General features: G+C 70.7%; 125 protein-coding genes, 1 tRNA gene and 1 other RNA gene (1 of these 127 cut by a window edge). 34 read left to right on the top strand and 93 right to left on the bottom strand.

Going from position 1 to position 106,757, the window contains the following annotated elements; genetic code table 11:
• Positions 1-71 precede the first annotated feature (71 nt).
• Positions 72-1,415, top strand: a complete 1,344-nt coding sequence (locus ABD998_RS00880; protein WP_345434974.1) for a cryptochrome/photolyase family protein — start codon at positions 72-74, stop codon at positions 1,413-1,415.
• Positions 1,416-1,421: 6 nt separating this feature from the next.
• Here ABD998_RS00880 and ABD998_RS00875 read toward each other — a convergent pair whose 3' ends face one another.
• From ABD998_RS00875 to ABD998_RS00865, 3 genes are all read right to left on the bottom strand, one after another.
• A complete protein-coding gene (locus ABD998_RS00875) occupies positions 1,422-2,036 on the bottom strand; it encodes a flavodoxin family protein (protein ID WP_345434972.1) in 615 nt (204 codons plus the stop codon).
• A gap of 69 nt (positions 2,037-2,105) precedes the next feature.
• Positions 2,106-3,116, bottom strand: coding sequence for a TerC family protein (locus ABD998_RS00870; RefSeq protein ID WP_345434970.1), 1,011 nt, complete (start codon positions 3,114-3,116; stop codon positions 2,106-2,108).
• A gap of 181 nt (positions 3,117-3,297) precedes the next feature.
• Positions 3,298-3,483 (bottom strand): hypothetical protein, encoded by a 186-nt coding sequence (locus ABD998_RS00865; protein ID WP_345434968.1) that lies wholly within the window; start codon positions 3,481-3,483, stop codon positions 3,298-3,300.
• Positions 3,484-4,101: 618 nt separating this feature from the next.
• Here ABD998_RS00865 and ABD998_RS00860 point away from each other — a divergent pair.
• On the top strand, positions 4,102-5,940 hold the full coding sequence (locus tag ABD998_RS00860; RefSeq protein WP_345434966.1) for an HNH endonuclease signature motif containing protein: 1,839 nt from the start codon (positions 4,102-4,104) through the stop codon (positions 5,938-5,940).
• A gap of 259 nt (positions 5,941-6,199) precedes the next feature.
• Here ABD998_RS00860 and ABD998_RS00855 read toward each other — a convergent pair.
• Positions 6,200-6,272: transfer RNA gene (locus ABD998_RS00855), tRNA-Lys, on the bottom strand.
• Between the two features lie 171 nt (positions 6,273-6,443).
• Here ABD998_RS00855 and ABD998_RS00850 point away from each other — a divergent pair.
• Both ABD998_RS00850 and ABD998_RS00845 read left to right on the top strand, forming a co-directional pair.
• The gene (locus ABD998_RS00850) at positions 6,444-7,268 is read left to right on the top strand and encodes an inositol monophosphatase family protein (protein ID WP_345434964.1); all 825 of its coding nucleotides are present in this window, start codon (positions 6,444-6,446) and stop codon (positions 7,266-7,268) included.
• Positions 7,265-7,813, top strand: a complete 549-nt coding sequence (locus tag ABD998_RS00845) for a hypothetical protein (protein ID WP_345434962.1) — start codon at positions 7,265-7,267, stop codon at positions 7,811-7,813. Before ABD998_RS00850 ends, ABD998_RS00845 begins: the two co-directional genes overlap by 4 nt.
• Before the next feature lie 3 nt (positions 7,814-7,816).
• Here the strand turns inward: ABD998_RS00845 and ABD998_RS00840 are convergent, their stop codons facing one another.
• From ABD998_RS00840 to ABD998_RS00830, 3 genes are all read right to left on the bottom strand, one after another.
• Positions 7,817-9,136, bottom strand: a complete 1,320-nt coding sequence (locus ABD998_RS00840) for a hypothetical protein (protein WP_345434960.1) — start codon at positions 9,134-9,136, stop codon at positions 7,817-7,819.
• A 60-nt stretch (positions 9,137-9,196) separates the two neighbouring features.
• Positions 9,197-9,730, bottom strand: a complete 534-nt coding sequence (locus ABD998_RS00835) for an RNA polymerase sigma factor (protein ID WP_345434958.1) — start codon at positions 9,728-9,730, stop codon at positions 9,197-9,199.
• A 64-nt stretch (positions 9,731-9,794) separates the two neighbouring features.
• A complete protein-coding gene (locus ABD998_RS00830; protein ID WP_345434956.1) occupies positions 9,795-10,427 on the bottom strand; it encodes a LysE family translocator in 633 nt (210 codons plus the stop codon).
• A 51-nt stretch (positions 10,428-10,478) separates the two neighbouring features.
• On the opposite strand from ABD998_RS00830, the gene ABD998_RS00825 reads away from it, so the two are divergent.
• Entirely contained in the window at positions 10,479-11,306 is an 828-nt protein-coding gene (locus tag ABD998_RS00825; protein WP_345434954.1) for an aldo/keto reductase, read from the top strand.
• A gap of 23 nt (positions 11,307-11,329) precedes the next feature.
• Positions 11,330-11,623, top strand: coding sequence for a DUF1905 domain-containing protein (locus ABD998_RS00820; RefSeq protein ID WP_345434952.1), 294 nt, complete (start codon positions 11,330-11,332; stop codon positions 11,621-11,623).
• Between the two features lie 7 nt (positions 11,624-11,630).
• On the opposite strand, the gene ABD998_RS00815 is transcribed toward ABD998_RS00820, so the two are convergent.
• On the bottom strand, positions 11,631-12,521 hold the full coding sequence (locus ABD998_RS00815) for a D-alanyl-D-alanine carboxypeptidase family protein (RefSeq protein WP_345434950.1): 891 nt from the start codon (positions 12,519-12,521) through the stop codon (positions 11,631-11,633).
• Between the two features lie 53 nt (positions 12,522-12,574).
• Positions 12,575-12,874, bottom strand: a complete 300-nt coding sequence (locus tag ABD998_RS00810) for a DUF427 domain-containing protein (protein ID WP_345434948.1) — start codon at positions 12,872-12,874, stop codon at positions 12,575-12,577.
• Positions 12,875-12,982: 108 nt separating this feature from the next.
• Here ABD998_RS00810 and ABD998_RS00805 point away from each other — a divergent pair, with 108 nt between their 5' ends.
• Positions 12,983-14,548, top strand: a complete 1,566-nt coding sequence (locus ABD998_RS00805) for an MFS transporter (protein ID WP_345434946.1) — start codon at positions 12,983-12,985, stop codon at positions 14,546-14,548.
• Between the two features lie 9 nt (positions 14,549-14,557).
• On the opposite strand, the gene ABD998_RS00800 is transcribed toward ABD998_RS00805, so the two are convergent.
• Entirely contained in the window at positions 14,558-15,538 is a 981-nt protein-coding gene (locus ABD998_RS00800; RefSeq protein ID WP_345434944.1) for a LacI family DNA-binding transcriptional regulator, read from the bottom strand.
• A 117-nt stretch (positions 15,539-15,655) separates the two neighbouring features.
• Here ABD998_RS00800 and ABD998_RS00795 point away from each other — a divergent pair, with 117 nt between their 5' ends.
• Positions 15,656-16,672: a Gfo/Idh/MocA family oxidoreductase gene (locus tag ABD998_RS00795; protein ID WP_345434942.1), complete on the top strand. Its 1,017-nt coding sequence runs from the start codon at positions 15,656-15,658 to the stop codon at positions 16,670-16,672.
• A complete protein-coding gene (locus tag ABD998_RS00790) occupies positions 16,669-17,454 on the top strand; it encodes a TIM barrel protein (protein WP_345434940.1) in 786 nt (261 codons plus the stop codon). The genes ABD998_RS00795 and ABD998_RS00790 overlap by 4 nt, the downstream gene beginning before the upstream one ends.
• 194 nt (positions 17,455-17,648) lie before the next feature.
• Here ABD998_RS00790 and ABD998_RS00785 read toward each other — a convergent pair whose 3' ends face one another.
• On the bottom strand, positions 17,649-17,894 hold the full coding sequence (locus ABD998_RS00785) for a DUF3263 domain-containing protein (protein WP_345434938.1): 246 nt from the start codon (positions 17,892-17,894) through the stop codon (positions 17,649-17,651).
• 301 nt (positions 17,895-18,195) lie between these two features.
• Here ABD998_RS00785 and ABD998_RS00780 point away from each other — a divergent pair, with 301 nt between their 5' ends.
• Together ABD998_RS00780 and ABD998_RS00775 are read left to right on the top strand one after the other, a co-directional pair.
• Positions 18,196-18,435, top strand: a complete 240-nt coding sequence (locus ABD998_RS00780) for a hypothetical protein (RefSeq protein ID WP_345434936.1) — start codon at positions 18,196-18,198, stop codon at positions 18,433-18,435.
• Positions 18,432-18,587, top strand: coding sequence for a hypothetical protein (locus tag ABD998_RS00775; RefSeq protein WP_345434934.1), 156 nt, complete (start codon positions 18,432-18,434; stop codon positions 18,585-18,587). The genes ABD998_RS00780 and ABD998_RS00775 overlap by 4 nt, the downstream gene beginning before the upstream one ends.
• A 148-nt stretch (positions 18,588-18,735) precedes the next feature.
• Here the strand turns inward: ABD998_RS00775 and ABD998_RS17830 are convergent, their stop codons facing one another.
• Entirely contained in the window at positions 18,736-19,062 is a 327-nt protein-coding gene (locus ABD998_RS17830) for a DUF7882 family protein (protein ID WP_459076804.1), read from the bottom strand.
• 194 nt (positions 19,063-19,256) lie between these two features.
• On the opposite strand from ABD998_RS17830, the gene ABD998_RS00770 reads away from it, so the two are divergent.
• On the top strand, positions 19,257-19,547 hold the full coding sequence (locus ABD998_RS00770; protein WP_345434932.1) for a hypothetical protein: 291 nt from the start codon (positions 19,257-19,259) through the stop codon (positions 19,545-19,547).
• Here ABD998_RS00770 and ABD998_RS00765 read toward each other — a convergent pair.
• Positions 19,533-19,820: a hypothetical protein gene (locus ABD998_RS00765; protein ID WP_345434930.1), complete on the bottom strand. Its 288-nt coding sequence runs from the start codon at positions 19,818-19,820 to the stop codon at positions 19,533-19,535. The genes ABD998_RS00770 and ABD998_RS00765 overlap by 15 nt on opposite strands.
• A 71-nt stretch (positions 19,821-19,891) precedes the next feature.
• Between ABD998_RS00765 and ABD998_RS00760 the strand changes: the two genes are divergently transcribed.
• Positions 19,892-20,182, top strand: coding sequence for a hypothetical protein (locus ABD998_RS00760; RefSeq protein ID WP_345434928.1), 291 nt, complete (start codon positions 19,892-19,894; stop codon positions 20,180-20,182).
• 67 nt (positions 20,183-20,249) lie between these two features.
• Here the strand turns inward: ABD998_RS00760 and ABD998_RS00755 are convergent, their stop codons facing one another.
• Both ABD998_RS00755 and ABD998_RS00750 read right to left on the bottom strand, forming a co-directional pair.
• A complete protein-coding gene (locus ABD998_RS00755; RefSeq protein ID WP_345434926.1) occupies positions 20,250-20,495 on the bottom strand; it encodes a hypothetical protein in 246 nt (81 codons plus the stop codon).
• The gene (locus ABD998_RS00750; RefSeq protein WP_345434924.1) at positions 20,495-21,256 is read right to left on the bottom strand and encodes a RelA/SpoT domain-containing protein; all 762 of its coding nucleotides are present in this window, start codon (positions 21,254-21,256) and stop codon (positions 20,495-20,497) included. Before ABD998_RS00750 ends, ABD998_RS00755 begins: the two co-directional genes overlap by 1 nt.
• 79 nt (positions 21,257-21,335) lie before the next feature.
• Here ABD998_RS00750 and ABD998_RS00745 point away from each other — a divergent pair, with 79 nt between their 5' ends.
• Positions 21,336-21,728 (top strand): hypothetical protein, encoded by a 393-nt coding sequence (locus ABD998_RS00745; protein ID WP_345434921.1) that lies wholly within the window; start codon positions 21,336-21,338, stop codon positions 21,726-21,728.
• Between the two features lie 65 nt (positions 21,729-21,793).
• Positions 21,794-22,351 carry a hypothetical protein gene (locus tag ABD998_RS00740; RefSeq protein WP_345434918.1) on the top strand — a complete coding sequence of 186 codons (558 nt, stop codon included), beginning with the start codon at positions 21,794-21,796 and terminating at the stop codon, positions 22,349-22,351.
• A 51-nt stretch (positions 22,352-22,402) separates the two neighbouring features.
• Here the strand turns inward: ABD998_RS00740 and ABD998_RS00735 are convergent, their stop codons facing one another.
• From ABD998_RS00735 to ABD998_RS00685, 11 genes are all read right to left on the bottom strand, one after another.
• Positions 22,403-23,539, bottom strand: a complete 1,137-nt coding sequence (locus tag ABD998_RS00735) for a hypothetical protein (RefSeq protein ID WP_345434916.1) — start codon at positions 23,537-23,539, stop codon at positions 22,403-22,405.
• Complete coding sequence (locus ABD998_RS00730; protein WP_345434914.1) at positions 23,539-26,241, bottom strand: SGNH/GDSL hydrolase family protein; 2,703 nt, start codon at positions 26,239-26,241, stop codon at positions 23,539-23,541. The genes ABD998_RS00735 and ABD998_RS00730 overlap by 1 nt, the downstream gene beginning before the upstream one ends.
• A gap of 3 nt (positions 26,242-26,244) precedes the next feature.
• A complete protein-coding gene (locus tag ABD998_RS00725) occupies positions 26,245-26,562 on the bottom strand; it encodes a hypothetical protein (protein WP_345434912.1) in 318 nt (105 codons plus the stop codon).
• On the bottom strand, positions 26,559-27,608 hold the full coding sequence (locus ABD998_RS00720; protein WP_345434910.1) for a collagen-like domain-containing protein: 1,050 nt from the start codon (positions 27,606-27,608) through the stop codon (positions 26,559-26,561). The genes ABD998_RS00725 and ABD998_RS00720 overlap by 4 nt, the downstream gene beginning before the upstream one ends.
• A 14-nt stretch (positions 27,609-27,622) precedes the next feature.
• On the bottom strand, positions 27,623-27,979 hold the full coding sequence (locus ABD998_RS00715) for a hypothetical protein (protein WP_345434908.1): 357 nt from the start codon (positions 27,977-27,979) through the stop codon (positions 27,623-27,625).
• Positions 27,969-28,094 carry a hypothetical protein gene (locus tag ABD998_RS00710; protein WP_345434906.1) on the bottom strand — a complete coding sequence of 42 codons (126 nt, stop codon included), beginning with the start codon at positions 28,092-28,094 and terminating at the stop codon, positions 27,969-27,971. Before ABD998_RS00710 ends, ABD998_RS00715 begins: the two co-directional genes overlap by 11 nt.
• Before the next feature lie 2 nt (positions 28,095-28,096).
• The gene (locus tag ABD998_RS00705) at positions 28,097-28,873 is read right to left on the bottom strand and encodes a M23 family metallopeptidase (protein ID WP_345434904.1); all 777 of its coding nucleotides are present in this window, start codon (positions 28,871-28,873) and stop codon (positions 28,097-28,099) included.
• A 65-nt stretch (positions 28,874-28,938) separates the two neighbouring features.
• Positions 28,939-29,148: a hypothetical protein gene (locus ABD998_RS00700; RefSeq protein ID WP_345434902.1), complete on the bottom strand. Its 210-nt coding sequence runs from the start codon at positions 29,146-29,148 to the stop codon at positions 28,939-28,941.
• Positions 29,149-29,159: 11 nt separating this feature from the next.
• On the bottom strand, positions 29,160-30,731 hold the full coding sequence (locus ABD998_RS00695) for a Gp37-like protein (RefSeq protein WP_345434900.1): 1,572 nt from the start codon (positions 30,729-30,731) through the stop codon (positions 29,160-29,162).
• Entirely contained in the window at positions 30,728-31,585 is an 858-nt protein-coding gene (locus ABD998_RS00690) for a hypothetical protein (RefSeq protein ID WP_345434898.1), read from the bottom strand. Before ABD998_RS00690 ends, ABD998_RS00695 begins: the two co-directional genes overlap by 4 nt.
• On the bottom strand, positions 31,582-36,780 hold the full coding sequence (locus ABD998_RS00685) for a phage tail tape measure protein (RefSeq protein WP_345434896.1): 5,199 nt from the start codon (positions 36,778-36,780) through the stop codon (positions 31,582-31,584). Before ABD998_RS00685 ends, ABD998_RS00690 begins: the two co-directional genes overlap by 4 nt.
• A gap of 96 nt (positions 36,781-36,876) precedes the next feature.
• Here ABD998_RS00685 and ABD998_RS00680 point away from each other — a divergent pair, with 96 nt between their 5' ends.
• Positions 36,877-37,071, top strand: coding sequence for a hypothetical protein (locus ABD998_RS00680; protein ID WP_345434894.1), 195 nt, complete (start codon positions 36,877-36,879; stop codon positions 37,069-37,071).
• Positions 37,072-37,074: 3 nt separating this feature from the next.
• Here the strand turns inward: ABD998_RS00680 and ABD998_RS00675 are convergent, their stop codons facing one another.
• The 18 genes from ABD998_RS00675 to ABD998_RS00590 all read right to left on the bottom strand — a co-directional run bounded on the left by ABD998_RS00675 (position 37,075) and on the right by ABD998_RS00590 (position 48,979).
• On the bottom strand, positions 37,075-37,377 hold the full coding sequence (locus ABD998_RS00675; RefSeq protein WP_345434892.1) for a hypothetical protein: 303 nt from the start codon (positions 37,375-37,377) through the stop codon (positions 37,075-37,077).
• 20 nt (positions 37,378-37,397) lie between these two features.
• The gene (locus ABD998_RS00670; protein WP_345434891.1) at positions 37,398-37,856 is read right to left on the bottom strand and encodes a hypothetical protein; all 459 of its coding nucleotides are present in this window, start codon (positions 37,854-37,856) and stop codon (positions 37,398-37,400) included.
• Positions 37,857-37,929: 73 nt separating this feature from the next.
• Positions 37,930-38,439 carry a phage tail tube protein gene (locus tag ABD998_RS00665; protein ID WP_345434889.1) on the bottom strand — a complete coding sequence of 170 codons (510 nt, stop codon included), beginning with the start codon at positions 38,437-38,439 and terminating at the stop codon, positions 37,930-37,932.
• Positions 38,440-38,442: 3 nt separating this feature from the next.
• A complete protein-coding gene (locus tag ABD998_RS00660) occupies positions 38,443-38,694 on the bottom strand; it encodes a hypothetical protein (RefSeq protein WP_345434887.1) in 252 nt (83 codons plus the stop codon).
• Between the two features lie 68 nt (positions 38,695-38,762).
• Positions 38,763-39,182: a hypothetical protein gene (locus ABD998_RS00655; protein WP_345434885.1), complete on the bottom strand. Its 420-nt coding sequence runs from the start codon at positions 39,180-39,182 to the stop codon at positions 38,763-38,765.
• The gene (locus ABD998_RS00650; protein WP_345434883.1) at positions 39,182-39,559 is read right to left on the bottom strand and encodes a hypothetical protein; all 378 of its coding nucleotides are present in this window, start codon (positions 39,557-39,559) and stop codon (positions 39,182-39,184) included. Before ABD998_RS00650 ends, ABD998_RS00655 begins: the two co-directional genes overlap by 1 nt.
• Positions 39,556-39,948 carry a DUF6093 family protein gene (locus ABD998_RS00645; RefSeq protein ID WP_345434880.1) on the bottom strand — a complete coding sequence of 131 codons (393 nt, stop codon included), beginning with the start codon at positions 39,946-39,948 and terminating at the stop codon, positions 39,556-39,558. The genes ABD998_RS00650 and ABD998_RS00645 overlap by 4 nt, the downstream gene beginning before the upstream one ends.
• Positions 39,949-39,967: 19 nt before the next feature.
• Positions 39,968-40,375, bottom strand: a complete 408-nt coding sequence (locus tag ABD998_RS00640; protein ID WP_345434878.1) for a hypothetical protein — start codon at positions 40,373-40,375, stop codon at positions 39,968-39,970.
• Between the two features lie 4 nt (positions 40,376-40,379).
• Positions 40,380-40,955 carry a hypothetical protein gene (locus tag ABD998_RS00635; RefSeq protein WP_345434876.1) on the bottom strand — a complete coding sequence of 192 codons (576 nt, stop codon included), beginning with the start codon at positions 40,953-40,955 and terminating at the stop codon, positions 40,380-40,382.
• Between the two features lie 60 nt (positions 40,956-41,015).
• On the bottom strand, positions 41,016-42,029 hold the full coding sequence (locus tag ABD998_RS00630) for a major capsid protein (RefSeq protein ID WP_345434874.1): 1,014 nt from the start codon (positions 42,027-42,029) through the stop codon (positions 41,016-41,018).
• A 15-nt stretch (positions 42,030-42,044) separates the two neighbouring features.
• Entirely contained in the window at positions 42,045-42,443 is a 399-nt protein-coding gene (locus ABD998_RS00625) for a head decoration protein (protein ID WP_345434872.1), read from the bottom strand.
• A gap of 2 nt (positions 42,444-42,445) precedes the next feature.
• Positions 42,446-43,072: a hypothetical protein gene (locus ABD998_RS00620; RefSeq protein ID WP_345434870.1), complete on the bottom strand. Its 627-nt coding sequence runs from the start codon at positions 43,070-43,072 to the stop codon at positions 42,446-42,448.
• A gap of 138 nt (positions 43,073-43,210) precedes the next feature.
• Positions 43,211-44,479, bottom strand: coding sequence for a hypothetical protein (locus ABD998_RS00615; protein ID WP_345434868.1), 1,269 nt, complete (start codon positions 44,477-44,479; stop codon positions 43,211-43,213).
• Positions 44,457-45,902, bottom strand: coding sequence for a phage portal protein (locus tag ABD998_RS00610; RefSeq protein ID WP_345434866.1), 1,446 nt, complete (start codon positions 45,900-45,902; stop codon positions 44,457-44,459). Before ABD998_RS00610 ends, ABD998_RS00615 begins: the two co-directional genes overlap by 23 nt.
• A gap of 9 nt (positions 45,903-45,911) precedes the next feature.
• Positions 45,912-46,529, bottom strand: a complete 618-nt coding sequence (locus ABD998_RS00605) for a terminase (RefSeq protein ID WP_345434864.1) — start codon at positions 46,527-46,529, stop codon at positions 45,912-45,914.
• A complete protein-coding gene (locus ABD998_RS00600; RefSeq protein ID WP_345434862.1) occupies positions 46,495-47,556 on the bottom strand; it encodes a terminase in 1,062 nt (353 codons plus the stop codon). Before ABD998_RS00600 ends, ABD998_RS00605 begins: the two co-directional genes overlap by 35 nt.
• Positions 47,540-47,905 (bottom strand): hypothetical protein, encoded by a 366-nt coding sequence (locus tag ABD998_RS00595; RefSeq protein WP_345434860.1) that lies wholly within the window; start codon positions 47,903-47,905, stop codon positions 47,540-47,542. The genes ABD998_RS00600 and ABD998_RS00595 overlap by 17 nt, the downstream gene beginning before the upstream one ends.
• A 198-nt stretch (positions 47,906-48,103) precedes the next feature.
• On the bottom strand, positions 48,104-48,979 hold the full coding sequence (locus ABD998_RS00590) for a hypothetical protein (protein ID WP_345434858.1): 876 nt from the start codon (positions 48,977-48,979) through the stop codon (positions 48,104-48,106).
• A gap of 422 nt (positions 48,980-49,401) precedes the next feature.
• On the opposite strand from ABD998_RS00590, the gene ABD998_RS00585 reads away from it, so the two are divergent.
• Positions 49,402-49,932 (top strand): HIRAN domain-containing protein, encoded by a 531-nt coding sequence (locus tag ABD998_RS00585; protein WP_345434856.1) that lies wholly within the window; start codon positions 49,402-49,404, stop codon positions 49,930-49,932.
• 330 nt (positions 49,933-50,262) lie between these two features.
• Here ABD998_RS00585 and ABD998_RS00580 read toward each other — a convergent pair whose 3' ends face one another.
• Genes ABD998_RS00580 through ABD998_RS00545 form a run of 8 tightly spaced genes read right to left on the bottom strand, consistent with a single transcriptional unit; the run spans position 50,263 to position 54,114 of the window.
• Positions 50,263-50,436 (bottom strand): hypothetical protein, encoded by a 174-nt coding sequence (locus ABD998_RS00580; RefSeq protein ID WP_345434854.1) that lies wholly within the window; start codon positions 50,434-50,436, stop codon positions 50,263-50,265.
• Positions 50,433-50,822 (bottom strand): hypothetical protein, encoded by a 390-nt coding sequence (locus ABD998_RS00575; protein WP_345434852.1) that lies wholly within the window; start codon positions 50,820-50,822, stop codon positions 50,433-50,435. The genes ABD998_RS00580 and ABD998_RS00575 overlap by 4 nt, the downstream gene beginning before the upstream one ends.
• Entirely contained in the window at positions 50,819-51,562 is a 744-nt protein-coding gene (locus tag ABD998_RS00570; protein WP_345434849.1) for a hypothetical protein, read from the bottom strand. The genes ABD998_RS00575 and ABD998_RS00570 overlap by 4 nt, the downstream gene beginning before the upstream one ends.
• A 14-nt stretch (positions 51,563-51,576) precedes the next feature.
• Positions 51,577-51,828, bottom strand: a complete 252-nt coding sequence (locus ABD998_RS00565) for a hypothetical protein (RefSeq protein ID WP_345434847.1) — start codon at positions 51,826-51,828, stop codon at positions 51,577-51,579.
• Positions 51,825-52,043 (bottom strand): hypothetical protein, encoded by a 219-nt coding sequence (locus tag ABD998_RS00560; RefSeq protein WP_345434845.1) that lies wholly within the window; start codon positions 52,041-52,043, stop codon positions 51,825-51,827. Before ABD998_RS00560 ends, ABD998_RS00565 begins: the two co-directional genes overlap by 4 nt.
• Positions 52,044-52,058: 15 nt before the next feature.
• Complete coding sequence (locus tag ABD998_RS00555; protein WP_345434843.1) at positions 52,059-52,724, bottom strand: hypothetical protein; 666 nt, start codon at positions 52,722-52,724, stop codon at positions 52,059-52,061.
• Complete coding sequence (locus tag ABD998_RS00550; RefSeq protein WP_345434841.1) at positions 52,721-53,167, bottom strand: ASCH domain-containing protein; 447 nt, start codon at positions 53,165-53,167, stop codon at positions 52,721-52,723. Before ABD998_RS00550 ends, ABD998_RS00555 begins: the two co-directional genes overlap by 4 nt.
• Positions 53,164-54,114 carry a helix-turn-helix domain-containing protein gene (locus ABD998_RS00545; protein ID WP_345434839.1) on the bottom strand — a complete coding sequence of 317 codons (951 nt, stop codon included), beginning with the start codon at positions 54,112-54,114 and terminating at the stop codon, positions 53,164-53,166. The genes ABD998_RS00550 and ABD998_RS00545 overlap by 4 nt, the downstream gene beginning before the upstream one ends.
• A 475-nt stretch (positions 54,115-54,589) precedes the next feature.
• On the opposite strand from ABD998_RS00545, the gene ABD998_RS00540 reads away from it, so the two are divergent.
• Both ABD998_RS00540 and ABD998_RS00535 read left to right on the top strand, forming a co-directional pair.
• Complete coding sequence (locus ABD998_RS00540) at positions 54,590-54,850, top strand: hypothetical protein (RefSeq protein WP_345434836.1); 261 nt, start codon at positions 54,590-54,592, stop codon at positions 54,848-54,850.
• 72 nt (positions 54,851-54,922) lie between these two features.
• A complete protein-coding gene (locus ABD998_RS00535; RefSeq protein ID WP_345434834.1) occupies positions 54,923-55,207 on the top strand; it encodes a hypothetical protein in 285 nt (94 codons plus the stop codon).
• Position 55,208: 1 nt separating this feature from the next.
• Here the strand turns inward: ABD998_RS00535 and ABD998_RS00530 are convergent, their stop codons facing one another.
• From ABD998_RS00530 to ABD998_RS00425, 22 genes are all read right to left on the bottom strand, one after another.
• Complete coding sequence (locus ABD998_RS00530) at positions 55,209-56,441, bottom strand: DNA cytosine methyltransferase (RefSeq protein WP_345434832.1); 1,233 nt, start codon at positions 56,439-56,441, stop codon at positions 55,209-55,211.
• A complete protein-coding gene (locus tag ABD998_RS00525) occupies positions 56,438-56,914 on the bottom strand; it encodes a hypothetical protein (protein ID WP_345434830.1) in 477 nt (158 codons plus the stop codon). Before ABD998_RS00525 ends, ABD998_RS00530 begins: the two co-directional genes overlap by 4 nt.
• A 188-nt stretch (positions 56,915-57,102) precedes the next feature.
• Entirely contained in the window at positions 57,103-57,489 is a 387-nt protein-coding gene (locus ABD998_RS00520) for a hypothetical protein (protein WP_345434828.1), read from the bottom strand.
• Entirely contained in the window at positions 57,473-57,757 is a 285-nt protein-coding gene (locus ABD998_RS00515) for a hypothetical protein (RefSeq protein ID WP_345434826.1), read from the bottom strand. The genes ABD998_RS00520 and ABD998_RS00515 overlap by 17 nt, the downstream gene beginning before the upstream one ends.
• Positions 57,758-57,772: 15 nt before the next feature.
• On the bottom strand, positions 57,773-59,020 hold the full coding sequence (locus tag ABD998_RS00510) for an AAA family ATPase (protein ID WP_345434825.1): 1,248 nt from the start codon (positions 59,018-59,020) through the stop codon (positions 57,773-57,775).
• Positions 59,017-59,334, bottom strand: a complete 318-nt coding sequence (locus tag ABD998_RS00505; protein WP_345434824.1) for a hypothetical protein — start codon at positions 59,332-59,334, stop codon at positions 59,017-59,019. The genes ABD998_RS00510 and ABD998_RS00505 overlap by 4 nt, the downstream gene beginning before the upstream one ends.
• Positions 59,331-60,107 (bottom strand): helix-turn-helix domain-containing protein, encoded by a 777-nt coding sequence (locus ABD998_RS00500; protein WP_345434823.1) that lies wholly within the window; start codon positions 60,105-60,107, stop codon positions 59,331-59,333. Before ABD998_RS00500 ends, ABD998_RS00505 begins: the two co-directional genes overlap by 4 nt.
• On the bottom strand, positions 60,104-60,505 hold the full coding sequence (locus ABD998_RS00495) for a hypothetical protein (RefSeq protein WP_345434822.1): 402 nt from the start codon (positions 60,503-60,505) through the stop codon (positions 60,104-60,106). Before ABD998_RS00495 ends, ABD998_RS00500 begins: the two co-directional genes overlap by 4 nt.
• Positions 60,505-60,984, bottom strand: a complete 480-nt coding sequence (locus tag ABD998_RS00490) for a hypothetical protein (protein ID WP_345434821.1) — start codon at positions 60,982-60,984, stop codon at positions 60,505-60,507. Before ABD998_RS00490 ends, ABD998_RS00495 begins: the two co-directional genes overlap by 1 nt.
• Positions 60,981-61,328 carry a hypothetical protein gene (locus ABD998_RS00485; RefSeq protein WP_345434820.1) on the bottom strand — a complete coding sequence of 116 codons (348 nt, stop codon included), beginning with the start codon at positions 61,326-61,328 and terminating at the stop codon, positions 60,981-60,983. Before ABD998_RS00485 ends, ABD998_RS00490 begins: the two co-directional genes overlap by 4 nt.
• On the bottom strand, positions 61,325-62,170 hold the full coding sequence (locus ABD998_RS00480) for a hypothetical protein (protein WP_345434819.1): 846 nt from the start codon (positions 62,168-62,170) through the stop codon (positions 61,325-61,327). The genes ABD998_RS00485 and ABD998_RS00480 overlap by 4 nt, the downstream gene beginning before the upstream one ends.
• On the bottom strand, positions 62,167-62,622 hold the full coding sequence (locus ABD998_RS00475; protein WP_345434818.1) for a DUF7448 domain-containing protein: 456 nt from the start codon (positions 62,620-62,622) through the stop codon (positions 62,167-62,169). Before ABD998_RS00475 ends, ABD998_RS00480 begins: the two co-directional genes overlap by 4 nt.
• Positions 62,619-63,407, bottom strand: a complete 789-nt coding sequence (locus ABD998_RS00470; protein WP_345434816.1) for a hypothetical protein — start codon at positions 63,405-63,407, stop codon at positions 62,619-62,621. Before ABD998_RS00470 ends, ABD998_RS00475 begins: the two co-directional genes overlap by 4 nt.
• Positions 63,404-63,619 (bottom strand): hypothetical protein, encoded by a 216-nt coding sequence (locus ABD998_RS00465; RefSeq protein ID WP_345434814.1) that lies wholly within the window; start codon positions 63,617-63,619, stop codon positions 63,404-63,406. The genes ABD998_RS00470 and ABD998_RS00465 overlap by 4 nt, the downstream gene beginning before the upstream one ends.
• The gene (locus ABD998_RS00460; RefSeq protein ID WP_345434812.1) at positions 63,616-63,927 is read right to left on the bottom strand and encodes a hypothetical protein; all 312 of its coding nucleotides are present in this window, start codon (positions 63,925-63,927) and stop codon (positions 63,616-63,618) included. The genes ABD998_RS00465 and ABD998_RS00460 overlap by 4 nt, the downstream gene beginning before the upstream one ends.
• Complete coding sequence (locus ABD998_RS00455) at positions 63,927-64,223, bottom strand: hypothetical protein (RefSeq protein ID WP_345434810.1); 297 nt, start codon at positions 64,221-64,223, stop codon at positions 63,927-63,929. The genes ABD998_RS00460 and ABD998_RS00455 overlap by 1 nt, the downstream gene beginning before the upstream one ends.
• A 26-nt stretch (positions 64,224-64,249) precedes the next feature.
• Positions 64,250-64,732, bottom strand: a complete 483-nt coding sequence (locus tag ABD998_RS00450) for a hypothetical protein (RefSeq protein ID WP_345434808.1) — start codon at positions 64,730-64,732, stop codon at positions 64,250-64,252.
• A gap of 89 nt (positions 64,733-64,821) precedes the next feature.
• Positions 64,822-65,091 carry a hypothetical protein gene (locus ABD998_RS00445; protein WP_345434806.1) on the bottom strand — a complete coding sequence of 90 codons (270 nt, stop codon included), beginning with the start codon at positions 65,089-65,091 and terminating at the stop codon, positions 64,822-64,824.
• Complete coding sequence (locus ABD998_RS00440) at positions 65,088-65,243, bottom strand: hypothetical protein (protein ID WP_345434804.1); 156 nt, start codon at positions 65,241-65,243, stop codon at positions 65,088-65,090. Before ABD998_RS00440 ends, ABD998_RS00445 begins: the two co-directional genes overlap by 4 nt.
• Positions 65,244-65,250: 7 nt before the next feature.
• Complete coding sequence (locus tag ABD998_RS00435) at positions 65,251-65,553, bottom strand: hypothetical protein (protein WP_345434802.1); 303 nt, start codon at positions 65,551-65,553, stop codon at positions 65,251-65,253.
• Positions 65,553-65,798: a helix-turn-helix transcriptional regulator gene (locus tag ABD998_RS00430; RefSeq protein ID WP_345434800.1), complete on the bottom strand. Its 246-nt coding sequence runs from the start codon at positions 65,796-65,798 to the stop codon at positions 65,553-65,555. Before ABD998_RS00430 ends, ABD998_RS00435 begins: the two co-directional genes overlap by 1 nt.
• Position 65,799: 1 nt before the next feature.
• On the bottom strand, positions 65,800-66,078 hold the full coding sequence (locus ABD998_RS00425) for a helix-turn-helix transcriptional regulator (RefSeq protein ID WP_345434798.1): 279 nt from the start codon (positions 66,076-66,078) through the stop codon (positions 65,800-65,802).
• An 88-nt stretch (positions 66,079-66,166) separates the two neighbouring features.
• Between ABD998_RS00425 and ABD998_RS00420 the strand changes: the two genes are divergently transcribed.
• From ABD998_RS00420 to ABD998_RS00410, 3 genes are read left to right on the top strand one after another with little or no spacing between them, the layout of a single operon-like run.
• Complete coding sequence (locus tag ABD998_RS00420; protein WP_345434796.1) at positions 66,167-66,631, top strand: hypothetical protein; 465 nt, start codon at positions 66,167-66,169, stop codon at positions 66,629-66,631.
• A 10-nt stretch (positions 66,632-66,641) separates the two neighbouring features.
• Positions 66,642-67,091: an ImmA/IrrE family metallo-endopeptidase gene (locus tag ABD998_RS00415; protein ID WP_345434794.1), complete on the top strand. Its 450-nt coding sequence runs from the start codon at positions 66,642-66,644 to the stop codon at positions 67,089-67,091.
• The gene (locus ABD998_RS00410) at positions 67,091-68,263 is read left to right on the top strand and encodes a tyrosine-type recombinase/integrase (protein WP_345434792.1); all 1,173 of its coding nucleotides are present in this window, start codon (positions 67,091-67,093) and stop codon (positions 68,261-68,263) included. Before ABD998_RS00415 ends, ABD998_RS00410 begins: the two co-directional genes overlap by 1 nt.
• Before the next feature lie 120 nt (positions 68,264-68,383).
• Here the strand turns inward: ABD998_RS00410 and ssrA are convergent.
• Positions 68,384-68,753, bottom strand: a transfer-messenger RNA (tmRNA) gene (ssrA, locus tag ABD998_RS00405).
• 154 nt (positions 68,754-68,907) lie between these two features.
• Between ssrA and ABD998_RS00400 the strand changes: the two genes are divergently transcribed.
• The 6 genes from ABD998_RS00400 to ABD998_RS00375 all read left to right on the top strand — a co-directional run bounded on the left by ABD998_RS00400 (position 68,908) and on the right by ABD998_RS00375 (position 78,553).
• On the top strand, positions 68,908-70,551 hold the full coding sequence (locus ABD998_RS00400; protein WP_345434790.1) for a hypothetical protein: 1,644 nt from the start codon (positions 68,908-68,910) through the stop codon (positions 70,549-70,551).
• A gap of 32 nt (positions 70,552-70,583) precedes the next feature.
• Positions 70,584-72,053 (top strand): MFS transporter, encoded by a 1,470-nt coding sequence (locus tag ABD998_RS00395; RefSeq protein WP_345434787.1) that lies wholly within the window; start codon positions 70,584-70,586, stop codon positions 72,051-72,053.
• A 102-nt stretch (positions 72,054-72,155) separates the two neighbouring features.
• Positions 72,156-72,929 (top strand): hypothetical protein, encoded by a 774-nt coding sequence (locus ABD998_RS00390; protein ID WP_345436878.1) that lies wholly within the window; start codon positions 72,156-72,158, stop codon positions 72,927-72,929.
• Positions 72,926-74,506 carry a DNA polymerase Y family protein gene (locus ABD998_RS00385; protein ID WP_345434785.1) on the top strand — a complete coding sequence of 527 codons (1,581 nt, stop codon included), beginning with the start codon at positions 72,926-72,928 and terminating at the stop codon, positions 74,504-74,506. The genes ABD998_RS00390 and ABD998_RS00385 overlap by 4 nt, the downstream gene beginning before the upstream one ends.
• On the top strand, positions 74,506-77,976 hold the full coding sequence (locus ABD998_RS00380) for an error-prone DNA polymerase (RefSeq protein WP_345434783.1): 3,471 nt from the start codon (positions 74,506-74,508) through the stop codon (positions 77,974-77,976). Before ABD998_RS00385 ends, ABD998_RS00380 begins: the two co-directional genes overlap by 1 nt.
• Positions 77,977-78,034: 58 nt before the next feature.
• On the top strand, positions 78,035-78,553 hold the full coding sequence (locus tag ABD998_RS00375; protein WP_345434781.1) for a hypothetical protein: 519 nt from the start codon (positions 78,035-78,037) through the stop codon (positions 78,551-78,553).
• A 775-nt stretch (positions 78,554-79,328) separates the two neighbouring features.
• Here the strand turns inward: ABD998_RS00375 and ABD998_RS00370 are convergent.
• Positions 79,329-80,765: a DUF6716 putative glycosyltransferase gene (locus tag ABD998_RS00370; protein ID WP_345434779.1), complete on the bottom strand. Its 1,437-nt coding sequence runs from the start codon at positions 80,763-80,765 to the stop codon at positions 79,329-79,331.
• Between the two features lie 10 nt (positions 80,766-80,775).
• A complete protein-coding gene (locus tag ABD998_RS00365) occupies positions 80,776-82,494 on the bottom strand; it encodes an acylneuraminate cytidylyltransferase family protein (protein WP_345434777.1) in 1,719 nt (572 codons plus the stop codon).
• A gap of 183 nt (positions 82,495-82,677) precedes the next feature.
• Between ABD998_RS00365 and ABD998_RS00360 the strand changes: the two genes are divergently transcribed.
• Complete coding sequence (locus tag ABD998_RS00360; protein ID WP_345436876.1) at positions 82,678-83,592, top strand: 5'-3' exonuclease; 915 nt, start codon at positions 82,678-82,680, stop codon at positions 83,590-83,592.
• A 21-nt stretch (positions 83,593-83,613) separates the two neighbouring features.
• Here the strand turns inward: ABD998_RS00360 and ABD998_RS00355 are convergent, their stop codons facing one another.
• Positions 83,614-84,843, bottom strand: a complete 1,230-nt coding sequence (locus ABD998_RS00355) for an MFS transporter (RefSeq protein ID WP_345434775.1) — start codon at positions 84,841-84,843, stop codon at positions 83,614-83,616.
• The gene (gene trpD / locus ABD998_RS00350) at positions 84,840-85,904 is read right to left on the bottom strand and encodes an anthranilate phosphoribosyltransferase (protein WP_345434773.1); all 1,065 of its coding nucleotides are present in this window, start codon (positions 85,902-85,904) and stop codon (positions 84,840-84,842) included. Before trpD ends, ABD998_RS00355 begins: the two co-directional genes overlap by 4 nt.
• Positions 85,905-86,070: 166 nt before the next feature.
• Between trpD and ctaE the strand changes: the two genes are divergently transcribed.
• Genes ctaE through qcrB form a run of 4 tightly spaced genes read left to right on the top strand, consistent with a single transcriptional unit; the run spans position 86,071 to position 90,277 of the window.
• A complete protein-coding gene (ctaE, locus tag ABD998_RS00345; protein WP_345434771.1) occupies positions 86,071-86,664 on the top strand; it encodes an aa3-type cytochrome oxidase subunit III in 594 nt (197 codons plus the stop codon).
• A 21-nt stretch (positions 86,665-86,685) separates the two neighbouring features.
• Positions 86,686-87,486, top strand: coding sequence for a cytochrome bc1 complex diheme cytochrome c subunit (qcrC, locus tag ABD998_RS00340; protein WP_345434769.1), 801 nt, complete (start codon positions 86,686-86,688; stop codon positions 87,484-87,486).
• A gap of 35 nt (positions 87,487-87,521) precedes the next feature.
• Complete coding sequence (gene qcrA / locus ABD998_RS00335) at positions 87,522-88,586, top strand: cytochrome bc1 complex Rieske iron-sulfur subunit (protein ID WP_345434767.1); 1,065 nt, start codon at positions 87,522-87,524, stop codon at positions 88,584-88,586.
• Entirely contained in the window at positions 88,583-90,277 is a 1,695-nt protein-coding gene (qcrB, locus tag ABD998_RS00330) for a cytochrome bc1 complex cytochrome b subunit (protein WP_345434765.1), read from the top strand. Before qcrA ends, qcrB begins: the two co-directional genes overlap by 4 nt.
• A gap of 73 nt (positions 90,278-90,350) precedes the next feature.
• On the opposite strand, the gene ABD998_RS00325 is transcribed toward qcrB, so the two are convergent.
• The 6 genes from ABD998_RS00325 to ABD998_RS00300 form a co-directional block, all read right to left on the bottom strand.
• Positions 90,351-91,310, bottom strand: a complete 960-nt coding sequence (locus ABD998_RS00325; protein WP_345434763.1) for a D-2-hydroxyacid dehydrogenase family protein — start codon at positions 91,308-91,310, stop codon at positions 90,351-90,353.
• A 78-nt stretch (positions 91,311-91,388) separates the two neighbouring features.
• Entirely contained in the window at positions 91,389-91,811 is a 423-nt protein-coding gene (locus ABD998_RS00320; protein ID WP_345434761.1) for a cytochrome c oxidase subunit 4, read from the bottom strand.
• 1 nt (position 91,812) lies between these two features.
• Positions 91,813-93,555: an aa3-type cytochrome oxidase subunit I gene (gene ctaD / locus ABD998_RS00315; protein ID WP_345434759.1), complete on the bottom strand. Its 1,743-nt coding sequence runs from the start codon at positions 93,553-93,555 to the stop codon at positions 91,813-91,815.
• Between the two features lie 2 nt (positions 93,556-93,557).
• Positions 93,558-94,457, bottom strand: coding sequence for an aa3-type cytochrome oxidase subunit II (gene ctaC / locus ABD998_RS00310; protein WP_345434757.1), 900 nt, complete (start codon positions 94,455-94,457; stop codon positions 93,558-93,560).
• A gap of 169 nt (positions 94,458-94,626) precedes the next feature.
• Positions 94,627-94,992, bottom strand: a complete 366-nt coding sequence (gene erpA, locus ABD998_RS00305) for an iron-sulfur cluster insertion protein ErpA (protein ID WP_345434755.1) — start codon at positions 94,990-94,992, stop codon at positions 94,627-94,629.
• Positions 94,993-95,093: 101 nt separating this feature from the next.
• The gene (locus tag ABD998_RS00300; RefSeq protein WP_345434753.1) at positions 95,094-96,488 is read right to left on the bottom strand and encodes a dipeptidase; all 1,395 of its coding nucleotides are present in this window, start codon (positions 96,486-96,488) and stop codon (positions 95,094-95,096) included.
• A 48-nt stretch (positions 96,489-96,536) separates the two neighbouring features.
• Between ABD998_RS00300 and ABD998_RS00295 the strand changes: the two genes are divergently transcribed.
• A complete protein-coding gene (locus ABD998_RS00295) occupies positions 96,537-97,103 on the top strand; it encodes a DUF3043 domain-containing protein (RefSeq protein WP_345434751.1) in 567 nt (188 codons plus the stop codon).
• A 66-nt stretch (positions 97,104-97,169) separates the two neighbouring features.
• Here the strand turns inward: ABD998_RS00295 and ABD998_RS00290 are convergent, their stop codons facing one another.
• From ABD998_RS00290 to ABD998_RS00255, 8 genes are all read right to left on the bottom strand, one after another.
• Complete coding sequence (locus ABD998_RS00290; RefSeq protein WP_345434749.1) at positions 97,170-98,201, bottom strand: quinone-dependent dihydroorotate dehydrogenase; 1,032 nt, start codon at positions 98,199-98,201, stop codon at positions 97,170-97,172.
• A 26-nt stretch (positions 98,202-98,227) separates the two neighbouring features.
• The gene (gene nrdR, locus ABD998_RS00285) at positions 98,228-98,710 is read right to left on the bottom strand and encodes a transcriptional regulator NrdR (RefSeq protein WP_345434747.1); all 483 of its coding nucleotides are present in this window, start codon (positions 98,708-98,710) and stop codon (positions 98,228-98,230) included.
• 5 nt (positions 98,711-98,715) lie between these two features.
• Entirely contained in the window at positions 98,716-100,023 is a 1,308-nt protein-coding gene (gene hisD, locus ABD998_RS00280) for a histidinol dehydrogenase (RefSeq protein WP_345434745.1), read from the bottom strand.
• 63 nt (positions 100,024-100,086) lie between these two features.
• A complete protein-coding gene (locus ABD998_RS00275) occupies positions 100,087-101,562 on the bottom strand; it encodes a hypothetical protein (RefSeq protein ID WP_345434743.1) in 1,476 nt (491 codons plus the stop codon).
• 61 nt (positions 101,563-101,623) lie between these two features.
• The gene (gene dnaE, locus ABD998_RS00270) at positions 101,624-105,136 is read right to left on the bottom strand and encodes a DNA polymerase III subunit alpha (RefSeq protein ID WP_345434741.1); all 3,513 of its coding nucleotides are present in this window, start codon (positions 105,134-105,136) and stop codon (positions 101,624-101,626) included.
• A gap of 47 nt (positions 105,137-105,183) precedes the next feature.
• Positions 105,184-106,107: an RluA family pseudouridine synthase gene (locus ABD998_RS00265; RefSeq protein ID WP_345434739.1), complete on the bottom strand. Its 924-nt coding sequence runs from the start codon at positions 106,105-106,107 to the stop codon at positions 105,184-105,186.
• Positions 106,104-106,718 carry a signal peptidase II gene (locus ABD998_RS00260; RefSeq protein WP_345434737.1) on the bottom strand — a complete coding sequence of 205 codons (615 nt, stop codon included), beginning with the start codon at positions 106,716-106,718 and terminating at the stop codon, positions 106,104-106,106. Before ABD998_RS00260 ends, ABD998_RS00265 begins: the two co-directional genes overlap by 4 nt.
• 8 nt (positions 106,719-106,726) lie before the next feature.
• A protein-coding gene (locus ABD998_RS00255) for a DivIVA domain-containing protein (RefSeq protein WP_345434735.1) crosses the window boundary here: on the bottom strand, positions 106,727-106,757 show its 3' portion. The gene runs 593 nt beyond the window's last position; 31 of the gene's 624 nt are visible here — the last part of the coding sequence; its start codon lies off the right edge, out of view; it ends in the stop codon at positions 106,727-106,729.

Below are 106,757 nucleotides of genomic sequence, written 5' to 3'. Positions count from 1 at the left end.
CCGACTCTAGGACCGCTCGCGTCCCGCGTCAAGCATCCGAGGCGCACCCGCGCGCGACCTACCGTGGAACGGTGACCGCCCTCGTCTGGTTCCGCGATGACCTCCGGCTCGCCGACCATCCCGCCCTCCGTGCTGCGCTCGACACCGGGGAGCCGGTGCTCGGCGTCTACGTGCTCGACGAGGAGTCGCCGGGCGTCCGCCCGCTCGGCGGCGCGGCTCGTTGGTGGCTGCATCACTCGCTCGCCTCGCTGGCGGGCCGTCTCGCGGAGAAGGGATCCGCCCTCGTGCTGCGTCGCGGCCCCGCCTCGCGGGAGATCCCCCGCCTCGTCGACGACGCCGACGCGCGGGGCGTGTTCTGGAACCGCCGCTACGGCGGCGCGGAGCGCGAGGTCGACGCGGCGCTCAAGACGACGCTGCGCGCGCGCGGCGTCGACGCGCGCTCCTCCGCCGCGTCCCTCCTCTTCGAGCCGTGGACGGTGACGACGGGAGCGGGCGCGCCCTACTCCGTCTTCACGCCGTTCTGGCGCGCGTGCCTCGCCATGCCGGCGCCGCGCCATCCGCTGCCCGAGCCGCGCGACATCGCGGGGCCTGCGCGCACGCCCGACTCGGATGCGCTGGACGACTGGGGGCTGCTGCCCTCGGATCCCGACTGGGCCGGCGGTCTCAGGGAGGCCTGGGAGCCCGGTGAGCCCGCCGCGCGGCACCGGCTGCGGGCGTTCCTCGCCGACGACGTCGACGACTACGCCCGTGCGCGTGACGAACCGGCTGCGGGCGTGACCTCCGGACTGTCGCCGCGCCTGCGCTGGGGGGAGCTGAGCCCCTTCACGGTCTGGCACGAGGCGATCGCATCGGGCGCCGACGTCGGGGGATTCCTCTCCGAGATCGGATGGCGCGAGTTCGCCTGGCACACGCTGTTCCGCCATCCCGACCTCGCGACCGTCAACCTCAACACGAGATTCGACGCGTTCCCGTGGCCCCGGCTGCGGCCGTCCCTCCTGCGCGCCTGGCAGCGCGGTCGAACGGGCATCCCGCTCGTCGACGCGGGGATGCGCGAGCTCTGGGAGACCGGCGTCATGCACAACCGGGTGCGGATGGTCGTCGCCTCGTTCCTCGTCAAGAACCTGCTCATCGACTGGCGGCGCGGGGAGGAGTGGTTCTGGGACACCCTCGTCGATGCCGACGGCGCGAGCAATCCGTTCAACTGGCAGTGGGTGGCGGGATCGGGCGCCGATGCGGCTCCGTACTTCCGCGTGTTCAACCCGCTCCTGCAGGCGGAGAAGTTCGATCCGCACGGCGAGTACGTACGACGCTGGGCGCCGGACCACGCCGAGGGGGCGGGTCCTGCGCCCGTCGTGGATCTGAAGGAGACGAGGCGCGCCGCGCTCGACGCCTACGAGGCGGTCAAGCGCGGCTGACGCGGGTCATCCCGCCGGGTACGGCGCCGCCCGCAGCGCACGTGCGAGGTGCACTGCGTTGGCCGCCGCCGTCTTGCGCGCCGACACGACCGGCTCGGGCGTCTCGGCGAGGTCGCGGTAGTCGACCGACCCCATCGCCTCCCCGTTCCAGTAGACGGACGACTGGGCAGGGATCGTGTAGCCGATGTCGTCGAGCGACTGGAACAGGATCGCCGCGATGTGGTGCGCGCCGTCCTCATTGCCCACGATGCCCGCGATCGCGACCTTGTCGAAGAGAATCGGCCTGCCATCCCCGTCGGTCTCGGACAGCTCCGCATCCAGGCGCTCGAGCGCTCGTTGAGCGACGCTCGAGTGCTGCCCCATCCAGGTCGGGGTCGCGAGGACGAGGATGTCCGCCGCGAGGACGCGCTCCCGGATGGCGGGCCAGTCGTCGCCCTCACCCATATCGGCCTCGACGCCCGGCCGCACATCATGGTCGACGAGGCGGATGGCGGAGCCCTCGACACCGTGGGCGGCGAGGTCGGCGAGGATCTGCTCGGCGAGGAGCTGCGAGCTCGACGGGGCGGGCGACGGCTTCAGCGAGCACACGAGAGCGAGGGCGGTGAGAGGAGTATCGGTCATGCCGCGACCGTACGGGGCACCGCCGAGGCCGGGAACGGGGTTCCGTTCCCGGCCTCGGCACGCTAGACGTCAGCGGTGGTCCGGCGCGGCAGCGCCATCCTCGACCGCCTCGGCGCCCGCGTCGCGGCGGGTCTTCACGAGGCTCGCGATCGTCGCGACCGCGATCGTCGCCCCGATGAAGAGGAGCGAGAACCAGATGGGGATCTCGGGCGCCCACTCGACGTGCTGACCGCCGTTGATGAACGGCAGCTCGTTGACGTGCAGGGCGTGGAAGACGAGCTTGACGCCGATGAACGCGAGGATGACCGCGAGCCCCTGGGCGAGGTACACGAGGCGCTCGAGCAGGCCGCCGATGAGGAAGAACAGCTGGCGCAGGCCCATGAGCGCGAAGGCGTTCGCCGTGAAGACGATGTACGCCTCCTCCGTGAGGCCGTAGATGGCGGGGATCGAGTCGACGGCGAAGATGAGATCGACGAAGCCGATCGCGATGATCGTGAGGAGCATCGGGGTGACGTAACGGCGGCCGTCCTTCTTCACCGTGAGGCGGTCGCCGTGGTACTCGTCCTCGACGGGCAGCACGCGGCGCACGAGGCGCATGAAGCGGCCGTCGGCGGGGTTGTCGTCGTGGTCGCCGAACGCCTGACGCCACGCGAGGACGAGCAGGAGCGCGCCGAAGACGTAGAAGATCCAGGAGAGGTTCTCGATGAGCGTCGCGCCGACGGCGATGAACGCCCCTCGCAGGATGAGCGCGATGACGATGCCGATCATCAGCACCTTCTGCTGGTAGATCTTCGGCACCGCGAAGCCGCTCATCACGATGAGGAAGACGAAGAGGTTGTCGATCGACAGGGCCTTCTCCGTGAGGTAGCCGGCGAAGTACTCGCCGCCGTAGGTCCATCCGGAGACCACGCCGATGCCGACGCCGAACAGCAGCGCGAGCCCGATGTAGAACGCCGACCAGCGGGCCGACTCGCCGATCGTCGGCTCGTGCGGCTTGCGGACGTGGGCGAAGAACTCGTACACGAAGAAGGCGATCGTCACGGCGATCGTGATGATCCAGATGAGGGGGGTGACCTGCATGGCGTCCTCCAGGAGAGATGGCGCGGTGGATGGCGGCCAAAGTCTCCTTCGTCCTGGCGGAGCCAGAACCGGCGACCCGGGATGCGTCTGCGGATCCGTATTGGCGGGTCGACCGAGGCGAAGTACTCCCTCTGTGCCCTCCAGCATACGGGATGCCCGGCCTCCCCCGTCGGGGGAATCCTCAGTTGCGCGGCCTGGATCGCACGTGGGCGAGGCAGAGTGCGATGACGCACGCCGTTCCGAGCACCGTGAACCACGACCCGAGGGACGTATGGACGGCGAGGACGAGGGACGAGACAGCGAGTACGAGGATCGCCAGCCAGAGGAGCGCCCACCACATCGTGCGCGCCGGTGTCATCTTCGACATGACCCGACTCTGGCCCCCTCGAGGGGCGGACGCCACCCCTTTCCCGACGAGCGGATCGGGTGTACCGCCGTCCGGTCGTGCTGTATCACAGTGGCGTCCGGATGGGAAGGGCCTGCGGCCATCCAGGGCGGGGCCCATAGGCTCGTCGCGAGGCTCCGGTTCACACGTCAGGGTCGAACCCCTCAACCCGCCGCGTCGGATTTCGGGTATCCGCCGCGTGCTCGGCGGGGCGCCGTTCAGGGTCGGCGTCCCGCCCCCTCCTCTTCTCAGCCGAGTGTGGAGCGCCTCCGCCTCTGTCGAGCGTCGCGCGCTTCCGATTGCTGGCGGAAGCTCGCTCCGTTGAGTCGTTGAGCGCCGGAGCGAGCCGAATTGAGGTGGCTTCCTCTTCCCTCCGCTCCGATTCACGCCCCTGCCCCGGGTCGTCTAGGGAGCGGAGCGAGGCGAAGCGTCGCGAGGTTCCCGCCCGCCCCTTCCTGGTCATCGAGCGAGCGGACCGAGCTCAAACGCGGCGATCTTCCCCCTCGCTCAGCCCATTCGTGACCATCCTGTGACCTCCTTGGGGTGGGGATGGTCTCGTTCTTCCGTTCGAATGTCGGTGGTGCCTTGGATGATGGGTGTATGTCAGGGCGCAACCCGAGGTTCGCAGCAGGGTCGTCGTGGGAGGCGACCGCCGCGGAGGTGCGCACGATCGGGAACGTGCGCGACCTGATCCTGGAGGTGCGTGCGGATCGGGCTCGGCTCGATGGCTTGGAGGCAGGGGCGTTTGCCGCGGCCGCGCGGGTCGCGCAAGCGCAGACCGCGCGGTGCGAGGACGCGTCCGCATACGGGTTCCCGTGGCGGTCCATCGCCCTCGAACTCGCCACCGCGTTGCATCTGTCGCCGGGTGAGGTCGAAGCCCGGCTGCGGCAGGACCTCGCCCTGACCGACCGGTTCCCGATCGTGGCGGATGCGTTGTGTCGTCAGGTGATCACGCGTCGTCAGGCGGACATCATCCGCGAACACGGGGAACGACTCCCCGACGACATGGTGGAGGAGTACTCGCGGCGTGCGGTCACCTATGCCGAGGATGCGACACCGGGGCAGGTGCGGGTGTTCGCGAAGAGCCTCGCCGCGGAACTCGACCCCGCACCCCTCCCCGAACGCCACCGGCGCGCCCTCGACCGGCGAGGCACGAGGGTGCGGGCCCTCGATGACGGGCTGGCGGAGTTCATCCTCACCGACGACGCCACGAAGATCACCGCCATCCACGACCGCCTCACCACCATCGCGAAACCCATCGCGGCAGAGGAAAGGCGACTCGCCGCGGAGGAGAAGCGGCGGCGCGACGCGGCCGGCGCGGGAACAGGGACCGGCCCGACTGCGGCCGGTCGCGTGACGCGGAACGCGTTCGGGATGCGGATCAACGGTGACGGCGTCGCGGTCGACGCGAACGGGTACGCCACCCGCCCCACGACAGGCGCCAACGTCCACGGCCCCGACAGCACCGGCAGCTCCGACGCCCTTGGCCCCGCCGATGGCCCGCGCAACGGTGCCCGGCGGACCGTCCGGTCCACCCTCCCGGGATGCTCGATGATCCGGGAGCACGTCGAGGTGTTCCACGACGGCACCTGGTACCCCCACGACCCCGCCCTCCCCCTCCGCCCCACCGAGGAGCAGGTCGCCGCCGCCGTGGAACGGGGGCGGGATGCCCGCACGAGGGATCACATCCGCGCGGACCTCGCCACCGACCTCCTCCTCACCGGCGCCCCCACCTCCCACACGATCGACGGATCGATCGAGAAGGCCGCCGCGATCCGCGGCACCGTGGCGGTCACGATCGCCGCGACCACCCTCGCCGGCCTCGACGACCACCCCGCCCTCCTCGCCGGCTACGGACCCATCCCCCCAGATGTCGCCCGCCGATTCGCGAAAGACGCCCCCGGATGGGAACGCCTCTTCCAGCACCCCGACACCGGCGCCCTCCACACCGTCGACCACTACACCCCCACCACCGCCATCCGACGCCTCGTCGAACTCCGCGACGGGACCTGCCGTGTCCCCGGCTGCCCGAGGCCCGCGTCACGGTGTGAGAAGGACCATACCCGGGAGTGGGAACGCGGCGGCCCCACCTGCGCCGGCAACCTCTCCGCCCTCTGCACGGCACACCACAAGCTCCGACACCACACCCCCTGGCGCATCCGACAACCCGAACCCGGCGTGATCGTCTGGACCAGCCCCCTCGGGTTTGAGTACACCACCGACCCACCCCCGCAGACCGCGCACACCGCCGCGCACGCACCGCACCCATCTCACCCGTGCATACCCGAGTGGGAATACGCACCCGTCACCCAGGCCGACCTCGACGACCAGTGGAGATGGGAGTACGAGAACGGCCTCACCGACCAGGCCCCACCCGGATGGCACCCCGACCCAGGCCCTCACCCGTGGCAGGACTGCGGAGACGAACGCGGACTCTGACGACCCCGCGCCCGGGTACTACGCCGCGGCTGCGGCTCGTGAGAGCTGACGGCGCTCACGTCTGAGCGGTGACGATGATCGTCGGCCCTGATCCGCGTGAGGGCCGAGCGGGCAGCGCCGCGGCAGCGGCTTGGCGCGGCAGCGGCTCGGCAGCGGCTCGGCAGCGGCTCGGCGCCAGACGACGCTGCGTGTCTCGCTCACCGGAGAAGGCCGGGCACACGAAAAGGCCCGAGATCGTGATGATCTCGGGCCTGGGCGGTGCACCCCCTGGGACTTGAACCCAGAACCCACTGATTAAGAGTCAGTTGCTCTGCCGATTGAGCTAGAGGTGCGTTCCGTTCTCGGGAATCCCTTCCCTCGAACCGAGAGACTACGTTACCAGCGCCACCGCCCGCACGCGAATCGACCTCCGCATCCGCGCGTGTCTGAGCATCCGCTGTGCGCCCGTCACGGGTCGACCGAGCCTCCCGACCGGCCGGACGCCCCGCGGATATCCTGAGCGGGTGACCTCCGACGCGCCCGCCTCCCGCCCCGGACTCGCCGACGATCTCGCTCTCGCGCTGCGTCTCGCCGACGCCGCCGACGCCGAGACGCTGCATCGCTTCGACTCCGCCGACCTCCACGTCGAGCGCAAGGCCGACCGCACGCACGTCACCGACGCCGACCTCGCCGCCGAGCGGGCCATCCGGGCCGTCATCGCCGACGAGCGCCCGGACGACGGCATCTTCGGCGAGGAGTACGGCGAGGGCGACACCGCGCCGCGCCGCTGGGTGATCGACCCCATCGACGGCACCGCGAACTTCCTTCGCGGCGTCCCCGCCTGGGGCACGATGATCGCCCTCGACATCGACGGCTACCCGCGCCTCGGAGTCGTCAGCTCGCCCGCGCTCCGTCGCCGCTGGTGGGCCGCCGAGGGGCTCGGCGCCTGGACGAGCGTCGAAGGGGGCGCCCCGCGCGCCATCCGCGTCTCCTCCGTCGACGACCTCGACGACGCCAGCGTCAGCTTCCAGAGCATCGCCCAGTGGGACGAGGCGGGCCACCTCGACGAGCTCGTCGCTCTCTCGCGCCGAGTCTGGCGCGATCGCGCCTACGGCGACATCTGGTCGTACATGCTGCTCGCCGAGGGGCGCCTCGAGTTCGTCGCCGAGTTCGACGTGAAGGAGTACGACCTCGCGGCCGCCGCCGCCATCGTGACGGAGGCGGGCGGACGCATGACGTCCTTCGACGGCGCCCCCTCGATCGCGAACGGATCGGCGCTCGCGACGAACGGCGTGCTCCACGAGGCTTTCCTCACCCTCCTCGCGCCTCCCGCCGGGACGACGGCATGAGCACCGGCGCCGCGCGCCGCCGCACGACGGCCGTCGGCGCCCTGGTGCCGAGCATCCTCCTCCTCGCGTCGTGCGCGTCGCCCCTCGCGCCAGACGCGACGCCCTCGGAGTCCCCCGACGCGGCCGGCTCCACGGGCTCGGGTCAGGCTCCCGGCTGCGACACGATCATCCCCGCGGCGCTCGTCGACGAGTTCGCCGACATCGGATGGTCGTCGCGCGCCGATCCCTTCTACATCGGCCCGAACGAGCTGTCCGGCGGAGTGAGCTGCACGTGGGGCAACTTCGACGTCGGCGCGACCGACATCGTCCAGATGTACGGATGGGCGCCGCTCGCCGCGGAGGACGCATCGGGCTACCAGGAGTACCTCGCCGACGAGGGCTGGATCCGCGAGGAGGGCGACGGCGTCGTCTACCTGACCGAGAGCATGCCCTCGTCGGAATGGGCGGATGAGAACGGCTACGGCATGACCTACGCCTTCGGCGACGGGTGGGTCGCGCTCTCCGACACGAAGAGCGGGCTCGACGTCATCACGTGGCGAGGCTGACCGTCAGTAGAGGACCTCCGCGCCGCCGAAGACCATCTCGCCCCCCGCCGAGAAGTCGAGCGACCCCTCCGCCACGGCGATGACCGACCACTCGCCTCCGCCCGCATCCCCGAAGACGTACGTCGGCACGAGCAGCACCGAGCCGTCGTCCTGCCACTGGCTCGCCAGCCCCAGACGCACCGAGACGATCTCGACGTCGTTCACCCCCCACGACACCGCCGACCCCGGCGCGGGCAGCGCGGGCGGCTCCGTGGGCGGCGTCCACTCCGTCCCGACATCGCCCTCGCGCGCGGCGAGCGGGAGGGTCGTCAGCTGCGCGCCGAACCGCGGATCCGACAGACGATCGAACGCCTCCTGCTCGCTCACGACGGGGTAGTCGCCCATCTGCACGACGTCGGCGAGGCCTCCGTAGACGCTGACGATCCCGTCGGCCGCGAACTCGAGCGACCACGACTGCCCCACCTGCTGGCCGTCGATCGTGCGGGAGGCGTACGCCGTGCGCGTCGCCGACCCCTCCCACGTCTCGGAGGAGTACGCGAACGCGTCCGCGTCCGCTCCGATCCGGGTGAGCAGATCGCGCAGCGCGGCGATCGCGGGAGCCTCTTCCGGGGCGGTGCACGCCTCCCCGCACGCCGACCACGGGTCGAGCGTGCTGTAGTAGCCGGCGCTCAGCTGGCCATCGAGGCTCACCCACAGCGACGGGCCCGTCCCATCCGCGGCCCCGACCTGCCACGACCCGTCGCGGATCTCGGGCGTTCCCGCGACGCCGAGTGCGGCCGCGAGCGCCTCGATCGTCTCGGCGTTCGATGCGGACACGGCATCGAAGCCGTAGGCGGCAGCCGACCCCGCGCCGGTCGAGAGGATGGTCGAGGCATGGAACGCGTTCCGGCCCGTCCAGCCCCACGGCACCATCGACCGATCAGTCGACTGCGCGGAGTCCGCCGAAGACCCGGCCCCGCCGCCCTCCGTGGATCCTCCCGCCCCGCCGCCGAGGGTGACCGGTGGCAGCACGCCATCCGGCGCGGCTCCACCCGAAGCCCCGCCGTCCGACGGCGAGTCGGCCGACGCCGTCGTCTGTGCCGCCGTCGCGATGCCGTACCCCGCGACGCCGCCGATCACGACCGCCGCGGCGATCGACGCCGCGATCGACGCGATCACGAGCCCGCGTCGGGGCCTGCGGCGAGCGCGCTCCGCGTCGAGATCGACCGGCATCGCGGTCGCCGCAGCGATGACGTCCGCCCCGAATCCCTCGCGCGGCTCGACATCCGCCGCGGGGTCGGCGGCGCGCAGCCGGTCGACGGGGTCCTCGTCGTGATCGCTCATGGCGTCCTCCTCGTGCTCTCCCCCTGTTCATGTCGCGGGAGGAGCGGATCTTGCAGGGGATCAGAATTCGAGGCGCCGCCCCCATGCCGCGCGCAGGCGCGAGCGGGCGCGCGACAGCGCGGCATCGGCACCCGAGCGCGTGATGCCGAGGACGGCGGCGAGCTCGTCGCCGTCGAGCCCCTCCCACGCGTGGAGGAGGAGGATGCGCCGGTCGCGCTCCCCCACGCTCGCGAGCGCGCCGCGCAGCTCGTCGTCGAAGAGCGCGCTCAGCTCGGGGTCGTCGCGCACGCGCCCCGTCCCGCGCTCGGGGACCATGTCGACCGCGAGGTCGTGGTGCTTCCGACGCGCGTTGGCGAGCGTCAGCTCGGCCGTGCGGTAGAGCCACGGCAACTCCTCGCCGCGCGGCACGTCCGCGCGCCGCCGCCATGCCGTCGCGAGCACGTCGGCCGCGAGATCCTCCGCGTCCTGTCGAGGGCCGCGACGCGCGAAGTACTTCACGAGCGCCGACGCGTGCGTCTGCACGACCGCGGTGTACCACGCGATCTCGTCGCGTTCGGCGGCGCCGCCGTCGGCGCGGCCCCCTTCAGCGGTCACGGTCGTCACACCCTGCCTATGTCGCGAGCACGCCGGATCTTGCAGCCGACGTCCGGATCCACCGTCAGCTCTTCGAGCCGGTGAGCGCGAGCGCACCGCCGAGGCCGATCATGAGGACTCCGCCCGCCCCCGACAGCGCCGACACCCGGCGAGGCGACCGCGCGAACCAGGTGCGCGCCGTGCCCGCCGCGAGCGCCCAGATGCTGTCGGACAGGAGAGCGAGCGCCTCGAACACGACGCCGAGCAGGAGAAGCTGCGCCCACACCGCTCCAGCACCGGGGTCGACGAACTGCGGCAGCACGGCGACGAAGAACGCGATCGTCTTGGGGTTCGTGACCCCGACGACGAAACCCTCCGCGAGCAGGGTGCGCGTGCTCGAACGACGTCCGAGCGGCGCCCGCGCGGGCGCACCACGGTGCCGAATGGCCTGCACGCCCAGCCAGACGAGGTACGCGGCGCCCGCGAGCTTGATCACCGTGAAGGCGACGGCCGACGAGGCGACGACCGCCCCCACGCCGAAGGCGACGGCCAGGAGCGCCGGCACCGTGCCGACGGCGTTGCCCACGACGCTCAGCACGCCGGCCCTGCGGCCGAGAGCGATCGAGCGGCCGATGACGAACAGCACGCTGGGACCGGGGATGACGATGATCGCGATCGCCGCCACCCCGAACGCCGCGAGGTTCTCGATCGGGATCATGAGCGGACTCTACTCCCGGCACGCGCGCGGACGTGCGGCAGAGTGGTGTGCATGACGACGCTCCCTGTGCCGGCCATCCCGCTCCCCGACGGACGCACCATCCCGCAGCTCGGGCTGGGCGTCTACAAGATCCCCGACGACGAGGCCGCCGCATGCGTGCGCACGGCACTCGATGCGGGCTACCGCCACATCGACACCGCCGCACTGTACGCCAACGAGCGCGGGGTCGGACAGGGGCTCCGCACGAGCGGCGTGCCGCGCGAGGACATCTTCGTCACGACGAAGGTGTGGAACGACGACCACGGCTACGACGAGACGCTGCGGGCATTCGACGCGAGCCTCGGCCGACTCGGCACCGACTACGTCGACCTCTACCTGGTGCACTGGCCGATCCCCTCGCGCGACCGCTACGTCGAGACCTACCGTGCGCTCGAGAGCCTGCGGGCGGATGGCCGTGCCCGCTCCATCGGGGTGTCGAACTTCGCGATCGCGCACCTCGACCGGCTCCTCGCCGAGACGGAGGTCGTGCCCGCCGTCAACCAGATCGAGCTGCACCCGCTGCTCCCCCAGCATGAGCTGCGTGCCTACGGTGCGTCGCACGGCATCGTCACGGAGGCGTGGTCGCCCCTCGCGCGCGGGCGGCTGCTCGACGATCCCGTCCTCGCCGCGATCGCGCGCAAGCACGGGCGCAGCACCGCCCAGGTCATCATCCGGTGGCACCTCCAGCTCGGCACCGTCGTCATCCCGAAGTCGGTGTCCCCCGACCGCATCCGCGCCAACGCCGACGTGTTCGGGTTCGCGCTCGACGACGACGACCTCCGTGCCGTCGCCGGTCTCGAGTCCGACCTGCGCACGGGCCGCGACCCCTCGCTCGACTGACGAGCCGCCGCTATCCTCGGCTCATGGCGTGGACGTTCGAGAGCGTGCTCGTCGAGTGGCGGGGTCCCGCACCGTACGTGTTCGCCCCGTTGCCGCGCGATCTGACCGACGACGTCAAAGACGCCGCGCGCGGGCTCGCGTACTGGGGTCAGATCCCCGTCACGGCGACGATCGGCGAGACCCGGTTCGACACCGCGATGTGGCCGAAGGACGGGCGCTTCCTGCTGCCCGTCAAGGCCGCCGTGCAGCGCGCGGAGCGCATCGACGTGGGCGACCCCGTCACGGTGGCGGTGCGCCTCCCCGGCGAGATCGGATGAGCCCTGCTCACCGGGAGACGATCGCCTCCGCCTGCGCGTAGAGCGCACGCGACGCCGTGAACCGGGCGTCGTCATCCGGCTGCCCGAGGACGACGGCGAAGACGCGCACGGTGCCGCCGTCGCCGTCGGGCACATCCTTCGCCGACAGCAGGCTGCTCCCCTCGAGGGTGCCGGTCTTCACTCCCACGACACCGGCGTCGGCGAGCAGGTCGTTCGTGTTCTCGACGATGCCGGCGCCGGGCAGGTCGACCGCCGTCTGCGCGACGATCTCCGCGACGACGGGATGGGCGAGCGCCAGGCGTCCCAGCGCGATGAGCGCTGCGGGGGTGGCCGTGTTGCGCGGGTCGATGCCCGTGGGCTCCACCATCGTGATGCCGTCGAGCCCGTGGGTGTCGACGAAGCGCGCGGCTGCCTCCGCGAACGCGGCCTCATCGCCCCAGATGCTCGCGACGAGGATGTCGGCGTAGTTGCACGCAGAGCCGACGAGCATCCCGTCGAGCAGCTGCCGTTCGGTGAGCATCCCGCCCACGGGGATCTTCAGCGCCGACTCGCCGCGCGCGAGGTACTCCCGGTAGGCGGCGTCCCACTCCTCCGTGAACCAGTAGTCGCCGCCCGTCTCGCCGGGCTGCAGCGGACGCTCCTCCAGCACCATGAGCGCCGTGACGACCTTGGAGATGCTCGCCATCGGCACGGGGTCGTCCGAGCTGGCGACGACGGGGCCATCCGCCACGGCCACCGCGGCCGATCCCGAATCGGGCCAGCGGATGTCGCCGAGCGCCTCGGGCTCGCCCGCGGCTGCGGCCCACGTCACGACCCCGACGACGAGCGCGATCAGCGCCGCGACGGCCGAGAGGAGGACGACGAGGCGGAGCGGACGTGCGCGCGGCGGAGAGGACATCGTCCTCCAGTCTGGACAGCCCTCCGCTCGGGCGGATCAGGGACGTCCCTGATTCACTCCTCGATCGTCACCCGGGGATCGAATGCGACGTAGCCGGCGAACTCGCGGCCGACCCGGTCGGCCGCGCCGTCGAAGGGATGCGGGTAGCTCCACGCCCCGTCGGGGAGGCCCGCCCCGCTCCGGATGTCCCAGTACTGCGCGACGCCCTTCCACGGGCAGGTGTACGGGGTCGCGCTCTCGGCCAGGGCACCGTCCCGCACCGACGACGGAGGGAAGTACCAGTTCCCCTCGATGCGCACGAGCTCCTCGCGTGCGGCCTCCGCCACGATCTCGCCATGCCATATCGCTCTCATGGGGAGACGTTAGGCATCCCCCGTCCCGCGCGGCAACCCCTCGACAGCAGGAGTACGATATCCACCGAGGCTTTTATCACGCCTGGCACTTTAATAGATGGGCTAGCAATGACATCCACGGATCCGCGCCGCTGGTGGGGACTCGGCTTCATCAGCGTCGCCGTCTCGCTCATCATCGTCGACTCCACCATCGTCAACGTCGCGGTGCCGGCGATCGTCACCGACCTGGGGATCTCGTCGACCGAGGTGCAATGGGTCCAGGAGGTCTACACGCTCGTGTTCGCCTCACTGCTCCTCCTCTTCGGCGCGACGGCCGACCGCATCGGGCGTCGTCGCGCCCTGCTGACGGGCGTCGCGGTCTTCGCGGGCGCGTCCGTGGCGGCGGCGTTCGCGCCGACCGGGGGGCTCCTCATCCTCGCCCGCACGGTGCAGGGCGTGGGCGGCGCACTCATCCTGCCCGCAACGCTCTCGCTCCTCAACGCCGGCTTCCGCGGTCGCGAACGCACGATCGCGTTCGCCGTGTGGGGCTCCACGATCGGCGGGATGGCCGCGGTCGGGCCCCTGCTCGGCGGCTGGCTCACCACCTCGTTCTCCTGGCGCTGGGCCTTCGGCATCAACGTGCCGCTCGGCATCCTCGTCCTCGTCGGCGTGCTCGCGACCGTGCGGGAGTCGCGGGAGACGTCGGCGCGCATCGACCTCGTGGGATCCGCGCTCTCGGTCGTCCTGTTCGGCGCACTCGTCTTCGCGCTGATCGAGGGGCGCACGTTCGGATGGTGGACGGCGGAGGACGGCATCGAGCTGGGCCCCGTGAAGTGGACGGCGACGATCTCGCCCGTCCCGATCGCCTTGGCGCTGAGCGCGTCGGCTCTCGTGCTCCTGCTCATCTGGAGCCGTGCGCGAGCGCGGAGAGCGCGCCCCGCGCTCCTCGACCTCTCCCTCTTCCGCGTGCCGACATTCGCGCGCGGCAACCTCGTCGCGCTCGTCGTGGCGCTCGGCGAGTTCGGCATCATCCTCTCCCTGCCGCTGTGGCTGCAGTTCGTCCAGGGGTTCGACGCCCTGCAGACCGGGCTCGTCCTCCTCGCGCTCGCCATCGGCTCATTCGGCGCCAGCGGGCTGATCGGCGCGCTCAGTGCGCGTGTCCGCCCCGTGATCGTCGTGCGAGCGGGCCTTCTCGCCGAGATCGTCGGCATCGTCGGCGTCGCGCTCGCCTTGGGATCGGGCGCCGGATGGGGTTGGCTCATCCCGACCCTCTTCGTCTACGGGTTCGGCGTGGGGCTCGCGACGGCGCAGCTGACCGGCGTCATCCTCGCGGATGTCCCCGTCGAGCGGTCCGGGCAGGCGTCCGGGACCCAGTCGACGGCGCGGCAGGTCGGCTCCGCGCTCGGCATCGCGATCCTCGGAACCGTGCTGTTCACCGGCACGGGGGCGACGCTGTCGTCGTCGCTCGACGATGCCGGCGTCGACGCCGGCGCTCGCGATGCTGTCGTGTCCCGCGTCGTCGACTCCGCGGGAGCGGCGATCTCGTCCCTCGACGGGGACGAGATCGCCCTGGCGGAGGAGGCGTTCACGACGGGAACCCAGCTGTCGGCGTTCACCGCGGCCGGCTTCCTCGCGATCGGCTTCGCCGCCTCGTTCGGACTCGGATCCGCGCGCCGGGAGCAGCAGCCGGCCTGACGGATCGCGTCAGCCCCCCGTCGTACGGCGCACGACGAGCCGTGGCGCACGGACCCGCTCGGCCCCCGGTCGCCCGTCGACCACGAGGTCGACGGCGTCGGATGCGAGCCCTGCAGCATCCTGGGCGATCGTCGAGAGCCCGATCGTCTCGAGCCGGCCGGCGCGGATGTCGTCGAACCCGATCACGGCGATCTCCCGCGGGACGTCGACGCCGGCGCGCAGGAGCACGTCGAGCACGCCGATCGCACAGCGGTCGTTGAAGGCGGCGACGGCGTCGGGCAGCTGCGAACGATCGAGCAGCTCCCGCGCTGCGCGCACCCCCGCCTCCTCGTCGAGGCCGCCGGCGACGACGTCGGCAGGGAGACCTGCCTCGGCCATCGCCTCGAGATGCCCCTCCCGTCGTTCGCGCCCTCCCGCCACGTCGCCGCCGTCGAGGTACACGACGCGACGGCGGCCGAGTTCCACGAGATGCCGCGCCGCGAGCCGGCCGCCGGCGCGATCGTCCGTGCGGGCAGCCGGCATGGCTCCTCCGGTCGGGCGCGCCACGGCGACGGACGGGAGGCGATCGGCGACGTCCATGAGCGCGGCGGCGGGCAGCGCGCTGCCGAGGAGCACGAGCCCTTCCACCCGCTCGTCGAGGAGCGACTCCACCGCGATCTCCTCCGTCCGCATCGGCGTGATGGCCGACAGCGAGAGGGCGAGCCCGCGGCTGTCGGCGGCGGGGTACAGCTCCTCGACGATCTCGCCGTGGAAGGCGGCATGCACGTCGAAGACGACCCCGAGCGTGCGCGTGCGGCTCTGCCGAAGCAGCTGCGCGCGCCGGTCAACGCGGTACCCGAGTCGCTCAGCCACCTCGCGCACATGGCGGCGGGTCTCCTCCCCGGCGCCCGGCGCATCCCGGAAGACGATCGACACGAGGGCGCGCGAGACCCCCGCCGCCTCGGCCACGTCCTTCATCGTGGGGCGGCCGCGCCCCTCCTGCTGCGCCATCCCCCCATTGTGTCGGCCGGATGGCCCGGCGGTCGATCTTGACAGGATCGCCCACTCCCCTCATCCTGTACTAGATCGATCTAGTTCTGTTCGACATCGTCGTCCACGGAGGACCCCATGACCGCACCCACCCCCGTCCGCCTCGGACTCCTCGGCTCCGGATGGATCGGCGCCTACCACGCCGAGAGCATCGTGCGCCGCATCGCCGACGCCGAGCTCGTCGCCGTCGCCGACCCCTCGCCCGGTGCCGCCGCCCGCGTCGCCGAGCCGCTCGGCGTCGCGCGCACGTACACGGATCCCGCCGAGCTCCTCTCCGCCGACGACATCGACGGCGTCGTCATCTCCTCTCCCGCATTCACGCACGCCGACCTCGTCGTCGCGGCGGCGCAGGCAGGCAAGCACGTTTTCGTCGAGAAGCCGATGGCGCTCACGCTCGAGGATGCCGACCGCGCGATCGCGGCGGCGCGCACCGCGGGCGTCGTCCTGCAGGTGGGATTCAACCGGCGGTTCTCGCGCGACTTCGCGGAGGCGCACGGCATCGTCGCGTCAGGCGGAGTCGGCGAGCCGCAGCTGCTGCGCTCGCTCACGCGCGATCCCGGGTTGACCGACCCCGCCGCCGTGAAGCCGAACGTCATCTTCACGGAGACGCTCATCCACGACTTCGACACGCTGAACTGGTTCAACGCGGGGGCGCACGCCGTCGAGGTGTTCTCCGCAGCCGACGCACTCGTCGCTCCCGACTTCAAGGCGTCCGGCCTGCTCGACACGGCCATCGTCACCATCCGCTACTCGAACGGCGCGATCGCGACGGCCGAGGCGAGCTTCTCCGCCGCGTACGGCTACGACGTCCGCGGCGAGGTGTTCGGTTCGGCCGGGATGGTCGCCGCCGGAGACGTGCGGACGACGAGCGCGCGGCACTACCGCGCCGACGGCGCCGCGGCGTCCACGACGCGGCTCAACGTCGATCTGTTCGCACAGGCGTACACCGACGAGCTCGCCGCCTTCGCCACGGCCATCCGCACGGGAGTGCACGACGGGCCTCGCGGGGAGGACGCGCGTGCCGCCCTCGCGATCGCCCTCGCCGCGATCGCGTCGCACGAGTCCGGTGCGCCTGCGCGGGTCGCGGCGTCATGAGCTCGGCGCCCATCCCGCTCGCCGTCTGCGCGGAGATGGTCTTCACCGACCTCCCCGTCGTCGAGCGAGCAAGCCGTCTGCACGAGCTCGGCTTCCTCGTGGAGATCTGGGACTGGTCGACGAAGGACCTCGGCGCCCTCGCCGGCACGGGTGCCGTGTTCTCGTCGATGACGGGCTACCTGCGGGGCGACCTCGTCACCGCCGACGGCGCCGACGCATTCGTCGAGACGGCGGAGGAGTCCCTGCGCGCTGCGGAGACGATCGACGCGCCGCGCCTGAACCTGCACGGGACGGGGCTCGACACCCGAGGGCTGCCCGTCCGGGCCGGCGAGACGGCGACAGGCGCCGACTGGGTCGCCGCCGCCCGCACGCTCGAGCGGCTCGCCGTGCTCGGCGAGCGCCACGGCCGCGTGTTCACGCTCGAGAACCTCAACACGGCGGTCGACCATCCCGGCGTGCCGTTCGCCCGTGCCCGCGACACCCTCGCGCTCGTCCGTGCCGTGGACCATCCGCACCTGCGCCTGAACCTCGATCTCTACCACGCGCAGATCGGCGAGGGGAACCTCATCGAGCTCGTCGCCGAGGCGCTGCCGTGGATCGGCGAGATCCAGGTCGCCGACGTCCCCGGACGGCGCGAGCCGGGGACCGGCGAGGTGCACTACCCCGCGATCGCCGACGCGCTGCGCCGCCTCGGCTACACGGGGGTGGTCGCGATGGAGGCGTGGGCGTCCGACGACTCCACGACCGCCGTGGAGCGGTTCCGCACGGCGTTCGGAGGCTGAGACGGAAGAAGGCCGCCCCGAGGGACGGCCTTCTCTCCGTGCGGCGACAGCGATCGGTGGAGCTGGGGGGAATCGAACTCTGAGCGACCCCGCTCGACAGAGGCTCTACCGCGTAATTCCGGGGAATTTGAGGGGGTCTCATGGGGCGTCAGAGGGGGCCTTAGGGTACGAAGTGTGTCCAAAATGTGTCCACGTCACGCCGCCGAGGAACGCCGGCCACGCTCGGCCGCGCGGTCGCTCATGCGCCGACGGATCCGTGCCGCCCAGAGCGGATCGTGGCGGATGCCGCGCTCGTCCCCGACGGCGCGCGCGAGCAGCTGGTAGTGCCGCGCGAGCGGGATGCCGAGCTCGTGTCTCACGAGCTCCTCCTTCGTCCCGGGCGACGTCGTCCAGTGCTCGCGCTCAAAGTCGATCAGCTGCTCAGGAGACGGGATTGGCATGCGCCCATCGTCTCCCCGACCACCGACACCCGGCGTAGGCTCGGCTCGTGCTGATCGGGATGATTCGACCCACCGCGACGACGACCGCAGAGGCGACCGGGCAGGAGCTGCTCAGCGTCCGTCGCGTGTCATGAGCGCCGTCCAAGAGCGCCCTTCACGGCGGTCGACCGCAGCTTCCGTAGCAGTCGGTGCATTGATCTCGTTCGCCATATGGCGAGCACTGGCCCTGCCTGCACTTCAAGAGCTCGACCAAGTTGTCGGCGTCATCGAAGTACGCCCTAGCGAGTACGTGACTTCTGTGGTGCTGACGATCGTGCCACCGCTCGCATCCTTCTCGCTTATGCTCCACCCGCGAATCGCCACGAAGACCCGCGGTGTCGTGTGGTTCCTGACTCTCCTTAGCCTTGCGGTCGCGTACTGGGCCGCGACGACTGTCGGGGGCTTGCCGCCAGTGCAAGGCTTCCTGTTGTTCGCGTACGTGTTCTTGTTCTTCAAGTGGTGTTCGGGGATGCTAGACATCGGCACGGAGCAGCCGGTGTGAGCGACTTCCTGGCCGACGTCGTCGAGCCGCACTGCCCCACCTGCGGGACGGTGCTGCACGCGCACCCGCGGGGCACGTGGTGGTGCCGCGGGTGCGACGTCGAATGGCCCGACGGGCCGGTGAGGTACGGGGACCGGCCAGAGGGCGGCTGATCACGGCACCCCTCGCGAAACGATCGACGCATCCTCACGCTGCTGGGGAACGTGAGGATGCGTCGATCTGCGGAGCTCACGCTCCGCCAGAGCCGACGCCCCCTCAGATCGACCCTGGACGTCAGGGTAAGCGAAGGCTCCCACGCCTTCAAGGACGAGGTGATCGCGAGTCCGCGACTCCACTCCGCTCGGCGTGCTCGGGCTGGATGACGATCCCCCCACGCAAGGTGACACCGTCAGACAGCCGTTGCAGCCACTCCGGGTTGAGGTCGACGGGCTCCGACGAGTCGAACACGAACCGGATCGAGACCCCTGGGTGAAGCCAGATCGTCGTGCGCCCACCCTCGCTATCCCAGGACACCCCGAATGCTTCGTGGCGGCGCAGTCTCGTGAGAATCACCGCTTTGAGATGTGCGAGTGTCCGATCGTCGAGTGGCAGTCGCCCGCCCGCGATGCCGAAATGAAGTTCCCCCATATCGCGACGCTACGCCGCCCCTCACACAGCCGTATCGAACGTTGTCAAATCGACACATGCCCACATACCCAGGTATGGCAGCGACGCAACGCGGGCACGCACGTCGCCCCACGACCCGGCATCGACGTGCCGCACGCGATCAATAGTGTCAAGCGCTGCGACCGGGTGCCCCACATCTGGCATCGTGCTCGCTCATGAGTCCCAAGACGCTGCGTCCCATCCTCGGGTCGAGTGAAGTCCGGGAGCTGCTGACACTCCTCAACATCGACACGGTCAGCGAGCTCCTCGTCGAGCTATGCCGGTACGCGACCGCACGGCCCGACGTGTGGCACCGCCTCTCCACCGACCTCGTCCCTGACGTCTATGGCGTGTGCCCGGTGCACCTTGTCGTGTTGCACCCAACTGCCGATGTCCAACGATGCCCCGTGGCAGGGTGTCGGCTCATTCTCGGGGAGGAAGGCTTCGAGTACTCAGAGGACCGCTGAGGGGCGAGGGAGCGGCCGATTCGGTGCCCCGTCGTACACCGACGCCCGCATGCGATCGTGGCGCGCCCACGCTCCTTCGCAGGCGGACTTGAGGCTCGTCGTCCATCCCATGACCTCGCCCGCCATCGTGATCCGGTAGCGGGGGCCGACGTTCGTCCTGCGCAGTTCGATGTCCGCGATCGTGCCGGAGTTCGCGTCACCGAGCAGCCAGTGCCCGGGCTCGACCTCCTGCGTCATGAGCATTACATGGAACGGCGGCTTCGGGATCGACATGGCGACGAGCGTACGAGCGAGCCCCGACACTCTCGCCGCATGGGCTCGTTGCTCCCGCTACGCTGTGGGTCATGTCTGAAAGCACAGGTCCCGGCCCTCAGCACGCCGACGCGTTCGAGCTCCTCAGGACCCTCGAAGTGTTCGAGTACCAGACATCCGGTGCTTCGGTCACGATTCGCCGGACCTCGCCGTACAGTTGGAACGTCTACCACCGTGACGACCTGATTGGATCGTTCGCGCTCGAGACGCGCGATCACGCAAGCTACTTCGTTTCGGAAGTCGCAAGCGAGCCCGGGATCGCAAACTGGGTGAGCGACGACATCAGGACGCCGATCGAGCAGATGCTGCTCCTCGCGGATTAGCACTCGGATAGGCGAAGACGACCCCCTCGGCCCGTGGCCGAGGGGGTCGTCTTCGCCTGATGAGTCCCTACGCGAAGGACAGCTCAGCGAGGAGGTCGTTGCTGTCGCCTGAGAAGTAGTGTCCGTGAGTCTTCATGATCGTCTCGATGCTGTCCGAGCCGATGAGAACGATCTCGTAATCGGAGTCGTCGGCGTGGTTCGCCTCCGCGTCGGCGTACGCCTTGGTAGCTCGCTTAGCGTCGGTGAACTCGTCCTGTGAGACGAGCTTCTGCTCCTTGTGGCTGTAAGCGAGGAGGAAGTGCACGGTTGCCATCAGTCTCTCCTTCTCCGGACGAAGTAGCCGGCTTCCACGACTGCGTCGGTTGCGGCGTTGTGCTGGTCGGCGAGCTCAGCTGGCGGTTGAGCGTCTGCGTCCTGGAAGTAGAGCATAGCGCCACTAGTGGAGAAGTAGTCCAGCATCTCCTGTGGGCCCCGGCCGTCCTTCAACGCCAGATTGAAGCGGGAGTCAGCGGCTTCAATCGCGTTGGCCCACCGCTGCTGCAGCCGCGTTCGCACCTGGATCTCGATGCGACGCTCAGACTTCTCGATCACGAAGTGACGTGCCCGGTACCCGGTCGCCTTGGGGTCTCCGACATAGTCGCGATGACGCTTGATGCGGTCGCCCCATCGCCGCTCGATGTGATCGCAGAGACGGCGCTGCTCGTCCAGATCACGCACGACCGCCCGCGTGCCGCCGACGTCCTCGAGCCGCGCAAGGTTGCTGTTCCCCATGTTCGACAGCTTCCGGATGATCCGGGGAAGACGCTTAAGGCGCTGGGACACGACGGGATATCGCCCAAGCTGCGACTGGTAGAACTGCCGTAGCCCCACGGATGTGATGCTGAGCGGCCTCTGGTGCGCCGCACGGAAGTCGTCAACCACACCCGTCGCACGAAGGTATGTCTCGCGATCGAAGTGCTCTTCCAGACGCTCGTCGTCGCCGTCGTCAAGGATGCGGTAGAGCGTCGCTAGATAGTCGCCACACCGATTGATCTCGCTCTTGCTCACATTGGGCATATCCCTGTACGTCGGCACTCAGTGAGAATATCGCTCCGATCATGACCGAAGCCGCCGTGCTCGAGTGCGACAGAGACCGCTGGATAGCATGACGGGTATGACGCTCCCGACGCCCGGTCCCGACGAGCAGCAGCGCGCCGCCTACGAGGCGGGCTTCCGGGCCGCCCAACAGCAGCAGTACGCGCAGTTCCAGGCGTGGAGCGCGCAGCAGGGACGTCCCGCGGCTCCGGTTCCCTCCGGCTTGCCTGGGGCGCAGGGGGCCCCGACGGGGCTCGGGGTCACGGGCCTGGTGCTGGGCATCCTCGCTCTGCTGTCGATTCCGTCGCCGTTTATCCTGATCGGCGCGCCGGTAGTGCTCGGACTCGCGGCGCTTGGGTTCGCGATCCCGGCCGTGGTGATCGCGCGCCGGCGGCGGGTGCGATGCATCCCGGCCGGCGTCGGGCTCATCCTCGGCGCGATTCCGGTGCTCTGGTTCATGTTCGCGCTCTGACCCAACCGCTCGATGGCGCGGCAAACCAAGTTCACCGAGGGCTGATGGGCTTGTACTCTCTCGGCATGGACGTCAAGTTGTTGAGGCTCTTTCAACGGCAGGTCGCGGAGCAGTCTGCGATGTCGATGCACGGGTTCGCCATGGTCGACGCCGGACTGCGTCGCATCTACGCAAATCTGCACTCGTTCAAGATCGTCTCGAGTGAGCCAGTCTGGCTCGGTATGCATGTTGCTCTAGCCGGTGCGGGGAATGTCGCGAAGGCGCTGTGGGGCAGCGGCGGCAAGAAGTCCGCGAAACGGCTCGTGCTGCGAGAGTCACTCGGCGTGAAGGAGGACTCGCCGCTGCAAGACACGGACCTCCGCAATCACATCGAGCACTTCGATGAGCGCCTCGAGCGGTGGTGGGAGTCTGCCGAGCGCAACCACTTCGTCGACGGGTTCATCGGAGCCAAGGACCAGATGCAGGGAGCGAGTGGACAAGATCTCTTCCGCATGTACGACCCCGAGATCGCCACAGCATACTTCTGGGATGAGGCGTTCCCGCTGGCCGACGTCCAGAAGGAGGTCAGCCGCCTGCAGGTGCGAGCTCTAACGGAGTCACGCAAACGGGACGTGACCTTCTGACACGACGAAACCGCCCCCTCCCGGCCGTAGCCGAGAGGGGGCGGTGGTGTGTCAGGCCGCGAGACCGTAGCGGTTGCGGAGCCAGGCGAGGACGGCCTGCCGTGCTGTCGCGTCGTGGAACCGGGGGTAGACGAGCATGCGCCCGGTGAGCAGGTCGGCGTTCGCACCCGTGTCGCGCGTGCCGACGCGAAGCGGCTGCGTGCCGTCGAACGATGTCGCTGCGGTGCCGGATGCTCCGGCGTCCACGTTCGATGTGCGGAGCGAGATGCCTTGGCGTGTGTCGGACTGGCGCATCGCGACGCCGACGGCGTTCCAGCCTGCGACGGGGTCGATGCCTGCGACAGTTTCGAGCGCGACGCCGGAGGAGTTCTTGCGTCCGAGCGCTGGCCGCGTCCCGGCGGCGTTCCACATGAGGCGGTACGGGCCGATGGCCTCGTGGATGCCGGAGGTGCCCGACGGCGTGGGGTCGTTGAACACCGAGTAGATCGACACGTCCCCCGCGGGGAGCGCGGCGAGCGTCGCGCCTGCGGCGGGGTTCGAGACGTCGATGCGGGGCGCTCCGGCGACGCTCTCGAGCGTGTAGGGCCAGCCGGTCGATGCGCTCGCGCCTGCCGTCCCGTCCCACTTCCAGCCGGGCGTGCTGCCGTCGCAGTAGACGCCCGAGTACGTGCCGGGGACGATCATCGCGCGCGTGGCCTTCACGATGTCGCCGGGCTGGACGTTGTTCGCGGTGTTCGTCGAGCCGAGCAGGTTGATCTGCCCGAGCTGTGTGCGCCCGGCGACGACCGCGACCGTCGCGGACACCCACTGCCACCCGGCCACGAGGTTGAACGCCGACGACTTCGGGTACGACGACGTCGCCCCGTCGGGCGTGAGCATCTGCGGCTCCCAGCACAGATCCGTGAGCGCGCGCGAGGCGTACACCCAGCAGCCGATCGTGACCGTCGTGGCGCCCTCGAGCGAGATGCGGTTCGCGGCCTGCGTGCTGTTCACGTACAGGCGCAGCTGGCCGGCCGCGGTGACGTCGACGCGGAGGCAGGCCGAGCCCATCGGGCCCGTGCCTGCCTCCAGCGTGTTCGTGTTCCCCGTGGGCGTCTGCGAGCTCCACCGGCCCGTCGCCGACGTCGGGACCGGCTGCGGGTGCAGGTTCCGCACCGTGCGCAGCGCGGGCCGGAGACGGCGGACCATCAGAACCGCCCGCCGTACACGCCGAGCACCTCGGCGCCCGTCCACACGAGCTGCACGAGCATTCGCTGGTTCGCGGCCAGCGCGGCGGGCGCGACGCCGTCCTGCCAGACGATGCCCGCCGGCCACGTCACCGCGTAGACCGTCGCCCCCATCGAGAGCAGGACCTCCGCGACGACCGCCCGGTTCGCGGGCAGGCCCGCCGTGTCGAGCGAGAACGTGACCGCGGCCGTCACCGTGAGCCGCCGGAACGAGGGGAAGTGAGCGGCGGTGATCGCCGAAGCCCCGCCCACGTTCCCCGACGACACCGGCGTGACCGCGGACGCCGCGGCGGCCTCTGCGAGCGTCTTCGCGTCGCCCGCGGCCGACGCCGAGCCCGCCGCGGCCGTCGCGCTCCCGGCCGCCGCGGTCTGCGACCCCGACGCCGCGTCGGCCGCCGCCTCCGTGCTCACCAGCAGCTCCCGCGCGGCGACCAGGGCCGTCCCGTACGGGGACGTCGCGAGCAGCGGCGCGATCGCCGCGGCCACGGCCGTGTGTCCTCGCTCGTCGAAGTGCAGCCAGTCCGTGCCCGCCCAGTGCTCCGGCGCGAGCACGGCGGTGTCGGGCGTGAGGTTGTAGAACGACGGCACGGTCGCGGCGCCCGCCGACGCCCCCGTGTCGACGATGCTCGTCGTGCCGGGCGCGACGTCCCCGACCCACGTGTCCCACGCCAGCGACGAAGTCCCGCGATACACGCGGTACAGGATGGGCGCGGGCTCGCCGACGACGGGATCCCAGTGCAGTTCCTGCGTCTGCCCGGCGGTGAGCGCCTTCGACACCTCGAGGGCGGGCGCGGTCTGCCCGTTCGCGTTCAGCGCCGTCACCGTCCAGAAGTACGTGCCGGCAGCGAACGTGCCGCCCGTGCCCGTCGCGCCGAGCGCGAAGTTCGGGACGCGGTCGGCGTGTGGCGACGGCACTGCGGGCACGAGGCCGCGGCGGGACCGCTCCGGCGCGCGCAGCACGGCCGCCGGGTCCGCGACCTGCTCCAGGCCGTAGGGCAGCTTCGCGAGGAACGCGTCCCAGTCGCGGCGCACCGCCTCGCTGACGCCGCCCTGGTCACCTCGCGGCAGCGTCGTCGTCGCGACGATCCGCACGCGCGGCCAGCGCGCCCGCAGGTCGCCGACGAGCTCGGCGAAGTGCGCCTTCACGTCGGCGAGCGGCACGTCGTCGTTGAGGTCCGACGACGGCAGCGACGCGAGCACGACGATGTCGGGCTCGTAGTCGGAGCCGAGCGCGGCGAGCTTCGGGGAGTCGTCGACGAAGTGCGCCAGCCACGCACCCGACACGGCGAGCGACGACACGAGCGCGCCCGTCGCCATCATCAGCTTGTGAGGCCAGGACGACAGCTCGCCGCGCATCGGCACGCCGCCGCCGTTCGCGCCCTCGGCCTGGCTGTTCGACAGGACGAGCACCGTCGGCTGCGCGGTGCGCGCCTCGTACTCGATCGCGACGTCGAGGTACGAGCCGGGCGACTCGAACACGCCCACGGCGCCGAGCTGCGACACCGCGGCCGCAGGAGCGTCCACTGCCGTCCAGTGCGCGCCGACGCCCATCGCGAGCTTCGCGCCCGCCGGGGCGGTGAACCGCATCGAAGTGAGGAACGGCACTCCCCCGCGGATCTCGAAGTCGGCCGGGTCGATCCACGGCGACACGTACTCGGCGTCGCCGGCGAGCGACACCCCACCGAAGACCTGCACGGGCGTCGCCGCGAACTCCCCCGACATGCTCTCGGCGGCCGTGACCTTGTGCTCCCCGATCCACAGCTGGAGCCCGGTGAGCGTGCCGACGCCGTCGAGGTCGCGGAGGAAGTCACGGTTCCGCACGCGGACGCGGAACCGTTCGGCGCGGACGGGCAGCAGCTGCGCACGCCGCTCCGTGTAGGTCGTGGTCGTTGCGACGTCGATGAGCCCAGACGGGTGCGACGCCGGGTAGATCGCGCGGCGCAGGGGCGCGGTGTCGACGAGCGCGGCTGCAGCTTCTGCGCGCGCGGCATCGACGACGGCCGTGCCCGCCGCGGTGGTCGCCGCTCCGGCCGCGCCTGTGGCGTCCTCGGCCGCCGTCACTGCCTCCGCACGGGCGGAGAGCGTCGTTGCGCGCGCCGCCGTCGCGGTGTCCGCCGACGTCGTCGCCGTGCTCGCGGCCGCGGTCGCTGTCGTCGCGGCGGCGACCGCCGTCGCGCTCGCGTCCTCAGCGGCGACGCGGTCCTCAGACGACACGACCGTGACGACGCTCGCCTGCCCGCCGGCGGGGATGAAGTCAGCGAGGTCGATCTCTCCACCGTCCGGAACGTCGAACGTGGTCGTGGCGGGCGGGTTCGTGACGCCGTCGAAGCGGAACTTCGCCTCCCACTGGAAGTAGTCCGGCTCGCCCTCAGGCTGGAAGGAGGAGATCACAGACAGACCACGCTCCGCCGGGAGCGCGCCCTCTTCCGTGCCCGGCGGGTACAGCTCGCCGTCGATCACAGGGCACACGTACGGCTCGGCGATCGCGGTGCGCTTCGGGTTCGCCGTCGGCCACTTCGACACCGGCACAAGCGCGCGGATCGTGGCGGTGCCGTTCAGCGGGATCTCGTCGGGCGCGCTGCCGGGGTCGGTGCTGTCGGCGAGGTACCTGACGAACCTGCCGACGATGCGCCCGTATCGGACGACTCCAGGAACGTCAGCCATGCCTCAGCCCTCCTTGGTCTCGTGCACGACGATCGTCGGAGCGCTGCGCGGCGCGGAGCCGAGCCCGATGCGCTTGAGCCAGGCGTCGACGGCGGGGATCGCCATGACGCGCGCGAGCGCGGCGGACACGGCCGCGAGGGACGTGATCACACCGGCCGCCCAGGCGACCCAGCTCGCGGGCAGCACGTCGGCGATCGCGGCAAGCACCTGGGGCGCGACGGCGACGAAGATGCCGAGCACGGCGACGGCGCCCAGGATCACCTGGACGACGGTGCGCAGCACGCGCTGCACCTTGTCGGGGATGCTGGTCTGTTCGGTCATGGGGTCGTTCCTTCCGTGGGTGTGGGGTTGGGCTCGGCAGGCGGCGCGGCGATGCACTCGCCGGCGTCTGCGCTGGTGCCGTCGGTGTACGTGACGGTCCACCGTCGGGTGGCGGAGTCGCACATGAGCGATTGGATGCCGCGGCCGTCGGCGCCCGCGGGGCCTTGACCGCCCGGCTCGCCCTGCGGTCCGGCCGGGCCGGGTGCACCTGTGGCTCCCGTGGGGCCGGTCGCTCCGGGCTCGCCCTGCGGGCCGGGCTCGCCTCGTGGCCCTGCAGGGCCGGGCTCGCCGTCGACGCCGGGAGCGCCGTCTGTTCCGGGTGCACCGTCCTGGCCGGGAGCGCCCGTCGCACCGACAGGACCGAGGGGCCCGGGTTCGCCCTGCGGTCCCTGCGGGCCGGCGGGGCCGACGCACTCGCCCGTGTCCTCGCACATCCGCTGGAACAGGAGCAGCATCTGCTCGTCGGTCGGCGTCGCGCCATCCCGGCCGGGCTCGCCCTGAGCGCCGGGAGCGCCGGCTTCGCCGGCTGGACCGGTGGCACCGGTCGCGCCGGTCGCGCCGGTCGGGCCCTGCAGTCCCTGCAGTCCAGGGACACCCTCGGCGCCTGGAAGTCCTGGGAGGCCGGGCGCGCCGTCGTCGCCGTCCTCGCCCGCGCGCCCAGCCGCACCGTCCGCGCCCTGCAGGCCACGCTCGCCGCGCGGCCCCACCGGACCGGGGATACCCTGCGCTCCCTGCGGACCGGTCGCTCCGGGCGCGCCCTTGACGACGTCGGGCACCTCCGTCGCGGCATCCTCAGGGGCCTCTGCGGCGGGCTCCTCGCCCGTCTCCCGCAGGAACTCGTCGTACAGGGCCGTGTACTGCCGCACGACCTCGTCGTGCTGGTCCTGCACCGTCATCGCCTCGTCACGCCACATGTCGCGCGACCGGGTGAGATCCGCGATCCACACGCCGCCGGAGACGATCATCACGATCAGCAGCAGCACGCTCACCAGCCACTGGCGGCGCAGGTCGCGGCGCTTCGCGTCGAGCAGGTCTGTCGTGTCCATCAGAGTCCTTCCGGTCATCGCAGGGCCGCCGGCCACTCGGGCGGGGGCGGTTCGCGTCCGTCGGCAATGTGCTGGCGGAGCACGAGGATGTAGTCGTCGCGGATCCGCACCTCACGGCGCAGCTCGTCGAACTTCGACTCGAAGCGCCCCTCGAGCGCCACCCGGGCAGCGGTCTCGGCGGCGAGCGACTCCTGCAGCTGGTCGATCATCTGGTGCTCGAGCGATCCCCGCTTGGGGCGGAGCGCGAAGATGCCCGCGGTGACGGCGACGAGGATCGGGGCGACCCAACCTCCGAGCGTCTGGAACAGCTCTGGCATGGCCCACCCCGATCCCTCGTCGATCACCTGTGCGCAGGCGGGGTCATCCGTCACCCCCGAACGTGCGCGCGACGATGATCGACGCCCCCGCCACGCCCAGGCACCAGACGGTCAGGGCCGCGACCGCAGCGAGCATCGCCCGCCGGGCCACGGCCTGCCGGAGCACCATGGTCAGCTCCTGGGCGGGTAGACCGCGCGCAGGAGGTTCCACCCGGCCTGGTCGAGGTTGAAGAAGCTGTCGGGCTTCTTGAAGTCGGGCGCCGGGAGGAAGTAGTCGGGGTTCATCCGGTGGTTGAGCCGCTGGATGTCGATGAGCTTCTTCGCGTCCGCCTCGTTGAGGTCGACGGCGCGCGCGCCGGCGACGACGAAGATACGGCCGTCCTTCTGGTGCCGGTAGAAGCGGTGGTCGGTCGTGCTCATGGCGTCCTCCTCGGACTCTCTCGCGACGGAGGATCCGTCGGCGTTGGTGTTGGTGGGCGCGCCACTGTCCGCGGGCGCCGCGCTGCTCCCGCCGACGTGTGCGTACAGCCACGCCTTCGGGTCGATCTGGCCGTCATTGCGGGCGTGCCACTGGCCGGGCGTGATCTCGAGGTGCAGATGCACCTGGTAGGCGCCGGTCATGCCCTCCACGCCGATGCGGTCGCCGGCGAACACGCGGTCGCCGACGCGCAGCGACGACGAGCCGGTGACCAGGTGGAGGCTGCGCGAGAAGAACCCGTCGTGCTGGATCCACACCTGATAGCCGCCGCCCCAGCCGAAGCCGGCGCCCCATCCGACCGCGACGACGATGCCGTCAGCGATAGCGCGGACGATGCCGATGCCCCACATGTCGAGGCCGCGGTGGTACTTCGACGCGCCGGGCGCCGTGCTGTTGCGCTCACCGAAGTGCCCCTCGGCGGAGAAGTTCGGGGGGATGGTCTTTCCGTTGGGCCACAGGATCTTGCCCATGCGGCACCTCCTCTCGGGAACGACGAAGCCGCCCACGTGTCGCGGGCGGCTCCGAGTGGTTGGCGTCAGTCGGCGGGTGCCGGCTCGACGATGGGCGTCACGGTGAGCTGGTAGCGCTCGACGCGGTCGGTGGGACGGTCGTCCTCCCACTCCGTGAGGGTGAGCACGACGCTCTCGGGCGACTCGACGACGACGCGGATCTGCTTGCCCTCCACTTCGCCGTTGAAGCCGCCGTCGTAGGCGGACAGGATGATGCCGACGTCCTCGATTGCCATGGGATCTCCGATCAGGTCAGTGGCCAGTCGAAGCGGGCCTCGATGTAGTCGCCGGTCGCCCAGGCGAACGGGAGCGTCGCGGCGCACAGGCGGATCCGCGTGTACGTGGTGGAGGGGTCTTCCCAGCGCAGGAGCGCCTGCGTCTGCTGCACGCCGACGGTGAGCTTCGCTGAGCCCGACGTGACGCCGACGGACGAGTCGACCGCGCGCCCGCGCCCGTCCCAGAGGACATCCGTCGAGAGCCTCTCGATCGGCAGCGCCACCGCGATGTCGCCGTCGACGACCGACGTCGAGCCGAGCACCGCACGAACGCGCGCGTGCGCGTGTCCGCCGGAGACCCAGTACTCGCCGACGGCCGTACCGTTCCCGAGCGTCAGCCCGGTCGTGAACACCGGGGAGAACGGCTGCCGGACCGAGTCCGACAGCGCGGGGCGCTGCTCGAGCGCCTCGACCCGAGACGAGAGGTCGACGACGGCCGCGTTCGTCATGCCCTCCCAGTCGGTGCCGTCGGGGTTCCCGATCGTCGCCGAGACGTGCACGCCGTCGCCCGACACCGACACGATGAGCTCGTTCAGCACGGCGTCGCGCACGACGTCGCCCGTGACGACCGAGATCGTCCCGCCGAGCATCTCCGGCAGCAGGCCCGAGATGTCGTCTCGAGGAACGACGGAAAAGCCCGACTGCGCGGCGCCCGCCAGCAGCTGCTCGTTCGCGGCCGTCGTCGCGGTGACCAGGTCAGCCCCGGTCGACATGTACATGTCCTGCGGATCCCAGCCGTCCGTGATCGCGGCGTTGTTCAGGAGCTCGACGACGACGCCCTCGGTCTCGTTCACGATCGTCGTCACCGACGGCGCGTCGACCCGAGTGCGCTCCTCGGATAGCTGGCCGTTCTCCAGGTCCCACTTCGTGACCGCGCGGTAGTCGCCGCCCTCGACGATGCGGACATGGAGGTTCGTCCCCTGCCGCTCGATGCGCAGGATGAGGTTGGTGTCGGCGAGGAGCCGCTGGACCACCGTGAGCATGTTGGAGAAGCGCTCGTCGATCGATACCACCGGCCCACGGCCGGCCGTCGTTGCGAACGACAGACGCTCGCGGATCCCGACGCGCCGATACGGGAACGTGTACAGCTGGTTCCGGATCATCGTGAGCACCGCGGTCTCGGCGGGGATCCCCGAGTACTTGTACCTCTTGCCGGGCTGCTGCGCCGCTGCGCTCACGTCCGGCGACGGGTAGATGAGCCCGCCGTCGACGATCGACAGCTCGCTCTTGCCGGTGAAGGTCCACTCCCCCGCCGGGTTCTCGGAGGTGATCGTCTTCTCTCTACCGACGGTCGGGCCCTGGATGAACGGCCACACGTTCGAGGACGTGTGCATGACGACGAGGCGGGACCCTGGCTCGAGGAGCTTCGCCGTCGCGAGCACCGGGGTGCCGTCGGCGAGGTACTCCGGGAGCGTCATCTGCCAGGCCCCGACGGCGTTCTTCCGCGGTGCCCAGACGCTCCCAGGGAGCAGCATCGGGTCGACGTACGCGACGACCGTCAGCGTCTTGTCGAGCACCGCTACCGAGAAGTCGTCGATGTTCATCGGACCCCCCGCCAGCGCTCGATGATGCGGCACTGCCACAGCTGCGACCCGCCCGCGGAGTCGCGATTGATGTAGTAGCCCGCCTCAGCCCGCGCCGGCACCCACGGGAACCGAGACACGCCGTACGTGACCGACAGGATCTCCGCCGGCCGTTCCACGCGATCGGGCCCGAAGAACTGCCACCCGATGTTCGGCGTGTACGTGAGCTCGCGGTACGAGGACGACGGGCCGAGCGTGAAGGTCGATACGACCTGCCCGCCCGGGTTGTACAGCCGGTGGCCCCGCGAGGCGCCGGTCCCGACGCCGTCGGGCCACACGATCTGCACAGGCGCCCGCAGGTCACCCGCGTTCGCGACGAGCGTGCGGAAGTGCGTCGTGCCGCCCGCCTCCGCCTTCGTGTCGCCCACCCAGTAGCCCGTCGGCGCGACGAGGTCGATCTCGACCGTCACGGAGTTCGGGCCCTCCGCCGTGACGTAGAGGTTCTCCAGCCCGCCTTCCCACACGACGGACAGCACACGCGACGACGCCGGATCGGCGCCGTCGGCCGGGTACACCGCGATCAGCTCGGCGTCGGGCGCGTCGAGGATCCACGCGAGGTCGCTGAGCTTCCGCTCGACGTCGCGCCGAGACGTCCCGGTGACCTCGACAGGCAGCACGATCTCCTGCGACGACAGCCGCGACGACTTCAGCACCTTCCCGCCCGCCGGCGACTCCGCCCAGGTCCGCAGGACCGGGGCGAACCCCAGGCCCTGCGGATCCGAAGCGAACTTGTACGCCGACGAGAGTCCCGTCGTCTCGAGGATGATGCCCGTGACGTTCCGGGTGTTGCTCCTCAGGATGAACTCGACCGTCATCGACGTGTTCCCTTCTTCCGGTTCTTCGCGTCGATCACACGCACGGCACGCCGCGCCTGCGACGTCGCCGACTCATCCGGGCGCGCGACGAGCGCGACCGTGGTCGTCGACCGATCGATGTACGTCGCGCCGGGTTCAGCGCGACCGACGCCGCGGTACTCCCGCGCCGTGGGCACGAGGGTGCGCGTCGCGCGTCCCCCGTTCGCGAGCCGGGCAACCTGCCCGGACCGCATCGCCGCACGCCACTCATCGACGGCATCGTGACCGCCCATGGCACGCACGACCTCCGTCTCGAGCACGTGCTCGTCGTTCGACAGCCACGCCGCGACCTTGTCGTCCTTCGGACCACCCGGCCCCAGCACACGGCCACCGCCAGCGCGCTTCTGCGCCTCAGCACCCCACGGGTTCCCGAGGCCCTTCGAGATCGCCTCGATCACCCGGTTCGTCTCCTCGCGGAGCTTCGCGGTGATCGCCTCGCGGTCCTTCTTCGCCGCCGCGATCTCCTCCTCGGAACGCTTCTTCGCGGCCTCGCGCAGGGCCTTCCCCTGTGCCTTGGCCTCGTCGACCTCGTCTTTGGACTTCCTCGCCGCGGCGTCGCGGATCGCGCGCCCCTGGGCCTTCGCGGCGTCGATCTCCTCCTTCGACTTCTTCGCCGCCGCGTCCCGGATCGCCTTCCCCTGCGTCTTCGCTTCCGCGATCTGCTCACGGTTGATGCGCGACGCCTGGTCCCGCAGAGCCTTGCCCTGCGCCTTCGCCTCAGCGACCTCCTGGCGGCCGATCTTCGCGGCCTCCTGGCGGATCTCCTTCGCGCGCTGGTTCGCGGCCTGGATGGCCTGCCGTGCCCGCTTCTCTGCCGCCGAGATCTCCGCCTTCGACGCCTTCTCCGCCGCGCGCAGCTGCTTCTCCGTCGCCGCGATGATCGCCTTGTAGTTCGCGTCCGCCGCGGTCTCACCCGCCGCGTCCGAGAACTTCCCGATCTGTGCGTACGAGGAGTTGATCGCCTTGATCTCGCCCGCCGTCGCCGTGAGCAGCGCATCCACGATGGGCGTGCCGTTCTCAACCCCGAGCGACGCGATCTCCGCCAGCAACGCCGGCGCGATCCCCTTCTTCGCCAGCCGGGAGAGCTTCGACGAGAACGCCTTGATCCCCGCCGCTGCCTTCGCGAACTGGCCCTTGATCGACTTCGACGTGACCGGTGTCTCCGTCGTGACCTCGCGCGTCTGCGCGGTGTTCAGCGTGAAGCCGCCCACCGTCTGCGTCGCCCGCTCCGTCACCGTCTTCGTCGTCGACGTCGCCTGCCCCATGGCGCCGAGGTTGTAGAACCCCCGCACCGCGTTCGAGATCGACGACGCCATCTGCTGCGACGCCGATCGCAGCTCATCGAGCTTGCCCGTGATGACGTCGAGCCGAGCCGCCCACTTGTCCGTGACCTTCTGCACCGACTTCGACGCCGCGGCCGTCGCCTTCTCGATGACCGCCGCGGCCGACTTCTCGGCCTTCTCGTTCCGGCTCTTCTGGCGCTTCTCCGCGGCGTCCAGCAGCGCATCGGCCTTCGCCTGCGCCGCCTTCGAGCGCTTCTCCGCGCGTGCCTCGGCCTCGTCCAGCAGCTTGTCCGACCGCGCCTGCGCACCCTTGGTCCGCTTCTCCGCACGGTCCTCGGCGTCGTCGAGGAGCTTGTCCGACTTCGCCTGCGCCTTCTTCGCCCGCGTGTCCGCGCGCTCCTGCGCCGTGTCGAGCAGCTTGTCCGACTTCTCCTGCGCGGCGCGCTCCCGCTCCTGCGCACGATCCTGCGCGGCCGCGAGCGCGTCGTCGGCCTTCTCCGCGGCGGCCTCGAGCCGCCTGAACACCTCCTCCGACGCGTCCGCCCGCCGGTTCATCTCCGCGCCCGTGCGCCCGCCGGTATCGGCCGCGGCGTCGCGCAGCTGGTTCACCAGCCCACGGCCGCCGCCGCTGATACCCGCCTGCTGCGGGTCGCCCCACCGCAGGGATTCGTACCAGTCGGTCTGCTCGGACACGAGCCGGTCCTTCGCCGACGCGAGCTCCTGCTCGAGCGACTTCCGCTCCTGCTCGGCGTCCTGCCAGCGCTTCTTCCAGCCGTCCGCGCGCTCCTGCATCCAGTCCGCGTCCGGGTGCGCGTCGGCCTGGCCCTGCGACGTCATCCACTGTCGCCACTGGTCGTACTCGTGCTGCACGGCACGGTCGTACGCCTTCTGCGTGTTGAGAATCCCGCCGTCGGCGAACGCGCGCGCATCCTCCGGGAAGTACGCCGTCCCGCCGAGGCGGAACGCGGCTTCCTTCGTGATCTCGCGGTTGCGCTGCTCCTGCCCGCGCTTGCCGGAGATGAACGCCTCCCAGCGCGTCTCCTGCTCGGCGAACTTGTAGATCGCCTGCGGCCGGCCGGCGTACACGCCGGTCGGCAGGCCCTTCATCGGGAGGCCACCGTTCGCGAACGCCTGGCCCTCCATGAAGCCGGGGAGCATGCCGTTCGCACCCTGATAGCCGATCGACCCGCCGAAGCTGCCAGGCGGCGTCACCGGGTCGTTGAACCGATACATGACGTCGATGTAGACCTGGCGGTCGTAATCGATCGAGTTGATCGCGGCCTGCACCTGGTCGACGCCGGAGGACGTGACCGTGACCGTCCCGTCGGGGAGGTGCTCGACGTTGAAGCCGAGATCCTTCATCCGCTGGATGACGGCGGCCGTGGTCGGGTCGTCGACGATGGTCGTCGTGTGCCCCGGGACGGACGCGAGAGTCGAGATCAGCTCAAGCGCTCGACGATCCGTGTCCGTGATCGTCTGCCCGTCCTCGAGCCTCGTCTCGACGACGGCCGGCACCTGGTCGAACCGGGTGATGACCTCGCCCGTCGCGTCCTGGATGAGCCCCAGCCCGTAGACGACGTCCTCGGCCGCGCCGAGGTTCTCGTCCGCCCACTGCGCAGCAGCCTCGCGCGACTCGAAGTACGGCTGGATGGTGTCCAGCACGGCCTCACGGCTACGCAGGTAGGCGTCGGTCGCGGCGTCCGCGCCTTCGCCGTTCGCGATCATCGCCTCGGCGGCGTCGCGGTGAGAGGTCTCGACCTCACGCAGCGAGTCGCGGAGCTTGATCGAGGCGTCGTTCGTGCCGTCGAGCGTGACGCCCTCGGCCTTCGCCGCCTCCGTGAGGGCGTTCAGCGCGCTCTGCGCGGCGTCCTTCGCGTCGCCCATCTCGAGCGCCGAAGCGGCGATCGCGTCGAGCGCGTCCTTGTACGCCTGCAGCTGCTCCTCGCCAGCCTCGGCCGCCGCGTTCACGGCCTCCATACCCTCCGACGCTTCGTCGGAGGCGGGCTTGATCTCGCCCATGGCGATGGAAAGCAGCGTTGCCGCGTCACCCTCGATGCCGAGCTCGTCCGCGATCGCGATCAGCTGGTCACGGAACGGACCCGAGTTCTCGATGATGACCGACATCTGCTCGTCGGTGAGGTCGTACGCCTCCCGCAGCTTCGCGAGCGATCCGACGGCGTCGTCGAGCGGCATGCTCGACAGCGCCTCGCCGAGGTTGTCGAGCGCGTCACGCAGCGCGTCCGTCGGCTCGACGTTGCCATCGACCCAGTCGTAGAACTGGCTGAGCACGAAGCCGCGTGTGTCCCACGTCGTGGCGAGGTTGTCGAGCATGTCCCCGAGCGCGGAGGCCTCCTCGGTCACCTTGGAGAAGATGCTCTCCCCGGTGTCCATGCCGTTGCCCGAGATGCCCTGCGTGAGCGTGCGCAGCGTCTCCTCGATGCCGGCAGTCTTGAGCGCGTTCGCGAGTTCGACGGTCGTCGCCTCGGTCCCAGCGAGGCTGTCCTGGAGCGTGTCGAGTGCCGTCGCGCTCGCGATGACGATCGCGGCGACGCCGAGACCCTTCATCGCCGCGCCCACGATCCGGCTCGTGCGCTGCGCGACAGGCCCGAGCTCCTCGATCGCGAGCTTGTACTCGACGATCTTCGGAGCGCCCGTGAGGAACAGGCCGGCCGCGGTGGCCGCCGCGGCGCCGACGCCGCCGATAAGGCCGATCGCCTGCTGCGCCCATGCGGGGAGCTCGTTGAACTTGTCGACGAGTTCCGTCGCGGACTGCGTCAGGAACCGCAGCGGCCCGTCCGCGCCCTCGCCCATCGAGATGAGAGCGGTGTCGAGCGCTCCCGTGAAGCCCTCCCAGTCGCCCTTGAGGTTGTCGAGCCGCATCGCGGCCGTCTCCGCGGCGAAGCCCTGGTCGTCGACGGCGGCCGTCCACTCCTGGATGCCCTCGGCGCCCTCGCTGTAGAGAACCGACGCGGCGCGCACGGCGTCGCTGCCGAAGATCGTCTTCAGCGTGGCGTTCTGCTGCTCGACGGAGAGGTCCGAGAGCCCGGCCTTGAGCTTGCCGGCGTACTCGGCGAGGCCGACGAAGTTGCCCTGCGCGTCGTACGCGGACAGGTTGTACCTGTCCATGAGCTCGGCGGCCTCGCGCGACGACGGGTTGAGCGACTGCAGCATGGACTTGAACGAGGTGCCCGCGTCGGAGCCGAGCAGGCCCTGCTGCGCGAACGCCGCGAGACCGGCCGTGGTCTCCTCGATGCTGAGCCCAGTCTGGTTCGCGACGAGGCCCGCCTGGTTGAGAGCCTGAGCCATGTCGGTCACGTCGCCCATGGCCTTGCCCGCGCCGGCGGCGAGGAGGTCGGCGACGTGGCTCATGTCAGAGCCCTGCAGGTTGAACGTCTGGATCGCGGTGGCCGCGATGCCCGCGGCGTCCGCGACGCCGAGCCCGCCCGCCGCGGCGAGGTCGAGGGCGCCGTTCAGGCCGCCGCCGAGGATGTCCTTCGTCGAGACGCCCGCCTTCGCGAGCTCCTCGATGGCGTTCGCGGCTTCGGTGGCGGAGAACACCGTGCGGGCGCCGGCGTCCAGCGCGGCCTCCCGCAGCGCGTTCATGCTGTCGGCGGTCTCGTGCGTGGCCGCCTGCACGTACGACATGGCCTGGTCGAACTCGGCGTACTTCGCGATCGCGATCGCCATGCCGGCGGCCATCGTGGTGCCCATGCCGAGCGCGTAGCGGCCGACCGTCTCGAACGCCTGTCGCTTCTGAGCGAGCTTCTCCGCCTCCGTGCCGGTCTCGCGCGTGGCCTGCGCGGCTCGCTTCATCCCGGCTTCGTACTCGGCGACCTGCGCGGAGAGGCGGACCCTGACGACACGCTCGGACATGGCGGGCTCCTTTCACGCCGAAGGCCCCCGGTGTCGGGGGCCTTCGGAGAGGGGGCAGGCTCGGCGTGCGCGCCGAGCAGTGGATAGAGTCGGCGTGTGAAGACGACGAACTGGTGGCTGGTCGGTGGCAGCGCCGCGCTCGTGCTCGGGCTGATCAGCATCTCGATCCGCGCGGAGCACGGGCATGAGCACCCGCTCGCTGGCTTCGGCGACGTCGCGCTTCTCGCTGCGTTCGTGCTCCTCGGCACCGGTCTGGTGCTGTGGATCAGGGACCGCCGCGAACGCCGCTGACGGCTACTGCTCGTCGGGAAGTTCGACCGACCACAGGTACGAGTCCATGTCGAAGTCGGGGTACTTCTCCCGGTAGTCCTTCTGCGCCCGGTTGAGCGCCGTCTGGGCGTAGTCCTCCGTCGGCGCGGGCACGACCCACCGGCCGCGCGTCGTCGGGTCCGTGGCGAGCGTCAGCGGGTGCCCGTGCGAGCCGCGCGGCTCGCGCTCAGCGCGCCGGGACTCGAGCAGCAGCTCGACGTCGCCCGGCCGGAAGCGGGACTGGCTGACGGTCACGCTCAGCACCGCCCCGGTGCCGTCGACGGTCACCGCCGCCGGCGTCCACCCGTTCAGCTCTCGGACGGTGACTCCGAGCTCTCGCGCGAGCTCGGCTTCTTCGAGGTCTCGCGCGCTCGGACTTTTCCCTGCAGGCGCTCCTGCTGGTCGTACTCGTTCTTCCCCCACACGGCGAACTCGAGGTTCTCGAGGTCGGGGCCATCGAGCGCACCAGCGATCTCACTCCAGCGCGGGCTGGCGTCGATCTCGGTGCCGTCCTCGAGGATGAGCGCGACGTGGGGGTACGCCTTCGTCACGGCGGTGACGTTGTAGTTCCGGCGGGCGTCGATCAGCGCGCCGGCGCGAGGCGGGTGCTTGGCGATCAGGTCGCGCCAGGCGTCGCCGGGGAGCTTGTGGATGCGGGCGGTCACGAGCTTCTCGCCGACCAGGATGGGCTGGTCGACGTAGTTCGGCTCCGCGACGTAGGCGCGCGCGTGCTCGACGAGCTCGTCGAGAGTCATGTCGGAGGTCATGGTCACCTTCCCGGGTGATGCGGTACGGACGGAGAAGGGGCGGGACCGCGAACGGTCCCGCCCCGGGGATGGATCAGGCCGCGACCGCGACCTCGCGACGGACGATGCCCGTCACGTTGGCCTTCACGATCTTCGCGAGCTCGCCGTTCGCCGTCGGCGGGACATCGCGCGACGTGCCGAGCTTCACGGGCAGGATCGCGTTGATCTTGTCCGTCGCGACGAACACGTGCCCGTTCTCGTAGCCGAGGACGTGGACGATGAAGCCCGTCGCGCCCTTCACGCCGAGCGCGAGCTCCGCGACCGTCGGGGTCGTGCGGTTGTACACGTACGTGATCTCGAGCGTGTCGGTCGCGACGCCCTCGTCCTCGAGCGCCTGCGCCAGCGTGTAGCGCGACTTCGTGACGACAGCGAACGTCGTGCCGTGCTGGAAGCCGTCGCCGGTGATGCCGTAAGTCAGCTTCTTCACACCGGCGGCGTTGAGCTCCGCCGGGGTCGGGGCGAGCGGGTTCGCGATGGCCGGCACCCACAGGACGATGCCGTTGCCGTCGCTGACCGTGCCGTTCTGGACCGCCTCTTCGGCCATGGGTTACTCCTTCGAGTCGGCGGCCTTGCGACCGCGAGAGGTGGAGCCGTAGGCGGTCGCCTCGGCTGCAGCAGCGGACTCGTCCGCGGCGGCGTCCTCCGCCTTGTCGGCGGTGACGTACTTGATCGGGCGCGGCTCGTCGACGGGCTTCTTGTCGACCACCTCGTAGTCGTCGGGGAAGCGCTCGACGAGCCCCTGCGGGGCGTCGAACTCGTGCTTGGCGCCGCTCGTCGAGCGGACTCGGATGAAAGACATGCCGTCTCCTTCGGGCATGAGAAAGGCCCGCCCCCGGAACGGGATGCGGGCCTTCGATGGATGGATGGTCAGAGACCGCCGGACCAGAACTCGAGCGTGAGATCGAGGTAGTAGAGGTCCGAGGTCCGGTCGTGGATGACCCGGCCGTCCTCGACCGGGTCGACGACCGTGATCGCCGTGCAGGCTCTGCCCGCGACGACGGGCACGGCGCCGACGGCGCTGCGCACGGCGTCCGTGAGTAGCAGCACGCCGTCGGACGTGACCGCGACGACACGGACGTCGAATCGCCACCGGCTGCGACCGTCGATGCGCTGCCGGGCCGTGTGCCGGTTCGCGCGGACGGCCGGCATCGTGGGCGTCACGACGAGGTAGTTCTCGCGGACGAGCACGCCGTCAGTCGTCGTGCGCACGGCGGTGTGCAGCTTCCCCGCCAGGAGCGCGACAGCCTCGAGTACGGCGCGCAACGCCGCCAGGTGCGCGCGCAGCATCAGGTCTCCGCGATGGCGTCGAACACGGCGATCTCGAGACCGCGCACGTAGTCGTTCTCGTTCGCTTCGAGCGCGTCGCGGCCGGCGTGCTGCGGCGCCGACTGGACACCGCCGGGGGCGTCCTCCACGAGACCGAGCGACCCCTGTCCGCCGAGCTGCGGGCCGATCTCCGCGGAGACCTCCGTGCCGGCGTCCTCGAGGTCGTAGTCGATCTTCGCGGCGTACCCCTCGAGGCCGGTGCGTTCCGCGCCCTGGCGCCAGTCGTCCTTGATGTGGTGCGCCGAGACCTGGGTCGCCTTGACGACGTTCTTCCGCGCCTCGGCGGGAGCCGCCGTGAGGTCGGCGGCGAGCTCGTACAGCTCGGCCGCGCCACTCACGTCAACTCCCGGACCGGGTAGCGGTGCGCTGTCGTCTGCCCCGACTGCGGCTCCCCCGTGATGCGGAACCGACGGCCGACGAGAAGCCCGTCCACCGCCGACGCCGACACCACGACGTCGTCACCCTCGAAGCACTGTGGCGACCCCGACGGGATGCTGACCGTGAGCTGCTGCTCCGCGACCGGCAGCCCGGCCGAGGTGTCGCTCACCGTCAGCGAGGGGTATTTCACGCGGCCGATGCCGGTGTAGCGTTCCTCGGCGAGCACGCGCGTCGCGTTGCCCGTCTCCTCGTCGGTGCCGTCGACGAACCGCCCGACGAGCACGGTCTCCGTCATACGCGCCTCAGCGAGCCGACGACCGTCCCTCAGGACAGACAGGACCGAAGCCATACGCTCCCCCTCTCCCCCGTCACGACCGGCCCAGGACAATCGAGAACGCGCCACGCCGGCGCCGCTTCCGCGGCACCAGCGCGTCGGCCTCGTCGTCCGAGATGTAGAGCCGCCCCGACGACACGGCAGCGTCACGCCTGCGCGTGCGATCCCAGTCGTCGATCGAGTCGCGCTCCTCGAGCCAGCCCTCGTCGTTCAGGAAATACCGGCGAACCGCCTCGACCACGGCCGCGACGTACCGGCTCTCCCAGTCCGACCGCTCGTCGACCGAGTCGAACGTGGGCGTGTCCGTGATGCCTCGCTCGCGCAGCGCGCTGCGCAGCATCGCCTCGGCGTCCCGGATGCGGGTCGGCGCGGTCGCCTCGTCCTCGGGATCGAGCTTCGCCCGATCCGTGAGGTCGGAGACCTCGACGATCGGCCACGCCATCGGCCTACTCCGTCGGGATCCCGGCGCCCTCGAGCGCCTCGACGATCTCGCTCCGGCTCGCGCCTTCGGGGATCTCGATGTTCAGCCCGCGCAACTCCGCCGCGGCGATACCGTAGGCGCGCCACGCGTCCGCGCTCGAGCCGTTGCCGCTCTTCGGGGGCGCCGCCAGCTGGCCCTCGGTCACAGACTGCTCGCCGGTGCCTTCCTGGCTCGCGAGTCCGAAGGCACCGAGCGCGGCCGCGACGGCACCCGCCGCCTCAGCCAGGCTGACCGAGCCCGCCTCAGCGAGCGCCAGCACGGCGAGGGCCGCGCTCTCCGCAGCGTCCTCCGACACCCCGGCCTCGTGGACGGCGTGCTCCGCTTCTGCGAATCGCTCGTCGCGGACCGGCTCGCCGACGAGCTCGACGATCTCGCCGTCGTCGTCGCCCTCGAGCCAATCGCCCCGCTCGGGAGCTTCCTCCCAGACGTCGGGGTTGGTGATCGCCCGCTCAGCCCACTCGGGGATCTCGGAGTCCGACCCGAGAATGACGGTCCGGCGGGCGGGGTCCTGCAGGACGACGGTCGTGTTCAGCTTCGACATGCTCTACTCCTCACGTGACGGAGGGGAGCCACCCGGAAGCGGCTCCCCTCCTCCGTTCGATCAGGACAGGACCGTGGCCGCGAGGGACAGGTCCGCGTTGGCGAGCACGGGCAGGTTGAGCGAGTCCCCGACGACCTCGGCGATCATCGGGGGCTTCTCGCCGCGGTACACGCCCGCGACAATGCCCGGCTGCTCGGACTCCTCGATGCCGTAGCGCTCGTCGGTGGCCGTCAGAGTCTGACCCCAGAACGTCGCGCCGAGCTCGGTCCCCTCCCAGTCGTTCGTCTCGACCGGCGCAGGCAGCAGGAAGAGCTTGTCCTCGTCGAGGACGCGGCCCTTTGCGGTACGGCGGTTGAAGATGACGATCTCGGGCAGGCCCGCGTTCGAGACCACCGTGCGCACTTCCTCCTGAGTCGCGGGGCGCGAGCCGCCGCCGACGAGGATCGTGCGGAACTGGTCGCCGGCCGCGAGCGCGCGGAAGACGCGGCGCGTCATCAGGAGCGTTCCCGCCTCCGCGCCGGTCTCACCGTAGACGTCGAGGATCGACTCGAGGAACGAGATGCGGTCGACCGTCGGGTCGTTCCACAGCTCCGGCGCGGTGACGTCGTGCGACGCCGAGCGTCCGAAGCTGTCGGCGGCGCCGATCTCGGGGATCGTCGCGACGCCCGTGTTGATGACGACGCCGCGCAGGCGCTCAGCGCGGTCCGAGATCGCACGGACGACACGGCGCGCGGTCGAGAGGATCGACCGGCGCACGAGGTCGTCGCTGGCCCCCCGGTTGCGGAGCTGGTCGTACTCGCTGACCGGGATCTCCTCGGAAAGCGCGGGCAGCTCGATCGCGACACGCTTGCCGGTCGGCTGCCCACCGACTGCCGGCTCCGCGTCGATCGCACGGTAGCTCGCCTCCGGGACGAGGCCGTGCTGCCCCATGACGAAGCGCACGACGATGTCGGCGACCTCGCGGTTCGGGAGCCAGCGGGCGAGGGTGCCCTGCCGGCGCTCGTAGTCCTCCTGCGCCTCGCGGACGTAGCCGGTCAGCTCAGCAGGATCGATGATGTCGGTCCACAGTGCCATGGCCTACTCCTTCGCTCAGACGTACAGGATGTTGGAGCCGTTCTTCGCGCCCGCGGGGGCGACGAAGGACGACCAGGCGGACAGGATGGCCGCGACCTTCGCGGCGATCACGCGACCGTGGTCGAAGAGCGGCACGCCGAAGTCCTGCGTGCCGACGACCTTCTGGTCCGTGAGGAGGTGTCCGGCGAGGATGCCCGCGCCGGTCGTGGTGCCCACGGTCGGGTCGTACGGGACGGCCAGGCCGCCGACGATCGCGAGGGGCGTGCCGGAGGGGATGTACCCGTCCGGGTAGTGCGTTGCCTTGGTGAACGCGCTCACGTCGAGCACCACGGTCCGCGCGTTGCGGATGCCGTGCGTCGAGCCGAGCCACGTCTGGTCACCGGAGCCGAAGTTCTCCGTCTGGAGCTTGGGCATGATCAGTCCTTTCGCTTGGTGTTCTCGCTCTGAAAGAGGTCACGACCCGACTGCACGCTGCCGCCGTTCGCGTCCGAGCCGCGCTGCCCCTGACCGCGCTGGCGGTTGAAGGGACCTGCCTTCGCCTCGGTGCTGTTCGACGACACCCACGCCGCGATCGCCGCGTCGTCGACGGTCTTCCCGTCGTCCTTGACGAACTGCGAGCGGTCCAGGCTGAACAGCATCGACGCCGAGAACACGCGGCCCACGAGCGCCTTATCGAGACGGTCGCCGGCGCGCTCGATCGCGTTCTCCCGGTCCCACGCCGCCCGCGCATCGGCGATGCGCTTGTCGACGTCGTCCTCGGTGAGGCCGGCGGGCTTGCCGTCGTCGTTCTTGTCGTCGTCCTTGCCGGTCGGATGCTGCGCGGTGAACTTGCGGCGCTCGTCCTCGCGGGCGTTGCGCTCAGCGCGCGCCACCCGACCGGCGATCAGCCTGTCGAGCTCCTCCTGGCTGGCGGGTGGTGTGAACTCGCCGCCGGCGTTGCCGCCGGCGCCGTTGTCGCCACCGCCGCCGCCCGTCCCCGCATCGTCGTTGAACGAGCAGATGTGCAGGGCCGGGATGAGCTGACCGAGTGCGTTGCGCTTCATGGGGATATGACCTCTCCGTTTACGGCCCGTCGGCCTCCGTTTAAGCCCCGTCGGGCACCGCGAGACGCTCGCGTAGCGCTTCCGCCGTGTCGGCGGGGAGATGGTGGGGCGGCGCCCGCGTCGTGCAGGCGCCGCCCGTCAGATGAGCCCGAGGGCGCGCGCGAGGCGGCGCACCGAGTCGGGTGTGCGCGAGTCGCGCAGCGCCGACATCTGCACGGCGAGCGCGCGCTCGAGTTCGGCGATCGCTGCGGGCGTCGCGACGATCGGGTTCGCGTAGATGTCGGCGCTGTTCGCGCCGATCGAGCGCGGGATGCGTCCGGTCTGGCGAGCGAACTGCAGGCGGTAGTGCGCGTCGTAGAGGCGCCGCTCGGCGGCCGTCATCGTCGCGCGGTTCAGCAGGTCACGCTCGCCCCGCGCGTTCGCGTCGAGGACCGCGTTCGACGCGCGGCGTCGGGTGCCGCCGCGTCCGAGGGCGCCGAAGCCCGCGACGCTCGGCCCGGTGCCGAGGAGGTTGCCGCCAGGGGTCTGCGGCCCGGTGATGTAGCCCTCGCGCTCGAGCATCTGGATCGCGCGAGTGCGGGTGCCGGCCTGCCGGTAGATGTCGTCGACCGTGAGGCGCGACGGTGTCCCGTACAGGCGTGCCGAGCGCGCCGTGCCGAGGCCGCGCTGCTGCAGGTTGACCACGCGGTAGATGTCGCCGCCGTCGCGGATCGCGCGCGCCGGGATGCGCCCGAAGACGCGGTCCTGCTCCTCGCGGGACATGCTCTTGAACGTCGCGTAGGGGTCGGTGCGGAAGTCGCCGGCGATGTTCTCGGCGGCGGGGATGTGCGTGCAGTCGCACCGCGGATGCCGGTCGAAGCCCGTGTTCCACCGATACCAGCGGCCCGCGAGGATGATGCACCGCGCGCAGCTCGGCGGGTTCAGCATGCGGACGTAGCCGGCCAGCGTGGGGCGCTGCACGATGTCGGCGCCGTACACCTCGCGGCGTGTGTCCGCGAGGAGCGTGAGCGTCACCATCGTCAGCCAGCGCCCCGCGGCCGCGAGCGCCTCGCCGACGCCCAGCCCCTGCCCGACAGCGGTCTTCGACTTCACGACCGCCTCGCCGAGCAGCGACTCGACCGGACGACCGTCGGGCGCCGACGACAGGAACGGTGCCGGGTCGAGCACTCCGACCGCGTCGTCGCGCTGCCCCGTCTCCGCGAGCACCGCGCCCGTGTACGGCAGAGCCTGGGCTACCGCGGCGCGGCGGCCCTTCCCGACGACGTCGAGCATCTGAGGGCCGACGCGCTCCCACGACTCGTCGAAGTCGTCGCCCATCCGCTTCCACAGGCGCGACACGGCGCCCGCCGTCGTCGTGCTGACCTTCTGCTGCGCCCGGTACTGCTCAGCGGATGCCCGCGGCAGCATCGTCCAGCTCCCGGCCGGCGGCGGCGATCTGCGCGTCCTGGACCGCGTTCAGGTCCCAGTCCCGCATGCGTTCCTGCTCGATGTCCGTGTAGCCGAGATCCTCGCGCGCCTGCTCGATCGGGAGGATCGACCGGCCCGAGGAGTCCTTCGCCTGCACGAGCTTCACGATGGCGTCCGCCTTCTGCGCGATCGTCGGAGTCGACGGGTCGCGCCACGTGGTCTCGATCATCTTCGGGCGCGCGTCGGCGCCCCGCCCGAGTTCCATGAGCACGAGCCGCTGCACCTGCTCCCACCGCGTCGAGAGCGCGCTCTGCTTCCTCTCCGCGCGCTTCACCAGCTGCGCCTCCGACGACCGGATCGCGTCGGCCGACGGCGGGTTGTCGCCCTGGAACAGCAGGTAATGCGCCGGCAGGCCGAGCTCCATCGCGACCAGCTGCATCAGCAGCTTGATCGTGTTGTGGAAGTTGGACAGATCCGCCTCGGGGAACTGCCCGAACTTCGCCTTCTCCGATTCCGTGCCCCACATGCGGCCGGCGATCATCGAGAACGTGTCGAGGGCCTTGCCGGATGCTTCGTCGACGAAGTCATCGGTGCCCAGCCCCGTGCCCCAGCGGCGCGGGAGCGCGTGGAACTCGCCGCTGATCACCATGTCGGACGCGAACTTGTTGAGCGCGTCGAGCGGGGAGATGATCGCGTGGAACACGGACCGGCCGAGCCTCTGGTCGAACTTCCCCGGGCGCGCCCGGCCGAGCATCCGGTAGTCGTTCGCGAGCGGCACGAGCGCGCACAGGCGCTGCTCGTTCTCCGGCGTCTGCTCCTCCTCCTGCCACTCGGACCCCTTCCGACGCCAGGTGACGGAGCTCCCGTCGCCGCGGAGCAGCGTCATCCACCGCGTGTTGTCGGGCTCCGTCCACCGCTTGAGGCCGCGCGCGACGCGCTTCGTGCGCGGATCGTCCTCATGGATCGCGTCGAACGGCGACTCGATGGTGAGCACCGGGGCGTCGTCCTTCGTCTCCCCGGATCCGACCATGGCGTAACCGCGGCCGAGCGCGAGCCCCTCGCGGTGGACCTGCTCCGAGAGCATCGGGCCCTCGTTCTCCTGCCAGACGTCGCGCACGTCGACGTCGGCGCTCGTGTTCCCGATCACGCCGCGCGTGAACGCGCCGTCGGCGCCGATCGTCGTGCGCTCGGTCGACTGCACACGGAAGCCCTCGATGTCGAGGCGGTGGTCGTAGACGTCGACGGCGAAGAGCGCGAGGTTCAGCACGATCGGCGACACCCGGTAGCCGAGCTCGCGCTCGAGCACCGGCGCGACGAACTTCAGGGGCTGCTCACCCTCGAAGTAGTTGTCGTTCCGCTCGAGCGTCTTCCGCTCGCGGGTGAGCTTGCGGTTGAGCCGCAGCGCGTCGTCGAGGTCGGTCACGTCTGCCTCCTAACTGCGCCAGACGCGCACCTTCGTTCGTGGTTTCGGCGGCGTCCAACCGCCGGCGAGCGCGTCCCGGACGGCCGCGTTCGCGAGGATCGACGTCATCGCGAGGTCGATCTTCTGGGTCTCGTTCGGCTTCCCGAGGATGTACTTCTGGCCGGGCTTGCCGACCTTCCTCGCGTTGTCCATCGCCTGCGCCGTACGCGGACAGCCGTCCTGCGTGATCAGCCCCTGACGCAGGTCCGCCTCGAACCGGCGGATCTCGGGGTACATGCGGTTCACGGAGTTCGTCGGCCAGACGATGACGCGCTCCGCGCCATGCCGCAGCTGCCACCGGTCGATGTCGGTGTCCCAGTCCTCCGGGTCGCAGTACATGCGCACCACGAGGAACCGGTCGAAGATCTCGTCGACCGCGACGTCGACCTCGCTATGCGGGATCAGCCCGCCGTGCTCGGCTGGGTTCCACCACGTGCCCAGGTTCGACGGCCCCCACCGCGGCGTGAACGAGTAGCCGTCCATCGTCTGCGCGCGGATCGCGGTCCAGTCGTTGTTGATCGACCCGTCGAACCCGACGCCGATCGGAGTGCCATCAGGCGGATTGGGCAACCACTCGAGGTCGGGCATACGCGGCCTCCCACATCCCCTCGGGCAGCCAGGTGCCCTGACCGCGCACGAGCTTGTTCCCGTAGAACCGCGCCGCTTCCGCCGGGTCCGTCTCCATGAGCTCGGCGGCCTCGGCCTCCACGGACGCGAGGTCGACGTGCGTCGCGCCGGCGTACACGTACGCGTGGATCTGGCGGCGCTCCCGCTTGTTCTTGTACGAGAGGTTCGCCGGCGGCTGCCGGAAGAACCGGAAGATGTCCGGCGCCCGCGACTCGAACGTCTGCCGCGCCGTCGACTCCACACCCGGATCCCACGCGTTCGTCAGCTCGATGCCACGCCCACCCATGACCGACGTGCCACGGCGCATCGTGCGCGCGACAGCGATGAGGCCGTTCGACTTCGTGTACGTGCCCGTCTCGTCCTGGATGAAGCCCGTGGTCGGGTTACCGAGGCGCGACTGCGCGCTCGACGTCACCTTGTCGATGCGCCCCTCGTCGCCGATGCGGACGAACGACTCCCCCGCGCGCACCCGCTCCGAGAGCACCCCGTTCCGGATCATCGACAGCATCGGCTGCCACGTGTTGTCGACCTGGTCGTCGGAGGACGCCATCAGCTGCACCAGCGGCGTCGGCCACGGCATGCCCATCGGCTCGCCGGGCTCGTACTCGTAGAGGAACCCGCACCCGCAGCCGTAGTCGCGGCAGTCGAAGACCTCGCCGCCCTCCGCCCACCCGGCGAACAGGTCCGGCCCGAGCCCCATCAGCAGCGCCTCCGACGCCGCCCACGGGCTCTTGCCGTACTTCTGCGGCCCGACGACGAGCGAGCGTCGGTTCGTGAACGCCTGGTTCTTGATCGGGTTCGCCTCGATCCACGGCGTGCCCGGCCGCACCCGCCCATGGTTCGCGGTGCACCACAGCTGCCAATCCGTCAGCACGAACGGCTGCCCCTTGTGGAAGCCATCCGGGATCGGGCAGTGCCACGCGACCCAGTCGGCCTGCAGGTAGCCCAGCGTCGGGAAGTCGATCAGGAAGTCATGCGTCTCCGACATCTTCGACAGCCCTCAGCCTTCCGCGCGCCGACGGCATCCGCTGGCGCTTCGGATCGACCGTCGGGGCGCTCGTCGCGGCCGTCGCCGTGCTCGCCGTGATCGTGATGCGCAGCCCCGCCCGCAGGAACGCCGCATGCGTCAGCAGTAGGTCGTTCTCCTGCCTCAGCAGCAGACCACGCAGCGCCGCCGTCGCGCCCGGCGTCTCCGCCTCCACCGATGTCCGCACATACATGGCGACCTGCCGCTCGGAGCCCTGCTCCTCCCAGACGATCGCCTGCGGCTTCGACCACAACGACGCCCACACCGCCGCCTCACGATCCGTCGGATCCGACAGCGGCCACTCCGGCACCGGACCGCTACGCGCCCGCGGGAGCGTCCGAATCAGCCCCGTCTCGACCCGGATAGCCTCCCGCAGCGAACCAGCCTCAGGCGCAGGCCCAGAACCCGCACGCGCCCCTCCTCGTGGCATCCCGCACCCCCTCCACGAAGTCTTTGAACCCGCTCGGCATCTCAGCCACCTCCCCGGCGGTCCGCTGCCGCTCGCGCCTCAGGGACCCTCCCCCACCCCGTCAGTGAGTGTGGCGTCAATGAGTCGGCGTGCGTGGTCACGAGTTGCGAGGATCTCGTATCGGGTGTCGAGATCCGTGAGCAGGTCCACGCATGCCGATGCCGACACGGCAAGCATCCGAAAGCTCGGTGTGAGCTCGAAAGATGCAAGTCCGTCCTCGAACTCTGTGACTTGTCGCACATCACTGAGTGCGCGCATGACATGTTCGCTTCCGTGGACGAAGGAACTCGCGATCTTCCAGATGAGGAGTGGACTGAGATCTTTCTTCCCGGCCTGTCGAGGGGGCGACACTTTTGTGAGTATGTTCGTGTACTTCGGCGGGTTGCCCAGGCTGACTTGTTTGAGTTGTCCGACAGTGTTCTTGAGTTCTGTGAGCCGTTCGACCGTCCTCGCGTGCCGCTCCTCCTGCTCCAACAATGCGCCCGGGCTGCTCGCGATAGCGTGGCTTAACGAGCGCGCGTCAGAGACGCTGCGGAAAGCGAGTTGAAGGCATCGAAGCACACGATCCGCCTTACGTTCGGACTTAATGAGCCACATCGCTGTGGCCGCGGATTCGATGGACGCGCGAATCAGCGGATACAGCGCGAACGGCCAGGCGACAACCTTCGTGCCAGACTCCTGAACCATTGCGGTGAACAGCACATTCAGGTTGTCGAGAGCCCTAGCACGGTGAGCAACAACCATGCCGTCGATCGGCATGTACGCGGTGTGGCGTCTCTCTTGGTCTAGAACTGATCCGCGCCGCGGTGGCTCCAGCGGGCCGAAGGAGTTCGTGCGGAGTTGAGTACGGTGCAGGAGCTCGAGAGCCACCCGCATCTCCTCCTCAGATTCTTGTCGGTCAAGAGATTCGGGCATGTTCGGATCCTAGAAGCAATTCGAAACAGGTCGCGAGATGGCCTCGCGCAGTCGACATCGCCCTAGCTCACGGCGTCGTGGGCGGATCGCCCGCCAGCGCTGCGATTGCATCTGGAATGCTCGGGCCCGGTGTACTTCGTGCGGTCCACGTCGTCGTGGCCGAGATCCCAACCGGCGCCGGCCGGGATGAGGCGGCCGCACCGTGCGCAGCGCACACGCCCCGTGGCGACGCGTGGTGCCCATGCGGCTCGGAGCTTGTCGTGGTCGGCACCGTATCCGCGTGCCTGGCGTGTGCCGCGGTCCCGTTCTCGCGCGCGACGGTGCTCGGTGCAGCGTCCCTTCTCGACGAGGCGAGGACAGCCGGGCTCGGCGCATACTCGCATGGCCGTCCCCCTTCGCACCGCTCCGCTAGGTTCACTGGCATGGAAGCTCTCGTCGCCCTCACCATGTTCGGCGGTGCCGCGCTCGTGATCGGTGGCGTGTTCTACGCCGCCCGCCGGTTGATGCCGGCGCGTGGTCCCGTCGAGGTGCATGAGCGGGAAGAAGTCGAAGGGGACGACGCGGATGTCGTAGGTGGTAATGCGCCGTCCGATATCCGATCGCCGATGCGGACTGCGGATCTCCGTGGGATCGAGAGCGTGCGGCTGAGGGTGAAGGGCACGGGGTATTGGGTCGATGTCGACCAGCGTCATCGCGTGGGAGGGACCGACTATCTCCTCGTCCGCGAGCCGAGCAATCCGCACGACCGGAATGCCGTCGCAGTCCATGATGCCGACGGGCGGAAGGTCGGGTACGTGTCGGCAGCGCGAGCAGCGATACTCGCTCCGGTTCTCGACACGATCGATGCCGAGGCGTTCGTGGTGAGCGGGGCGGGGCCGTCCGAGGACAGCGTCCGACTGTGGGTGGATCTCCCGAAGGCGGACGCGCTGAGACGGTACGCGCGCGGCCTCTGAGCAGGTCGACGCGGGCCGGGGGATCCGACGCCCCGGCCCGCGGATGCCCTACCGCCGGATCGGCGGGCGCGTTGGCGAGACGCGGCGGGCATGGGAACGCCCCGGGGAGCGTGAGCTCTCGTCCGGGGCGTGGGGTGGTCGACGTGCTGGGGCTCTCCGACCGGGGATGGGGTCCGGTGGCGGCTCTCCTGCTGTCGTCCTGGTGTCTCCGTCCGACACCTTGCCGATACTGAAGCTAGGGGCGGTCAACGACGGACCGCCAAACGCGACACGCCGGTGGATCTGGAAGTGCCCCGGACGGATCCGGGGCACTTCGCGGGTGGCCAACGGTCAGCGGGGGCCGTTGGTGCGCTTCGTCGTCGGCGTCGGCTTGACGGGACCGTACAGCCACGCCGTGCGAGCAGCGTCGCGCCGGCTGGACCGCAGGTAGTAGCGGAGCGCCCGGTAGCTCTGCCAGAACGCGACCAGTCCTGCTGGCTTCCAACGATCCCACCGACCTCTCATCGCCCCTGCTCCCTGATCCGATAGGCGATGACGTCACCGTGGTAGCTGATCTCGGCGATGTGCGCGGCCTTCTCGCGCTCCTCCTGGCGTACGGCGTCGTCGTGGGCGGTCAGCCACGCCTCCCACCGCCGACGAGCCTCGGCACCAGCTTCCGCCGGTCGCAAGTGATCCGGGGCTCTCTGAATCGCGGCCCAGACCGCGAGCTCCTTCATCTCATCGTCCAGGGGTGGCGTGCGTTCGGTGTCGGCGGCTGTCTCTGCACGGATGCGCTCAATCCTTGCGTGGATACGGGCCATCGCCGCGTCCTGCTTCGCCTGCATCTCGGGCGTGATCTGGCCGAGCAGTTCGTCGCGGAGCCCCTCGGGGAGGTCGTCGGGGTGGATCATCGCCCCGCCTCCCGTGCCGCTTCGACCGGCTCCCACGGCGTGACCCCAGTGCGCCTCGTGCGTCGCTCGATCTTGTCGACGGAGACGCGCCCCATCGTCGCCCGCTCGACGCCCTGGACTAGCCGCTCCACGGCACCGGGGCTGTCGACTGTGGTCTGAGTCCCGTGGTTCACGCCGTACGAGTAGTGGACGCGTAGCTCCTGGACGACCTCTTCCTGCTCCTCGGTGACCGGCTGGGATGCCCGCTCCAGGATCGCGCGCGCATCCATGACCATGTGGAGGGCCGCGCTGTCCCACACGCGCTTGCGCTCCCGCTCGGTCTTCTCCAGCGCGTCGGCCAGCTGCATCACCATCCCGACGGGTGAGTCGGGCGACCACAACCCTCGCTGGTCCCACGAACGGACCAGCTCCCGAGCCTCCGCGATGAGCGCGGCCACGTCGGCGGGTGCCTGATTATGGGATGCCCGCGTGAGCACGACCGAGAGCGTCGAGCCGACGTCCAGCGCTTCGCCGCGCTTCTCGTACCAGTCCCGGATCCACTGGCTGACCTGATCCGTCGAGATGCCGTGCGCACGGAGGCGAGCGCCGGTCGCGATGACGATCTCCGCTTCCCCGGGACGCACTCCTGCCTTCGCGAGCGCCACCGCGCCGGCCACCGCCGTCGGGATGTCGGCAGGCTCGACCCCCACCGCGATGAGCTCGTTGCGCGCCGAGAAGACATCGAGTCCGTCGCGGATCATGCTGCGGAGCCCCATCAGTCCGTCACCGCCCGCGCCCAGTCGCAGGACAGTCCCCCGCCGTACCCCGACTTCGCCCACACGCACAGCACGCTGCGGCCGTCATCGAGCTTGACCTCGAACGCCTGCACCTGTTCAGGTCGGCGCTCGTTCGTCTCGGGCGACGCTGACCCGGTCGCGCAGCCCGCGAGGGCCACGGTGGCGAGGACGCCCACTGCAGCGGCGGCACCGCGCAGCTTGCTGAGTCGTGTGATCGTGCTGTTGTTCATGTACCCATCTCCTGCTTCTGTCTCGCCTTCATGCGCGCCTGGTGGATCGGGTCGGCGATGAGCCTTGCCCGATACCAGGCCAGAAGGACTTCCTCAGCGACGACACGGCGCCCGTGTGCGTCGTACGTCATCGGCATCCCGTTGAGACGCCAGCGACGGATCGTGCGACGTGAGCGGTCGACGCGTGCCGCCGCCTGCCGGTAGGTGAGCCACATGTCGACCGCCCCCTCTCACTCGCCCGGCAGGTACTGCTCGCCGCAGTGCTTGCAGCGGCCGATCTGCGTGCCGCGGCCGTCGGCGCCGGTGATCCAGTCGGACAGGACGCCGGCCTGCCCGCAGACGCGGCATGTGATCGGCCTGTCGCGTCGAACGGTGCCGGCCGCGCTGTAGATCGCCCGGTACCGGCGGATCGTGCGGAACAGGCCCTCCCGGTAGGTGTCGAGCGCTTCGATCGGGTAGATGCGCTCGGCGTGCGCGATGAGCCACTTCGTGGTGACGTCGGCGCGTGCGCCCGCGGTGCGGCCGTCCGGGTCGACGACGACGCGGTCCTCGAGCCAGGTGCGGCGGTCCTGCGCGAGCACCGGGTAGATCGGCGCCGCCGGCGGGAGCACCTCGGCGTTGATCCACTCGGTCGCGGACTTCGTGAAGACCACGAGCATCGCCCACAGCAGGTTCGAGTCCCGGTCGGCCGGCGAGCCGACGGCCGAGGGCATGTTGTCGACGTACCCGCCGCCCGTGATCTTCACCTGGTCGTACCGGGTGGAGCGGACGAGCACGACGTGCTCGCGCATGGTCTCGAGCAGGAGGGGCACCTGGTCGAGGTGCCACTCGAACTCGTGCCGCCATGCCTGCCACATCGCGACCGGATCGACGCGCACCCCGTCGACGGCCGTCATGCTGCCACCGCCGCGAGCACGCGTGCCGTCGTCTCGGCGTCGAGCGTGCGGAGCCCGAGCGCGCCCTTGAACGGGAGCGGCTCAGCCAGCGGGCGAGGGTTTGCGAGCACCAGGTGGTACGGCCATCCAGTCGTCTCCGCCCACGGCGAGCACACGCCCTCCCCTGGTTCGCCGCATGAGTCGTCCCACAGCGGGCGGTGCACGTCGACGAGGTCGACGACGCCGATGATCGCGCCCAGCGCTTCCGGCTGCCCGTGGTGCATCGTGTTCGTGAGGGCGTAGGCGCCGAACTCGACCCATCCGCGGTCGTCACGCTGCAGCGCTGCATGGATCGCGACCGGCCCACGGTAGTTACCGGCGATGTTGCGGGCGCGGTTCTCGACGTCCTTCCCGCCGTGGACAATGGCGTGCGCCCATGGCTGGCGGACGGTGATGATCCTCATGCTGCTGCCCTCCTCTCTCGTGCTGCGGCGAGCGCCGCGTCGGTGCATGTCGGCTTCGCGGGGCACGCGGACCGCTTCCGGCAGCCCTGCGTGTACCGCTCCGGTGTGCCGTGCTCGGCGTCGGCCGAGGGCGCCGCGTCGACGGGGACGACAGCCGCGGAGCGCTGGCGGGCGGCGTACTCGCGGTTGTACTCGCGCACCGCGTCGAGGCACGGCTCACACCGGCATCCGTGGCGGTACGCGGAGGCGGTGCCGTGCGTCGTCGGCTTCTTCCCGACCTTCCGTGACGGGAGGCCGAGGTCGCGGCGGAGCCGGTTCACGTACGTGAGCGACATCCCGAGCCGCTTCGCGACCTCCTTGTCGATGAGGCCCTCGCCGTTCAGGCGGGTGACCTCGGCGCGCATCCACTCGGCGCGTTGCTGACGCGGCGTCGGCCCGGCGGGACGTGCTCGACGCTCCCGACCGTAGGTGGTGTGCGCGGCGGTGCAGTCCTCGCATCGGCACCCGTTCCGGTAGGCGCCCGTCGTGCCGTGCAGCACCTCGCGCGGCTTCTGCTTCCGCGGGATCGGGTTCGGTGCGAGGCCCATCTTCCGGCGCAGCTCGCCCGCGGAGCTGCGCGTGATCTCCATCTGCAGGGCGATCTCGATGTCGTTCAGGCCCTGCGCGTGGAGCCGGGCGAGCAGGGGGCGACGCTCGCCGTACCCGACGCCGGGCTTCGCCGCCTTGTCTCGGGCCTCCACCGCGGCGCGTGCGGCTTCCTCCCGGGAGAGGAAGTCCGCCGGCTCCTCCCCGTCGTCCACGGCCTTCTTGAAGCCCCAGTCGCCCGCGTAGCGGATCGCGACGTCGCGGCACTTCATCGGTGCCGGGCAAACCCCGCTACGGCACTCGCGCGCGCCGGCGAGCGTCCCGTGCGGGTAGCTGTCCTCGAGCAGGTCGATTCCGCTCATCGTCTTTCCTCCTCGTCTGCTCGACGTGCTGCCATGCAGTCGGCGCACGTCACCTCGTTCCATCCGGTCGCCCTCTTGGCGCCGGTCGCCTTCCGGCCGCAATACCCGCGGCTCGGGTCTTGCGTGGGGCCGCACACGCGGGCGGCGTCGGTCGTGGAGACGGTCGGCGGCTTGTGCGCCGCGCGCTCCTGCGAGATCGGACCCGCGCTCATGGCACGCACCGCACGGTTGCGACGGATGTCACGCATAGGAGGGCATGTCCGCCGAGAACATGCAGTCCCTCATCCATAGGTTCATCGCTCGTGTCGCTGGAGCAGCAGATCCACAGCTGCTCTCTGAGCTTCTCGCCCTGCCCGACTGGTCCGACCCCGCTTCCGTGACCCACTGGCTCCTCTGGATGGCAGTAGCCGTATTGGGCGCCTGCACCGAGGCCGAACCCTTCGATTGCGGCCGATCCGCCTGGGAGGATTGAAGGATGATCCTCCTCACAGACGAATTCGTTCGCAGCTGTCGCAGCACGCCCTTCGAAGTGACGTACGGCGACCGAGACATCACCATCCGTCGAACTCGCGCTCAGGGTGCCGAACTCGAGGTCGTGGAGGGCGACGTCGTGATCGGCTACCTGACGCCTTACGGCTCCACAGAGCGCGGAGCGATCAGCGCCCGCCACCACCCCGGCATTCTGCCGCGCGTATTCCGGACGCTGGACGATGCTCTTGACGAGATCGTGCGCTGACCCGGTCACGCTGCTACCTCGCTGGCGTAGTCGAACCCGAGCGTGTCAGTGGTGCTCCATAGACTGCGCCGCATGCGCACGTTGGTAGTAGCCCTATACGCGGTCTCCGCAGTGCTTCCGTTGCTCGGGATAGCGAGGCTATTCGTTCTTGCCCGCCGCGAAGCCGGACCAGTGCTGCAAGCGAAGCCCACGAAGGACGGGAAGGGGATCTCGTACGATGAGTCCGAGAAAGCGCTGCCCGCAATCGTCAACGCTGTGCGGCATCGGCCGAGAGCGATCCTCTGGGACTTTGCCTTCATCGGCAGCGGTGTGCTCGCCGGTGCGGCGGCGAGCATCTGGTCCTTGTACTTGCCGTAGCTCATGCGGCGAGCGCCCATTCGATGGAGGGCACGCCGGGACGGGCGAGCATCTCGAGGATCGCGGCCGCGGCCTGCTGAGGCACGACCCCGTTCCCCGCGCACTTCAGCTGCGCCGCACGCGGAAGACCGATCGCCGGGTCCGTGACGTGACCGGCAGGCCAGCCCATCATCCACTCCGGGAGCTCCGGGTTCAGGCGGGCCTTCCCGCCCTTCCCGTCCATCCGTACCGGAGCCGGCGCGGGGCGACCGAGCACGGTCTCCCAGCGTGCGACGGCCGCCGCGTAGGGGCCCCAGTCGGCACCGGGCGCGACGACACCCTGCGGGCGCTCATCATCTGACCGCGTACCGCCCATGGCGTAGGACATCTCAGTCGACGACCCGCCGCGCGTAGCGCGAGGCGTTGGCATGAGCGTGTGCTCGGTGACATCGGCGAGGGACACCGTGTGCCCGCCGTCGCGACGCTTGTCCGGGTGCTGCGAACCACCACGGCCCGCGGCATACGCGTCCGGCGTCGGCAGCAGCGCTACGGGAGCATGCGTACCGCTATCGCGAGAGGCACGCCCGCTCCGTTCCCGTTGATCCCCATGTCTTTCAACCTCGCCTGCCGCGCGAGGAATGCCTCGGGCTCTCCCTCGAACGGATTCGCGGACGGCGTCGGCAGCAGTGCGCTCTCGGGGCCAGGCGAGGATGAAGACGCGGAACCGGCCGTGCGGGCCGCCGACGTCCGATGCTCGGATGCCTGTCCACTCCGCATCGAACCCGAGGTCGGCCAGGTCTCCGAGAACGGCTCCAAGTGCCCGCAGAGCATGTTGCTCACCGTCGTCTCCCAGACACCACGGGCAGGGCTCCACGTCGCTATGTGCTTCGGCACTGAGCAGTCCTCTCACGTTCTCGATGACGACCCAGTCGGGTCGCATGATGTCGATGGCCTTCGCGAACTCGGACCACAGCCCGGAGCGGGTGCTCGCGACCATGCCGCGGCGACGGCCCGCGAGGGACACGTCCTGGCAGGGGAACCCGCCCGACATGACACGCACACGGGGCGCTGTCGCCCAGTCGACCTTCGTCACGTCGCCGAAGTTCGGCACGTCCGGGTGGTGGTGCGCGAGCACGCGCGACGGGGCGTCGTCGAACTCGCAGAACCAGGCAGGACGGGTGCCGAACACTTCGTCGACCGCCATCCCGAGCCCGCCGACGCCAGCGAACAGCTCACCCGAGCACGGCGCGCTCACAGGAGCCCCTCCTCACGCAGCTTCGCCTCAGCGAGCGAGACGCGGTGGAACGCGACCTCATCGCCGCCGCGGTCCGGGTGGGTGTCGCGCTGCGCACGGCGGAGAGCCCGAGCTACCACTCCGGGGATGACCTTCATCTCGGCGTGCCCGAGCCCCAGAAACTTGCCGAGGTAGGCGAGCGCGTCATCCGCCGTCGCGAAGCCGTCCGGCACCGCGGTCGCCTCGATCGCGAGGAAGCCGCGGTACTGCTCGCCACGCTTCGTCACGCCGTACCGATCGACCTTCCGCAGCGCCTCGAGTGCGAGCGCGACGGCACGCAGGTTGTCCTGCCAGGTCGTGAACGTGTCGCACGGGTACGACAGGTGCCCGACCTTCGAGTCGAACGAGAGGATCACGCCGGGGTGCGCGGCCTTCGCCTGCGCGCGCGGTTTTCCGTCAAGACGGAAGTCGGCCGGCGCGATTGCGACCAGCATCTCCGCTTCCCGCGCGGAGAGCATCCGCAGCTCACGGTCGAGCAGCTCCAGCGTCGACGACAGCGGCGTCGAGCGGCGACGGTACGAGTCGAACTCCTACGTCTTGAACGGGGCGGCCCGGCGCTCACGGGTGAGCTCGCCCGGCCACTCCCGGATCGGGCCGACCTTCATCGTCTCCGGCCAGGCGCTCATCGTGTGACCTCCCCGGCCTCGTGGCATGCGCACGAGCACGGCGCCGGCACGTCCTTGACGTCGTCCCAGGCGTCGCCCGTGCACGCGCTGTGCTTCCCCGGCTCGCAGTCGGGCGAGATCGGGAGCGGGTCGCCCTCGACGGCGAGCTCCGGCCACTGGTCGGACGGGATCGGCTCGAACCGCCCTTCCTCGTCGAAGGTGGCGAGCATGTCGGCGAGCGCCTCGTCGACCTGGTCGGCCGCGGCGATGAGCTCGGCGGCGAGCTGGCGGGCATCGTCGACGGAGAGGTCGGTGCTCTTCTTCCGCGTCGTCAGCGCGACGCGGTACGTGTCGGTGATCTCGACGCTCGCGAGCGTGATCGTCACCTCAGACGTGATCGGCATAGCGGGCTCCCCCCTCGGGCTCGTAGTGCTCGCACGGGCGCTCGGCGGCGCCCCATCGGTAGTCGCGGAGCAGCGGGCGCCCGTCGGCAGTCGCCCACTCGGTGAAGATGACGGGGCCGCCGAACCGCCCGTCGAGGTCGGTCAGCGAGGACCGCACCGTCTTGTCGAGGTGCTCGGCGCGCACCTCGTCGCTGCGCTCGCAGGACACCGCCTGCCAGCCCGTCAGCGTTCGCATGTCGTCCGGGAGGACGATCGATCCCAGAGTCATGAGGGTTCCCATCCGTCAGTAGTTCGTCGGTTCCCACGGCCACACCTGGCCGCGGGTGAGCTTCTCCGGCCACGCGCGCCGGTCCCGGTCCCCGCGCCACCGGACGAAGCTGTACGTCTTCCGGAAGCCCGCTTCCCGCTTGTCTTCTCGGAGCCCGAGGCCGAACTCCGGCCATCGGCGCAGCGCGGAGGATCCGATCGGGCGCAGGTCGCGATCCCCGTTGCGGCCGACGGCGTTGCCCGAGTGCGTCTCGATCAGCAGCGCCACGCCCCGCTCGCGAAGGGTCTGCAGCGCCGCGAGCACGGGCTTCGCGTCGTCGTCGTCGTTCACGGCGCCGCTCGTGATCATGTAGAGCGGGCCGATCACGAGCAGGTCCGGCTTCGCCTGGTCGATCCACCGGTGGACGCGGCCGAGATCGTTCGGCTTCGTGATGTCCATCGACCCGACCGTGTGCACCGCGACCGAGTTCCGCGGATCCCGTGCGCCACGCATCGCCGCGGTGTCCGCGAGGACGCGCGCCTTGCGTCGCCACTGCTTCTCGCTGTTCTCCGCATCGACGACGAGCGCTGTGATCGGCCTCATCGGCGCGAACGTGAACGGGTGGATGCCCGCACATGGCAGCAGCGTCATCTGCCGGATGAGCGTCGACTTGCCGACGCCCTCGCCCGCGGTGATCAGCGCGCGGTCCTGACGTTCGAGCACGTCGGGGATCACCCAGTCGTAGTCGTCCTCCTCCTCAGGGACGTTGAGCATCTCCCGCAGCCAGCGCACGTTCTCCTCGCTCGAGACGCTGAGGTCGCGGAGCGCGCGCAGCTCCTCCGTCGCACGGGCGAGCGCGACGCCGGGGTCGCCGTCGGCCACCTGCAGCCGCGCGCCGACATCGGCCATCAGGCGCCGCATGGACGACTCCCGGACCTTCGTCGCGAGGTACTCCCCCGACTCGGCCGTCGTCGCGGCGTCGTGCCACGAGTACAGGTCGGTGATCTCGATGCCCCGGACGTCCCACGTCGCGAGGTGGTCCCACACTGTGAGCGCGTCGACCGGGGTACCGGCCGCGGCCATCCCGACGATGCCGCCGAAGATCGCCCCCAGCCGGAGGTCGCTGAAGTCCGACGGCCCGACCTGCCGCTGCAGCTCCTTCACCGCGTGCGGGTAGCGGAGCATCGCGCCGACCACCTGCCGCTCGATGAGCGCGTGCCCGTCGACGCGCGGCGCCGGCGGCGCGTACGGGTCTTCCGGCGGGTACTCGTCGTGCTCGCTCACGAGGTCACCGCCCGACGTCCGCCCTCGATCCGGGCGCGCGCGGCGAGCGCTCCCTCGTCGAGCTCGAGCCGGTTCCCGTACTCGTCCTCCGGCGCCGGGTCCGCGTGCAGGATCCGCTCGACGTTCGCGAGCAGATGCGCTGGCATCAGCCACGCGGCGGACTCGCGGCGATGCATCCGCACGGCCTCTCGCGCGACGTCGAGCTCGACGTCGTCGAGCAGCTCGTGCCACGTGAGGATCACGGACTCGTCGATGCGCCTGTTGTCGACGACCTGGATCAGCATCAACAGCTGGCCCGTCTCCTGCAGGTTCATGCTTCGACCGCCCGTCGAGCCTGTTGCGCGTCCGCCTGCTGCTGCAGCCGAGCGCCCATATCGAGGACCGCCTGCGCGCGCTCGATCGGCATCGGGCGCTGCGCCGAGCGCTCGCCCTGCCAGCGATGCGACTTGCGCATCCAGTTCCGCCACGTCGCGACCCAGTCGAGCTTCGTCGCCGATGCCCCGGTCGCCGCCCGCCAGTGATCGACGAACTCGCGCGTGTGCACGACGACGTCGAGGCCCGGCACTTCCTCCGCCGCCCACGCCTTCATCTCGGCCGTCAGCATGAAAGGCTCCGGAATGCGGGAGCCGCGCTTGCGCGGCGCTACCTCACCGGGTTCTACCTCTACGGGTTCTGCCTTATAGAGGAGTACGTCGTGCTGCTCGTTGCCGGTTGCATGCCCTTCCGTTGCCGGTTGCATCGCGTCGTCTTCCGGTAGCTCCGAGCTACCGGCAAAATCTGCCGCCAGCTCCGGGGAGCCGTTCGGGTGCAGCGTGTAGCCGTCGGGCAGACGGTTCCCGCGGCCCCGCTTCCCCGTCGTGCGGCGCACACGCTGCACGACACCGAGCGTCTCGAGCTCCGCCAGCATCGAGCGCACGGTGCGCTCGCTCAGACCGCTCTCTGTGGCGATTGTCGCCTGCGACGGGTGGATCCCGCCGAGTCCCGACCGTGAGGCGAGCGAGGCATAGACCAGCACCGCATTCCGCGGCACCCGCTTGTCGCGGACCATCCAGTTCGGGATGGCGGCGAACCCCTCTGCCCTGCTCATCGCGTCTTCCCTTCCATCACTTCGACTGCTCGGCCCTTCGCCGTCAGCAGCCACCAGGAGCCATCACGGCGGCGCACACGCACCGCCGTCGGCTCGTAATTCGGTCCCCGCCCGTGCAGCGGGATGAGGAGCCCCTGCTCCCTCGCGGAGTCCCTGTGTGACTCCGTGAAGCCGTGGCAGCCCGTCACGCTCGAGCCGCACAGGATGAGGAGGTTCGCGGCCGACGCGATCGCCGGGTTCGACGTCCCGCCGGCGCCGCGCGGCTTCCGGTGGTGCGCCGACCAGCCGATCCCGCGGTCCTCCCAGCGGAGGGGGCGGCGGCACCGGAAGCACCGCTCCCCCTCGCGCTGGAAGAACACCAGCCGCACCGTCGCCGGCGCGAAGTCGCCGACGCCCATCAGCTGCGCCCTGTCTCAGCGCGGTAGGTCAGCTCGACCTGCTTCCCGATCGACTGCACCCGACCCGTGTAGTCGCTGAGGAGGTTCCCGATCCGGCGCGCATACTCGAACGCCGTCACGGCGTCGTCGTACGCGTCCTTCTCCTCCTGCGTCGCGAGCACGATCTGCGCCGTCTGCTGCGCCGCCGGGAGGTGCGCGACCCGGACTCGCTTCCGGGCTTTCGCACGCTCGAGCCGAGTTGCCGCAGCCCGCTTGTGCTCCTCCGCCCGGAGGATCACGACGACCATCTTCGACGCGACCTTCGACACCTTCGCGAGCTCACCGATCACCCAGTCGGGCGTGCGAATCGTGCCGTCATCCAGCGAGTGCGACGCGACGACGCGCGCCTCCTCCGCGTACGCCTCGATCGATGCGACGTCCACCAACTCGCCATTGGGCCAGACCAGCAGCTCGTCGTCGGTGTGCTCGACGGTCGTCATCGCCGGAACGCTCCCGTCTCGACGACGTCCACGAGCTGGTCGATGCCACGCTCGAGCACGACCTCCGCGCCGCCCTGCGTCCAGGTGATGAGGCGCACGACGTCGCGATCGGTGCGGACCGCGACGACAGCGAGCTGCTGCTCCTCCGCCTCGACGACATCCCCCGGGACCAGGCGCCCCGCAGGCACCGCGCCCGGGATCGTGCGCACCTCGGCCCACTCCACACCGGCACGGAACGCGTCGGCCTCGGCCAGGCGCCCCTTGGCGTCGTCGTCTCCGAAGTTCGCGGGCTGCGCGAGGTAGCCCTGCACGGCGTCCTCGACGTCGTAACGCAGGGCGGTCACGGCTGCGCTCCGTCCACGCCGTACTCCGCGAGCTCCTCGGGAGTCATCTGCAGCGGGTCACCCGCGGGCGTCGGACCATCGGCGAGGGCCTCGGGCTCCGGCGTCGGCTCCTCGGCGGGCGCGGCGTCGGCGGGCGCCGCAGCGACCTCGCGGGGCTCGCGCGCCGCGGTGCGTGTCGCGCGCGGCTTCGGCGCGACCTGCTCCTCCGGCCGCGGAGTCGCGCCGTCCTCGAGCTCCTCGATGGAGTACGCCATGCCGAGCAGCGCGTCGGCCGCGATCAGACGACCAACCTCCGCCGTCGCGCGAGCGACGAGCATCGCGCCCGGCTGGTTCTTCCAGTTCGACTTCCCGAGGAGGTTCAGCCCGCGGGCACGGTCCATGTCCCACGTCGACGTCTCGACCTTGTCGGTCCCCTTGCGGCGTCCCTTCACGATCGCCCGGTGCGAGGTCGACTCCTCGACCCAGATGTCGTGCCCGTGCGCCTGCACGATCGCGCGGATCGTGATCGCACGGAATGCCGGCGTGCCCTGGATGACGTCCATCGACCGAAGCGACGCGAGCGGGTCCAGGCCGAGGCCCTGACCGGTCACGATCGCTGCCGCGGCCTCCGTCGCCTTGCCCGAGTACGACTGCGGGACGAACGACGTCGACACGAGCATCTGTGCCGCCTGATAGGCGAGCTGTAGGTCGCGCACGAAGCGGAGCAGCTCCTCCGACCCGTGCTCGGCGCCGGCGGCGGACACCGAAGCGCCCGCCGTCATCTGGCCGCCTTGCTGGTGGTGCACCTCAACGGCCACCGACCTCGACTCCTCGACGGGAGCCTCGTCCTGCTCCTCGCTCATGCCGACGCCCCCTCAGGGGTGTGCACGGAGAGCCAGAAGCCCCAGCCGTAGTAGCCGTTGTCTTGCCCCTCGGACTCCACGAGGACGTGCCCCCCTGCTGCGAGATCCGTGTAGACGAAGATCTGGATGGTCGCGCCGCCGTCGGTGATGGAGCCGGGCGTGATCTCCTTCGCTTCCGAGCCGTAGCTCTCCTCGAACTCCTTGACCTCGACGTTCAGGATGGTGCCGGCCACGCTGGCTACCGGCTCCACGCTGAAGCACCCATTCGTGCAGCTGCAGCCGCCGTCCGTGGCATGCGCCTTGAGCAACGTTCCGTCGTCGAGGACGAACGAGAGCACACGCTTGTACTCCTCGCCCTCGCTGATCGTGCTCACAATCGACCGGCCCACGAGTGCCTGCCGGATCTTCTCGGCGTCGGTGTACTCGATTGCTCCCGCTTCCCACCGGTTCATGCCGCCACCCCCGGCAGGTACATCGCGTCACCGCGCAGCGCGTCGATGTCGTCCTTCCGGTTCGCCCGCGCCGACGCCGCCGTTGCGAGGAACCGCGACCACACGTCGTCGCCGCGCTGCATCGGGTACACCACGTAGTCGTCCGACTTGATGTGGATCGCGACGTGGTCCGTGATCCCGAAGCCCTCGAGCGGCACCTCGCCGCCGCCCTCGCCGACGACGAAGTCGAACCGCGAGTACGCCTCGAGCTGCATCGCCGTCTCGCCGTAGATGTCGCGCGACGTCTTCCAGTCCCCGAGGAACGTGCGCCCCGGGAACCGGCGCGTCCGGAAGAGCAGGTCGAACGTGCCGCCGTAGCGGTGCTCGACGTTCACGCCGGCCGCCTCGACGAGGAGTTCCTCGACCTCCCAGTCGTCCATGAACCGCACAGCCGACTCGACGTGCCCCGCGAGCTCGTCCGGGACAGCGACCTGCTGGCCCTTGATGATCTGTTCGGCTAGGGAGTGCACCTCCGTACCGCGGCGTGCGGCCTCGTCGCGCACCTCGTAGCGAGACTTCTTGAGCCGGTCGAGACGCTGCGAAAACGACAGCTGCGACAGCTCGTCCCAGTGGTCGACGGCGTAGTCGGCAACGACGTTGCCGTTCCACGCCTCGAGGGCCTTCTTCCGGGCGCCGTCGCCGAGCAGCGTCGTGACGCCGTCGACCTTCTCGCCGTCGAGGTAGTAGGCGTGGCCGCGCCCGAAGTTGCGGCGCTTGAACGTGGGGAACAGGGAGGGCGTGCTCATCGGAGGACTCCGTTCTCGATGACGTTGCGGAAGGTGGGCTCGCCGTACACCGGTGTCCCGTCGATCTCGCCGATCACGGGGCGCGACGCCAGCAGACGCTCACGCAGGATCGGGAACATCTCGCGCGCCGTCGGGCGCACGGACGCCTGCAGACGCATCCGCTCTGCGGCGAGCGCCGGCGACGGACGCCGGAACCGCGCGGCGCGACTCACGACGCCACCTCGTAGCCGGCTCCGCGCAGCGCCGCTGCGTGATCGAGATCGCCCTGGAACGAGCCGGGCAGCTCGTTCCAGCTCGCGATCTCGCCGTCGGCGGTCGCGGGGAAGATGTATGTCTCGGGCTTGCCGGTGTACTGGACGACGACCGCCGAGACGATGACCTGCGAGTACTCCCCGCCGGTCTCGTTCCCATCCCAGTCCTGCGCCGGAAGAGGCGGCTCGAGACGGTACAGACGTGCGTCGCCGGACCAACTGCCCCGAAGCTTCCGCACGAGGGTCGCGACCTTCTTCTCCTCAGCCATCACTCGCCCTCGACTTCCGGCAGGTCGAGCGCCTCGTTGCCCGTGCGGGCGCGGTACGCCTGATCGAGCAGCTGCTGCACCGTCTTCCGCCCGGCGTCGTCGAGCACAGGCTCGACGCGCGCGAACCGGACCACCGGGTACTGCTCGTCCTTCTCGTCGTTCAGGACGCGCTTCGCGCGCCGCACGATCCCCACGACGAGCACGTCTTCGGCGTCGGCCTTCATCAGGTCGTCGTGGAGGTCTTCCAGACCGTTGAGCTCTGCGCCGGGGCGCTGCCCCGAGAACTGGACCGTCATGTCGTTTCCCATCTCTCCGGCGGGCCTCAGCCCGCCACCTTCACCGGCCACGCGATGCCCGCGTGCGCCGAAATCTGCTTGGCCGAGTACGTCATCGGCATGCCGAGCGCGTGAGCGCCGGCGGCTGCGAGCGCGACCGCGTCCGCAGCGTTGTGGTCCGGGATCTGGACCTCGGGGAACGTGGCGCGCACCCGGTCGAGCACTGCGCCCTTGCGGACCGCCTGCGACGTGCCACGCGCGAACCCACGCCCCACAGCCAGGAGCTCACGCGTGTTCGGCGTCACGACCGCGACCGGCCCACGGGCGAGCAGCTGGTCGATGAGCATCCAGCGCAACCCCGCGCGCTCGTCGGCCTTCCCCCGGAACTTCCCCGCGATCGCGGGGCCCTCCACCACGGACAGGTCGACCTGGGCGGGGACGCCCACGAGCATGCCCGTCAGCATCCGCCGCATCCGGCGCCGCTCCTCCGCGATCGGGTGCTCTGCGCCAGCGGGCGCCGGCGCGGTCACACGCCGCGCGTTCATCGCACGGTGGCCGCCGGCATACTCCAGGCCAGCGACGCCCGACGTCGTCAGCGATGGGTCGAACCCGAAGACGATCACAGCGGCACCACGATCGCGAGATCCTCGACGCACCTCGTCGTCATGCGATGGCAGGCGAAGCACACGAGCACGAAGAGCGCATCCGACGCGAGCCGCTCGTTGAGCGCCGCGATGCACGTCGCGCACAGCAGCACCAGGTCGCCGCACGACCGGCACGTGCACGAGTGCGTCGCCGCGTGCGGGTGGTCAGGGCACGAGCGCCCGCAGGGCACCTCGAACTCGAGCCCCTCGAGCACGACCGTGTCGGCGTCCAGGAGCGTGCTCACGAGACACCCCCAACCACGAGAGCGAGCGCGCCGAGCACCGTCGCGAGCACACCCGCGGCCGTCGCGGCAACGAACCCTGCGCCCAGTCCCCGAGGCTCGACATCGACCGTCGGGATCTCCCGCGTCACCGTCGCCGCCGGCACGCGCTGCATCCGCCACCTACGCGCCATGACGCACCGCCACCGCACGCTCCTGGTGGTCTTCGGTGCAGTCACACCCGTCGCACGCGAGGTGCCGGCCGTCACGGCAGTCGAAGCACACACGGACGACGAGCACCGAGGCGGCACGACGCACGGGCGCGAGCGTCGCGACGGCCGCGAGACCTGCGATCGCACCGAGGAGCGTCGCCCCGTTGTGGACCGGAGTCAGGGCTGCAGCGCTCGCGACAGCGGACTGGGCCAGGCACCCGACGCTCGTCACGACGAGCGCAACGCGCGCCGTCACCATCGGCACGGAAGCCATCAGCTCGCCTCTCGTGTCGTGACCCGAGACGCCGCGATCCACGCGAGCACGTCGGACTCGAGGTAGAGCACGGCACCGCGAGAGTCTGTCCCGCCGGTCGGCTTGAAGTAGTCGGGCTTCTGGCGCCGCTTGCGGCGCTCCCGCAGCGTCTCGACCGTGATCCCGGGGGCCATCTCCGCGACCTGCTCCGGGGAGAGGTACCGGACGGAGGGCGCCGCCTTCATGGGCGTGACGTTGCTGGGCATCTCAGGCCGCCGCGCTCTCTTCGGCCGCCGCATCGGGCTGCACGATCTGGACGACCTCGCCGAGCCCGAGCCCGAACGCCTGAGCGATGCCGACGATCGTGCGGAGCGTGGGCTCCTCCCCCGCCTTGAGGCGCTGGTAGGTCGGCCGGCTGACACCGATCAGGCGTGCGAACGCCTCGTCGCTGCGGACGGTGGACTGCAGGCGGAGGCGCTCGAGCAGTCCAGGGCGGATCATCACGAGGGGCGGCTGGCTCGCCGCCTCACCATTTGGCTTGTTCATGTACCAACTGTCGCGCCGGTGTTCCGCGCTGTCAAGCTGACGTTCAATTTGGCTTGCGCATGATCCATCTTTGGTTCAAGATTGAGCCATGAACGAGAGCATGCGGTGGCTAGACAAGGTCCGAGGCAACGACTCGATCCGTGAGGCAGCGCGCAAGATCGGCACGACGCACGCGACCCTTTCCCGCCAGGCGGCAGCCGGGAGCTTGTCCTTCGAGTTCGTCCGCGACCTCGCTCGCGCGTATAGCCGCGCGGTGCTCCCCGACCTTCTCGCGATGGGCCACCTCAGCCGCGAGGACGTCGGCGCCGGCGACAGCGAGACAGCACTGCACGCGGCCAGCGAGGAGGAGCTCGTGGCCGAAGTCGCGCGCCGCCTGGGCGTGACCGAGATGGGATCGCTGTTCGACCAGCCGGCGTCGGTCGCGTTCGCCAACGTCCACCAGTTCCCCAACCGGAATGTCGGTGACCAGGACGAGGATTTCGAGGAAGTCGCATCGGAGACGATCTCCCCTAGGCCGGAGGGCGAGACGGACGCCGACTACGACGGTGCCTGAGGGGGACACCATGCACGACCTACTGAAGCTCGCCCACGACCTCGGCATGGAGGTCTACGAAGGGCACGGGAAGCACCTCGGTGGATACCGGCCCGGAGAGAACCGCATCCGCATCCGCCCCGGGCTGTTCCGACGGGACGCCCGCGGCGTGCTGGCGCACGAACTCGGCCACGTCGTCCTCGAGCACCGCCCGACGCAGCTCGGCCTCCTCAGGAAGCGTCAGGAGCTCGCCGCAGACGAATGGGCGGCGTGCTACCTCATCGACCGCGACCGCTACGCCGAGGTGGAGCGTCTGCGCGACGGCCACCTCGCGTCGATGGCGTTCGATCTCGACGTCGTGCCGGAGCTCGTGCGCGCGTACCAGCGCCGTCTCCTCAGGCTCGGCGACGTCCTCTACGTCGCGCCGCGCATGGGCTCCGGGCAGTGGGACGAGAAGCACGACATCGGGGAGACCCACTGATGGCCGGCGCAGTGAAGTCCTACGAGACCGCATCCGGGCGCCGGTGGGAGGTCCGCTACCGGAAGCCGGACGGCGCCCAGACCCGCAAGCGCGGGTTCAAGACGAAGCGCGACGCCGAGACGTACGCTGCCGGCGTCGTCGTGTCGAAGGCCACAGGCGACTACGTCGACCCCGCGCGCGGCCGCATCACCATCGGCGAGCTCTCGACTGCATGGCTCAGGAAGAAGAGCGGACTGAAGCCGTCGTCGTACCACTCGATCGAGGTGGCGTGGACGGTCCACGTCGAACCGCGCTGGGGACACATTGCTGTCAAGGACGTGACGGCGAGCGCGGTCGAGACGTGGATCCAGGACATGGTCGAGGGCGTCGCTCCCGTCACGCGGAAGCGGGAGACGAAGCAGACCACAGGCGGTAGGTCCGCGTCCGTCGTGCTGCGCGCACTCGGCGTGCTCGCGGGCATCCTCGACGACGCACAGCGCGACCGCCGCATCCACCGCAACCCAGCCCGCGGACTCGAGAACCTGCCCCGGAAGACGGCGAAGAAGGACCGCCGCTACCTCTCGGACGCAGAGGCCGCAGCGTTCGCGAAGGCGGTAGCGGATCCCGTGCGCGGGCCCCTCGTCATCTTCCTGGCCTACACCGGCCTGCGCTGGGGTGAAGCCGTCGGCCTCCGCGTCCGCGACCTCAACACCGTGCGGCGCCGAGTCCACGTCCGCCAGAACGCGGTCGAGGTCGACGGCGAGATCGAGATCGGCGAGCCGAAGACGTGGGAGCGACGCAGCGTGCCCTACCCGGCGTTCCTCGCGACCACGCTGCGAGGTCTCGCGAAGGGCAAGGGGCCTGACGCGTACCTATTCGCGGGAGACCTCGGCGGCGTGATCCGCAGGCCGAAGACCGACGAGGACTCCGGCAGCTGGTTCCGGGCCGCTCAAACCGCGGCCGGCATCGAACGACTCACGATCCACGACCTGCGCCACACGGCGGCGTCGCTCGCGATCAGCGCGGGCGCGCACGTAAAGGCCGTGCAGCGGATGCTCGGCCACAAGTCCGCCGCGATGACGCTGGACACGTACGCCGACCTCTTCGAGGACGACCTCGACGACGTGGCCGTGCGCATGGACGAGCGTGGACGCGAGGCCGCGGCCGTCGCGCTCGCCAGCCTGGCCGCGTGAGCGAGTGTGTCCAAACTGTGTCCAAACGACCCGTCGGCGACCCGCATCCGGGCATAGAAAAACCCCCGCGATGCCTACTCTCGTATGGCATCGCGGGGGTTATCCACAGGCGACAGTGGTTGGTGGAGCTGGGGGGAATCGAACCCCCGTCCAGCGCTGAGTCTCTGGGGCTTCTCCGGGCGCAGTCCGTGAAAGCGTTCTGCTCGGCTCCGACCTTTGTCACGAACACCTAAGTCGACGAGCCCAGTCGAGAAAGAGTCCCGCGCGGCGTCCCGACACCGCCGCGCAGCGAGATCCCTAGATGACGCCAGAATCCGTGTCGGGATCACCCACGGTCTGACGGACTATCGGGCTCGCTTAGGCAGCGAGGGCGAAGTCAGTGCGCTTGGTTTCGGCACTTATTGGTTCGCAGGGAGCGTTTACGAGATAACCCTGCATCCTCGGCCCGCTTCTCGCAGATTCGCAAGCACTGTCGAAACCGATCAGCCCCGGGAATCCTTCATGCGAAGGGAACCGCTGTCGCACTGTGGAGTTGTCAACCTCGGGCACGCCCGAGCACTACAGAGTACAACGGATGGCGACGACACGCCATTCCGCGCCTCCCGCGCGTCGTGCGCCCCTGGAGGCTTCACTAACCTGGAGGCGTGATCCGCCTCCTCAGCGCCTTCGCCCTCGGAGCCGGCCTCGCGGCCGTGCTGTTCGGCCTCCTCGTCGACGAGCGGTTCATGTGGGTCTGGATCACGGCGATCGTCGTCCTCTCCATCGCCCTCCCCCTGTTCCTCGTCGGACGCACGATGGGCTCGCTCGCCACGGCCTCGCCGAAGCTCGTCGCCGAGGCCCGCACCGCCGGCCGCATCGCCGCGGCACGCGTCGACGCGATCCGCCGCACGGGGACGACGATCAACGACCAGCCCGTGTGCGAGCTCGATCTCTCGATCGCGCCCTCCGACCGTGCCCCGTACCGGACCACCATCCGCCAGCTGGTGGACATCGTCGATCTGCCCGGCCTGCAGCCGGGGGCTGCCGTCGCCGTCGCCCGGCTGCACCCCGACACCCCCGACGTCGTCCTCGTCGACGACCGGCTCGACGACGGCGAGGCGCGCGTCGCGCGGCTGCCGAGCCGCGACCGCATGAGCGACTGGAGCGCCGGCCCCGTCGTGCTGGGGGCGGAGCCGCCGAAGCCGCGCCGCACCGGTCCGCTCATCGGCATCGGGAGGAAGGGCCGCGGATGGCGCTTCGCCGCGTACGCCGCCCTGTTCGCCGCCGGCGCCGCGGCCGTCCTCCTCCCCGCGTCCGCCGACGTCGAGCGCGCCGTCGCGGAGATCGCGACGGGCGAGGACCGCACGTCCTTCTTCGCCGAGGGGCGCCTGGAGACCGCGATCGCCGCGATCGCCGAGGCCTCCGGCACCGACGAGAGCGTGGGCGTCAACGTCTACGGCGAGTACGTCATCGCCGACATGGCGACATCCGACGGGGCGACCACCTTCGACACCTGGACGTTCCGCGACGGCGCGGCGACGCGCGATGGAGCCGCGACCATCCAGCCGACCGATCCGGAGCTCGAGCGCTTCCACCTCGACGAGGTCGCGTGGGGCGCCTTCCCCGCCCTCATCGAGCGCGCGGTCGAGGTCGCCGACGTCGACCGTCGCGATCTCACGAGCGGTCCCTACGCCTTCGTCGAGCGAGGATGGCCCGTCGACGACGTGCGCGAGCCGCTCGTCGTCCGGGTGTCGTTCGGAGACGACTACACGTCGTACTCCTACGATGCGACCGCCGACGGCCGACTCCACGACGACGTCCTCGCCGCGGGCCCGAAGGCGACCGGCGTCGCGAAGCCCGTGGAGGACCTGCTGGCGTCGGGGCTGCCCCTCGCCATCCAGCGCCTCCAGGCCGCCGGCGACTCCGACGAGACGACCGGCGTCACCGTGTTCCCGACCTGGATCGACACGGCGCTCGCGACGGCTGCCGGCGCCGACACGTTCGACGACTACTCGTACGAGGAGCGCAGGGCGACCGTCGACGGCACGGGGTCCACGGCATCCGACCCGGCCCGCGACGTCTTCCGCCTGTCCGACGTCCCGTGGGAGCGCGTGCCCGAGCTGCTCGCCGACGCGTATTCCCGCGCAGGCATGGATCCCGGAGGCGACGACGACCCGTACCTCATCGTCGACCGCTCGCCGTTCTGGGGCGACGCCTACCCCGTGACGATGCTCTTCTACCTCCCCGGCGCGTACGAGACGACGGTCGTCGAGTACGGCGTCGACGGCGCGTTCCTCGATCTGTTCTGACAGCGGGCTCGCGAGGGGTCTACCGTGACGGTGTGACCCGAATCGTGCGCCCGGCGCGCTCCCGCACCGCAGCGCGCTCCGCACCGCGTCTCGGAGTGCTCACGACCGTCGTCGGCTTCCTCGCGGCCGTCGAGTTCACGAGCGGCGTGCTGCAGGGCTACTACACGCCGCTCCTCACCGACATCGCGCGCCATCTCGGCATCCACGACGCCGACGTGAACTGGCTCGAGGGCACGCAGCTCATGCTGTCGGCCCTCGTCGTGCCGGCCTTCGCGAAGCTCGGCGACCTCGTCGGGCACAAGCGCATGCTGCTCGTGTCGACGGCCGTCACGGCGGTCGCCTCGCTCGCCCTCCCGTTCATCGACTCCTTCCCTCTCTTCCTCGCCGCATGGGCGCTGCAGGGCTTCTACGTCGTCTGGCTCCCGCTCGAGATCGCCCTGATCTGGTCGCGGTCTCGGGCGCTCGGGGCGCCCGCCGTGCTCACCGCCCGCGCCGCGGGCATCCTCGTCGCGTCCCTCGAGGCCGGCGCCATCTCCGGAGCGCTCGTCGGCGGGGCCCTCGTCGACGCGCTCCCGCTCCGCGTGGTCCTGCTCATCCCCGCCCTGTGCGTCGCGGCGTGCTTCGTCGTCATCCTCTTCGGCGTCGCCGAGGGGCCGCACGCGGATCGAGGCCGCTTCGACACGGTCGGCCTCGTGCTCGTCTCTCTCGCGCTCATCGCGTTCACGGGCGGCCTGTCGCTGCTGCGTCTGGGAGGGCCGGGCGACCTCGCCGCCTGGCTCGTCGTCCTGCTCGGCGTCGGCCTCTTCGCGCCGTTCGCCCTCTGGGAGCGGCGTCACCCCGATCCGCTCATCGACGTCCGGATGTTCGCCGATGCCGCGCTGTGGCCCGTCTTCCTCACCGCCGGGCTGTTCGGGGTGAGCGTGCTCGGCGCGCAGGCGCCGCTGTCGACCTTCGCCCGCACCGATCCCGCCGTGCACGGATACGGCCTCGGGACGAGCGGGTTCTCGACGTCGCTCATCATCGGCCTCTATCTCGTCGCGATGATCGCGGGCGCGCTCCTCTACCCCCTCGCCTCGCGGCGGGCGACGCCGCGGTCGGCGCTCGTCTCCGCCTCCGTGCTCGTGGGCGCGGGGTACCTCCTCTTCCTGCCGCTGCACGACTCGTACGGGCAGGTCGTCGTGAACATGATGATCGCGGGCGTCGGCTCCGGTGCGCTCGTCGCCGCCCTCCCCGCCGCCGCGGCGGCGGCCGCCCCGCCCGCGCAGACCGGCGTCGCGACGGGCCTCACGAACTCCGTGAAGACGGTGGGCGGCGCCATCGCCTCCTGCGTCTTCGGCATCGCCCTGCTGCAGGGCGTCGCGGATGGCGCGGGTGCGGCCGAGGGCACGGCGGGGTCGTTCGCGGGCTATGTGACGGTCTGGGTCGTGTGCGGCGTCACGGCCCTCGTCGCCGCGGCGGCGCTCCTCCTCGTCCCGAAGGGGGCGTTCTCCGACCCCGCCTGAACGGGTCCCGCCCCTCCGATGCCGATGTCGGAGGTCGGAAATAGTGTTCGAACGTCCCCGCTGGACGGGGTAGAACATAGTTTCTATGATGGCGGGGTGGGTATGGCGCTTCCGGTCGAGGTGCTGCGTCTGCAGACCGAGATCAGCAGGATGCAGCGGGCGAGCGCGCGGGTCGACGCGCTCCCCGTCCACGGCGCGCTCTCCCCGCTCTTCCCCGAGGGCGGTCTCCGCCCGGGCGCGGCGTACGCGCTCGATCCCTCGGCGAGCCTCCTCCTCGCCCTGCTCGCCGAGCCGTCGCGCGCGGGGTCGTGGTGCGCCGCCGTGGGGATGCCCGATCTCTCGTCGGAGGCCGCGGAGGCGGCGGGCGTCGACCTCTCCCGTCTCGCCCTCGTCCCCGAGCCCGGCGAGCGCTGGCTCGCAGCCGTCTCCGCGATCGCCGAGGTCTTCCCCGTCATCGCCGTGCGCCCCGCCGGCGTCCCGCGCGACGCCGACGTCGCCCGGCTCTCGGCGCGCCTGCGCGACCGCGGCGGCGTCCTGCTCGTGACGGGCCGCTGGCCGCAGGCCGAGGCCGTGCTGCGCCTGGAGGATCCGTCCTGGTCGGGCATCGGCGACGGGCACGGCCTCCTCTCCGCCCGCACCGTGACCGTCGCCGCGACGGGCCGGCGCTCCCCCGTGCCGCGCCGCGTGCGCGTGCAGCTGCCCGGCCCGCAGGGCGCGCCTGTCGCCGTCTCCCGCCCGCGCCTGGCGCCCGTCCCCGCACCCGAGCCGGCGGCGACGACGCCCGATGACGACAGGGCAGCCCGTGCCCGCGACGTGCTCGCGCGCGCCGAGCAGAGGATGCGCGCGCCGCGCCGCGGTCTGGCGGCGATCGGATGACCCGGTCGCTCGTCGTGTGGCTGCCCGACTGGCCCGTCACGGCGCATCTGCGCACCGCCGCGCGCACGGCGGAGCGCCGTTCCGCGCGCCACGGCCCCGTCGCGCCCGCCGCGGGCCCGACGACGGCCGACGCCGCCCCGCCGATCGCCGTGCTGCACGCGAACCGCGTCGTGGCGTGCTCGGCCTCCGCGAGGGCGGAGGGGGTGCGGCGCGGGCAGCGGCGGCGCGACGCCCAGTCGGCGTGCCCGTCGCTGCGCATCGTCGCGGCCGACGCCGGGCGCGACGAGCGCGCCTTCCTCCCTGTGCTGACGCGCCTCGACGAGCTCGCCCCCGGCGTGCAGCCGCTCCGCCCCGGCCTCGCGGCCATCCGCGCGCGCGGGCCCGCGCGCTTCTACGGGGGCGAGCACGAGGCGGCCGCCCGGCTGCTCGAGGCGCTCGGGGAGCTCGGCCTCCCCGGCGCCCGCGTCGGGATCGCCGACGGCGTCTTCACGGCCGACAGGGCCGCGCGCCTCACGACGCCCGATGCCCCCGTCCGCCTCATCGCGCCCGGCTCCTCCGCCGCGTTCCTCGCGCCGCTTTCGATCGCCGCGATCGACGACGAGGCGCTCGTCTCGCTCCTCGTGAAGCTCGGGGTGCAGACCCTGGGCGGGTTCGCCGCCCTCGACGTCGAGCAGGTCAGGGCGCGGCTCGGTGCCGACGGCGTGCGTCTGCACGACCTCGCACGGGGCGCCGACTCGCGCGCCGTCGAGCCGCGCACGCCCCCGCCCGAGCTCGCCAGGGAGCTCGCGCTCGAGCCGCCACTGGAGCTCGCCGACCAGATCGCGTTCGCCGTGCGGCAGATGTGCGACGACGTGTGCACGGCGCTCGGCGAGGAGGGGCTCGTGTGCACCGAGGCGCGCATCGTCCTCACCGACGACCACGGCACGCGCAGCGAGCGGGTGTGGCTGCACCCCACGCGCTTCGACCCCGCCGCCCTCGTCGACCGCGTGCGCTGGCAGCTGCAGGCCGAGGAGGGCGGCGCCCTCGCGGGCGGCATCGTGCACGTGCGCATCGAGCCGGAGGCCGTCGACGACAGCGTTCACCACCAGCCCGCGCTCATCGGCCAGGGTCCCGACGAGCGGCTGCACCACGCCATGTCGCGCGTGCAGGCGATGCTCGGCCATCGCGGCGTCGTCTCCCCCGCGATCGGCGGCGGCCGCTGGCTCGAGGAGCGCGAGGTGCGCGTGCCATGGGGCGACGGCGAGCGGCCGGCGCAGAGCAGGGAGGAGCCGTGGCCGGGCTCCCTGCCCGCTCCGCTCCCGAGCGAGGTGCTCCATCCGCCCCGCTCCGTGCGCGTGACGGGAGAGGGCGGGGTCGCGGTCGACGTCGACGAGCGCGGCGCGCTCACGACGCCGCCCGCCGTCGTCGACGGGCGGGCTGTGATCGCCTGGGCGGGCCCGTGGCCCGTCGTCGAGCGCGTCTGGGACGCCGAGCGGATGCGGCGAGCGCACCGGTTCCAGATCGTCGACGCCGCGCAGGACGCCTGGCTGCTCGTGCTCGAGGGCGGGGCATGGCGCATCGAGGGCAGGTACGCCTGATGGGCTTCCACAACCCTCCCGTCCCGTGGTCGACGCTCGAGAAGGCGCTGAACGGCAGCCGCCCCGATCCCGTTCCCGCCGGGGCCGACGGCGGCGACAGCCCCGCCTGGAGCCGCAAGCGCGGCGCCTATGCGCCGCCGTCCATCGAACGGCCGGACGACGCCGTGCCCTACGCCGAGCTGCACGCGCACTCGTCGTTCTCGTTCCTCGACGGCGCGTCGTCGCCCGAGGCGCTCGTGGAGGAGGCGGAGCGCCTCGGCCTGCATGCGCTCGCACTCTCCGACCATGACGGCTTCTACGGCCTGGCGCGGTTCGCCGAGGCCGCGGAGAGCACATCGGTGAAGACCGTCTTCGGGGCGGAGCTGTCGATCGGGCTGCGCGAGCCGCAGAAGGGGCACCCCGATCCGGAGGGGTCGCATCTGCTCGTGCTCGCACGCGGGGAGGACGGCTACCACCGGCTCTCCGCGGCGCTCACGCGGGCTCAGCTGCGCGGCGGAGAGAAGGGCCGCCCGTTCTACGACCTGGAGGAGCTGGCCGCCCAGGGGGACGGGCGCTGGGTCGTGCTCACGGGATGCCGCAAGGGCTCCGTGCGCCGGAGGCTCGAGCCGGCCGTGCGGGCGGCGGGCTCCCTCGACGGCGCTCGCGCAGAGCTCGACCGGCTCACGGCGCTGTTCGGCCGGGAGAACGTGCACGTCGAGCTCGTCGACCACGGCGACCCGCTCGACTCGCGCCGCAACGACGCCCTCGCCCTGCTCGCGCACGACGCCGGCCTCCCCACGGTCGCGGCCAACAACGTGCACTACGCCGCGCCGTCCGACGCCCGCCTCGCCGCCGCCGTCGCCGCCGTGCGCGCGAACCGCAGCATGGACGATCTCGACGGATGGCTGCCCTCCCACACCGCGGCGCATCTGCGCTCGGGGGCGGAGATGACCCGGCTGTTCTCCCGCTACCCCGGCGCCGTGGAGCGCACCGTGCCGCTCGCCGACGAGCTCGCCTTCCCGCTGCGCCGGGCCAGGCCGGCGCTGCCGAAGCTCGACCTCGCCGACGGGTGCACCCCCATGGCGCACCTGCGGCACCTCGTCTGGGAGGGCGTCGACCGCAAGTACCCCGGACGTCGGGAGGAGGTGCGCACCCGCATCGAGAAGGAACTGCACGTCATCGAGCAGAAGGACTTCCCCGGCTACTTCCTCATCGTGCACGGCATCGTTCAGGAGGCGCGGCGCCGGGGCATCCTCTGCCAGGGGCGCGGCTCGGCCGCCAACAGCGCCGTCTGCTACCTGCTCGACATCACGGCCGTCGACGCGATCTTCTTCGACCTGCCGTTCGAGCGGTTCCTCTCGGCGCTGCGCGACGAGGAGCCCGACATCGACGTCGACTTCGACTCCGACCGCCGCGAGGAGATCATCCAGTGGGTCTACGAGCAGTACGGCCGGGATCGTGCCGCCCAGGTCGCCAACGTCATCCAGTACCGGCCGAAGAACGCGGTGCGCGACATGGCGAAGGCGCTCGGCTTCTCCCCCGGGCAGCAGGACGCCTGGTCGAAGCAGGTGGAGGGATGGGGGGCCTCCCTCGAGACGGGACCCGACCACGACATCCCCGAGGAGGTCGTGCGCTACGCGACCGAGCTGCTGAAGGCGCCGCGGCACCTCGGCATCCACTCCGGCGGCATGGTGCTCACCGAGCGCCCCGTCGGCGAGGTCGTGCCGATCGAGCACGCGCGCATGGACAAGCGCACGGTCATCCAGTGGGACAAGGACGACGCCGCGTGGATGGGCCTGGTCAAGTTCGATCTGCTGGGCCTCGGCATGCTCGCCGCGCTGCAGCACTGCTTCGACATCATCCGCGAGGCGACGGGCGAGACGTGGACCCTCGAGACGCTCCCGAAAGAGGAGGCGGCCGTCTACGACATGCTGTGCCGCGCCGACTCCATCGGCGTGTTCCAGGTGGAGTCGCGCGCGCAGATGGGCCTGCTCCCCCGGCTGCAGCCGCGACGCTTCTACGACCTCGTCGTGCAGATCGCGCTCATCCGGCCCGGGCCCATCCAGGGCGGTGCCGTGCACCCGTTCGTGAAGCGCAAGGCCGCCCTGCAGGAGTACCGCGCGGCCCATCCCGAGCTCGACCTCGAGGAGTGCATCGCCGCCGTCGTCGAGTACCCGCACCCGAAGCTGAAGAAGGTGCTGCGCCGCACCCTGGGGGTGCCGATCTTCCAGGAGCAGCTCATGCAGATGGCGGTCGCCGTCGGCGACTGCACGGCGGCGGAGGCCGACCTGCTGCGCCGCGCCATGGGGTCCAAGCGCGGGCAGGAGAGGATCGAGACCCTCAAGGACAACCTGTACGCCGGGATGGCCCGCAACGGCATCGAGGGCGCACTCGCCGACGACCTGTACCGGCGCATCCAGGCGTTCGCGAACTTCGGGTTCGCCGAGTCGCACTCGCTGTCGTTCGCGCTGCTCGTGTACGCGTCGTCGTGGATCAAGCTGCACTACCCCGCCGCGTTCCTCGCCGGGCTGCTGCGCTCGCAGCCCATGGGGTTCTACTCCCCCGCCTCGCTGACGGCCGATGCCCGCCGTCACGGCGTGCGCGTGCGCCGCCCCGACATCAATCTGTCCGGGGCGATGGAGGGCCTGGAACCCCTCGACGACGTCCGTCCTCCCGTCCCCAGCCCCACCGGCCGCTCGTCCTGCGCCGAGCCGGAGCAGCCGCCCGTGCCGCCGTTCGACCGGTCGGCGCCCGACGAGTCGGCCGCGCACCGCCGCGACGGCGCCCACGTCGTGCGGCTCGGGCTCGCGGGCGTCACGGGCGTGGGCCTCGCGACGGCGAGGCGGATGGTCGCCGAGCGCGATGCGCACGGCCCCTACGCCGATCTGCACTCGCTCGTGCGGCGGACCGGCATCACGGAGGCGCAGGTCGAGGCGCTCGCCACGGCCGGCGCCTTCGAGAGCCTCGGGCTGACCCGGCGCGAGGCGGTCTGGATGGCCGGGGCCGCCGCCCTCGACCGGCCGGAGTTCCTGCCCGGCACGGTCGCCGCGGTGCAACCGCCCCTCTTCCCCGATCCGTCGAGCTTCGAGCAGCTCGCCGACGACCTGTGGGCGACCGGGATCTCCGTCTCCGACCATCCCCTCGCGCACTACCGGACGGCGTTGAACGCCCGCGGCGTGCTGCCGTCGACCGCGCTGCGCGGCCACGAGCCGGGGCGGCGCATCGAGGTCGCCGGCCTCGTCACGCACCGGCAGCGGCCCGCGACGGCGTCGGGCATCACGTTCCTCAACCTCGAGGACGAGCACGGCCTCATGAACGTCATCTGCTCGCAGGGGGTCTGGAACCGCTACCGGCGCGTGCTGCGCGACAGCCCCGCCCTCATCGCGCGGGGCATCCTCGAGAGCACGCCGGAGGGGGTGGTGAACCTCGTCGCCGACGCCTTCGACGACCTGCGCGTGGGCGTGAAGCACGCCTCCCGAGACTTCCGCTGACGCCGCGGGGCTGTGGACAACTCGCGCGCGCAGGTCGCGATCCCACTACCGTGAGGCCATGCCGCGCCGTCGCCTCGCCATCGCCGTCGTCTCCGCGACCCTCGCCGTCGCGCTGACCGCCTGCACGCCCGAGCCCGCCGCGACACCCACCCCCACCGGCTTCGCGAGCGAGGAGGAGGCCTTCGCCGCCGCCGAGGAGACGTACCGGGCATACGTCGATGCGAGCAACGAATTTAATTCAGGGAATGACGAGGCAACCCCTGAAGAACATCTCATCGGCGAGATGCTACAGACCGAGCGGGAGACTAGAGACCTTCTCGAAACAAACGATCAACACTTTGAGGGTGCATTCCTCGTCTCGCAGTTCATTCCAGAAAAATACGCCCAGATAGCTCACTCAGTGACAATTACCGCCATCGTGTGCATGGATTCAAGCGATGTGATAGTGGTTGACGCCGATGGCGAGGACGTCACCCCAGCTGATGACAATCCGGAATATGCATTGCACGTCACATTCACCAGCGTTAACGGCCAACTACTGATCTCAGACAGCCAACAAAGCGACGAATCATGCTGACGCTAATACTGGCGAGCACTTTGCTCTTCGGGCACAATGATCCACCCCCGGCATATGATTCAGTTACTCAGGGCTGTTCCTACGCGGAGCAAAAGCTCGGCATCTGCCCCGACATCGACAACGGCGGCGATCATGTCCAGGTCGGCGGCGAGCAGGAGCTGCCGGGATCGCAGGGCGAGACGCAGCCGCAGCCGATCGACATCTCGGGAGGCGTCCCCGGCGGAGGCTCGGGCGGAACCGGAGGCGCGGGCGGAGGCTCGGGCGGAACCGGAGGCGCGGGCGGAGGCGACGGCGCTCCCGCCGAGCCGGAGGAGTGCACGATCGACGAGTGGAACGAGTCCGGGCACCGCTGCATCCTCGAGAAGCCTCCCGTCGAGAGCGAGCCGGAGGAGCCCCAGGCGCCGGTCATCCCGGCCATCACGGATCGCGACGTCGCGACCTTCGCTCCTCCCGGCCCTGCGCTCTCGACCGAGCCGGCCGGCGCCGCCATCGTCGGCATGCCCTTCAACGCGATCGCTCCCGCACAGGAGGCCGTCGCAGGCGGCTCCCTCTTCGGGCTCCCCGTCTCGGTCGTCTTCACGCCGATGTCGTACGCGTTCGACTTCGGCGACGGCACGGTCGTGAGCGCGACGTCGGGCGGCTCCTCGTGGGACTCCCTCGGCCTGCCCGACTACGCCGCGACCGCGACGAGCCACGTGTACGCCGGCCGCGGCACGTTCACGGTCGTCGCCTCGGTCTCGTACGGCGCCGTCGTCGACTTCGGGCCGTGGGGCGTCTACCCCGTCGAGGGGCTCGTGACGGTCTCCTCGACCGCGACGACCGTGCGCGTCGTCGAGTCGCACACGGCACTCGTCGAATCCACCTGCCTCGAAGACCCCGCCGGCCCCGGCTGCTGACGGCCCCGATCGCGACGGGCCCTCCGCGCGGCCCGCAGGATCTCGCGGACCGGCACGCCGACGGCGTACGCGACGGCGCCCGCGAGCGAGCGGTCGGAGGTGCCGAGAGCGAGCCGCCGCTCCCACGCGTCCCGCGCCCGCCCGCCCCACCGCGCATACGGCGGGCGACCGGGCGCCCCTCCGGCCCTCCGACGCTCCACGAGCTCGTCCAGCCGCGTCGTCCAGTCGTCGTCCTCGGCCGGATGGAAGTAGTTCTCGCGCAGCCACGCGGCGTCGGGCCTGCGGAACGCGCGCCGCACGACGTCGTCGAGACCGCCGAACACGCCGCTCCCCTCGAACACGAGGTTGATGAGCCGCGCCGAGACGCCGAAGTCGTCGATCGCGATGACGGGCACACCCCGCGCGATCGCCTCGACGGCGGCCGTGGAGCTCACCGTCACGAGGCCCTCCGCCGTCTCCAGCGCCTCCCCCATGGGCGCGGTCGAGAACACGAGGTTCCGGGGCACGGGGCCGAGCGCGCGGATGAGCCCGGGGTACGCGTCGTGCTCCTCGTGCGTCTGCTTCTCGCCGGCCGCCCCGCGGAGCTTCACGACGACCCTCCGCGACGGGTCGGCACGCGCCGCCTCGACGAGCGCGCGCGCGATCCGCACCCGGTCCTCCCGCTCGTGCGGCACGATCGCCTGCCCCGCGAACACGAGATCCCGCCCAGACGGACGATCGCCCTCCGCTCCGTCCGACGCGCTGCCATCCCCCACCCCGCCGCCCCTCGCTCCGCCGTTCCCCGCCGCGCCATCCGCCGCGTCGACATCCGACCCCGCGCCCTCCGCCGCTCGAGCGAACGGCAGCCGTGCCAGCGCGAAGTCCTGCGCGATGCCTCGCCGATGGGCGAGCGCCCGGAACGCCCGGATCTCGCGGTGCGCGTGGAGCACGAACAGATCGCACTGGCGGCGGAAGTGGAGCGCGAGCCACGTCGCGGGCACCGAGATGCCCGGCAGGCCCGTGACGAGCACCGGTCTCGGCGTCAGCGAGGCGACCTCCCGCGCGACGACGCGCACGAGCGGTCCGCGCGCCGCCACGAGCACGGCATCGGCGCCGTCGACGAGCGCGGGCAGCTCGTCGAACCCCGCGCGCCGCACACGACCGGCAGGCAGCCCGCTCCCGGCGAGCGCCGCGGCGAGCTGGGCGTCGCTCACGACGAGCTCGGTGTCGAGCACGACGAGCTCGGCGACTCCGTCCGTCAGCGTGCCGAGGAGGGCGGCAGCCCACTTGACGTACGAGTCGGTGTCGGCGACGCCGACGATGCGACCCGCCCTCACGACAGCGCCGTCATGCGCCGATCGCGGCGGCCTGCCGGGCGAGCCGGTCGATGAGCGGCGCCATCGCGCGCGACATCTCGAGCTGCTCCTCCGAGTCGATCTCGATCGCCGTCCGCTCCGGCACCTCGACGATCTCGATGCGGCCGAAGAACCGGTGCCGCGCGCGGCGGAAGCCTGCGGCATCCAGCACGTAGAACGCGCCCGTCTCGAGGTAGTGCGGCTCCCGGTCCTGACGCCGCGGACGATGGCCGACCTCGTGGTTGACGGCGTCCGCACCGCCGGCCGTGCGGCGCCACAGGAAGCCGTACGACTCCACCGCCGAGAACGCGCTGTCGGCGGCACCGCCCCGCACCCGGTCGACGGCGCCGCGCAGGGCGTCGGCGTCGATGAAGGGCGACGTCGCCTGGAGGAAGACGAGCACCCGCGGCGACACCCCGCGCTGCGCGAGGGCGTCGAGCGCGTGCAGGAGCGCCGACTCCGAGCTCGCCGTCGCTCCAGACAGTTCGGCGGGCCGGTCGATCGCATCGGCGCCGTGCGCACGCGCCGCCGCGGCGATCTCGGCGTCGTCGGTCGACACGTAGACGCGGTCCACCCCCGCCGCCTGCGCGGAGCGGACGGCGCGGCCCACGAGCGGCACGCCGCCGATGCGGCGCAGGTTCTTCCCCGGCACGCCGACCGAGCCGCCGCGGGCGGGGATGACCGCGACGACCTCCGTGCTCGCGGCGGTCGACACTCCCCCGGGGTCCCCCGACCCCTCCGCGTCGACCGCCGCAGCCTCGCTCGGAGCCGTGGCCCCGGAATCCTCGCCGAGCGTCTCGCCCGTGCGGCGCACGACGCCGTCCTTCTCCCGCAGCACGCTGCCGGTTCCCTCGAGCAGGAGCGGGAGCGTCGTCGTCGCGCTCGTCGCGAGCGACACCACCTCGAGAGGGCGGCCCGCGCCCGCGAGCACGAGCTCGACGGGCAGGCCGAGCCGCGCGAGCGTCACGCCGGAGAGCGCGGCGACGAGCTCGAGCTGCTCCTCCGGCTCGCGCCGGTGCGGCAGATAGGTGACGGGTTCGGCAGCGGCCTCGTCGGCGACCCAGGCGATGTAGTCGGGCAACGGCATGCGCCCGTCCACGGGGCGCGCGCTGCCGAGGAGGAGGCGGTCGCCCGCGACCGCCCGGCGCGTGCGCTCGCTCTGCGGGCGCGAGCGGAGCCATCCGAATCCGTGGCGGCGCACCGCGACCCCCGAGCGGGCGAGCGCCGCCTCGCGTTCGGCCCCGAGGGGGAACGCGGTGAACAGGTCGACGTCGCCCGCCGCCGCGCGTCGGCGCACGTGCTCGAGAGCGGCCGGCGCGACCCGCGTCGTGAGGCCCCGCTCCCGGTTGCCCGGCCGCGCGTACGGCCGCGTCCCCGTGATCGCGTCGGCGAGGGCGAGCGTGTTCGCGCCGTCGTCGAGGAACGTCACTCGCGAAGGCCGCAGCACGCTCGCCGCGAGGCGGAACTGCCCGGAGAAGCCGTCGCCGACCACCCAGTGGGGGTGCGTCGCGAGCAGCCGCCACGGGATGCCGAGGTACGGCGTCATCTCGCCGAGCGGAGCGCGTCGCGCCGCCAGCTCGCCGGCCGTCTCGGGCATCTGCGCCGTCAGGCGGCACGCGACGTCGAGCACGATCCGACGGGCCTTCGCCCACTCGGCGGCCCCGAGGAGCTGCAGCGGCGACTCCACCCAGGCGATCGGCTCGCGCTCCATGCTCAGCCTCCCCGTGACGCACGGCGGACAGGATGCGCCCACCGTCGGCCCCAGCGTGCGCACACGGTGTGAACGTCGTCGGATGGCCGGATGGCGCGAGGGCGACGCGCGGGTGAACGCCCGGTGACCCGCGCGCATGTCGGCGCGCGCTGGCAGGATGGCGGGGTGACGACCCCGCGCCTCATGCTGCTCGACACGGCGAGCCTGTACTTCCGTGCCTACTACGGCGTCCCCGACACCGTGCGCGCTCCCGACGGCACGCCCGTGAACGCCGCGCGCGGGCTGCTCGACATGATCGCGAAGCTCGTGTCACTGTACGAGCCGACGCACCTCGTCGCCTGCTGGGACGACGACTGGCGCCCGCAGTGGCGCGTCGACCTCATCCCGTCGTACAAGGCGCATCGCGTCGTCGAGGTGGTCGCCGCGGGCCCCGACGTCGAGGAGGTCCCCGATCCGCTCGAGGCGCAGATCCCGGTCATCCGGGCAGAGCTCGACGCGCTCGGGATCCCCGTCGTCGGCGCGGCGGCGCACGAGGCCGACGACGTCATCGGCACGCTCGCGACCCGCTCGCGCATCCCCGTCGACGTCGTGACGGGCGACCGCGATCTCTTCCAGCTCGTCGACGACGCTCGCGGCATCCGCGTGATCTCCACGACCAGGGGGATGTCGAACCTCGAGGTCATGACGGAGGACGCCATCCTCGCGAAGTACGGGGTGCGCGCCGACCAGTACGCGGACTTCGCGACGCTGCGCGGCGACGCATCGGACGGCCTGCCGGGCGTCGCGGGCATCGGCGAGAAGACGGCGGCGGCTCTCCTGGCCGTGCACGGCGATCTCGCCGCCATCCGCTCCGCCGCAGAGGCGGAGACCGGCCTCACGAAGGCGCAGTCCGCCAAGGTCCGCCAGGCAGCCCCCTACCTCGACGTCGCTCCGCGCGTCGTCGCGGTCGTCCGCGACCTCGATCTGGGCCCCGTCGACGGCGCCCTCCGCCCGCTCGACGACGCCGCGCGCGACGCAGCCGCGTCCCTCGCGGAGCGCTTCGCGCTCGGGACCTCGATGGACCGCGCGATCGCGGCACTCGACGCGCTGCCTTCCTGACCAGGGCGCCGCATCCCGCCGTCAGCGGCGCGCAGCGACGACCGCCGCCGAGAGGAAGGCCGTGAAGCCGATCGCGAGGGCGAACGTCACGCCGAGCGGCGCCGTCCATCCGCCCGTGAGCTCGTGCAGGGCGCCGATCGCCGGCGCGCCCGCGGCACCCATCACGTAGCCGCCGCCCTGGACGAGGGCGGAACCGGTGGCCGCCTCGGCGTCGGTGCGCGAGTGGCCGACGAGCACGGTCATCACGACGACGAACCCGCCGCCGTGCGCGATGCCGCCGATGGCGGTCCACAGCAGGAAGGCGTCGGGCGCGAACAGCAGCCCCGCCGACAACGCGAGCCAGCACGCGCTCACGACGCCCGCCGGCACCAGGATGGGCAGCCGGTGCGCGAGCGCGGGCACGAGGAGGGCTCCCACGATGCCGGCACCCTGGAAGATCGACGCGAACGCGCCGGCCCGCGTCGGATCGGATCCCGTCGTGTCGCCGATGAGCGTCGGCAGCCATGTCGAGATGGCGTAGTACCCCGCTGACTGGCAGCAGAAGGTGGCGACGAGCAGCCACACGACGGGGCTGCGCGTCGTCCGCCCCGAGCGGGAGACGGTCGGCACCGGGCCCGTGAGCACGATCTGCTCCGGCCCGCCGGCCTCGCCCGAGTACCGTTCCGCCCACGTCGCTCCGGGCACGCGGTCGCGACGCATGTGCAGAAGCCACAGCGCGAGCCCGGCGATCGTGATCCAGACCCACGAGAGCACGGCCGCCGACCATCCGACCAGCTCCGCGATCGGCGCCGTGCCGAGCGTCACGACGAGCGACCCGACGTTGAGGAGCGCGGCGTATCCGGCCGTGACGGTCGCGACGTGGCGCGGCGGGACGTCGCGGCGGATGATGACCGGCAGCACGACGTTGCCCACCGTGATGCCGGCGCCGATGACGACCATCCCCGCGAGCATCCAGGAGAAGCCCGGCAGGAGCCGCACGAGCGTGCCGACGACGATCGCGACGAGGCAGGCCAGCAGCGCGAGCTCCGCGCCCGCCCGCCGGATGACGAGGGCCGCGACGGGCGTGAGCGCCGCGAACATGATCACGGGCAGCGTCGTGAGGAGCGACACCGTGGCCGCGTCCACGCCGAACGCCTCCTCGATGTCGCGGAGCACGGGCGTCACGGCGAGGATGGGCGCGCGCAGCGTGAGCGACGCCGTCAGCAGGGCGACGACGACGAGCCAGGGGAACGCGTGGCGCGCGCGCGTCACGCCGCGGCTGGCCTGCGCGTCGCGGCGATCCAGGCGTCGAGCTTCGCCGTCGCGCGCCCGTCGTCGACGGCGGCCGCCGCCTCGCCGAGCGCCTCCGACAGGCGCTGGATCATGTTGCGCTGAGCCTGGGTCGGGTCCTGTGCGAGCCGGTAGGCGACGATGCCGGCCGCCGCGTTGAGCAGGACGATGTCGCGGACAGCGCCCTGCTCGCCCGCGAGGGTGCGCCGCAGCACGTCGGCGTTGTGCTCTGGCGAGCCGCCGAGCAGGTCGTCGATCGTCGCCGACGGCAGCCCGACGTCGCGCGGATGGATGTCGAACTCGTGCATGTCGCCGTTCGAGATCTCCCAGATGCGGCTGTAGCCCGTCGTCGTGAGCTCGTCGAGGCCGTCCTCGCCGCGGAACACGAGCGCGGTCGCCCCGCGTGTGCGGAAGACGCCCGTGATGAGCGGGACGCTCTCCAGGCGGGCCACGCCCACGGCGTTGGCCTCGGCGCGCGCCGGGTTCACGAGCGGCCCGAGGTAGTTGAACACCGTCGGCACGCCGAGCTCCGCGCGGACGGCGGCCGCGTGCCGGAAGCCCGGATGGAACGCCGCTGCCCAGGCGAACGTGATGCCGGCGTCGTCGAGGACGCGCGCGACGTCCTCCGCCGGCAGCCGGAGGTCGATGCCGAGCGCGCTCAGCACGTCGGAGGACCCCGACTTCGAGCTCGCCGCCTTGTTGCCGTGCTTCACGACGGGGACGCCCGTCGCCGCGACGATGATGGACGCCGTCGACGAGATGTTCACGGTGCCGTAACGATCGCCTCCCGTCCCGACGATGTCGAGCACGCGGGGATCGACGGGCAGCGGGACCGCGGCCTCCAGGATGGCGTCGCGGAAGCCGATGATCTCCTCGACCGACTCGCCCTTCGCCCGCAGCGCGAGCAGGAATCCGCCGAGCTGCGCGGGCGTCGCGTCGCCGTTCATGACCTGCCGCATGGCCCACGTCGCCTCCGACACGCTGAGATCGCGGCGGGCGAGCACCGTCGTCAGGAGCGAGGGCCAGGACAGAGCGTCGGTCATACCCCGATCTTACGGCGAGCGCAGGGCGGTCTCCCAGCGGGTTGTAAGGCGAACCTAAGTGCAACCGGGGGTCGGCGCACACCCCGTGGTGCCAAAATCATGCGCCGGAATCGGCCATAATGGACGGGTGACGACCTCAGCTACGTATGCCCCAGCGCCGAGAACCGTGAAGCGCCCAGATCCCGTCGCCGTCGGCACGATCGTCTGGCTCGGCAGCGAGGTCATGTTCTTCGCGGGACTGTTCGCGATCTACTTCACCCTTCGCAGCACCTCCCCCGACCTGTGGGCGGATCGCACGGAGATCCTGAACGTCCCGTTCGCGTTCGTCAACACCGTCATCCTCGTGCTCTCGAGCGTGACGTGCCAGATGGGCGTGTTCGCCGCCGAGCGCATGCAGCCGTACAACGACCCCACCCAGAAGGGGTGGAAGCGCATCGGCATGGTGCCCTGGTACTGGGCGACGTTCTTCATGGGCGCGGTCTTCGTCTCCGGCCAGGTGTGGGAGTACGCCCAGCTCGTCGCGGAGGGCATGCCGTACGGCGCCGACTCGTACTCGGCCGCGTTCTTCCTCACCACCGGCTTCCACGCGATGCACGTCACGGGCGGCCTCATCGCATTCCTGTTCACCATCGGCCGCGCCTACGCGGTCAAGAAGTTCACGCACAAGGAAGCGACCACCGCGATCGTCGTGTCGTACTACTGGCACTTCGTCGACGTGGTCTGGATCGCCCTGTTCGCGGTCATCTACTTCCTGAAGTAAGAGCGGAGCAACAACACCCTCATGGCACGACTGAAGAAGCGCCGCTCGAACGGCCGTCGCAGCCCTCTCGCCGCCGCCGCGCTCATCGGCATCGGTCTCGTCCTGTCCGGCGGCATCTACGCGGGAGCATCCGCCGCCGTCGCCGCGACGAACGAGTCGACGGCGTCGACCGCCCTCACGGCCGAGGACGGCGAGAAGCTGTTCCAGGCCAACTGCGCGACCTGCCACGGTCTCGACCTGCAGGGCACCGACAACGGCCCGTCGCTGTACGGCGTCGGCGAGCTCGCCGTCGAGTTCCAGGTCTCCACTGGCCGCATGCCCATGGCGATGCAGGGCCCGCAGGCAGACCAGAAGCCCGTGCAGTTCACCGAGGACCAGATCCTCGCGATGGCGGAGTACGTGCAGTCGGTCGCGCCCGGCCCCGAGTACCCGAGCGAGCACACGCTCGACGGCGAGGGCGACGTCGCGCGCGGCGCGGAGCTCTTCCGCATCAACTGCGCCATGTGCCACAACGTGGCCGCCGCAGGCGGCGCGCTGACGGAGGGCAAGTTCGCCCCCGACATCATCGACACGAGCGCCCTGCACATCTACGCGGCCATGGTCACGGGCCCGCAGAACATGCCGGTGTTCAACAACCTGAACCTCACCCCCGAGGACAAGCGCGACATCATCTCCGCGCTGCTGTACCAGCAGGAGGCGCAGGCCCCTGGCGGCTTCACGATCGGATCGCTCGGCCCCGTGGCCGAGGGCCTCTTCGTGTGGATCTTCGGCATCGGCGGTCTCGTGGCGATCACCGTGTGGATCACGGCGAAGTCGAACTGACGATGGCGAACCACGAGGACATCACGAGGAGCGACATGGCACACGAGCACGACACGCAGGCCGTCGAGAAGGCGCGCACGCCTTCCCGCGGTCTCGCCGTCGCGGCCTCCGACCCTGTGCAGAACCCGGGGCTCCCCCCGCACCGCGAGCGCATCACCGATAAGGACCCGAAGGCGCAGCAGCGCGCGGTCCGCACGGTGTACACGCTGTTCTACATCTCGGTCGCGGCGAGCATCTGGGCGGTCGCCGCGTACATGCTGTTCCCCATCGAGGGCGAGTACGCCACGATGACGAACATCCGCCACAACAACCTCTACATCGGCCTGGGCATCGCGTTCGCGCTCCTCGCCATCGGCATCGGCGCCATCCACTGGTCGAAGGCGCTCATGCACGACCACGAGGTCATCGAGAACCGCCACAGCACACGAGGCAGCGAGCCGACGCGCGCGGCAGCGGTGAAGGTCTTCGAGGCGGCCAACGACGAGTCCGGCTTCGGGCGTCGCAAGATGATCCGCAACTCGCTGTTCGCCGCGCTCGCGGCGAGCGTCATCCCCGGGATCACGCTGTTCCGCAACCTCGCCCCGAACGACGGCAAGGACCCCGTCCAGCTGCTCAACGAGACGATGTGGAAGGAGGGCGAGCGCCTCGTCCTCGACCCCGAGGGCACGCCCGTCAAGGCGTCCGACGTGACGCTCGGCTCCGCGTTCCACATCGTCCCCGAGTCCCTCTCCACGCTGAGCCATGAAGACGGCTACCTCGAGGAGAAGGCGAAGGCGATCGTCCTCCTCGTACGCGTGCTGCCCGAGCAGCTCATCGAGAGCGAAGAGCGCAAGACCTGGTCGTACGACGGCATCGTCGCGTACTCGAAGGTGTGCACCCACGTCGGCTGCCCCGTCGCCCTGTACGAGCAGCAGACGCACCACCTCCTGTGCCCCTGCCACCAGTCGCAGTTCGACGTCACCGACCACGCCAAGGTCATCTTCGGTCCCGCGGCCCGTCCGCTGCCGCAGCTGCCCATCGCCGTCGACGACGAGGGCTACCTCGTCGCTCAGCGCGGCTTCACCGAACCCGTCGGCCCGAGCTTCTGGGAGCGTCATTGAGTACCGCAGCCGCCACTGACAACGCGCAGCAGGGCGAGAAGCAGAAGCCCCTCGGCGGTCGATTCGTCGGCGCCACTGCGAACTACCTCGACGAGCGCACGAGTCTCTCCGGACTCGTCAAGGAGCTCGGACGCAAGGTCTTCCCCGACCACTGGTCGTTCATGCTGGGCGAGATCGCGCTCTGGTCGTTCGTCGTCGTGCTCATCTCGGGCACGTACCTGACGTTCTTCTTCCAGGCGTCCATGGTCGAGACGCACTACACAGGCGCCTACCCGCTCATGCGCGGCATCGAGATGTCCGCCGCCATGGAGTCGACGCTGCGCATCAGCTTCGACATCCGCGGCGGCCTGCTCGTCCGCCAGATCCACCACTGGGCGGCCCTCGTCTTCGTGGCGGGCATCGGCGTGCACATGCTGCGCGTGTTCTTCACGGGCGCGTTCCGCAAGCCCCGCGAGCTCAACTGGGTCATCGGCTTCGTGCTCTTCGTCCTCGCCATGGCCGAGGGCTTCACGGGCTACTCGCTCCCCGACGACCTCCTCTCGGGCAACGGCCTCCGCATCATCGACGGCATGATCAAGGGCATCCCGCTCATCGGGACGTGGACCTCGTACCTGCTGTTCGGCGGCGAGTTCCCCGGCACCGACATCGTGGGACGCCTCTACACGCTGCACATCCTGATCCTGCCGCTGCTCGTCATCGCGCTCATCGCCGTGCACCTCCTGCTGATGATCATCAACAAGCACACGCAGTTCGCGGGCCCCGGCCGGACGAACGACAACGTCGTGGGCTACCCGATGATGCCGGTCTACATGTCCAAGATGGGCGGCTTCTTCTTCATCGTGTTCGGCGCGATCGTGCTCATGGCGTCGCTCGTGCAGATCAACCCGATCTGGAACTACGGCCCGTACGACCCCTCCCCCGTCTCGGCGGGAACGCAGCCCGACTGGTACATCGGCTTCGCCGACGGCATGCTGCGCCTCGCCCCCTCGAACTGGGACATCCAGCTGGGCAACTACACGCTGTCGATGGGCATCCTCGCGCCGCTCCTCATCATCGTGGTGTTCCTCGTCGCCGTGTTCTTCTACCCCTTCATCGAGGCGTGGGTCACGGGCGACAAGCGCGAGCACCACATCGCCCAGCGTCCGCGCAACGCCGCGACGCGCACGGCGATCGGCGCCGCCGGTGTCGTGATGTACGCCGTGATGTGGGCGGCGGCGTCGTCCGACATCATCGCCACGCACTTCCGTCTCACGATGGAGGGCATCATCCACTTCCTGCAGGTGTCGCTCTTCGTGGCGCCCGTGGTCGTGTACTTCATCACGAAGCGCGTCTGCATCGCCCTGCAGAAGAAGGACCGCGAGATCGTGCTGCACGGCTTCGAGTCCGGTCGCATCGTCCGTCTCCCCGGTGGCGAGTACCGCGAGGTGCACAAGCCGGTCGACGAGTACGAGCGCTGGAAGCTCGTCGCGGAGGAGACGTACGAGCCGCTCGTCGTCCGTCCCGACGACAACGGACGGATCGGCTTCGGCCAGAACCTGCGCGCGTCGATCTCGCGCTGGTTCTTCGAGGACCGCCTCGCGCCCGTCACGGAGACGGAGTACCGTGCGGCGCTCGAGCACCAGCAGCACGCCCTGCACGAGTACGGCGACCCGAACCACGACGAGCTCGAGTCGGGTCACGACAAGCACTGAGCCTCCGCGCTCCGTCAGAGGGCCCCGGATCTTCGGATCCGGGGCCCTCTGACGTGCGGGGCGGAGCAGCCCCTCAGCCGATGACGCGGAGCGGACGGCCGTCCAGACAGGCGAGCACATCCTCGACGATCGCGGGGTAGAACGCGCGGTACGAGGCCGTCGTGACGTACCCGAGATGCGGCGACAGCACCGTACGGGGAGCCGCCAGGATCGGATCGCCGGCCGGAATCGGCTCGTCGTCGAACACGTCGAGCGCGGCGCCCCCGAGCCATCCCTCCTCCAGCCCTCGGATCATCGCCGCGGTGTCGACGAGGCCCGCTCGCGCCGTGTTCACGAGAAGACCGTCGGGGCCGAGCGCCCGGAGCACGCGCTCCCCCACGACCTCACGGGTCGACGGGGCGAGCCGCAGGTGGAGCGTGAGGACGTCGGCGCTCTCCGCGAGCGCGATCAGGCTCTCCGCGCGCCGGGCGTCGGCAGAAGCCGCCCGCGCGTCGTCGAGGTGCGGGCTCCAGGCCCGCACGTCCATCCCGAACGCGTGCGCGTAGCGCGCGATGCGGGTGCCGATGCGGCCGAGGCCCACGATGCCGAGCGTCAGGCCGTCGGCCTCACGGCCGACGCCGCCCTGCCAGAGCCCGTCGCGCAGCCGCCTCTCCTCAGCCGGCAGGTCGCGGAGCGCCGCGAGCAGCAGCGCCCAGGTGAGCTCGGGCGCGCCAGGTGCCGACCCCGGCGTGCCGCAGACCGTGACGCCGCGCGCCGCGGCGGCCGCGAGGTCGATCGAGGCGTTCGCCATCCCCGTCGTGACGAGGAGACGGAGAGCCGGCAGAGCGGCGATCGTCGACGCGTCGAACGGCGTGCGCTCGCGCATCGCCGCGATCGCGTCCACGCCGGCGAGCGCGTCGATGAGGCGGTCGCCCAGCGGCTCGTGGTGGAACTCCACCTCGACGCCGCGCTCGCGCAGCGCATCCCAGTCCGCATACGAAGCCGCCACGTGCGTGTAGTCGTCGAGGACGGCGAGACGTCGGATGGCCACCATGGTGCCGAGGCTACCCGCTCGCGGGCATGCAGAGGGCCCCGGCACCGAGGAGGTGCCGGGGCCCGTCAGAGCACGATGTCAGCGCGCGAAGTTGCCGCGGTAGTACTCGTACACCCAGCCGAACAGCGCGACGATGAGCAGACCCGCCGCGATCGGGATGAGGAAGTGCGCCGTCGCGAGCGAGATCGCTCCGATCGCGACCGCACCGCCCAGGACGAGCGGCCACCACGACCACGGGCTGAACTCGCCCTGCTCGGCCTGGCCGTCGTCGATGTCCGCGTCGAGGCGGTCCTCCGGAAGCTCCACGCCCTTCTGGCCCTTGTAGACCAGCTGCACGTAGAAGCCGATGAGGGCCGCCATGAGCGTGGTGAAGAGAAGAGCGACCGCACCGACCCACTCGAGACGGCCGTCGTAGTAGATCAGGCTCCAGATGGCGTACGCGCCGAAGCAGAGCAGGAAGAAGCCGCTCAGCAGCCACCAGATGACGACGTTGGACCGCATGTCACTTCACCTTGCCTTCCGCGAGGTCGACGACGGGCGCGTCCGGCGCGTCCTTGGCAGGACCGACGCCGACGGGGATGCCCGCCTCGGGGTGGTTCAGGTCGAACGCGGGCCGCTCGCTGCGGATGCGCGGGATCGACGTGAAGTTGTGGCGAGGGGGCGGGCAGGAGGTCGCCCACTCGAGCGATCCGCCGTAGCCCCACGGGTCGTTGACCGTGACCTTCGGCGCGGTGCGCGCCGTGATCCACACGTTGAGGAAGAACGGCAGCAGGGACGCGCCCAGGATGATGGAGCCGATCGTCGAGAGCTGGTTCTGCCACGTCCACCCGTCCGCCGCCGAGTAGTCGGCGTAGCGGCGCACCATGCCGTCCACGCCCAGCCAGTGCTGGATGAGGAACGTCATGTGGAAGCCGATGAACAGCATCCAGAAGTGCACGTAGCCGAGACGCTCGTTCAGCATCTTGCCCGTCCACTTCGGCCACCAGAAGTAGAAGCCGGCGAACATCGCGAACACGACCGTGCCGAACACGACGTAGTGGAAGTGCGCGACGACGAAGTACGAGTCGCTGAGGTGGAAGTCGAGCGGGGGCGACGACAGGATGACACCCGTCAGACCGCCGAACACGAACGACACGAGGAAGCCGAGGGCGAACATCATCGGCGTCTCGAACGTCACCGAGCCGCGCCACAGCGTGCCGATCCAGTTGAAGATCTTCACGCCCGTCGGCACCGCGATGAGCATCGTCATGAGCGCGAAGAAGGGCAGCAGCACCGCGCCCGTCACGTACATGTGGTGCGCCCACACCGACACCGACAGCGCCGCGATCGCGATCGTCGCGTACACGAGCGTCTTGTAGCCGAAGATCGGCTTGCGGCTGAAGACCGGGAAGATCTCCGACACGATGCCGAAGAACGGCAGCGCGATGATGTACACCTCGGGGTGGCCGAAGAACCAGAACAGGTGCTGCCAGAGGAGCACGCCGCCGTTGGCGGGGTCGTACACGTGCGAGCCGAAGATGCGGTCGGACGCGGCGGCGAACATGGCCGCGGCGAGCACGGGGAACGCGATGAGGATGAGCAGGCTCGTGATGAGCGTGTTCCACGTGAAGATCGGCATGCGCCACATCGTCATGCCGGGAGCGCGCATCGTGATGATCGTCGTGATGAAGTTCACGCCGCCGAAGATCGTGCCGAAGCCCGAGATGCCGAGGCCGAGCATCCAGAGATTGCCTCCCACGCCAGGGGAGAACGACGCGTTCGCGAGCGGCTGGTAGGCGAACCATCCGAACGACGCCGCGCCCTTCGGGGTGAGGAAGCCGGCCACGGCGATGATCGAGCCGAAGGTGAAGAGCCAGAACGCGAAGGCGTTCAGTCGCGGGAACGCGACGTCGGGTGCGCCGATCTGCAGCGGCAGGAGGGCGTTCGCGAAGCCCGCGAACAGCGGCGTCGCGAACATCAGCAGCATCACGGTGCCGTGCATCGTGAAGAGCTGGTTGTACTGCTCCTTCGTCGGCACGATCTGCATGCCCGGCGCGAACAGCTCGGCGCGGATGACGAGCGCCATGACGCCGCCGAGGCAGAAGAAGAGCATGGAGACGATGAGGTACATGTACCCGATCGTCTTGTGGTCGGTGGAGGTGATCCACTTGACGACGATGTTGCCCTTCTGCTCCACGCGCGAGCCGCTCAGCAGAGCGGCCTGGCGCGGAGGAAGCGGCGTCTGGCGTTCGGTGACGGTCGCCATGTTCAGTGCTCCTCTTCCGTCGTCGCGACAGACCCGGTACCGGGGTTGTTCGAGAGACGGTCGTATGCGTCGTTGATGTCGCCCGTCTGGCCCTTGGCCTCGAGCTCGTCGAGGTACGCCTCGTACTCCGCCACGCTGACCACCTCGACGTTGAACAGCATCATCGAGTGGTACTCGCCGCAGAGCTCGGCGCACTTGCCCTCGTACGACCCCTCACGGGTCGGGATGAAGGACCACGAGTTGTCGTGGCCGATGTACATGTCCTTCTTGTAGAGGAAGTCGATGATCCAGAAGGAGTGGATGACGTCGCGCGACTCGAGGTTGATCGTGACGCGCTCGCCGACAGGAAGCACGAGCGTGGGCAGCTGCGACTGGTCGACGTTGCCGTCGGCGTCGGTCTGCGCCTGGATGCCCATGGTCCAGACGGCGTCGGAGTTGTCCTCCGCCTCGCCGTCGTACTGGAAGTCCCAGGCCCACTGCTTCGCGATCGCGGTGATCTCGACGTCGGGGTCCGCGTGGGGCTCCTCGATGGTCGCCTGGTCGCGCGCCGTGAAGGCGAACAGTCCCAGGACGAGGATGAGCGGCACCGAGGTGAAGAAGATCTCGATGGGCATGTTGTAGCGCAGCTGGACGGGCAGACCCGTCTGGCCCTTGCGGCGGCGGTACACGACCATCGCCCACAGCATGAGGCCCCACGTGATGATGCCGACGACGAGCGCGGCGACCCACGACCCGACCCACAGCGACGCGATGAGGTCGGTGTGGTTGGTGGTCGCGACCCCGGATTCGTCGAACCCGGGGAGGTATCCGTGCAGTTCCGTGGGCGTGCACCCGGCAAGAGCGACGGCTGCCGCGGCGACGGCGGGGATCGCAGCCCAGCGGAGATGGCGTTTCGACGGCACGAATTCACCTTTCGAACGTGGATAGGGCATCTGCAAGTCTAGGGCAAGCGCACACCCGATTCCGGCCAAGCTCCCAGCGCGTGCGCGACATCCTGCGGCAGATCCGGACAATGCGAGAGCCCCGCACCGGCGTGGCGCGGGGCTCTCGGGGCGCGGGAGGCGCCGGAGCTCAGTGGAAGCTGTCGCCGCAGGCGCAGGAACCGGACGCGTTGGGGTTGTCGATGGTGAACCCCTGCTCCGAGATCGTGTCCTTGAAATCGATCGAGGCGCCGTCGAGGTAGGGCACGCTCATGTTGTCGACGATGACCTCGACGCCGTCGAAATCGACGGTCTCGTCGCCCTCGAGGTAGCGCTCGTCGAAGTACAGCTGGTAGATGAGGCCGGAGCAGCCGCCGGGCTGCACGGCGACGCGCAGCCGCAGGTCGTCGCGGCCCTCCTGCTCGAGCAGGCTCTTGACCTTGGCCGCTGCGGCGTCGCTGAGGCTCACGCCGTGAGCGCGCGTCGCGGCGTCGGCCGCAAGTGTCGTGTCTGTCATGACGCTCCTTCGGGATGGCCGCGCGCGGCGGCGGGTTCGCTCCATCGTAACGCCGGAACCGGGGAGCGGGATCGGCGGATCCTGCCCCCGCACGCGCGGCGTCAGACCGTGCGCGCGTTCGCTCGCGCGAGCAGGAGGGTCTCGGCGCGGACGGCGTGCCGGAACGTGTCGAGGTGGAGGGACTCGTTCGGGCTGTGCGCGCGCGAATGCGGGTCCTCCACGCCCGTGACGAGGATCTGCGCGCCGGGGTAGCGCTCCACGAGGTCGGCGATGAAGGGGATGGATCCCCCCACCCCGTAGTCGACGGGATCCTTCCCGTATCCGTCCGCCATCGCGCCGCGGGCGAGCTCGACGGCCCATCCGCTCGTGTCGACGAGGAACCCGTTGCCGAGGTCGACGTCGGAGAACGCGAGCTCGGCGCCGAACGGCGCATGCGCGCGCAGGTGCCGCTCGATCGCCGCGTATGCGTCCTCCGCCGTCTGACCCGGTGCGACGCGCGCGCTCACGACCACCGTCACCTCGGGCGACAGCGTGTTCGACGCCGCGGCGACCGACGTGAAGTCGATGCCCGTGACGGTGATCGACGGCTTGTTCCAGATGCGCGAGAGGATGGTGCCGTCCCCGATCGGACGGACGCCCTCGAGGAGCCCCGTCTCGTCGCGGAGCGTGCGCTCGTCGTAAGCGGGCGTCTGCGCATCGCGGACCGCGAGCCCCTCCACGGCGACGCCCCCGGCGTCGTCCCAGAGCGTGGACAGGAGCTTCACGGTCGCGAGCATGGCGTCGGGGACGGCACCGCCGAACATCCCGGAGTGCGACGCGTAGTCGAGGGTGCGCACCGTCAGGTGGAACTTCGCGTTCCCGCGCAGCGACACCGTGACGGCGGGGGTCTCGGAATCCCAGTTCCCGGAGTCCGCCACGACGATCACGTCGGAGCGCATGGCCTCGGCGTTGTCGGAGAGGAACTGCGTGAACGATCGCGAGCCGTACTCCTCCTCGCCCTCGATGAAGAGCACGATCCCGAGGTCGAGGTCGTCGCCGTACGTCTCGTGGAGGGCGCGGAGCGAGGCGATGTGGGCCATCACGCCGGCCTTGTCGTCGGCCGCTCCGCGCCCGTACAGGCGGCCGTCGCGCACGGTCGGCTCGAACGAAGGCGTCTCCCACAGGGCGTCGTCGCCGGGAGGCTGCACGTCGTGGTGGGCGTAGAGCATGACGGTGGGGCGGCCGCCTCGTGCGGCGCGCGTCGCGAGGACGGCGGGCTGCCCCTCCTCGTCGGTTCCGGGGATGCGGGCGCGCAGCACGCGGACCTCGTCGAAGACGCCCGTGCCCTCGGCGAGCTCGGCGATCGCGGCGGCGCTGCGACGCAGCTGCTCCTGGTCGAAGGCGGGCCACGCGATGCCCGGGATCCGCACGAGACGGCCGAGATCGGCGATCGCCGAGGGGATGCCGCCCTCCGCGGCGTCGAGGAGCTGGTGTTCCGCAGGGAGCTGGGAGGTCATGCCGGTAATCTTAGGGAAATCCCGCGAGCAGACTTCCGAGGTTCCTCCATGGCCAAGACACCTTCCGCCGAGAACGACGCGTCCGAGGCGACGCCCCCTGCCGGCAAGGGACGACCCACGCCGACGCGCGCCGAGCGCGAGGCCGCCAACCGCCGCCCGCTCGTGCCCGACACCAAGGAGGCGAGGCAGGCGGCGAAGGCCGAGCTGCGCGTCCGCCAGGAGCGCGCCCGCATCGGGATGGCCAACGGCGAGGAGAAGTACCTCCCCATCCGCGACAAGGGTCCGCAGAAGCGCTTCGCGCGCGACTGGGTCGACGCGGGATGGCACCTCGGCGAGTTCCTCATGCCGATGATGCTCCTCGTCATCGTCGCGACGTTCATCCCCCTCTACGTCACGCAGTACTGGTCGTTCATCGTGCTGTGGATCTTCATCCTGTTCGCCGTGGGCGACATGGTCCTGCTGTCCAACCGCATCAAGCGGAAGGCCGCGGAGAAGTTCGGCGGCAAGGAGAAGCTCGAGCGCGGCCTCGGCTGGTACGCCGCCATGCGCTCGGTGCAGATGCGCTTCATGCGCCTGCCGAAGGCCCAGGTCAAGCGCGGCCAGTACCCGGTCTGATCCGCTCGCGAAGAAGCCCCGAACCCGCCGACGGCGGGTTCGGGGCTTCTTCGCTGTGCGGACGCGTCAGCGGCGGGCGCGCAGCGCCGCCAGCTCGCGGTTGAGCCGTCGCGCCCAGAACGGGCCCTCGTAGATGAACCCGCTGTATCCCTGCACGAGCGTCGCGCCTGCGTCGAGTCGCTCCTGCACCTCGGCCGCCGTCTCCACGCCGCCGACGGACACGACGCAGAACGCCGGATCGGGGACGGCGCGGCGGACGATCTCGAGCACGGCGAGCGACCGCGCCTTCAGGGGCGCGCCGGAGAGCCCGCCCTCCCCCGCGCCCACGATCGTCGCGGGGTCGCTCGAGAGGCCGTCGCGCGAGATCGTCGTGTTCGTCGCGATGAGCCCGGCGAGTCCCAGCTCGACCGCGAGGAGGGCGACCGCCTCGACCTCGTCGTCGGGGAGGTCGGGCGCGATCTTCACGAGGAGAGGCGTCTCGCCGGCCGCCTCCTTCACGGCGGAGAGCAGGGGGCGCAGCGTCTCCACGGCCTGCAGACCACGCAGCCCAGGGGTGTTCGGCGACGACACGTTGACGGCGAGGTAGTCGGCGAGCGGGCTCAGGATGCGCGCGCTGGCGACGTAGTCGGCCGTCGCATCATCGACCGAGACGACGCGGCTCTTGCCGATGTTGACGCCGACGACGGCTCCCCCGCGTCGCAGCCGCGCGAGCCGGCGGGCGGCTGCCGCTGCGCCCTTGTTGTTGAACCCCATCCGGTTCACGAGCGCCCTGTCGGCCGTGAGGCGGAACAGGCGCGGCGCGGGGTTTCCGGGCTGCGGGATGGCCGTGAGCGTGCCGACCTCGACGTGTCCGAAGCCGAGCGCGTCGAGCCCGCGCACGCCGACGACGTTCTTGTCGAAGCCGGCGGCGATGCCGAACGGCGTCGGGAACTCCACGCCGAGCGCGCGGACCGCCAGCCGCGGATCGGGCCTGGTGAGCGCCCGGACGGCCCAGGACACGGGCGGGGTGCCCATGACGCGGATCGCGAGCATGCCGAGGTGATGCGCCGACTCGGGGTCGATGCGCGTGAGGACGTGCCGGAAGAGGAGGGGATACATCCCCGCCAGGGTATCGGGTGCGGCCGTCAGTCCGCCGCCGACGGCTCCGCCTCGAGACGGCGGAGCCGGTCGGCGCGCAGATCCGCGATCGACGTCTCGAAGTCCTCGAGCGAGTCGAACGCCTGGTACACGCTCGCGAAGCGCAGGTAGGCGACCTCGTCGAGCTCGCGCAGCGGGCCGAGGATCGCCAGGCCGATGTCGTTCGCCTCGAGCTGGCTGAGCCCGGTCTGGCGGACGGCCTCCTCGACCTTCTGCGCGAGGAGGGCGAGATCGGCGTCGGTGACGGGACGGCCCTGGCAGGCCTTCCGCACGCCCGACACCACCTTGTCGCGGCTGAAGGGCTCCACGGCGCCGGAGCGCTTGATGACGTTGAGGCTCGACGTCTCGATGGTCGAGAATCGACCCCCGCACTGCGGGCACTGGCGGCGTCGCCGGATGGAGAGGCCGTCGTCGCTCGTGCGCGAGTCGATGACGCGGGAGTCGCCGTGGCGGCAGAACGGGCAGTGCACGACGCCTACTCCCCCGCGAACCGGGCCGTGACGGCCTCGCCGTGCGCGGGCAGCGCTTCGGCGTCCGCCAGCGCCACGATCGCGTCTGCGACGTCTGCGAGACCGTCGCGGTCGTAGGCGATCACCTGCTGCGGACGCAGGAAGGTGTGCGCGCCGAGACCCGCCGCATACCGCGCCTGGCCGCCCGTCGGCAGCACGTGGTTCGACCCGGCGAGGTAGTCGCCGAGGCTCACGGGTGCGTAGGCGCCCACGAAGACGGCTCCCGCGCTCGTGTAGCGCGCGGCGGCCGTGTCGGCGTCGGCGAGGTGGAGCTCGAGGTGCTCGGGCGCGTAGGCGTTGCTGAACGCTTCGGCCGACGCGGCGTCGTCGACGAGCACGATGGCCGACTGCTCGCCGGCGAGCGCCGTGGCGACGCGCTCGGCGTGCCGGGTCGCGCCGGCGATCCCGGGCAGGGCGCGCTCGACCGCGTCGGCGAGCTCCGCGGAGGTCGTCACGAGCACGGCGGAGGCCTGCTCGTCGTGCTCGGCCTGGCTCACGAGGTCGTAGGCGATGAGGCGCGCGTCGGCCGAGTCGTCCGCGACGACGAGGATCTCGGTCGCCCCGGCCTCGGCGTCGGTTCCGACGGATCCCGCGACGGCCCGCTTGGCGGCGGCGACGAAGTTGTTGCCGGGGCCCGAGACGACGTCGACGGGATCGAGTCCGATGCTCGCGACGCCGGCCGCGAACGCGCCGATCGCGCCGGCTCCGCCCATCGCGTACACCTCGTCGACGCCCAGCAGGCCGGCGACCGCGAGGATGGTCGGGTGCACGCGCCCGCCCTGATCGGCCTGCGCGGGCGACGCGAGAGCGATGCTCGGAACGCCTGCGACCTGCGCGGGCACGACGTTCATCACGACGCTGGAGGGGTAGACCGCCTTGCCGCCGGGGATGTAGACGCCCGCGCGCGCGACGGGCTGCCAGCGCTGCACGATCCGAGCCCCGCGCCCGATCGCCGTCTCGGCGGCCGCCGGCACCTGCGCGGCCGATGCCTCGCGCACACGGCGGATGGCCGTCTCGAGCGCGTCGCGCACGGCAGGGTCGAGCGCCGCGAGCGCCTCGGCGATGTGCTGTGCGGGCACGCGGATGTCATGGCCCTCGACGCCGTCGAAGCGGGCTGCCTGCTCCCGCAGCGATTCCTCCCCGCGGCGGCGGACGTCAGCGACGATGTCGGCAGCGACGGTCGCAGCGGTCTGCAGGGCCTCTGCGGCCCGGGGGACGACGGCCAGCAGCTCGGCGGGGTCGAGGGTGCGGCCGCGGAGGTCGATGGTGCGCATGCACCGATTATCCCGCGCCCGGCGGGCGGCCCGTGACGGAGCCGCCCGACCGGGAGGGAACCGTCAGCCGCGGGTGACGCCGCTGACGTCCGTGAGGTAGCCGATCCGTCCGTCGTCGTCACGGACGACGAAGTGGTCGCCGCGGTCCTCGAGGACGAGCGCCCAGGCGGTCGGACCGATCCGGAACACGGGCGCGCCGTGCTCGTCGACGACGTCGCGCTCGACGGGGACGAGCGCCCAGAACGGCTGCGAGGCGGGAATCGCCTGCGTCTGCGCGGCGGGCTCGGCGACCGGGACGGCGCCCGTCTCGTCGAACATCGGCGCGAGCTCGTCGACGCCGCCGTGCGGAGCCGGCGCCGGCTGCTCCGCGTCGGGCTCCGTCACCTCGACGTGCTCGTCGTCGTCGCTCGTGAGGATCGTGTCGTAGATGCCCTCGTCGGCGCCGGACGTCTGCTCGGCAGGCGACTGCTCGGATGCATCCGTCACGACGTCGTCCTCCGCGGCCGCAGCGGCGCCCTCCTCGGACGCGTCGGCGTGCGCCGGCGCGGCATCCGCGGTCGGCGCAGGAGTTGCGAACGGATCCGCCGCGGCGGCAGGCTCCGGGGCGTTCGCCTGCGCGTCGGGTGCGTCGGCGTAGGGATTCGGCGTCGACGGCGCGTCGGCGCGGGCATCGGACACGGGAGCCCACGGCTCACCCGCCGGCTGAGCCGACGGGGCGTGCTGCCCGTAAGGCTGCTGCCCGTAGGGCTGCTGACTGTACGGCTGCTGCCCATAGGGCTGCTGACTGTACGGCTGCTGCCCGTAGGGCTGCTGTCCATAGGGCTGCTGCCCGTAAGGCTGCTGCCCATAGGGCTGCTGACTGTACGGCTGCTGTCCGTAGGGCGCGGGCTGCCCGAAGGGCTGCTGACCGTACGCTCCCTGCGTGCCCTGCTGCGGGGCGTACGGGTTCTGCGGGTCCCACCCGTTCGCTGCGGGCGCCTGCGCTCCCGGCTGCTGCCACGCCGGCTCGGGCTTGGGTGCCCGGAGGATAGGCCGCGCGGCCCGCGCCGCCGGATGCGCGACGCTCTCCTCTCGCCCCGCGAAGTCGTCGCGGAACGGCGGCACGAACGGCGCGACCACCGTGAAGAACACGCCGGCGAGCGCGAGCAGCGCTTCGAGCCATGGCACCCACGTGGCCGCCCCGTACGACCATCCGATGCGCCCCAGCCACGTCACCGCGGCGACGGAGAACGCCACAGAGGCCACCTGGTCGACGCCGAGCGAGCCCACGCGAGTGATCGCGCTCGGGGCCAGGCGGCGCAGCACGAGCAGGAACGCGGCGCCCACGGGCAAGAGCACCCCCAGCACCCAGTCGAGCCCGCTCGCCCAGATCGGCACGTAGGCGAAGCGGATGAGGGAGAAGAACGAGAACAGGAAGAGGAGCCCGCCGAGGATGACGAGGATGAGCTCGCGGGCCGTGAACGGCCCGACGCCGCTCTGCGGGGCGGCGGCGCCATCGGGCTGGGGAGCGGGCGCGCTGCCGTGTTGCTGGTCGGTCACCGGGGTTCCTTCCGTCGTCGGATCGCGTCGATCCTACTGGTGTGCGCTGTCGGGTCCGGGGTCATCCCAGGCACTGGGGTCCGAGCAGCGCCTTGAGGTCGCCGAACAGCTCCGCCGTGATCGAGACCGGCATCGGCACCTCGAACACCTTCGCGGTCCGGCCACGATGCATCTTGAGCCGCACCTCGGTCTCGCCGCGATGGCGGCGCAGGACCTCGGCGAGCGACTCCGCCACCTGCTCGGTCGCGCGCTGCTCCGGCAGGAGCAGCAGGAGGGGGCCTGCGGCCTCGAGGGCCCCGACGTCGGGGACGAAGGCCGACTGCGCGTGCAGGTTGAGCCCGTCATCGCGGCGCGAGACCCGGCCTCGCACGGCGAGGACGGAGTCCTGCTGCAGGATCGGCTGGAACTCGGTGTAGGTCTTCCCCATGAACATCACCGTGACCTCGCCGTCGAAGTCCTCCACGGTGATCATGCCGTAGGGGTTGCCGCTCTGCTTCGCCACGCGGTGCTGCGCGCTCGTGACGAGCCCGGCGACCGTCACCTGGTCGCCGTCCTGCAGGTCCTCGGAGGCGAGCAGGTCGCTGATCGTGATGGAACGGTGCTTCGCGAGGGGCACCTCGAGCCCGGCCAGCGGATGGTCGGAGACGTAGAGGCCGAGCATCTCGCGCTCGAAAGCGAGCTTGTCCTTCTTCGTCCACTCGGGGCGCTCCGGTACCTTCTGCGCCGCCTCCGGCTCGTCCCACAGGCTGTCGAAGTCGAACCCGATGGCGCCACCCGCGGCGTTGCGCTTGTCGGTGACGGCGAGCTCGACGGCCTGCTCGTGGACCTCGAGGAGCGCCCGGCGCGACGATCCCATGGTGTCGAACGCCCCCGCCTTGATGAGGGATTCGACCGTGCGCTTGTTCGCGACGTGCATCGGCACGCGCGCGAGGAAGTCGTGGAAGCCGGTGTACGGCCCCTCGGATCGCGCGGCGATGATGCCGTCGACGACGTTGGAACCGACGTTGCGGATGGCGCCGAGCCCGAAGCGGATGTCGTCGCCGACGGCGGCGAAGAACCCGATCGACTCCGAGACGTCGGGCGGGAGCACGTGGATGCCCATCCGCCGGCATTCGTTGAGGTACATGGCCAGCTTGTCGCGCGAGTCTCCGACGCTCGTCAGCACGGCGGCCATGTACTCGGCCGGGTAGTGCGCCTTCAGGTAGGCGGTCCAGTACGACACGACGCCGTACGCCGCCGAGTGCGCCTTGTTGAAGGCGTAGTCCGAGAACGGCAGCAGGATGTCCCAGAGCGCCTTGATCGCGCCCTCGCCGTAGCCGCGCTCGGTCATGCCGCCCGCGAAGCCCTCGTACTGCTTGTCGAGCTCGGACTTCTTCTTCTTGCCCATGGCGCGCCGCAGGATGTCGGCCTGGCCCAGGCTGAAGCCGGCGACCTTCTGCGCGATCGCCATCACCTGCTCCTGGTAGATGATGAGGCCATAGCTGGTGTCGAGGATGTCGCGCAGGGGCTCCTCGAGCTCCGGATGGATGGGCGTGATCTCCTGCTGCCCGTTCTTGCGGAGCGCGTAGTTCGTGTGCGAGTTCGCGCCCATGGGGCCTGGACGGTACAGCGCGATGACGGCCGAGATGTCCTCGAAGTTGTCGGGCTTCATGAGGCGCAGGAGCGAGCGCATGGGCCCGCCGTCGAGCTGGAACACGCCCAGGGTGTCGCCGCGCGAGAGGAGCTCGTAGGCCCCGCGGTCGTCGAGCGGGAGGTGCTCGAGATCGAGCTCCTCCCCGCGGTTGGTGCGGATGTTGTCGAGGGCGTCCGACAGGATCGTGAGGTTGCGGAGCCCCAGGAAGTCCATCTTGATGAGGCCGAGCGACTCGCACGCGGGGTAGTCGAACTGCGTGACGATCTGGCCGTCCTGCTCGCGGCGCATGATCGGGATGATGTCGATGAGCGGCTCGCTCGACATGATGACGCCGGCGGCGTGGACGCCCCACTGGCGCTTCAGCCCCTCCAGGCCGACGGCGCGGTCGAAGACGGTGCGCGCCTCGGGGTCGGTCTCGATGACCGTCCGGAACTCGCTCGCCTCCTTGTAGCGCGGATGCTCGGGGTTGAACATGCCGTCGAGGGGCATGTCCTTGCCCATCACGGCGGGCGGCATCGCCTTGGTGAGCTTCTCGCCCATGCTGAAGGGGAACCCGAGCACGCGGCCGGCGTCCTTGAGCGCCTGCTTCGACTTGATCGTGCCGTAGGTGACGATCTGCGCGACGCGCTCGGAACCGTACTTCTCTGTGACGTAGTCGATCACCTCGGAGCGGCGCCGGTCGTCGAAGTCGACGTCGAAGTCGGGCATCGAGACGCGGTCGGGGTTGAGGAAGCGCTCGAAGATGAGGCCGTGCTCGAGCGGGTCGAGGTCGGTGATGCGCATGGCGTACGCCGCCATCGAGCCGGCGCCGGATCCTCGGCCGGGTCCCACGCGGATGCCGTTGTCCTTCGCCCAGTTGATGAAGTCGGCGACGACGAGGAAGTAGCCGGGGAAGCCCATCTGCAGGATGATGCCGGTCTCGTACTCGGCCTGCTCCCGCGAGCGGTCGGGGATGCCCTCGGGATAGCGGTAGTGCAGGCCCTTCTCGACCTCCTTGACGAACCAGCTCTCCTCCGTCTCCCCCTCCGGGACGGGGAAGCGCGGCATGTAGTTGGCCGAGGTGTTGAACTCGACGTCGCATCGCTCGGCGATGAGGAGCGTGTTGTCGCACGCCTCGGGATGGTCGCGGAAGAGCTCGCGCATCTCCTGGGCCGTCTTGACGTAGTAGCCGTCGCCGTCGAACTTGAACCGGTTCGGGTCGTCGAGCGTCGAGCCGGACTGCACGCACAGGAGCGCGGCATGCGCGTCGGCCTCGTGCTGGTGCGTGTAGTGGGAGTCGTTGGTCGCGACCAGGGGGATGCCGAGGTCCTTCGCGAGCCGCAGCAGGTCGGTCATGACGCGCCGCTCGATGGAGAGGCCGTGGTCCATGATCTCGGCGAAGTAGTTCTCCTTGCCGAAGATGTCCTGGAACTCCGCCGCGGCCGCCCTGGCCGCGTCGTACTGGCCGAGACGGAGCCGCGTCTGGATCTCGCCCGACGGGCATCCCGTCGTCGCGATGAGGCCCTTGCCGTACGTCTGCAGGAGCTCGCGGTCCATGCGGGGCTTGAAGTAGTAGCCCTCCATGCTCGATCGCGAGCTGAGGCGGAACAGGTTGTGCATGCCCTGCGTCGTCTCGCTCCACATCGTCATGTGGGTGTAGGCGCCCGATCCCGAGACGTCGTCGCTCTTCTGATCGGGCGATCCCCACTGCACGCGCGACTTGTCGCCGCGGTGCGTCCCCGGCGTCACGTACGCCTCGAGCCCGATGATGGGCTTCACGCCGGAGGCCTTCGCCGCCTTGTAGAACTCGAACGCCGCGAAGGTGTTGCCGTGGTCCGTGACGGCGATCGCCGGCATGCCGTAGTCGGCTGCCGCCTGCGTCATGGCCCCGAGCTTGGCCGCCCCGTCGAGCATGGAGTACTCGCTGTGGACGTGCAGGTGGACGAAGGAGTCGGACGCCATGCCTCGAGTCTACGTTTCGCGTCCGACAGGAGGCCACGGCCCGCCCGCTACTCCCCGCGCAGGACCGCCAGCGCGTGCGCGAGATCGGCGGGGTACTCCGAGGAGAACTGCACCCACTCCCCCGATGCGGGATGGGCGAAGGCGAGCTCGTGGGCGTGCAGCCACTGCCGCGTCAGCCCGAGCCGCGCCGACAGCGTCGGGTCGGCGCCGTACAGGGGGTCGCCGACGCAGGGGTGCCGATGCGCGGCCATGTGCACGCGGATCTGATGCGTGCGTCCCGTCTCCAGATGGATCTCGAGGAGCGAGGCCCCGGGGAACGCCTCGATCGTCTCGTAGTGCGTCACGGAGTCCTTGCCGTCCGGCGTGACGGCGAACTTCCACGAGTGGCTCGGATGGCGACCGATCGGCGCGTCGATCGTGCCGGCGAGAGGGTCGGGATGACCTTGGACGACGGCGTGGTAGATCTTGTCGACCGTGCGCTCCTTGAACGCGCGCTTGAGGAGCGTGTAGGCCCGCTCGCTCTTCGCGACCACCATCAGGCCGCTCGTGCCGACATCGAGGCGGTGGACGACGCCCTGCCGCTCCGCGGCCCCCGTCGTCGCGACGCGCACACCCGCAGCGAGCAGGGCCCCGAGGACCGTCGGGCCCTGCCATCCCAGCGACGGATGCGCGGCGACGCCCGCCGGCTTGTCCACCACGACGATGTCGTCGTCCTCGTGGACGATGCCGAGCTCGGGCACGACGGTCGCGACGACGCGCGGCTCCTCCTTGGGCGACCACGACACGTCGAGCCAGGAGCCGGCCGACACGCGGTCCGACTTCCCGACGACGAGCCCGTCGAGCTCGATCCCGCCCGCCTCGGCGACCTCCGCCGCGAAGGTGCGGGAGAAGCCGAGCATCTTGGCGAGCGCGGCGTCGACGCGCGCACCGTCGAGGCCGTCCGGAACCGGGAGACGGCGGAACTCGCTCATGCCGGGCGCTCCGCCGTGCCCTCGTCGGCCGCGGGCGCCTCCGTCGTCGAGGCGTCGGTGGCGGATGCCGGGTCCGCGGGGGCGCGACGTTCGCGTCGTCCGTCGAATCCGATCCCGACGAGGACGAGGACCGCGACGGCGATCATCATGGTCACGATGAACATGTCGGCGACGTTGTAGATCGCCGGCGTCGTCCAGAACCACATCCACGGCGTGAGGATGAAGTCGACGACGTGGCCGACGGCGAAGCCGGGATCGCGGAACAGGCGGTCGGTGAGGTTGCCGAGCACGCCGCCGAGCAGCAGCCCGAGCACCACGGCCCACAGCCGCGAGCGGATCCGCGTCGCGGCGAGCCAGACGATCCCGGCGGCGACGGCGGCCATCGCGATCGTGAAGATCCAGGTGACGCCCTCGCCGAACGAGAACGCGGCACCCGGGTTGTAGACGAGGTACCACTGCAGCGCGTCGCCCACCACGGGCACGGCCTCGCGTTCGGGGAGCGCCGAGATGGCGAGCTGCTTGGTGAACTGGTCGGCGGCCAGCACCACGAGCGCGAGGATCGCGATCGTGGCGCCGGCCGCCGCGGCACGCAGAGGGGGTCGGCCCGACAACGCCGGTCTTACAGACCGATGGCCGACACCGGGCTGGAG

Origin of the sequence: Microbacterium gilvum (genome assembly GCF_039543865.1) — a bacterium.
Classification (GTDB): Bacteria; Actinomycetota; Actinomycetes; order Actinomycetales; family Microbacteriaceae; genus Microbacterium; species Microbacterium gilvum.
Note: the sequence above shows the minus strand (reverse complement) of the source record. Positions and strands in the feature narration are given on the sequence as shown.

Excerpts from the sequence above, each read along its gene's own strand:
- ABD998_RS00875 (WP_345434972.1), bottom strand. The coding sequence starts at position 2,036 with ATGACCGATACTCCTCTCACCGCCCTCGCTCTCGTGTGCTCGCTGAAG.
- ABD998_RS00870 (WP_345434970.1), bottom strand. The coding sequence starts at position 3,116 with ATGCAGGTCACCCCCCTCATCTGGATCATCACGATCGCCGTGACGATC.
- ABD998_RS00865 (WP_345434968.1), bottom strand. The coding sequence starts at position 3,483 with ATGTCGAAGATGACACCGGCGCGCACGATGTGGTGGGCGCTCCTCTGG.
- ABD998_RS00860 (WP_345434966.1), top strand. The coding sequence starts at position 4,102 with ATGTCAGGGCGCAACCCGAGGTTCGCAGCAGGGTCGTCGTGGGAGGCG.
- ABD998_RS00845 (WP_345434962.1), top strand. The coding sequence starts at position 7,265 with ATGAGCACCGGCGCCGCGCGCCGCCGCACGACGGCCGTCGGCGCCCTG.
- ABD998_RS00840 (WP_345434960.1), bottom strand. The coding sequence starts at position 9,136 with ATGAGCGATCACGACGAGGACCCCGTCGACCGGCTGCGCGCCGCCGAC.
- ABD998_RS00830 (WP_345434956.1), bottom strand. The coding sequence starts at position 10,427 with ATGATCCCGATCGAGAACCTCGCGGCGTTCGGGGTGGCGGCGATCGCG.
- ABD998_RS00825 (WP_345434954.1), top strand. The coding sequence starts at position 10,479 with ATGACGACGCTCCCTGTGCCGGCCATCCCGCTCCCCGACGGACGCACC.
- ABD998_RS00820 (WP_345434952.1), top strand. The coding sequence starts at position 11,330 with ATGGCGTGGACGTTCGAGAGCGTGCTCGTCGAGTGGCGGGGTCCCGCA.
- ABD998_RS00815 (WP_345434950.1), bottom strand. The coding sequence starts at position 12,521 with ATGTCCTCTCCGCCGCGCGCACGTCCGCTCCGCCTCGTCGTCCTCCTC.
- ABD998_RS00810 (WP_345434948.1), bottom strand. The coding sequence starts at position 12,874 with ATGAGAGCGATATGGCATGGCGAGATCGTGGCGGAGGCCGCACGCGAG.
- ABD998_RS00805 (WP_345434946.1), top strand. The coding sequence starts at position 12,983 with ATGACATCCACGGATCCGCGCCGCTGGTGGGGACTCGGCTTCATCAGC.
- ABD998_RS00800 (WP_345434944.1), bottom strand. The coding sequence starts at position 15,538 with ATGGCGCAGCAGGAGGGGCGCGGCCGCCCCACGATGAAGGACGTGGCC.
- ABD998_RS00795 (WP_345434942.1), top strand. The coding sequence starts at position 15,656 with ATGACCGCACCCACCCCCGTCCGCCTCGGACTCCTCGGCTCCGGATGG.
- ABD998_RS00790 (WP_345434940.1), top strand. The coding sequence starts at position 16,669 with ATGAGCTCGGCGCCCATCCCGCTCGCCGTCTGCGCGGAGATGGTCTTC.
- ABD998_RS00785 (WP_345434938.1), bottom strand. The coding sequence starts at position 17,894 with ATGCCAATCCCGTCTCCTGAGCAGCTGATCGACTTTGAGCGCGAGCAC.
- ABD998_RS17830 (WP_459076804.1), bottom strand. The coding sequence starts at position 19,062 with ATGGGGGAACTTCATTTCGGCATCGCGGGCGGGCGACTGCCACTCGAC.
- ABD998_RS00770 (WP_345434932.1), top strand. The coding sequence starts at position 19,257 with ATGAGTCCCAAGACGCTGCGTCCCATCCTCGGGTCGAGTGAAGTCCGG.
- ABD998_RS00765 (WP_345434930.1), bottom strand. The coding sequence starts at position 19,820 with ATGTCGATCCCGAAGCCGCCGTTCCATGTAATGCTCATGACGCAGGAG.
- ABD998_RS00760 (WP_345434928.1), top strand. The coding sequence starts at position 19,892 with ATGTCTGAAAGCACAGGTCCCGGCCCTCAGCACGCCGACGCGTTCGAG.
- ABD998_RS00755 (WP_345434926.1), bottom strand. The coding sequence starts at position 20,495 with ATGGCAACCGTGCACTTCCTCCTCGCTTACAGCCACAAGGAGCAGAAG.
- ABD998_RS00745 (WP_345434921.1), top strand. The coding sequence starts at position 21,336 with ATGACGCTCCCGACGCCCGGTCCCGACGAGCAGCAGCGCGCCGCCTAC.
- ABD998_RS00740 (WP_345434918.1), top strand. The coding sequence starts at position 21,794 with ATGGACGTCAAGTTGTTGAGGCTCTTTCAACGGCAGGTCGCGGAGCAG.
- ABD998_RS00735 (WP_345434916.1), bottom strand. The coding sequence starts at position 23,539 with ATGGTCCGCCGTCTCCGGCCCGCGCTGCGCACGGTGCGGAACCTGCAC.
- ABD998_RS00730 (WP_345434914.1), bottom strand. The coding sequence starts at position 26,241 with ATGGCTGACGTTCCTGGAGTCGTCCGATACGGGCGCATCGTCGGCAGG.
- ABD998_RS00725 (WP_345434912.1), bottom strand. The coding sequence starts at position 26,562 with ATGACCGAACAGACCAGCATCCCCGACAAGGTGCAGCGCGTGCTGCGC.
- ABD998_RS00720 (WP_345434910.1), bottom strand. The coding sequence starts at position 27,608 with ATGGACACGACAGACCTGCTCGACGCGAAGCGCCGCGACCTGCGCCGC.
- ABD998_RS00710 (WP_345434906.1), bottom strand. The coding sequence starts at position 28,094 with ATGGTGCTCCGGCAGGCCGTGGCCCGGCGGGCGATGCTCGCTGCGGTC.
- ABD998_RS00705 (WP_345434904.1), bottom strand. The coding sequence starts at position 28,873 with ATGGGCAAGATCCTGTGGCCCAACGGAAAGACCATCCCCCCGAACTTC.
- ABD998_RS00700 (WP_345434902.1), bottom strand. The coding sequence starts at position 29,148 with ATGGCAATCGAGGACGTCGGCATCATCCTGTCCGCCTACGACGGCGGC.
- ABD998_RS00695 (WP_345434900.1), bottom strand. The coding sequence starts at position 30,731 with ATGAACATCGACGACTTCTCGGTAGCGGTGCTCGACAAGACGCTGACG.
- ABD998_RS00690 (WP_345434898.1), bottom strand. The coding sequence starts at position 31,585 with ATGACGGTCGAGTTCATCCTGAGGAGCAACACCCGGAACGTCACGGGC.
- ABD998_RS00685 (WP_345434896.1), bottom strand. The coding sequence starts at position 36,780 with ATGTCCGAGCGTGTCGTCAGGGTCCGCCTCTCCGCGCAGGTCGCCGAG.
- ABD998_RS00670 (WP_345434891.1), bottom strand. The coding sequence starts at position 37,856 with ATGACCTCCGACATGACTCTCGACGAGCTCGTCGAGCACGCGCGCGCC.
- ABD998_RS00665 (WP_345434889.1), bottom strand. The coding sequence starts at position 38,439 with ATGGCCGAAGAGGCGGTCCAGAACGGCACGGTCAGCGACGGCAACGGC.
- ABD998_RS00660 (WP_345434887.1), bottom strand. The coding sequence starts at position 38,694 with ATGTCTTTCATCCGAGTCCGCTCGACGAGCGGCGCCAAGCACGAGTTC.
- ABD998_RS00655 (WP_345434885.1), bottom strand. The coding sequence starts at position 39,182 with ATGCTGCGCGCGCACCTGGCGGCGTTGCGCGCCGTACTCGAGGCTGTC.
- ABD998_RS00645 (WP_345434880.1), bottom strand. The coding sequence starts at position 39,948 with ATGGCTTCGGTCCTGTCTGTCCTGAGGGACGGTCGTCGGCTCGCTGAG.
- ABD998_RS00640 (WP_345434878.1), bottom strand. The coding sequence starts at position 40,375 with ATGGCGTGGCCGATCGTCGAGGTCTCCGACCTCACGGATCGGGCGAAG.
- ABD998_RS00635 (WP_345434876.1), bottom strand. The coding sequence starts at position 40,955 with ATGTCGAAGCTGAACACGACCGTCGTCCTGCAGGACCCCGCCCGCCGG.
- ABD998_RS00630 (WP_345434874.1), bottom strand. The coding sequence starts at position 42,029 with ATGGCACTGTGGACCGACATCATCGATCCTGCTGAGCTGACCGGCTAC.
- ABD998_RS00625 (WP_345434872.1), bottom strand. The coding sequence starts at position 42,443 with ATGCCCAAGCTCCAGACGGAGAACTTCGGCTCCGGTGACCAGACGTGG.
- ABD998_RS00620 (WP_345434870.1), bottom strand. The coding sequence starts at position 43,072 with ATGAAGCGCAACGCACTCGGTCAGCTCATCCCGGCCCTGCACATCTGC.
- ABD998_RS00615 (WP_345434868.1), bottom strand. The coding sequence starts at position 44,479 with ATGCTGCCGCGGGCATCCGCTGAGCAGTACCGGGCGCAGCAGAAGGTC.
- ABD998_RS00605 (WP_345434864.1), bottom strand. The coding sequence starts at position 46,529 with ATGCCCGACCTCGAGTGGTTGCCCAATCCGCCTGATGGCACTCCGATC.
- ABD998_RS00600 (WP_345434862.1), bottom strand. The coding sequence starts at position 47,556 with ATGTCGGAGACGCATGACTTCCTGATCGACTTCCCGACGCTGGGCTAC.
- ABD998_RS00590 (WP_345434858.1), bottom strand. The coding sequence starts at position 48,979 with ATGCCCGAATCTCTTGACCGACAAGAATCTGAGGAGGAGATGCGGGTG.
- ABD998_RS00585 (WP_345434856.1), top strand. The coding sequence starts at position 49,402 with ATGGAAGCTCTCGTCGCCCTCACCATGTTCGGCGGTGCCGCGCTCGTG.
- ABD998_RS00580 (WP_345434854.1), bottom strand. The coding sequence starts at position 50,436 with ATGAGAGGTCGGTGGGATCGTTGGAAGCCAGCAGGACTGGTCGCGTTC.
- ABD998_RS00575 (WP_345434852.1), bottom strand. The coding sequence starts at position 50,822 with ATGATCCACCCCGACGACCTCCCCGAGGGGCTCCGCGACGAACTGCTC.
- ABD998_RS00570 (WP_345434849.1), bottom strand. The coding sequence starts at position 51,562 with ATGATCCGCGACGGACTCGATGTCTTCTCGGCGCGCAACGAGCTCATC.
- ABD998_RS00565 (WP_345434847.1), bottom strand. The coding sequence starts at position 51,828 with ATGAACAACAGCACGATCACACGACTCAGCAAGCTGCGCGGTGCCGCC.
- ABD998_RS00560 (WP_345434845.1), bottom strand. The coding sequence starts at position 52,043 with ATGTGGCTCACCTACCGGCAGGCGGCGGCACGCGTCGACCGCTCACGT.
- ABD998_RS00555 (WP_345434843.1), bottom strand. The coding sequence starts at position 52,724 with ATGACGGCCGTCGACGGGGTGCGCGTCGATCCGGTCGCGATGTGGCAG.
- ABD998_RS00550 (WP_345434841.1), bottom strand. The coding sequence starts at position 53,167 with ATGAGGATCATCACCGTCCGCCAGCCATGGGCGCACGCCATTGTCCAC.
- ABD998_RS00545 (WP_345434839.1), bottom strand. The coding sequence starts at position 54,114 with ATGAGCGGAATCGACCTGCTCGAGGACAGCTACCCGCACGGGACGCTC.
- ABD998_RS00540 (WP_345434836.1), top strand. The coding sequence starts at position 54,590 with ATGATCCTCCTCACAGACGAATTCGTTCGCAGCTGTCGCAGCACGCCC.
- ABD998_RS00535 (WP_345434834.1), top strand. The coding sequence starts at position 54,923 with ATGCGCACGTTGGTAGTAGCCCTATACGCGGTCTCCGCAGTGCTTCCG.
- ABD998_RS00525 (WP_345434830.1), bottom strand. The coding sequence starts at position 56,914 with ATGCTGGTCGCAATCGCGCCGGCCGACTTCCGTCTTGACGGAAAACCG.
- ABD998_RS00520 (WP_345434828.1), bottom strand. The coding sequence starts at position 57,489 with ATGCCGATCACGTCTGAGGTGACGATCACGCTCGCGAGCGTCGAGATC.
- ABD998_RS00515 (WP_345434826.1), bottom strand. The coding sequence starts at position 57,757 with ATGACTCTGGGATCGATCGTCCTCCCGGACGACATGCGAACGCTGACG.
- ABD998_RS00505 (WP_345434824.1), bottom strand. The coding sequence starts at position 59,334 with ATGAACCTGCAGGAGACGGGCCAGCTGTTGATGCTGATCCAGGTCGTC.
- ABD998_RS00500 (WP_345434823.1), bottom strand. The coding sequence starts at position 60,107 with ATGAGCAGGGCAGAGGGGTTCGCCGCCATCCCGAACTGGATGGTCCGC.
- ABD998_RS00495 (WP_345434822.1), bottom strand. The coding sequence starts at position 60,505 with ATGGGCGTCGGCGACTTCGCGCCGGCGACGGTGCGGCTGGTGTTCTTC.
- ABD998_RS00490 (WP_345434821.1), bottom strand. The coding sequence starts at position 60,984 with ATGACGACCGTCGAGCACACCGACGACGAGCTGCTGGTCTGGCCCAAT.
- ABD998_RS00480 (WP_345434819.1), bottom strand. The coding sequence starts at position 62,170 with ATGAGCGAGGAGCAGGACGAGGCTCCCGTCGAGGAGTCGAGGTCGGTG.
- ABD998_RS00475 (WP_345434818.1), bottom strand. The coding sequence starts at position 62,622 with ATGAACCGGTGGGAAGCGGGAGCAATCGAGTACACCGACGCCGAGAAG.
- ABD998_RS00470 (WP_345434816.1), bottom strand. The coding sequence starts at position 63,407 with ATGAGCACGCCCTCCCTGTTCCCCACGTTCAAGCGCCGCAACTTCGGG.
- ABD998_RS00460 (WP_345434812.1), bottom strand. The coding sequence starts at position 63,927 with ATGGCTGAGGAGAAGAAGGTCGCGACCCTCGTGCGGAAGCTTCGGGGC.
- ABD998_RS00455 (WP_345434810.1), bottom strand. The coding sequence starts at position 64,223 with ATGACGGTCCAGTTCTCGGGGCAGCGCCCCGGCGCAGAGCTCAACGGT.
- ABD998_RS00440 (WP_345434804.1), bottom strand. The coding sequence starts at position 65,243 with ATGCAGCGCGTGCCGGCGGCGACGGTGACGCGGGAGATCCCGACGGTC.
- ABD998_RS00435 (WP_345434802.1), bottom strand. The coding sequence starts at position 65,553 with ATGGCTTCCGTGCCGATGGTGACGGCGCGCGTTGCGCTCGTCGTGACG.
- ABD998_RS00430 (WP_345434800.1), bottom strand. The coding sequence starts at position 65,798 with ATGCCCAGCAACGTCACGCCCATGAAGGCGGCGCCCTCCGTCCGGTAC.
- ABD998_RS00425 (WP_345434798.1), bottom strand. The coding sequence starts at position 66,078 with ATGAACAAGCCAAATGGTGAGGCGGCGAGCCAGCCGCCCCTCGTGATG.
- ABD998_RS00420 (WP_345434796.1), top strand. The coding sequence starts at position 66,167 with ATGAACGAGAGCATGCGGTGGCTAGACAAGGTCCGAGGCAACGACTCG.
- ABD998_RS00415 (WP_345434794.1), top strand. The coding sequence starts at position 66,642 with ATGCACGACCTACTGAAGCTCGCCCACGACCTCGGCATGGAGGTCTAC.
- ABD998_RS00410 (WP_345434792.1), top strand. The coding sequence starts at position 67,091 with ATGGCCGGCGCAGTGAAGTCCTACGAGACCGCATCCGGGCGCCGGTGG.
- ABD998_RS00390 (WP_345436878.1), top strand. The coding sequence starts at position 72,156 with ATGGCGCTTCCGGTCGAGGTGCTGCGTCTGCAGACCGAGATCAGCAGG.
- ABD998_RS00385 (WP_345434785.1), top strand. The coding sequence starts at position 72,926 with ATGACCCGGTCGCTCGTCGTGTGGCTGCCCGACTGGCCCGTCACGGCG.
- ABD998_RS00380 (WP_345434783.1), top strand. The coding sequence starts at position 74,506 with ATGGGCTTCCACAACCCTCCCGTCCCGTGGTCGACGCTCGAGAAGGCG.
- ABD998_RS00375 (WP_345434781.1), top strand. The coding sequence starts at position 78,035 with ATGCCGCGCCGTCGCCTCGCCATCGCCGTCGTCTCCGCGACCCTCGCC.
- ABD998_RS00365 (WP_345434777.1), bottom strand. The coding sequence starts at position 82,494 with ATGGAGCGCGAGCCGATCGCCTGGGTGGAGTCGCCGCTGCAGCTCCTC.
- ABD998_RS00360 (WP_345436876.1), top strand. The coding sequence starts at position 82,678 with ATGCTGCTCGACACGGCGAGCCTGTACTTCCGTGCCTACTACGGCGTC.
- trpD (WP_345434773.1), bottom strand. The coding sequence starts at position 85,904 with ATGACCGACGCTCTGTCCTGGCCCTCGCTCCTGACGACGGTGCTCGCC.
- qcrC (WP_345434769.1), top strand. The coding sequence starts at position 86,686 with ATGGCACGACTGAAGAAGCGCCGCTCGAACGGCCGTCGCAGCCCTCTC.
- qcrA (WP_345434767.1), top strand. The coding sequence starts at position 87,522 with ATGGCACACGAGCACGACACGCAGGCCGTCGAGAAGGCGCGCACGCCT.
- ABD998_RS00325 (WP_345434763.1), bottom strand. The coding sequence starts at position 91,310 with ATGGTGGCCATCCGACGTCTCGCCGTCCTCGACGACTACACGCACGTG.
- ABD998_RS00320 (WP_345434761.1), bottom strand. The coding sequence starts at position 91,811 with ATGCGGTCCAACGTCGTCATCTGGTGGCTGCTGAGCGGCTTCTTCCTG.
- ctaD (WP_345434759.1), bottom strand. The coding sequence starts at position 93,555 with ATGGCGACCGTCACCGAACGCCAGACGCCGCTTCCTCCGCGCCAGGCC.
- erpA (WP_345434755.1), bottom strand. The coding sequence starts at position 94,992 with ATGACAGACACGACACTTGCGGCCGACGCCGCGACGCGCGCTCACGGC.
- ABD998_RS00300 (WP_345434753.1), bottom strand. The coding sequence starts at position 96,488 with ATGACCTCCCAGCTCCCTGCGGAACACCAGCTCCTCGACGCCGCGGAG.
- ABD998_RS00295 (WP_345434751.1), top strand. The coding sequence starts at position 96,537 with ATGGCCAAGACACCTTCCGCCGAGAACGACGCGTCCGAGGCGACGCCC.
- ABD998_RS00290 (WP_345434749.1), bottom strand. The coding sequence starts at position 98,201 with ATGTATCCCCTCCTCTTCCGGCACGTCCTCACGCGCATCGACCCCGAG.
- hisD (WP_345434745.1), bottom strand. The coding sequence starts at position 100,023 with ATGCGCACCATCGACCTCCGCGGCCGCACCCTCGACCCCGCCGAGCTG.
- dnaE (WP_345434741.1), bottom strand. The coding sequence starts at position 105,136 with ATGGCGTCCGACTCCTTCGTCCACCTGCACGTCCACAGCGAGTACTCC.
- ABD998_RS00265 (WP_345434739.1), bottom strand. The coding sequence starts at position 106,107 with ATGAGCGAGTTCCGCCGTCTCCCGGTTCCGGACGGCCTCGACGGTGCG.